Annotated in this window: 99 protein-coding genes, 1 tRNA gene and 1 pseudogene (2 of these 101 only partly in view); 41 read left to right on the forward strand and 60 right to left on the reverse strand. The window is 72.6% G+C overall.

Annotated features, from left to right (window positions below):
• Window positions 1–322 carry the 3' end of a 4-hydroxy-tetrahydrodipicolinate synthase gene (dapA, locus tag CP977_RS08530; protein WP_062756641.1) on the forward strand. Its footprint begins 572 nt before the window's first position, so only the last 322 of its 894 coding nucleotides appear in the window; the start codon falls outside the window, past its left edge; it ends in the stop codon at window positions 320–322.
• Here dapA and CP977_RS08535 read toward each other — a convergent pair.
• The gene (locus CP977_RS08535; protein WP_062757154.1) at window positions 301–510 is read right to left on the reverse strand and encodes a hypothetical protein; all 210 of its coding nucleotides are present in this window, start codon (window positions 508–510) and stop codon (window positions 301–303) included. The two genes, dapA and CP977_RS08535, sit on opposite strands and share 22 nt — an antisense overlap.
• A gap of 298 nt (window positions 511–808) precedes the next feature.
• Between CP977_RS08535 and CP977_RS08540 the strand changes: the two genes are divergently transcribed.
• Complete coding sequence (locus tag CP977_RS08540; RefSeq protein ID WP_152369864.1) at window positions 809–2,080, forward strand: outer membrane protein assembly factor BamB family protein; 1,272 nt, start codon at window positions 809–811, stop codon at window positions 2,078–2,080.
• Window positions 2,081–2,114: 34 nt separating this feature from the next.
• Here the strand turns inward: CP977_RS08540 and dapD are convergent, their stop codons facing one another.
• From dapD to CP977_RS08555, 3 genes are read right to left on the reverse strand one after another with little or no spacing between them, the layout of a single operon-like run.
• Entirely contained in the window at window positions 2,115–3,098 is a 984-nt protein-coding gene (dapD, locus tag CP977_RS08545) for a 2,3,4,5-tetrahydropyridine-2,6-dicarboxylate N-succinyltransferase (RefSeq protein ID WP_152369865.1), read from the reverse strand.
• Window positions 3,099–3,142: 44 nt separating this feature from the next.
• A complete protein-coding gene (locus CP977_RS08550; RefSeq protein WP_109185688.1) occupies window positions 3,143–3,760 on the reverse strand; it encodes a TetR/AcrR family transcriptional regulator in 618 nt (205 codons plus the stop codon).
• Window positions 3,760–4,080, reverse strand: coding sequence for a DMT family transporter (locus CP977_RS08555; RefSeq protein WP_062756638.1), 321 nt, complete (start codon window positions 4,078–4,080; stop codon window positions 3,760–3,762). Before CP977_RS08555 ends, CP977_RS08550 begins: the two co-directional genes overlap by 1 nt.
• Window positions 4,081–4,165: 85 nt before the next feature.
• Between CP977_RS08555 and CP977_RS08560 the strand changes: the two genes are divergently transcribed.
• Entirely contained in the window at window positions 4,166–5,218 is a 1,053-nt protein-coding gene (locus CP977_RS08560; RefSeq protein WP_062757153.1) for a DUF7847 domain-containing protein, read from the forward strand.
• A gap of 33 nt (window positions 5,219–5,251) precedes the next feature.
• Here the strand turns inward: CP977_RS08560 and CP977_RS08565 are convergent, their stop codons facing one another.
• From CP977_RS08565 to CP977_RS08605, 9 genes are read right to left on the reverse strand one after another with little or no spacing between them, the layout of a single operon-like run.
• On the reverse strand, window positions 5,252–5,617 hold the full coding sequence (locus CP977_RS08565; protein ID WP_109185689.1) for a VOC family protein: 366 nt from the start codon (window positions 5,615–5,617) through the stop codon (window positions 5,252–5,254).
• 48 nt (window positions 5,618–5,665) lie between these two features.
• Window positions 5,666–6,004, reverse strand: coding sequence for a metal-sulfur cluster assembly factor (locus CP977_RS08570; protein WP_024757177.1), 339 nt, complete (start codon window positions 6,002–6,004; stop codon window positions 5,666–5,668).
• Window positions 6,001–6,474 (reverse strand): Fe-S cluster assembly sulfur transfer protein SufU, encoded by a 474-nt coding sequence (gene sufU / locus CP977_RS08575; RefSeq protein WP_062756636.1) that lies wholly within the window; start codon window positions 6,472–6,474, stop codon window positions 6,001–6,003. The genes CP977_RS08570 and sufU overlap by 4 nt, the downstream gene beginning before the upstream one ends.
• Before the next feature lie 11 nt (window positions 6,475–6,485).
• A complete protein-coding gene (locus CP977_RS08580) occupies window positions 6,486–7,754 on the reverse strand; it encodes a cysteine desulfurase (protein WP_062756635.1) in 1,269 nt (422 codons plus the stop codon).
• Window positions 7,751–8,515: a Fe-S cluster assembly ATPase SufC gene (gene sufC, locus CP977_RS08585; protein ID WP_062756634.1), complete on the reverse strand. Its 765-nt coding sequence runs from the start codon at window positions 8,513–8,515 to the stop codon at window positions 7,751–7,753. Before sufC ends, CP977_RS08580 begins: the two co-directional genes overlap by 4 nt.
• A gap of 7 nt (window positions 8,516–8,522) precedes the next feature.
• Complete coding sequence (locus tag CP977_RS08590) at window positions 8,523–8,840, reverse strand: bifunctional 3-phenylpropionate/cinnamic acid dioxygenase ferredoxin subunit (protein WP_030205123.1); 318 nt, start codon at window positions 8,838–8,840, stop codon at window positions 8,523–8,525.
• On the reverse strand, window positions 8,840–10,021 hold the full coding sequence (sufD, locus tag CP977_RS08595; RefSeq protein WP_062756633.1) for a Fe-S cluster assembly protein SufD: 1,182 nt from the start codon (window positions 10,019–10,021) through the stop codon (window positions 8,840–8,842). Before sufD ends, CP977_RS08590 begins: the two co-directional genes overlap by 1 nt.
• 60 nt (window positions 10,022–10,081) lie before the next feature.
• Window positions 10,082–11,497 carry a Fe-S cluster assembly protein SufB gene (gene sufB, locus CP977_RS08600; RefSeq protein ID WP_062756632.1) on the reverse strand — a complete coding sequence of 472 codons (1,416 nt, stop codon included), beginning with the start codon at window positions 11,495–11,497 and terminating at the stop codon, window positions 10,082–10,084.
• Window positions 11,494–12,219 (reverse strand): helix-turn-helix transcriptional regulator, encoded by a 726-nt coding sequence (locus CP977_RS08605; RefSeq protein ID WP_062756631.1) that lies wholly within the window; start codon window positions 12,217–12,219, stop codon window positions 11,494–11,496. Before CP977_RS08605 ends, sufB begins: the two co-directional genes overlap by 4 nt.
• Window positions 12,220–12,399: 180 nt before the next feature.
• Between CP977_RS08605 and CP977_RS08610 the strand changes: the two genes are divergently transcribed.
• The 3 genes from CP977_RS08610 to CP977_RS08620 all read left to right on the forward strand — a co-directional run bounded on the left by CP977_RS08610 (window position 12,400) and on the right by CP977_RS08620 (window position 15,253).
• Entirely contained in the window at window positions 12,400–13,326 is a 927-nt protein-coding gene (locus CP977_RS08610) for an ABC transporter ATP-binding protein (protein WP_062756630.1), read from the forward strand.
• Between the two features lie 88 nt (window positions 13,327–13,414).
• A complete protein-coding gene (locus CP977_RS08615; protein WP_062756629.1) occupies window positions 13,415–14,203 on the forward strand; it encodes an ABC transporter permease in 789 nt (262 codons plus the stop codon).
• A gap of 90 nt (window positions 14,204–14,293) precedes the next feature.
• Window positions 14,294–15,253: a COX15/CtaA family protein gene (locus CP977_RS08620; protein WP_152369866.1), complete on the forward strand. Its 960-nt coding sequence runs from the start codon at window positions 14,294–14,296 to the stop codon at window positions 15,251–15,253.
• A gap of 78 nt (window positions 15,254–15,331) precedes the next feature.
• Here CP977_RS08620 and CP977_RS08625 read toward each other — a convergent pair whose 3' ends face one another.
• Window positions 15,332–15,676: a hypothetical protein gene (locus tag CP977_RS08625; protein WP_062756627.1), complete on the reverse strand. Its 345-nt coding sequence runs from the start codon at window positions 15,674–15,676 to the stop codon at window positions 15,332–15,334.
• A gap of 97 nt (window positions 15,677–15,773) precedes the next feature.
• The gene (locus CP977_RS08630) at window positions 15,774–16,721 is read right to left on the reverse strand and encodes a heme o synthase (RefSeq protein ID WP_062757152.1); all 948 of its coding nucleotides are present in this window, start codon (window positions 16,719–16,721) and stop codon (window positions 15,774–15,776) included.
• Window positions 16,722–17,066: 345 nt separating this feature from the next.
• Here CP977_RS08630 and tkt point away from each other — a divergent pair, with 345 nt between their 5' ends.
• The 5 genes from tkt to pgl are packed head-to-tail and all read left to right on the forward strand — an operon-like array spanning window position 17,067 to window position 23,702.
• The gene (gene tkt / locus CP977_RS08635; protein WP_062756626.1) at window positions 17,067–19,154 is read left to right on the forward strand and encodes a transketolase; all 2,088 of its coding nucleotides are present in this window, start codon (window positions 17,067–17,069) and stop codon (window positions 19,152–19,154) included.
• Window positions 19,155–19,191: 37 nt separating this feature from the next.
• Complete coding sequence (gene tal / locus CP977_RS08640) at window positions 19,192–20,310, forward strand: transaldolase (RefSeq protein ID WP_062756625.1); 1,119 nt, start codon at window positions 19,192–19,194, stop codon at window positions 20,308–20,310.
• 4 nt (window positions 20,311–20,314) lie between these two features.
• On the forward strand, window positions 20,315–21,847 hold the full coding sequence (gene zwf, locus CP977_RS08645) for a glucose-6-phosphate dehydrogenase (RefSeq protein WP_062756624.1): 1,533 nt from the start codon (window positions 20,315–20,317) through the stop codon (window positions 21,845–21,847).
• Complete coding sequence (gene opcA, locus CP977_RS08650) at window positions 21,844–22,926, forward strand: glucose-6-phosphate dehydrogenase assembly protein OpcA (protein ID WP_109185695.1); 1,083 nt, start codon at window positions 21,844–21,846, stop codon at window positions 22,924–22,926. Before zwf ends, opcA begins: the two co-directional genes overlap by 4 nt.
• Window positions 22,923–23,702 carry a 6-phosphogluconolactonase gene (gene pgl, locus CP977_RS08655; RefSeq protein ID WP_062756622.1) on the forward strand — a complete coding sequence of 260 codons (780 nt, stop codon included), beginning with the start codon at window positions 22,923–22,925 and terminating at the stop codon, window positions 23,700–23,702. The genes opcA and pgl overlap by 4 nt, the downstream gene beginning before the upstream one ends.
• Window positions 23,703–23,736: 34 nt before the next feature.
• On the opposite strand, the gene CP977_RS08660 is transcribed toward pgl, so the two are convergent.
• From CP977_RS08660 to CP977_RS08730, 15 genes are all read right to left on the reverse strand, one after another.
• On the reverse strand, window positions 23,737–25,488 hold the full coding sequence (locus CP977_RS08660) for a PH domain-containing protein (protein ID WP_229991575.1): 1,752 nt from the start codon (window positions 25,486–25,488) through the stop codon (window positions 23,737–23,739).
• A complete protein-coding gene (locus CP977_RS08665; protein WP_152369867.1) occupies window positions 25,485–25,985 on the reverse strand; it encodes a PH domain-containing protein in 501 nt (166 codons plus the stop codon). Before CP977_RS08665 ends, CP977_RS08660 begins: the two co-directional genes overlap by 4 nt.
• Window positions 25,986–25,989: 4 nt before the next feature.
• Window positions 25,990–27,651 carry a glucose-6-phosphate isomerase gene (pgi, locus tag CP977_RS08670; RefSeq protein WP_372460684.1) on the reverse strand — a complete coding sequence of 554 codons (1,662 nt, stop codon included), beginning with the start codon at window positions 27,649–27,651 and terminating at the stop codon, window positions 25,990–25,992.
• A 189-nt stretch (window positions 27,652–27,840) separates the two neighbouring features.
• The gene (locus CP977_RS08675; RefSeq protein ID WP_003957010.1) at window positions 27,841–28,176 is read right to left on the reverse strand and encodes an RNA polymerase-binding protein RbpA; all 336 of its coding nucleotides are present in this window, start codon (window positions 28,174–28,176) and stop codon (window positions 27,841–27,843) included.
• 77 nt (window positions 28,177–28,253) lie between these two features.
• Window positions 28,254–28,484, reverse strand: coding sequence for a preprotein translocase subunit SecG (gene secG, locus CP977_RS08680; RefSeq protein WP_030205174.1), 231 nt, complete (start codon window positions 28,482–28,484; stop codon window positions 28,254–28,256).
• Window positions 28,485–28,581: 97 nt separating this feature from the next.
• Window positions 28,582–29,358 carry a triose-phosphate isomerase gene (gene tpiA, locus CP977_RS08685; RefSeq protein WP_062756620.1) on the reverse strand — a complete coding sequence of 259 codons (777 nt, stop codon included), beginning with the start codon at window positions 29,356–29,358 and terminating at the stop codon, window positions 28,582–28,584.
• Window positions 29,359–29,365: 7 nt separating this feature from the next.
• Window positions 29,366–30,577: a phosphoglycerate kinase gene (locus tag CP977_RS08690; RefSeq protein WP_062756619.1), complete on the reverse strand. Its 1,212-nt coding sequence runs from the start codon at window positions 30,575–30,577 to the stop codon at window positions 29,366–29,368.
• Window positions 30,578–30,683: 106 nt separating this feature from the next.
• Entirely contained in the window at window positions 30,684–31,694 is a 1,011-nt protein-coding gene (gap, locus tag CP977_RS08695) for a type I glyceraldehyde-3-phosphate dehydrogenase (protein ID WP_062756618.1), read from the reverse strand.
• A gap of 240 nt (window positions 31,695–31,934) precedes the next feature.
• Entirely contained in the window at window positions 31,935–34,883 is a 2,949-nt protein-coding gene (locus tag CP977_RS08700; protein ID WP_152369868.1) for a M14 family metallopeptidase, read from the reverse strand.
• A 209-nt stretch (window positions 34,884–35,092) separates the two neighbouring features.
• Window positions 35,093–36,082: a DNA-binding protein WhiA gene (gene whiA, locus CP977_RS08705; RefSeq protein ID WP_030205188.1), complete on the reverse strand. Its 990-nt coding sequence runs from the start codon at window positions 36,080–36,082 to the stop codon at window positions 35,093–35,095.
• Window positions 36,073–37,098, reverse strand: a complete 1,026-nt coding sequence (locus CP977_RS08710) for a gluconeogenesis factor YvcK family protein (protein WP_062756616.1) — start codon at window positions 37,096–37,098, stop codon at window positions 36,073–36,075. The genes whiA and CP977_RS08710 overlap by 10 nt, the downstream gene beginning before the upstream one ends.
• Window positions 37,095–38,003: an RNase adapter RapZ gene (gene rapZ / locus CP977_RS08715; protein ID WP_030205192.1), complete on the reverse strand. Its 909-nt coding sequence runs from the start codon at window positions 38,001–38,003 to the stop codon at window positions 37,095–37,097. Before rapZ ends, CP977_RS08710 begins: the two co-directional genes overlap by 4 nt.
• On the reverse strand, window positions 38,000–40,105 hold the full coding sequence (gene uvrC / locus CP977_RS08720; protein WP_229991574.1) for an excinuclease ABC subunit UvrC: 2,106 nt from the start codon (window positions 40,103–40,105) through the stop codon (window positions 38,000–38,002). Before uvrC ends, rapZ begins: the two co-directional genes overlap by 4 nt.
• A gap of 343 nt (window positions 40,106–40,448) precedes the next feature.
• The gene (locus CP977_RS08725; protein WP_109186097.1) at window positions 40,449–41,348 is read right to left on the reverse strand and encodes a hypothetical protein; all 900 of its coding nucleotides are present in this window, start codon (window positions 41,346–41,348) and stop codon (window positions 40,449–40,451) included.
• Window positions 41,349–41,353: 5 nt separating this feature from the next.
• Complete coding sequence (locus CP977_RS08730) at window positions 41,354–41,941, reverse strand: papain-like cysteine protease family protein (protein ID WP_109185697.1); 588 nt, start codon at window positions 41,939–41,941, stop codon at window positions 41,354–41,356.
• Between the two features lie 225 nt (window positions 41,942–42,166).
• Between CP977_RS08730 and CP977_RS08735 the strand changes: the two genes are divergently transcribed.
• Window positions 42,167–43,096 carry a hypothetical protein gene (locus CP977_RS08735; protein WP_062756614.1) on the forward strand — a complete coding sequence of 310 codons (930 nt, stop codon included), beginning with the start codon at window positions 42,167–42,169 and terminating at the stop codon, window positions 43,094–43,096.
• A gap of 17 nt (window positions 43,097–43,113) precedes the next feature.
• On the opposite strand, the gene CP977_RS08740 is transcribed toward CP977_RS08735, so the two are convergent.
• Both CP977_RS08740 and uvrA read right to left on the reverse strand, forming a co-directional pair.
• Window positions 43,114–43,557 (reverse strand): Rieske (2Fe-2S) protein, encoded by a 444-nt coding sequence (locus CP977_RS08740; protein WP_062756613.1) that lies wholly within the window; start codon window positions 43,555–43,557, stop codon window positions 43,114–43,116.
• A gap of 361 nt (window positions 43,558–43,918) precedes the next feature.
• On the reverse strand, window positions 43,919–46,945 hold the full coding sequence (gene uvrA, locus CP977_RS08745) for an excinuclease ABC subunit UvrA (protein WP_062756612.1): 3,027 nt from the start codon (window positions 46,943–46,945) through the stop codon (window positions 43,919–43,921).
• A gap of 165 nt (window positions 46,946–47,110) precedes the next feature.
• Between uvrA and CP977_RS08750 the strand changes: the two genes are divergently transcribed.
• The 3 genes from CP977_RS08750 to CP977_RS08760 all read left to right on the forward strand — a co-directional run bounded on the left by CP977_RS08750 (window position 47,111) and on the right by CP977_RS08760 (window position 49,891).
• Window positions 47,111–47,812 (forward strand): maleylpyruvate isomerase family mycothiol-dependent enzyme, encoded by a 702-nt coding sequence (locus tag CP977_RS08750; protein ID WP_152369869.1) that lies wholly within the window; start codon window positions 47,111–47,113, stop codon window positions 47,810–47,812.
• Window positions 47,813–47,821: 9 nt separating this feature from the next.
• A complete protein-coding gene (locus CP977_RS08755) occupies window positions 47,822–48,478 on the forward strand; it encodes an MBL fold metallo-hydrolase (RefSeq protein ID WP_062756610.1) in 657 nt (218 codons plus the stop codon).
• A gap of 132 nt (window positions 48,479–48,610) precedes the next feature.
• Complete coding sequence (locus tag CP977_RS08760) at window positions 48,611–49,891, forward strand: MFS transporter (protein ID WP_109185700.1); 1,281 nt, start codon at window positions 48,611–48,613, stop codon at window positions 49,889–49,891.
• An 82-nt stretch (window positions 49,892–49,973) separates the two neighbouring features.
• On the opposite strand, the gene CP977_RS08765 is transcribed toward CP977_RS08760, so the two are convergent.
• The 5 genes from CP977_RS08765 to CP977_RS08785 form a co-directional block, all read right to left on the reverse strand.
• A complete protein-coding gene (locus tag CP977_RS08765) occupies window positions 49,974–50,981 on the reverse strand; it encodes a TerC/Alx family metal homeostasis membrane protein (protein WP_062756608.1) in 1,008 nt (335 codons plus the stop codon).
• Between the two features lie 232 nt (window positions 50,982–51,213).
• Complete coding sequence (locus tag CP977_RS08770) at window positions 51,214–53,340, reverse strand: TerD family protein (protein ID WP_152369870.1); 2,127 nt, start codon at window positions 53,338–53,340, stop codon at window positions 51,214–51,216.
• A gap of 164 nt (window positions 53,341–53,504) precedes the next feature.
• Window positions 53,505–54,083: a TerD family protein gene (locus CP977_RS08775; protein ID WP_030205232.1), complete on the reverse strand. Its 579-nt coding sequence runs from the start codon at window positions 54,081–54,083 to the stop codon at window positions 53,505–53,507.
• A gap of 140 nt (window positions 54,084–54,223) precedes the next feature.
• Entirely contained in the window at window positions 54,224–56,353 is a 2,130-nt protein-coding gene (gene uvrB / locus CP977_RS08780; protein WP_062756606.1) for an excinuclease ABC subunit UvrB, read from the reverse strand.
• Between the two features lie 71 nt (window positions 56,354–56,424).
• Window positions 56,425–57,321, reverse strand: a complete 897-nt coding sequence (locus tag CP977_RS08785; RefSeq protein ID WP_062756605.1) for an MHYT domain-containing protein — start codon at window positions 57,319–57,321, stop codon at window positions 56,425–56,427.
• 229 nt (window positions 57,322–57,550) lie between these two features.
• Between CP977_RS08785 and CP977_RS08790 the strand changes: the two genes are divergently transcribed.
• Both CP977_RS08790 and CP977_RS08795 read left to right on the forward strand, forming a co-directional pair.
• A complete protein-coding gene (locus CP977_RS08790; protein WP_079131349.1) occupies window positions 57,551–58,141 on the forward strand; it encodes a methylated-DNA--[protein]-cysteine S-methyltransferase in 591 nt (196 codons plus the stop codon).
• 150 nt (window positions 58,142–58,291) lie between these two features.
• Window positions 58,292–59,596, forward strand: a complete 1,305-nt coding sequence (locus CP977_RS08795) for an MFS transporter (protein ID WP_109185702.1) — start codon at window positions 58,292–58,294, stop codon at window positions 59,594–59,596.
• A 162-nt stretch (window positions 59,597–59,758) separates the two neighbouring features.
• On the opposite strand, the gene CP977_RS08800 is transcribed toward CP977_RS08795, so the two are convergent.
• Window positions 59,759–60,115, reverse strand: coding sequence for a cupin domain-containing protein (locus CP977_RS08800; protein ID WP_062756603.1), 357 nt, complete (start codon window positions 60,113–60,115; stop codon window positions 59,759–59,761).
• 265 nt (window positions 60,116–60,380) lie between these two features.
• On the opposite strand from CP977_RS08800, the gene CP977_RS08805 reads away from it, so the two are divergent.
• Together CP977_RS08805 and CP977_RS08810 are read left to right on the forward strand one after the other, a co-directional pair.
• Entirely contained in the window at window positions 60,381–61,379 is a 999-nt protein-coding gene (locus tag CP977_RS08805; RefSeq protein WP_152369871.1) for a pseudouridine-5'-phosphate glycosidase, read from the forward strand.
• Entirely contained in the window at window positions 61,376–62,302 is a 927-nt protein-coding gene (locus tag CP977_RS08810; protein ID WP_109185704.1) for a carbohydrate kinase family protein, read from the forward strand. Before CP977_RS08805 ends, CP977_RS08810 begins: the two co-directional genes overlap by 4 nt.
• Window positions 62,303–62,323: 21 nt before the next feature.
• Here CP977_RS08810 and CP977_RS08815 read toward each other — a convergent pair whose 3' ends face one another.
• A complete protein-coding gene (locus tag CP977_RS08815) occupies window positions 62,324–62,959 on the reverse strand; it encodes a nucleoside/nucleotide kinase family protein (protein ID WP_062756601.1) in 636 nt (211 codons plus the stop codon).
• Window positions 62,960–62,963: 4 nt separating this feature from the next.
• Complete coding sequence (locus CP977_RS08820; protein ID WP_062756600.1) at window positions 62,964–63,437, reverse strand: hypothetical protein; 474 nt, start codon at window positions 63,435–63,437, stop codon at window positions 62,964–62,966.
• Window positions 63,438–63,480: 43 nt separating this feature from the next.
• On the opposite strand from CP977_RS08820, the gene CP977_RS08825 reads away from it, so the two are divergent.
• Together CP977_RS08825 and CP977_RS08830 are read left to right on the forward strand one after the other, a co-directional pair.
• Window positions 63,481–64,233, forward strand: a complete 753-nt coding sequence (locus tag CP977_RS08825) for an SDR family NAD(P)-dependent oxidoreductase (RefSeq protein ID WP_152369872.1) — start codon at window positions 63,481–63,483, stop codon at window positions 64,231–64,233.
• 48 nt (window positions 64,234–64,281) lie between these two features.
• Window positions 64,282–64,638: a MerR family transcriptional regulator gene (locus CP977_RS08830; RefSeq protein ID WP_062756598.1), complete on the forward strand. Its 357-nt coding sequence runs from the start codon at window positions 64,282–64,284 to the stop codon at window positions 64,636–64,638.
• Here the strand turns inward: CP977_RS08830 and CP977_RS08835 are convergent.
• Window positions 64,628–65,269, reverse strand: coding sequence for a winged helix-turn-helix transcriptional regulator (locus CP977_RS08835; RefSeq protein ID WP_062756597.1), 642 nt, complete (start codon window positions 65,267–65,269; stop codon window positions 64,628–64,630). The genes CP977_RS08830 and CP977_RS08835 overlap by 11 nt on opposite strands.
• A 145-nt stretch (window positions 65,270–65,414) precedes the next feature.
• On the opposite strand from CP977_RS08835, the gene CP977_RS08840 reads away from it, so the two are divergent.
• The 3 genes from CP977_RS08840 to CP977_RS08850 all read left to right on the forward strand — a co-directional run bounded on the left by CP977_RS08840 (window position 65,415) and on the right by CP977_RS08850 (window position 67,883).
• Entirely contained in the window at window positions 65,415–66,626 is a 1,212-nt protein-coding gene (locus CP977_RS08840) for a pyridoxal phosphate-dependent aminotransferase (protein ID WP_062756596.1), read from the forward strand.
• Window positions 66,627–66,729: 103 nt separating this feature from the next.
• On the forward strand, window positions 66,730–67,188 hold the full coding sequence (locus tag CP977_RS08845; RefSeq protein ID WP_062756595.1) for a hypothetical protein: 459 nt from the start codon (window positions 66,730–66,732) through the stop codon (window positions 67,186–67,188).
• Window positions 67,189–67,205: 17 nt separating this feature from the next.
• Window positions 67,206–67,883: a DUF2293 domain-containing protein gene (locus CP977_RS08850; protein WP_062756594.1), complete on the forward strand. Its 678-nt coding sequence runs from the start codon at window positions 67,206–67,208 to the stop codon at window positions 67,881–67,883.
• 47 nt (window positions 67,884–67,930) lie between these two features.
• On the opposite strand, the gene CP977_RS08855 is transcribed toward CP977_RS08850, so the two are convergent.
• The 3 genes from CP977_RS08855 to CP977_RS08865 form a co-directional block, all read right to left on the reverse strand.
• Entirely contained in the window at window positions 67,931–68,731 is an 801-nt protein-coding gene (locus CP977_RS08855) for a chaplin (RefSeq protein WP_152369873.1), read from the reverse strand.
• 174 nt (window positions 68,732–68,905) lie between these two features.
• Window positions 68,906–70,174, reverse strand: a complete 1,269-nt coding sequence (locus CP977_RS08860; RefSeq protein ID WP_062756592.1) for an SWIM zinc finger family protein — start codon at window positions 70,172–70,174, stop codon at window positions 68,906–68,908.
• Window positions 70,171–73,035: a DEAD/DEAH box helicase gene (locus tag CP977_RS08865; protein WP_152369874.1), complete on the reverse strand. Its 2,865-nt coding sequence runs from the start codon at window positions 73,033–73,035 to the stop codon at window positions 70,171–70,173. Before CP977_RS08865 ends, CP977_RS08860 begins: the two co-directional genes overlap by 4 nt.
• 261 nt (window positions 73,036–73,296) lie before the next feature.
• On the opposite strand from CP977_RS08865, the gene CP977_RS08870 reads away from it, so the two are divergent.
• On the forward strand, window positions 73,297–73,632 hold the full coding sequence (locus CP977_RS08870) for a hypothetical protein (protein WP_062756590.1): 336 nt from the start codon (window positions 73,297–73,299) through the stop codon (window positions 73,630–73,632).
• 98 nt (window positions 73,633–73,730) lie between these two features.
• Entirely contained in the window at window positions 73,731–74,006 is a 276-nt protein-coding gene (locus CP977_RS08875) for a DUF6343 family protein (protein ID WP_062757148.1), read from the forward strand.
• A 22-nt stretch (window positions 74,007–74,028) separates the two neighbouring features.
• On the opposite strand, the gene CP977_RS08880 is transcribed toward CP977_RS08875, so the two are convergent.
• The 4 genes from CP977_RS08880 to rpsA all read right to left on the reverse strand — a co-directional run bounded on the left by CP977_RS08880 (window position 74,029) and on the right by rpsA (window position 77,741).
• Window positions 74,029–74,397, reverse strand: a complete 369-nt coding sequence (locus CP977_RS08880; RefSeq protein WP_062756589.1) for a tetratricopeptide repeat protein — start codon at window positions 74,395–74,397, stop codon at window positions 74,029–74,031.
• 80 nt (window positions 74,398–74,477) lie between these two features.
• Window positions 74,478–75,080 (reverse strand): dephospho-CoA kinase, encoded by a 603-nt coding sequence (coaE, locus tag CP977_RS08885; protein WP_062756588.1) that lies wholly within the window; start codon window positions 75,078–75,080, stop codon window positions 74,478–74,480.
• A gap of 31 nt (window positions 75,081–75,111) precedes the next feature.
• On the reverse strand, window positions 75,112–76,050 hold the full coding sequence (locus CP977_RS08890; RefSeq protein WP_062756587.1) for a PAC2 family protein: 939 nt from the start codon (window positions 76,048–76,050) through the stop codon (window positions 75,112–75,114).
• Window positions 76,051–76,238: 188 nt separating this feature from the next.
• Entirely contained in the window at window positions 76,239–77,741 is a 1,503-nt protein-coding gene (gene rpsA, locus CP977_RS08895; RefSeq protein ID WP_030205288.1) for a 30S ribosomal protein S1, read from the reverse strand.
• Window positions 77,742–78,089: 348 nt separating this feature from the next.
• Here rpsA and CP977_RS08900 point away from each other — a divergent pair, with 348 nt between their 5' ends.
• Both CP977_RS08900 and hrpB read left to right on the forward strand, forming a co-directional pair.
• A complete protein-coding gene (locus CP977_RS08900; RefSeq protein ID WP_062756586.1) occupies window positions 78,090–78,929 on the forward strand; it encodes a class I SAM-dependent methyltransferase in 840 nt (279 codons plus the stop codon).
• 122 nt (window positions 78,930–79,051) lie between these two features.
• Entirely contained in the window at window positions 79,052–81,646 is a 2,595-nt protein-coding gene (gene hrpB / locus CP977_RS08905) for an ATP-dependent helicase HrpB (protein WP_152369875.1), read from the forward strand.
• Window positions 81,647–81,804: 158 nt separating this feature from the next.
• On the opposite strand, the gene CP977_RS08910 is transcribed toward hrpB, so the two are convergent.
• Window positions 81,805–83,673 carry a lytic transglycosylase domain-containing protein gene (locus CP977_RS08910; RefSeq protein ID WP_062756584.1) on the reverse strand — a complete coding sequence of 623 codons (1,869 nt, stop codon included), beginning with the start codon at window positions 83,671–83,673 and terminating at the stop codon, window positions 81,805–81,807.
• Window positions 83,674–83,938: 265 nt separating this feature from the next.
• On the opposite strand from CP977_RS08910, the gene CP977_RS08915 reads away from it, so the two are divergent.
• Window positions 83,939–84,859, forward strand: a complete 921-nt coding sequence (locus CP977_RS08915; RefSeq protein WP_152369876.1) for a DUF4184 family protein — start codon at window positions 83,939–83,941, stop codon at window positions 84,857–84,859.
• A 232-nt stretch (window positions 84,860–85,091) separates the two neighbouring features.
• Here CP977_RS08915 and CP977_RS35330 read toward each other — a convergent pair.
• Both CP977_RS35330 and polA read right to left on the reverse strand, forming a co-directional pair.
• Window positions 85,092–85,805: pseudogene (locus tag CP977_RS35330) on the reverse strand (serine hydrolase); the annotation flags it as partial.
• A gap of 177 nt (window positions 85,806–85,982) precedes the next feature.
• Entirely contained in the window at window positions 85,983–88,694 is a 2,712-nt protein-coding gene (gene polA, locus CP977_RS08925; protein WP_152369877.1) for a DNA polymerase I, read from the reverse strand.
• A 122-nt stretch (window positions 88,695–88,816) separates the two neighbouring features.
• Between polA and CP977_RS08930 the strand changes: the two genes are divergently transcribed.
• The 8 genes from CP977_RS08930 (at window position 88,817) to CP977_RS08965 (ending at window position 98,772) form a co-directional block, all read left to right on the forward strand.
• A complete protein-coding gene (locus CP977_RS08930; RefSeq protein WP_152369878.1) occupies window positions 88,817–91,099 on the forward strand; it encodes an FdhF/YdeP family oxidoreductase in 2,283 nt (760 codons plus the stop codon).
• Window positions 91,100–91,213: 114 nt separating this feature from the next.
• On the forward strand, window positions 91,214–91,717 hold the full coding sequence (locus CP977_RS08935; RefSeq protein ID WP_062756581.1) for a PaaI family thioesterase: 504 nt from the start codon (window positions 91,214–91,216) through the stop codon (window positions 91,715–91,717).
• 396 nt (window positions 91,718–92,113) lie between these two features.
• Complete coding sequence (locus CP977_RS08940) at window positions 92,114–92,494, forward strand: hypothetical protein (protein ID WP_152369879.1); 381 nt, start codon at window positions 92,114–92,116, stop codon at window positions 92,492–92,494.
• 495 nt (window positions 92,495–92,989) lie between these two features.
• A complete protein-coding gene (locus tag CP977_RS08945; protein ID WP_062756579.1) occupies window positions 92,990–94,231 on the forward strand; it encodes a branched-chain amino acid ABC transporter substrate-binding protein in 1,242 nt (413 codons plus the stop codon).
• Window positions 94,232–94,366: 135 nt separating this feature from the next.
• Complete coding sequence (locus CP977_RS08950) at window positions 94,367–95,299, forward strand: branched-chain amino acid ABC transporter permease (RefSeq protein WP_062756578.1); 933 nt, start codon at window positions 94,367–94,369, stop codon at window positions 95,297–95,299.
• Between the two features lie 5 nt (window positions 95,300–95,304).
• The gene (locus CP977_RS08955; RefSeq protein ID WP_152371537.1) at window positions 95,305–97,038 is read left to right on the forward strand and encodes a branched-chain amino acid ABC transporter permease; all 1,734 of its coding nucleotides are present in this window, start codon (window positions 95,305–95,307) and stop codon (window positions 97,036–97,038) included.
• Window positions 97,039–97,042: 4 nt separating this feature from the next.
• Window positions 97,043–98,059 carry an ABC transporter ATP-binding protein gene (locus CP977_RS08960; protein ID WP_152369880.1) on the forward strand — a complete coding sequence of 339 codons (1,017 nt, stop codon included), beginning with the start codon at window positions 97,043–97,045 and terminating at the stop codon, window positions 98,057–98,059.
• Window positions 98,056–98,772 carry an ABC transporter ATP-binding protein gene (locus CP977_RS08965; protein WP_062756576.1) on the forward strand — a complete coding sequence of 239 codons (717 nt, stop codon included), beginning with the start codon at window positions 98,056–98,058 and terminating at the stop codon, window positions 98,770–98,772. Before CP977_RS08960 ends, CP977_RS08965 begins: the two co-directional genes overlap by 4 nt.
• 94 nt (window positions 98,773–98,866) lie before the next feature.
• Here CP977_RS08965 and CP977_RS08970 read toward each other — a convergent pair whose 3' ends face one another.
• Entirely contained in the window at window positions 98,867–99,526 is a 660-nt protein-coding gene (locus CP977_RS08970; protein WP_062756575.1) for an ANTAR domain-containing response regulator, read from the reverse strand.
• A gap of 100 nt (window positions 99,527–99,626) precedes the next feature.
• On the opposite strand from CP977_RS08970, the gene CP977_RS08975 reads away from it, so the two are divergent.
• Window positions 99,627–99,700, forward strand: a tRNA-Leu gene (locus tag CP977_RS08975).
• Between the two features lie 110 nt (window positions 99,701–99,810).
• Entirely contained in the window at window positions 99,811–100,584 is a 774-nt protein-coding gene (locus CP977_RS08980) for a transcriptional regulator (protein ID WP_152369881.1), read from the forward strand.
• 4 nt (window positions 100,585–100,588) lie between these two features.
• Here the strand turns inward: CP977_RS08980 and CP977_RS08985 are convergent, their stop codons facing one another.
• Together CP977_RS08985 and pyk are read right to left on the reverse strand one after the other, a co-directional pair.
• Window positions 100,589–101,350: an isocitrate lyase/PEP mutase family protein gene (locus CP977_RS08985; RefSeq protein WP_062756573.1), complete on the reverse strand. Its 762-nt coding sequence runs from the start codon at window positions 101,348–101,350 to the stop codon at window positions 100,589–100,591.
• A 49-nt stretch (window positions 101,351–101,399) separates the two neighbouring features.
• Window positions 101,400–102,827 carry a pyruvate kinase gene (pyk, locus tag CP977_RS08990; protein ID WP_152369882.1) on the reverse strand — a complete coding sequence of 476 codons (1,428 nt, stop codon included), beginning with the start codon at window positions 102,825–102,827 and terminating at the stop codon, window positions 101,400–101,402.
• Between the two features lie 271 nt (window positions 102,828–103,098).
• Between pyk and CP977_RS08995 the strand changes: the two genes are divergently transcribed.
• A complete protein-coding gene (locus CP977_RS08995) occupies window positions 103,099–104,907 on the forward strand; it encodes a bifunctional metallophosphatase/5'-nucleotidase (RefSeq protein WP_062756571.1) in 1,809 nt (602 codons plus the stop codon).
• Window positions 104,908–104,920: 13 nt separating this feature from the next.
• Here CP977_RS08995 and CP977_RS09000 read toward each other — a convergent pair whose 3' ends face one another.
• The 5 genes from CP977_RS09000 to CP977_RS09025 all read right to left on the reverse strand — a co-directional run bounded on the left by CP977_RS09000 (window position 104,921) and on the right by CP977_RS09025 (window position 111,787).
• Window positions 104,921–106,402, reverse strand: coding sequence for a lysine N(6)-hydroxylase/L-ornithine N(5)-oxygenase family protein (locus CP977_RS09000; protein WP_152369883.1), 1,482 nt, complete (start codon window positions 106,400–106,402; stop codon window positions 104,921–104,923).
• Window positions 106,399–107,784, reverse strand: a complete 1,386-nt coding sequence (locus CP977_RS09005; RefSeq protein WP_109185718.1) for a pyridoxal phosphate-dependent decarboxylase family protein — start codon at window positions 107,782–107,784, stop codon at window positions 106,399–106,401. The genes CP977_RS09000 and CP977_RS09005 overlap by 4 nt, the downstream gene beginning before the upstream one ends.
• A 130-nt stretch (window positions 107,785–107,914) precedes the next feature.
• The gene (pepN, locus tag CP977_RS09010) at window positions 107,915–110,401 is read right to left on the reverse strand and encodes an aminopeptidase N (protein WP_152369884.1); all 2,487 of its coding nucleotides are present in this window, start codon (window positions 110,399–110,401) and stop codon (window positions 107,915–107,917) included.
• Between the two features lie 97 nt (window positions 110,402–110,498).
• Window positions 110,499–110,888 carry a chorismate mutase gene (locus CP977_RS09015; protein WP_208421721.1) on the reverse strand — a complete coding sequence of 130 codons (390 nt, stop codon included), beginning with the start codon at window positions 110,886–110,888 and terminating at the stop codon, window positions 110,499–110,501.
• 11 nt (window positions 110,889–110,899) lie between these two features.
• The gene (locus tag CP977_RS09025) at window positions 110,900–111,787 is read right to left on the reverse strand and encodes an AraC family transcriptional regulator (protein ID WP_062756568.1); all 888 of its coding nucleotides are present in this window, start codon (window positions 111,785–111,787) and stop codon (window positions 110,900–110,902) included.
• A 143-nt stretch (window positions 111,788–111,930) separates the two neighbouring features.
• Here CP977_RS09025 and CP977_RS09030 point away from each other — a divergent pair, with 143 nt between their 5' ends.
• Window positions 111,931–113,691 (forward strand): glycoside hydrolase family 35 protein, encoded by a 1,761-nt coding sequence (locus CP977_RS09030; protein WP_062756567.1) that lies wholly within the window; start codon window positions 111,931–111,933, stop codon window positions 113,689–113,691.
• A 177-nt stretch (window positions 113,692–113,868) separates the two neighbouring features.
• Here the strand turns inward: CP977_RS09030 and CP977_RS09035 are convergent, their stop codons facing one another.
• A protein-coding gene (locus CP977_RS09035) for a S1 family peptidase (RefSeq protein WP_109185721.1) crosses the window boundary here: on the reverse strand, window positions 113,869–114,363 show its 3' portion. The gene runs 291 nt beyond the window's last position; the window shows 495 of its 786 coding nt (coding positions 292–786); its start codon lies beyond the right edge, outside the window; the stop codon is at window positions 113,869–113,871.

Genomic DNA, 114,363 nt, shown 5'->3' on the forward strand with positions numbered 1-114,363 from the left:
GGAGCTGAACCTGCCGCTGTACGCGGTGGGCGGCGCCGGGTACGTCAGTACGGTGGCGAACGTGGCGCCCCGCCGGCTGCGGGCGGTGCTCGACGCCTTCGACGCGGGCGACACCGCCGGGGCGGCTCGCCTCAACGCCCGGCTGCTGCCGCTCGCCGAGCGGATGACGGCCTCGGGCCTGCCGGGCACGGTGACCGTCAAGGCCCTCCTCGGCGGCCTGCCGCGGGAGCCCCTGCTGCCCGCCGACCGGGAGACGGCCGACGGGCTGCGCGCGCTCCACGAGGCGCTGCTGGGCACGGATCAGGCGGTGTCGCCGCTGTAGGTCCCGCCGAGGATCGCGGCGTGCTCCAGGACGTCCTCCAGCGGGTCGTCGATCTGGCCGGTGGAGACCAGGGAGACGTTCGGGCCGTTGTGCGAGTGGAGGTGCGTCTCGTCCGCCGCCGCCGTTCCGGCGCACAGTAAGACCGTCACCGCCGCCATCGCCCCGGTGGCCGTGTGCCTCGTCCTCATGTTCATGCCGTCTCCTCGCCTCGTCTGCGTGATCTCGTCCGCGTAGGGGACTCTCCGCCCCTCCCTGATAACGCAGCGTCACCGGATCGGTTGCCGTGCGCGTCACACGGGTGTTGCCGTGTGACGGGAGCTTCACGGCGGTGTCCGGAGTTTCACGGCACTGTCCCCGTCGCGTACCGCCCCGGGGCGGCGCCCGGCCCCCCGGTTAGCCTGGGCCCGCTCCGGGCGCCGGGCGGCCACCCGGCCGTGGGACGACGGAAGGCCCCGGGGCGACAGGGCGAGGAACGGGAGCGGACGCATGCCGATACGTGGGGGAAGCACGGCCGGGACGACGGCCGGGGAGCGCGGGCCGTCCCGCAGACACCTGGTCCGGCTGGCCGGAACCGGTCTGGGCCTGGCGGTGCTCGGCGCGGGCGCGTGGGGCTGCGGCCCGGTGGAGGAGCCGGCCGCCGACGCCACCGCTCCCGGGAAGAACCCGTCGGCCGGGGAGGCCGCGCCCGGGGACGCCTTCACCACCCCGCCGCCCGGCACCGCCCCGCGCCCGCTGTGGCAGGACGGCGCCGCGCTCGGGGCGCTCGGCGCGATGGACGCGCTCGCCGTCTCCGGCGACGTGGTCATGGTCTCCGGCGACCCGCTGACGGGCCGTTCCCTCACCACCGGCAAGCGGCTCTGGTCCCGCGAGAAGGTCGCCGTGCCGGGCGCGAAGCTGCTGGTCGCCGGCGGCACGCTGTACCTGGCCAGCGCCCGGTACGACGGGGACGTGGTCGGCCTCGACCCGGCCACCGGCGAGGAGACCTGGCGCAGCAGGCTCGGCGGCAAGAAGTACGCGCAGCCCCGCACGATCGCGGTCGACGAGCAGCGGGTCTACGTCCTCGCCGGGATCCTGGAGGCGGACTACAGCGTCAAGGACAACGTGATCGCGGCCCTCGACATCGCGTCCGGCAAGGTGGTCTGGCAGGAGCGGCGCGACCGGGGCACCCAGCAGTTCGGCATCACGGCCGCCGTCTCCGGCCGCCACCTCGTCTACACGGACTTCCGGGAGAACGTGACGGTCCGCGACACCGCCACGGGACGGCAGGTGTGGACGAAGAAGATCGGCCGCTCCAACAGCGAGCGGATCGCCGTCCACGGGGACCTGGTGGTCGTCGCCGACGGCGGGCGGCTGCGCGCCTTCGCCCTGGCCGACGGCGCGGAGCGCTGGTCGCTGGCCGGCGACGAGTCGTACACCCGCTTCCACAGCCCGGCCGTTCTGGACGGGGTGCTCTACGTCTCCGACTCCGCCCACGTGCTGCGGGCGGTGGACCCGGCGACCGGCGAGGAGCGCTGGCGCAACGCGGACCTCCTGGAGGTCGCGTACCCCTGGCAGTTCGTCAAGGCCGGCGGGAACCTCTACGCGGCGACGGAGCTCGACCCCAAGGGCGGGATCCTCGCCTTCGATGCGCAGGACGGCAAGCTGCGCTGGACGTACAACGACGGCACGGGCGCGGTCGACAAGTGGTACGTGGCGGCCTCGGGCAAGCGCCTGGCGGCCCTGCACGGAAAGCGGCTGACCGCCCTGCCGGCCGTCTGACGGCGGGACGGGGCGGCCGGCCGCTCACGGGGCCTCAGTTGTGGCTGTGCAGGATCTCGTTGAGGCCGCCCCAGACCGCGTTGTTCGGGCGGGCCTCGACGGCGCCGGTGACCGAGTTGCGGCGGAAGAGGATGTTCGGGGCGCCGGAGAGGTCGCGGGCCTTCACGATCTCGCCGTCGGGCATCGTGACCCGGGTGCCGGCCGTGACGTACAGGCCGGCCTCGACCACGCACTCGTCGCCGAGCGCGATGCCGACGCCCGCCTCGGCGCCGACCAGGCAGCGCTCGCCGATGGAGATGACGACGTTGCCGCCGCCGGAGAGGGTGCCCATGGTGGAGGCGCCGCCGCCGATGTCGGAGCCGTCGCCGACGACGACGCCGGCGGAGATGCGGCCCTCGACCATGGAGGTGCCGAGGGTGCCGGCGTTGAAGTTGACGAAGCCCTCGTGCATGACGGTGGTGCCGGCGGCGAGGTGGGCGCCGAGGCGGACGCGGTCGGCGTCGGCGATCCGGACCCCGGCGGGCGCCACGTAGTCGGTCATGCGGGGGAACTTGTCGATCGAGGTCACCTGGAGGTGCAGGCCCTCGGCGCGCGCGTTGAGCCGGACCTTCTCGATGTCGTCGACGGCGACCGGACCGAGCGAGGTCCAGGCGACGTTGGCGAGGAGGCCGAAGAGGCCGTCCAGGCTCTGGCCGTGCGGCTTGACCAGGCGGTGGCTGAGCAGGTGCAGGCGCAGGTACGCGTCGTGGGCGTCGAGCGGCTTCTCGTCCAGCGAGGCGATGACGGTCCGGACGGCGACCACCTCGACGCCCCGGCGGGCGTCCACGCCGAGGGCCTTGGCGGCGCCCTCGCCGAGGGCGTCGACGGCCGCGTCGGGGGTGAGCCGCTCGGTGCCGGCGGGGCCGGGCGCGTCGGTCAGCTCGGGGGCGGGGAACCAGGTGTCGAGGACGGTGCCGTCGCCGGCGAGGGTGGCGAGGCCGGCGGCGACGGCGCCGGTGGTGCGAGGAGCAGTGGTCATGACGGAAAACCTAACCGGCGGGCCCCCGCCCGGGCCAACCGGTCTCAGGTGTCGGTCGGGCGCGTCGGCGGTTCGGACGAGCCGTGACGAGGGGGTTTCGGTGCTTCGTCCGGGGCCCCGGGGGCCAGGATCCGGCCCAGCATCGCGCGCGCGTACTCCTCGTCGTACTCCCCGTCGGTGAGCAGGACCTGGAGGCAGACGCCGTCCACGAGGGCGACCAGGGCGCGGGCGGTGGCGGGGTCGGTGCGGGGGGCCAGGGCGGCGGTGACGGCCTCGGTCCACTCGGCGGCGACCGGGCGCAGGGCGGGGCGGCGCAGGGCGGCGAGGTAGAGCTCGTACTCCAGCTCCACGCCGGTGCGTTCGCCGCCCAGCCACTCCCCGAGGAAGCGGGCGAGGACGGCGGCGAGGTCGGCGTCCGGGCCCAGGAGGGCGGACCGCTCCCGGAGCCGGCACCCGAAGTTCTCGTTGGCCCTGCGGAGCGCGGCGACGAGGAGTTCGTCCAGGGAGGCGAAGTGGTACGTGGTGGAGCCCAGCGGCACGTCCGCCTCGGCGGCCACCGCGCGGTGGCTCAGGCCCGCGATGCCGGAGCGTCCGACGACCCGGAGGGCCGCGTCCACGAGGCGGTCGCGGCGGTCGGGGTCGTGGCGGCGGGGGCGGGCCATCAGTGGGCGCCGCCGAGGTTGAGGACGGCGACCCCGGCGACGATGAGGAGGATCCCGGCGACCTTGGCGAGGCTGAGGGTCTCGCCGAGGAAGAGGACGCCGATGGCGGCGACGGCGGCGGTGCCGACGCCGGACCAGATGGCGTAGGCGGTGCCGACCTGGAGCGTCTTGAGGGCCTGCGCCAGGAGCGCGAAGGCGACCAGGTAGCCGACGCCGGTGACGAGCGAGGGCCAGAGCCTGCTGAAGCCGTCGCTGTACTTCATCGAGGTGGTGGCGAGGATCTCCGCCGCTATGGCGCCCGCCAGCAGTCCGTAACCCATGTGTACGAGCGTACACATCGCTGCGTACACCCGTACACATGAATGCGCACAGGTGTTCGGCGTGCCGACCGATACGGTGTCGCCCATGACCTATCCCACGGGGCCCTACGGCTACGGCCACACTCCCCCGCCCCCGCCACCGAAGCCCGGCGTGATACCCCTGCGACCGCTCGCCCTCAGCGAGGTCCTGACGGCCGCCTTCGCCACCCTCGGACGCCACTGGAAGCAGCTCGTGGGCGTCACGGGCGTCGCCTACGGCTTCGCCCTCCTGCTGGTGGGCGCGGCGTTCGGCATCGGCTACCTGTTCGTCGCGGACAACGTGCCCCGCGTGTTCGACCTGCGGGAGGGCCGGGAGGCGTCGCCGGACGACCTCGTTCCGGTGATGGTCGCGTTCGGCTGCGTCTGGCTGGTCGCGGTGATCGGCATGCTGGTCGCGACCGCCGTGGTGTCGGCGGCGGTGCCCGTGGTCCTCCAGGAGGCGGTCGTGGGCGGCCGGCTCACGTTCGGGACCGTGTGGGGGCGCGCGTGGGCGCGGACGCCCGCGGTCCTCGGCACGCTCCTGCTGACCACGCTGGTCGTGCTGGTGCCGTTCCTGCTCGTCCTCGGCCTGTTCGCCGGCCTGATGACCCTGCTGATCGCCAACGAGACGGGGCCGGCCGTGACGCTGCTGCTGTTCCCGCTCTTCTTCCTGGTCCTCGCCCCGCTCGGCACCTGGTTCTGGGTGAAGCTCGCCTTCGCCCCGACGGTGACGGTGATCGAGCGCCAGGGCCCCATGGCCTCCCTGCGGCGCTCCTGGCACCTGGTGACCGGCACCTGGTGGCGGACCTTCGGCGGCCTGCTGGTGGCCTTCGTGCTCACGAGCGTCGTCAGCATGGTGTTCCAGCAGGTGCTCGGCGCGCTGGCGGCCGCGCCCCTGTCCTTCCACGACGGCCCGGCGCCGGAATCGGCCGGGGAGGTCCTCGCCCTGGTCGGGCCGATGCTGATCGTCATGATCGTCGGATCGCTGATCGCCCAGGTGTTCGCCGCGCTCTTCCCGCCGCTGGTGTCCGGGCTGCTCTACGTCGACCAGCGCATCCGCCGGGAGAACCTGGCGCCGACGCTCGCCCGGACGGCGGCGGCGCGGGCGTACGGCTCCTGACGGCCCGGCCGGACCGGTCGCTCAGGCCGCCGCTCAGTCCGTGAGCGACCGCTTCGGCCGCAGCACGCAGAACTCGTTCCCCTCGGGGTCGGCGAGGGTGACCCAGGTCGCGTCCTCGCCCTGCCCGACGTCGATCCGGGTGGCCCCGAGGGCGAGGATCCGCTCCACCTCGGCGTCCCGGTCGTCGGGCGAGAGGTCGATGTGCAGCCGGTTCTTGACCGTCTTGGACTCGGGCACGGGCAGGAAGCACATCCCGGGCAGGGCGTGCTCGTCGGCTCCGATGACGACCTCGTGCTCGTCCTCGTAGAGGACCTTCCAGTCGAGGACCGCGGCCCAGAAGCGCGCCTGGGCGGAGATGTCGTGGGCGTCGACGGCGAGGTGGTACATGCGAACGGCCATGCTCCCCAGTCTGTCAGGGGAGCACGGCCGTTCGCGTGAAGAGCTCGCTCAGACGTTGAAGCCGAGCGCGCGCAGCTGCTCGCGCCCGTCGTCCGTGATCTTGTCCGGGCCCCACGGCGGCATCCAGACCCAGTTGATCTTCAGCTCGTTGACGATGCCGTCCGTGGCGGACTTCGCCTGGTCCTCGATCACGTCGGTCAGCGGGCAGGCCGCCGACGTCAGGGTCATGTCCAGCGTCGCGACGTTGGAGTCGTCGATGTGGATGCCGTAGATCAGGCCCAGGTTGACGACGTCGATGCCCAGCTCGGGGTCGACGACGTCGTACAGCGCCTCGCGGACTTCTTCCTCGGAGGCCGGCTTCATGGTGGCCCCGGCGTTCTCGGTCATGCCGACTTCCTCTCGGACTTCTGGTCGTCGTCCCCCAGCGCCTGGGCGGTCGCGTCCTTCCACGCCATCCAGCTCAGCAGGGCGCACTTCACCCGGGCGGGGTACTTGGAGACCCCGGCGAACGCGACCGCGTCCTCCAGGACCTCCTCCATCGCCTCGTCCGGCTCGATCTGGCCCTTGGACTGCATCAGCTCCAGGAAGGTGCCCTGGATCTTCTGCGCCTCGGCCAGCTCCTTGCCGACGAGCAGCTCGTTGAGGACGGACGCCGAGGCCTGGCTGATGGAGCAGCCCTGGCCCTCGTACGACACGTCCTCGACGCGCGAGCCGTCGTACTTCACGCGGAGCGTGATCTCGTCGCCGCACGTCGGGTTGACGTGGTGCACCTCGGCGTCGCCGTCCCGCAGACCGCGCCCGTGCGGGTGCTTGTAGTGGTCCAGGATGACGTCCTGGTACATCGAATCCAGCTTCACGAGCGTGTCCCCTAGCCGAAGAAGTTCCGTACGTGCTCCAGCCCCTCGACCAGGGCGTCGACCTCGGCCGGAGTGGAGTACAGATAGAACGACGCCCGCGTGGTCGCGGGAATTCCGTAGCGGAGGCAGACCGGCCGCGCGCAGTGGTGGCCGACCCGGACCGCGATGCCCTGCTCGTCGAGGACCTGGCCCACGTCGTGCGGGTGGATGTCGCCGAGCGTGAAGGAGATCGCCGCGCCGCGGTCCTCGGCCGTGGTGGGGCCGATGATCCGCAGGTCCGGGACCTCCTGGAGGCGCCGGACGGCGTACTCGGTGATCGCCTGCTCGTGGCGGTGGATGTTCTCCATGCCGATCGCCGAGAGGTAGTCCACGGCCGCGCCGAGGCCGACGGCCTGCGCGATCGGGGGCGTGCCCGCCTCGAACTTGTGCGGAGCCGGCGCGTACGTCGAGGAGTGCATCGAGACGGTCTCGATCATCTCGCCGCCGCCGAGGAAGGGCGGCAGGTCCTCCAGGAGCTCCTGCCGTCCCCACAGCACGCCGATGCCGGTCGGACCGCACATCTTGTGGCCGGTGAAGGCCACGAAGTCGGCCTGGAGCGCCTGTACGTCCAGGACCATGTGCGGGGCCGCCTGGGAGGCGTCGATGCAGACGAGCGCACCGACCTCCTGGGCGCGGCGGATGATCGTCTCGACCGGGTTGAACGTGCCGAGCAGGTTCGAGACCAGGGTGAAGGAGACGATCTTGGTCTTCTCGGTGATGACCTCTTCGATGTTCGAGAGGTCGAGACGCCCGTCGTCGGTGAGGCCGAACCACTTCAGCTTCGCGCCCGTGCGCTGCGAGAGCAGCTGCCACGGCACGATGTTGGAGTGGTGCTCCATCTCCGTGATGGCGATCTCGGTCTCGTGGTCCACGCGGTAGGGCTCGTCGGCCCAGCCCAGCATGTTGGCCACGAGGTTGAGCGACTCGGAGGCGTTCTTGGTGAAGATCACCTCGTCGCGGCTCGGCGCGTTGATGAAGGCCGCGACCTTGTCGCGGGAGCCCTCGTAGAGCGCCGTCGCCTCCTCGGCGACCGTGTAGACGCCACGGTGGACGTTGGCGTTGTGGCGCTCGTAGTACGCGTTGAGCGCGTCGAGCACCTGCCGCGGCTTCTGCGAGGTCGCCGCGGAGTCGAGGTACACGATCTTCTTGCCGTCGTGGACCGTGCGATCCAGGAGCGGGAAGTCCTTGCGGATCGCCTCGGTGTCGAGGAGGCCGGAGAGCCCCTGATGGGCAGAAGTCACGCGGACGCGCCACCCTTCACGTACTTGTCGTAGCCCTCGTTCTCCAGCTGGTCGGCGAGCTCGGCGCCGCCGGACTCGGCGATGCGACCGTTCGCGAAGACGTGCACGAAGTCGGGCTTGATGTAGCGCAGGATGCGCGTGTAGTGGGTGATCAGCAGGGTGCCGACCTCGCCGCTCTCGCGGACGCGGTTGACGCCCTCGGAGACGATGCGCAGGGCGTCGACGTCGAGGCCGGAGTCGGTCTCGTCGAGGATCGCGATCTTCGGCTTGAGGAGCTCCAGCTGGAGGATCTCGTGGCGCTTCTTCTCACCGCCGGAGAAGCCCTCGTTGACGTTGCGCTCGGCGAAGGCCGGGTCCATCTGGAGCTCCGCCATGGCCTCCTTGACCTCCTTCACCCAGGTGCGCAGCTTGGGCGCCTCGCCGCGGACGGCGGTGGCGGAGGTGCGCAGGAAGTTGGAGACCGAGACGCCGGGGACCTCGACCGGGTACTGCATGGCCAGGAAGACGCCGGCGCGGGCGCGCTCGTCGACCGACATCTCCAGGACGTCCTCGCCGTCGAGGGTGACGGTGCCGCCGGTGACCGTGTACTTCGGGTGGCCGGCCAGCGAGTACGCCAGGGTCGACTTGCCGGAGCCGTTGGGGCCCATGACGGCGTGGGTCTCGCCCTGCTTGATGGTCAGGTCGACGCCCTTGAGGATCTCGCGGGGGCCGTTCTCCGCCTCGACGGAGACGTGCAGGTCGTGGATTTCAAGCGTAGCCATGGGTGACTCAGGACTCCTGGGTGACGGAGACGAGCACATCGTCCCCTTCGATCTTTACGGGGTATACGGGGACGGGGCGCGTCGCGGGAAGGCCGGAGGGCTTGCCCGTGCGCAGGTCGAAGCTGGAGCCGTGCAGCCAGCACTCGATGGCGCAGTCCTCGACCTCGCCCTCCGAGAGGGAGACGTTCGCGTGCGAGCAGATGTCGTTGATCGCGAACACCTCGCCCTCGGTGTGCACGACCGACACCGGCGTGCCGTCGACCTCGACCCGCTTGGGGGTGTCGGTCTCCAGCTCGCTCAGTGCGCAGACTCGGACGAAGGCCATCAGACGGAGGCCTCCAGCTCGGCCTCGATCTTGGCGATCAGGCGCTCCTGGACGTCGGGCAGGCCGATCTGCTGGACCAGCTCGGCGAAGAAGCCGCGGACGACGAGGCGGCGGGCCTCGGTCTCCGGGATGCCGCGGGCCATCAGGTAAAAGAGCTGCTCGTCGTCGAAGCGGCCGGTGGCCGAGGCGTGGCCGGCGCCGGCGATCTCGCCGGTCTCGATCTCCAGGTTCGGCACGGAGTCGACCCGGGCGCCGTCCGTGAGGACCAGGTTCCGGTTCAGCTCGTACGTGTCGGTGCCCTCGGCGGCGGCCTGGATGAGCACGTCGCCGATCCAGACGGCGTGCGCGCCCTCGCCCTGCAGCGCGCCCTTGTAGGCCACGTTGGACTTGCAGTGCGGGGTGTTGTGGTCGACCAGGAGGCGGTGCTCCTGGTGCTGGCCCGCGTCGGTGAAGTACAGGCCGAAGAGCTCGGCCTCGCCGCCGGGGGCCGCGTACGCCACGCGCGGGTGGATGCGGACGACGTCGCCGCCGAAGGTGACGACGACCGACTTGAAGGAGGCGTCGCGGCCGACCAGCGCGTTGTGCTGGGCGACGTGGACGGCCTTCTCGTCCCAGTCCTGGACGGAGACGACGGTGAGCTTGGCGCCGTCGCCGAGGACGTAGTCGACGTTGGCGGCGAGGACGGCGTCACCGGTGTGGTCGATGACCACGACGGCCTCGGCGAAGGCGCCGAGCTCGATCACCTGGTGGCCGAAGGCGGTCCCGCCGTGCCCGTGCACGGCGATGCGGATCGGCTCGGTGAGGACGGCGTCCTTGGCGACGGTGACGACCGAGGCCTTCTCGAACGAGGAGTACGCCTGGGCGGCGACCCGGTCGACGGGCTTGCCCGCCCGGCCGAGGCGCTCGTCGTCGCGGCCGACGGTCTCGACGGTGACGCCCTCGGGGGCCTCGATGTCGACCTTGACGCCCTCGCCGGTGGCGACGGCGGTGCCGTCGTGCAGACCGCGCAGGCGCTCCAGCGGGGTGAACCGCCACTCCTCCTCGCGGCCGTGCGGGACGGGGAAGTCCGCGACGTCGAAGGACGGGGGCGCGCTCATGCGCGTGGCGACGGTGGACTCGGCGGCCACCGCGATCGAGCCGGCGGTGGTGGATCCCGCCGGGATGTTCTGAGCCTCAGCCATGGCTGTCGTATTGCTCTCTTCCTGCGTACGTGGAAACGGTCGCTGCTGGTGCGGTGGGCCTTAGCCGACCGCGCCTTCCATCTGCAGCTCGATCAGCCGGTTGAGCTCCAGGGCGTACTCCATCGGGAGTTCCTTGGCGATGGGCTCGACGAAGCCGCGGACGATCATCGCCATGGCCTCGAACTCGGTGAGGCCGCGGCTCATCAGGTAGAAGAGCTGGTCCTCGGAGACCTTGGAGACGGTGGCCTCGTGGCCCATGGAGACGTCGTCCTCGCGCACGTCCACGTAGGGGTACGTGTCGGAGCGGGAGATGGTGTCGACGAGCAGCGCGTCGCAGAGCACGTTGGACTTGGCGCCCGGGGCACCCTCGCCGATCTCGATGAGACCGCGGTAGGAGGTGCGGCCGCCGCCTCGCGCCACCGACTTGGAGACGATGTTGGAGGAGGTGTTCGGGGCCATGTGGACCATCTTGGCGCCGGCGTCCTGGTGCTGGCCCTCGCCCGCGAAGGCGATGGACAGGGTCTCGCCCTTGGCGTGCTCGCCCATGAGGTAGACGGCCGGGTACTTCATGGTGACCTTGGAGCCGATGTTGCCGTCGACCCACTCCATGGTGGCGCCCTCGTAGGCGACGGCGCGCTTGGTCACCAGGTTGTAGACGTTGTTCGACCAGTTCTGGATGGTCGTGTAGCGGCAGCGGCCGCCCTTCTTGACGATGATCTCGACCACGGCGCTGTGCAGCGAGTCCGAGGAGTAGATCGGGGCGGTGCAGCCCTCGACGTAGTGGACGTAGGCGTCCTCGTCGACGATGATCAGCGTCCGCTCGAACTGGCCCATGTTCTCCGTGTTGATGCGGAAGTAGGCCTGGAGCGGGATCTCGACGTGCACGCCCTTCGGCACGTAGATGAAGGAGCCGCCGGACCACACGGCCGTGTTCAGGGAGGCGAACTTGTTGTCGCCGACCGGGATGACGGTGCCGAAGTACTCCTTGAAGAGCTCCTCGTGCTCCTTCAGGGCGGTGTCGGTGTCGACGAAGATGACGCCCTGCTCCTCCAGGTCCTCGCGGATCTGGTGGTAGACGACCTCGGACTCGTACTGGGCGGCGACGCCGGCGACGAGGCGCTGCTTCTCCGCCTCGGGGATGCCGAGCTTGTCGTACGTGTTCTTGATGTCCTCCGGCAGGTCCTCCCAGGACTCGGCCTGCTTCTCGGTGGACCGCACGAAGTACTTGATGTTGTCGAAGTCGATGCCGGAGAGGTCGGAGCCCCATGTCGGCATGGGCTTCTTGCCGAAGAGCCGCAGACCCTTGAGACGCAGCTTCAGCATCCAGTCGGGCTCGTTCTTCTTCGCGGAGATGTCGCGGACGACGTCTTCGTTCAGACCGCGCTTGGCGGTGGCGCCGGCCGCGTCCGAGTCGGCCCAGCCGTACTCGTACCGACCCAGGCCCTCAAGCTCGGGGTGGCTGATCTCGGTGGTCATGCGGGGTTCCTCCCGGCCGTACGTGCGGATGCTGATTCGGTGGTCTGTGGTGTGCCGTGCGGGATGAACGTGGTGCAGACGCCGTCACCATGGGCGATGGTGGCCAGACGCTGGACGTGCGTTCCCAGGAGGCGGGAGAAGAACTCCGTCTCCGCCTCGCACAGCTGTGGGTACTGCTCGGCGACGTGGGCTACCGGGCAGTGGTGCTGGCAGAGCTGCTCGCCGACCGGCGCGTTCCGCGCAGTGGCAGCGTACCCGTCCGCCGTGAGGGCCTTGGCGAGCGCCTCGGTCCGCCGCGCGGGTTCGGCCGCCTCGACGGCCTCGCGGTACGCGCCTCCCTGGCTCTCGATCCGGTCCCGGGCGAAGGCGGCGACGGCCTCCTCGCCCCCGGCGTTGCGCTCGATCCAGCGGAGCGCCTCGACGGCGAGGGAGTCGTACGACTGGTCGAAGGCGTCCCGGCCGCAGTCGGTCAGCGCGAAGACCTTCGCGGGGCGGCCGCGTCCGCGGTTGCCGTAGACGCGCTTCTCGCGCGCCTCGACGACGTTCTCCGCGACCAGCGAGTCGAGGTGGCGGCGGACGGCGGCCTGGGTGAGGCCGAGCCGTTCGGCCAGGTCGGCGACGGTCGACGGCCCGTGGTCCAGGATCGACCGCGCGACCCGGTTGCGCGTGGAGCGTTCCCGGGTCGCGAGTTCCTCCACCGGAGCCGCGCCCACGTTTTTCACAACACCATTGTTGCGTAATTAATCCAGGAGTGACAAGCCGTGCCCGGAGCGCGGACGGTGCCGTGCGTCACTCAGGTAAGGCTTACCTGACCTGCGGAAACGATCATTCGTGGGATGAATTCGCCCACTCTTCGGGCCCCGCGGCCGGAGGGCCCCCGGGTGCTCTCTAGACTGCCGGACATGCGAAAAGAGCCCGTCGTCCAGGTCCGCGGCCTGGTCAAGCGGTACGGGGACAAGACCGCCGTCGACGGCCTCGACCTCGACGTGCGGGCCGGCACCGTCACCGCCGTCCTCGGTCCCAACGGGGCCGGCAAGACCACCACGATCGAGACCTGCGAGGGCTACCGCAGGCCCGACGCCGGCACCGTCCGGGTCCTCGGCCTGGACCCGGTCGCCGACGCGGCCGCCCTGCGCCCCCGGATCGGCGTCATGCTCCAGTCCGGCGGCGTCTACTCCGGCGCCCGCGCCGACGAGATGCTCCGCCACATGGCCAAGCTGCACGCCCACCCGCTGGACGTGGACGCCCTGATCGAGCGACTCGGCCTCGGCTCCTGCGGCCGTACGACCTACCGGCGCCTCTCCGGCGGCCAGCAGCAGCGCCTCGCGCTCGCCATGGCCGTCGTCGGCCGCCCCGAGCTGGTCTTCCTGGACGAGCCCACCGCCGGGCTCGACCCGCAGGCCCGCCGCGCCACCTGGGACCTGGTCCGCGAGCTGCGCGCCGACGGGGTGACCACGGTCCTCACCACCCACTTCATGCAGGAGGCGGAGGAGCTGGCCGACGACGTCGCCATCGTCGACGCCGGCCGGATCGCCGTCCAGGGCAGCCCCGAGGAGCTGTGCCGCGGCGGCGCCGAGAACACCCTGCGCTTCACCGGCCGCCCCGGGCTCGACCTGGGCTCCCTGCTCAAGGCGCTCCCGGACGGCACGGCCGCGGCGGAGACCCTGCCGGGCACGTACCGGATCACCGGCGACGTCGACCCGCAGCTGCTCGCCACGGTCACCAGCTGGTGCGCCCAGAACGGCGTGATGCCGGACGGCATCTCGGTCGAGCGGCACACCCTCGAAGACGTTTTTCTGGAGCTCACCGGCAAGGAGCTGAGGTCATGAAGCCGGCCACCGACGGGATCTGCCGGGGGTCCGGGGGGCGCCCCCCGGGTCGGCACAGCCTGGAGCTCACGGGCAAGGAGCTGAGGTCATGAGCGCGGGGACCCCCCTCCCGAAGTCCACGGGCACCTACTCCCCCCGGCCCGGTGCCGCGCCCGTCGGGCGGATGATCGCCGCGCAGACCGCCCTGGAGACCAGGATGCTGCTGCGCAACGGCGAGCAGCTGCTCCTGACGGTGATCATCCCCTCGCTGCTCCTGGTGCTGTTCTCCACCGTCGACGTGGTCGACACCGGGGCCGGGAAGGCCGTCGACTTCCTCGCCCCCGGCGTCCTCGCGCTCGCCGTGATGTCCACCGCCTTCACCGGCCAGGCCATCGCGACCGGTTTCGAGCGCCGGTACGGGGTGCTCAAGCGGCTGGGGGCCTCACCGCTCCCCCGCTGGGCCCTGATGACCGCCAAGACGCTCTCCGTCCTGGTCACCGAGGTCCTCCAGGTCGCGCTCCTGACGGCGATCGCGCTCGCCCTCGGCTGGTCCCCGCACGGGAACCCGCTCTCGGTGCTGCTCCTCCTGGTCCTCGGCACGGCCGCCTTCTCCGGCCTCGGCCTGCTGATGGCCGGCACGCTGCGGGCCGAGGCCACCCTGGCCGCCGCCAACCTGGTCTTCCTGCTGCTCCTGGTGGGCGGCGGGGTGATCGTGCCCCTGGAGAAGTTCGGCGCCGCCGGCGACGTGCTCGCCCTGCTGCCGATCTCGGCCCTCTCGGACGGCCTGCGGGACGTCCTCCAGGGCGGGGCGCCGATGCCGTGGGGCGACGCGCTGGTCCTCGCGGTCTGGGCGGTCCTGGGGCTCGGCACGGCGGCGAAGTTCTTCCGCTGGGAGTGACCCGCCCCGGGGAGTAACCGTAAGGTTCCGTTCGGCCACATACGCCCCCCTCGTGAAAGCGCGCACAAGCGCCGTCCTACGATAGGGCCCGTGCTGAACCCCCTCGCCTCCATCGCCCGGCGCTGGACCCCGTCCCCCCGGACGCTCCGGCGCGCCGCGCTCTCCGCCGTCGTGATGAGCGTGCTCATCATCGTCACGGGCGGCGCGGTCCGGCTGACCGGTTCCGGCCTCGGCTGCGACACCTGGCCCAAGTGCACGGACGACAGCCTCTTCGCCACGCCCGAGCAGGGCCTCCACGGTGCCATCGAGTTCGGCAACCGGATGCTGACGTACGTCCTGTCGGCGGCCGTCGGCTGGGCCATCGTCTCCGTGCGCTCGGTCAAGCCCCGGCGGCGCGGCCTCACCCGGCTCGCCTGGGTCCAGTTCTGGATCGTGCTGAGCAACGCCGTCCTCGGCGGCATCACGGTGTGGATGGGCCTCAACCCGTGGACGGTCGCCGGCCACTTCCTCGCCGCGAACGCGCTCCTCACGGTCGCCGTCGTCACCTGGCACCGGACCGGCGAGGGCGACACCGCCCCCCGCCCGCGCGTGCCGCGTCCGGTCCGCAGGCTGTCCTGGGCGATCGCGATCACCTCGGGCCTGCTGATCGCGCTCGGCACCGCCGTGACCGGCTCCGGCAAGCACGCCGGCGACAGCAGCGACGTCCCGCGCATGCCCTGGGACTGGACGAACGCCGCGCACCTGCACGCCATCGCCGCCTGGATCGTCTGCGCGCTCGCGGTCGCGATGTGGCTGGTCCTGCGCGCGGTGGACGCCCCGGACGACACCCGGGCCCGCGCCCGCGACCTGCTGATCGTGCTGCTCCTGCAGGGCGGCATCGGCTACGTCCAGTACTTCACCGGGGTCCCCGAGATCCTGGTCGGCGCCCACATGCTCGGCTCCTCGCTGATGTGGATCGCGGTCGTACGGCTCGCCCTGAGCATGCGCGAGCGCCCGCTGAGCACGCCGGCGATCCCGGCCCAGGCGGACCCGGAGCTCGCGAAGGCCTGAGGCTCCCCCGTACACGCACACAGAAGGGCCCACCGGTTCCCGCGAGCCGGTGGGCCCTTCGTGTGCGCGCACCCCGTCTCAGCGGTCGGAAGGGCCGCCGATCTGGATGCCCGCCATCCGGGACCACTCGTACGGCCCGGTGACGACCTTCGCGGCGAACTCGCCGTCGAACTCCTCGTGGAGCGTCAGGCCGGCCTTCTCGGCCGCCCGCTCGGCGATCGCGTACGTCGGGGCGACCAGGTCGCCCCAGAGGCCGTCCGTGCCGACGAGGACGATCCGGGTGCCCGCCTGGCCGATGTGCTCCAGGTGCCCCTCGGAGCCGCCGTGCTCCTTGGAGAAGGCCTGGATCTGCTTGGTGAGCCGGGCGACCCTGCGCTCGTCCTTCTTGGTGTCTGCCTTCGTATCTGCCTGCGTGTCTGCCATGGCAAGGATGCTACCGACGGGTAGATCGAACGGCGACGGCCGGGCCGCGTGGTGTTTCCCACGCGGCCCGGCCGTCGGCCGAGCGGTCCTGCGGAGGTCAGCGGAGGAAGGGGTCCACCGCGACCGCCACGAAGAGCAGCGAGACGTAGGTGATGGACCAGTGGAAGAGCCGCATCTCCTTGAGCTTGGCGCCCGTCGCGCCGTCCTTGGCGCGGTTGAGCAGCCCGTGCGCCTCCCAGAGCCACCAGCCGCCGGTGACCAGCGCCACGGCGGTGTAGAACCAGCCCGTGTAGCCCAGCGGGGTGAGCAGCAGCGAGACGGCGACCATGACCCAGCTGTAGGCCACGATCTGCTTGGCGACGACCTTGTTGGAGGCGATCACCGGGAGCATGGGGACGCCCACGCGCGCGTAGTCGTCCTTGACCTTCATCGACAGCGGCCAGTAGTGCGGCGGCGTCCAGAAGAAGATCACCATGAAGAGGATGACGGCGGCCCAGGACATCGAGTTCGTGACCGAGGACCAGCCGATGAGCACCGGCATGCAGCCGGCGATGCCGCCCCAGACGATGTTCTGCGCGGTCCGCCGCTTCAGGATCATCGTGTAGACGACCACGTAGAAGAGAAGCGCGCCGAGCGACAGCCAGGCGGAGAGCCAGTTGACCAGCAGGCCGAACCAGAGGGTGGAGACCACCGCGAGGGTGAGGCCGAAGACCAGGCCCTCGCGCGGCGACACCATGCCGGTGACCAGCGGACGCTGGGACGTGCGGTCCATCAGGGCGTCGATGTCGCGGTCGATGTACATGTTCAGCGCGTTCGCGCCGCCCGCCGACAGGTAGCCGCCGAAGCAGGTGGCGAGCACCAGCCAGAGGTTCGGCACGCCCTGCTCGGCGAGGAACATCACCGGGACGGTCGTGATGAGCAGCAGCTCGATGATTCGCGGCTTGGTCAGCGCCACGAATGCCTTGACGCGGGCCCCGAACGGCCGATGGCCCCCCGGGCTGGGAGTCAAGACGACCCCTGCGGGTCGGGACTCGACGGCCGTCACGCACACCCCTGACAGAGAAATCCCAGCAAGCTCCCCGAATGAAAGCGGGGTGAAGCTTGCGCGTACCACGCCACTCTAGACGTTGCCCAGACGCCGATCTTCGCGGGGGTGGGGTCGTGTTGAAGGGGTACGCCCCAAGGGGTGGAGCCGTGGGGAAGAGGGCCCGTCCCACACGGTGGACCCGTTCGGGAGGCGAAGTCCCACGGCCACCGGCAGTCTTGCCGTGTGCGCTCATTTGAGGGGCATGAACACGAAAAGAGGGCCGTCCGACGGGGGTAGGCTCGACACCGCCGGTACACCCTCAGTCACCGGCTTCAGACATGTGGAGAGGAGCCCTGACCCAGGGTGAGCACTAAGCCGACCACCACAGACCTCGAGTGGACCGAATTGGACCAGCGGGCCGTAGACACCGCTCGCATCCTGGCCGCGGACGCCGTACAGAAGGTCGGCAACGGCCATCCCGGTACGGCGATGAGCCTGGCACCCGTCGCGTACACCCTCTTCCAGAAGGTGATGCGCCACGACCCGGCCGACCCCGAGTGGGTCGGGCGCGACCGGTTCGTGCTCTCCGCCGGCCACTCGTCCCTGACCCTCTACACCCAGCTCTACCTGGGTGGCTTCGGTCTCGAACTGGACGATCTGAAGGCCTTCCGCACCTGGGGTTCGAAGACCCCCGGCCACCCGGAGTACGGCCACACCGCCGCCGTGGAGACGACCACGGGTCCGCTGGGCCAGGGCGTCGCCAACGCCGTGGGCATGGCGATGGCCGCCCGCTTCGAGCGCGGCCTGTTCGACCCGGAGGCGCCGGCCGGCACCTCGCCGTTCGACCACCGCGTCTACGCGATCGCCGGTGACGGCTGCCTCCAGGAGGGCATCTCCGCCGAGGCGTCCTCGCTGGCCGGGCACCAGAAGCTCGGCAACCTGATCCTGCTGTGGGACGACAACCACATCTCGATCGAGGGCGACACCGAGACGGCCGTCTCCGAGGACACCCTGAAGCGGTACGAGGCGTACGGCTGGCACGTGCAGCGCGTCGAGCCGCAGGAGAACGGCGACCTGGACCCGGCCGGGCTCTACGCGGCGATCCGCGCCGCCGAGGCCGAGACCGAGCGCCCGTCGTTCATCGCGATGCGCTCGATCATCGCCTGGCCCGCCCCGAACGCGCAGAACACCGAGGCCGCCCACGGCTCGGCGCTCGGCGACGACGAGGTCGCGGCCACCAAGCGCGTCCTGGGCTTCGACCCGGAGAAGACCTTCGAGGTCTCCGACGAGGTCATCGCGCACACCCGCGCGCTGGGCGAGCGGGGCCGCGAGGCGCGCGTGGAGTGGGAGAAGCAGCTCGCGGAGTGGCGTACGGCCAACCCGGAGCGCGCGGCGGAGTTCGACCGCATCGAGGCCAACGAGCTGCCCGAGGGCTGGGCGGAGAAGCTCCCGGTCTTCGAGCCGGGCAAGGGCGTGGCCACCCGTGCCGCCTCGGGCCAGGTCCTCAAGGCGCTCGGCGCGGTCATCCCGGAGCTGTGGGGCGGCTCGGCCGACCTCGCCGGCTCGAACAACACGACGATCGACAAGGACTCGTCGTTCCTGCCCGAGGGCAACCCGCTGCCGGAGGCCGACCCGTACGGCCGCACGATCCACTTCGGCATCCGCGAGCACGCGATGGCCGCCGAGATGAACGGCATCGCGCTGCACGGCAACACGCGCATCTACGGCGGCACCTTCCTGGTGTTCTCCGACTACATGCGCAACGCGGTGCGCCTCTCCGCCCTGATGCACCTGCCGGTCACCTACGTGTGGACGCACGACTCGATCGGTCTGGGCGAGGACGGCCCGACGCACCAGCCGGTGGAGCACCTGGCCTCGCTGCGCGCGATCCCCGGGCTGAACCTGGTCCGTCCGGCCGACGCCAACGAGACGGCCCTGGCCTGGCGCGAGATCATGCAGCGCCACACCAAGGTCTACGGCAAGGGCGCCCCGCACGGTCTGGCGCTCACCCGCCAGGGCGTGCCGACGTACGCGCCGAACGAGGGCACGGTCAAGGGCGGCTACGTGCTGTTCGACGCCGAAGGCGGCGAGCCGGAGGTCGTGCTGATCGCCACCGGTTCCGAGGTGCACCTGGCCGTCGAGGCCCGCGAGCAGCTCCAGGCCGCGGGCACGCCCACCCGGGTGGTGTCGATGCCGTCGGTGGAGTGGTTCGAGGAGCAGGACCAGGCGTACAAGGACTCCGTCCTGCCGCCGTCGGTCCGCGCCCGGGTCGCGGTCGAGGCCGGCATCGGCCTGACCTGGCACAAGTACGTCGGCGACGCCGGCCGGATCGTCTCCCTGGAGCACTTCGGCGCCTCGGCGGACGCGAAGGTCCTCTTCCGCGAGTTCGGCTTCACGCCCGAGGCGGTCGTCGCCGCCGCGCGGGAATCGATCGACGCCGCCGCGCGCTGACCCCGATACGTACGACTTAATTGGAGATGCAACTCTCATGACAGACGCACTCAAGCGCCTCTCCGACGAAGGCGTCGCGATCTGGCTGGACGACCTCTCGCGCCAGCGGATCACCTCCGGCAACCTGGCGGAGCTCATCGACCAGAGCCACGTGGTCGGGGTGACCACCAACCCGTCGATCTTCCAGAAGGCGATCTCCGAGGGCCACGGCTACGACCAGCAGGTCTCCGACCTCGCGGCCCGCCGGGTGACCGTCGAGGAGGCCATCCGGATGATCACGACGGCGGACGTCCGCGACGCCGCCGACATCCTGCGCCCGGTCTTCGACGCCACCGACGGCCAGGACGGCCGGGTCTCCATCGAGGTCGACCCCCGCCTCGCGCACGACACCAAGGCCACGGTCGCCGAGGCCAAGCAGCTGGCCTGGCTGGTGGACCGCCCGAACACGCTGATCAAGATCCCGGCCACCGAGGCGGGCCTGCCGGCCATCACCGAGGTCATCGGCCTGGGCATCAGCGTCAACGTGACGCTGATCTTCTCGCTGGAGCGCTACCGCCTGGTCATGGACGCCTACCTGGCGGGCCTGGAGAAGGCCCGCGAGCGCGGCCTGGACCTGGCGAAGATCCACTCGGTGGCCTCCTTCTTCGTCTCCCGCGTGGACACGGAGATCGACAAGCGCCTGGACGGCATCGGCACGGACGAGGCCAAGGCCCTCAAGGGCAAGGCCGCCCTGGCCAACGCGCGCCTGGCCTACGAGGCCTACGAGGAGGTCTTCTCCTCCGAGCGCTGGGCCGCGCTGGACAAGGCGCACGCCAACAAGCAGCGCCCGCTGTGGGCCTCGACCGGCGTGAAGGACCCGGCGTACAAGGACACCCTGTACGTGGTGGACCTGGTCGCCCCCGGCACGGTCAACACCATGCCCGAGGCCACCCTGGAGGCCACCGCCGACCACGGCGAGGTCACCGGCAACACCGTCGCGGGCACCTACGACGACTCCCGCGCGGTCCTGGAGGCCGTCGCGAAGCTGGGCATCGGCTACGACGAGGTCGTCCAGCTCCTGGAGGACGAGGGCGTCCAGAAGTTCGAGGCGTCCTGGAACGACCTGCTCACGTCCACCGAGGCGGAGCTGAAGCGCCTCGCACCTTCGGAGGCGTAACACCTTGAGCGCAGCACACGGAGCCAACCCGCTCCGTGACGCCGCAGACCGACGGCTCCCGCGCATCGCGGGGCCGTCGGGTCTGGTGATCTTCGGCGTCACGGGCGATTTGTCCCGAAAGAAGCTGATGCCTGCCGTCTACGACCTGGCCAACCGCGGCCTGCTGCCGCCGGGCTTCTCGCTCGTCGGCTTCGCCCGGCGCGAGTGGCAGGACGAGGACTTCGCGCAGGAGGTCTACGAGGCCGTCAAGCAGCACTCGCGCACCCCCTTCCGCGAGGAGGTGTGGCAGCAGCTGATCCAGGGCATGCGGTTCGTCCAGGGCGACTTCGACGACGACGAGGCCTTCGAGCAGCTCAAGACCACCGTCGAGGAGCTGGACAAGGCCCAGGGCACCGGCGGCAACTTCGCCTTCTACCTGTCGGTCCCGCCGAAGTTCTTCCCCAAGGTCGTCCAGCAGCTCAAGAAGCACGGGCTCGCCGACCAGAAGGACGGCTCCTGGCGCCGCGCGGTCATCGAGAAGCCCTTCGGGCACGACCTGGCCTCCGCCAAGGAGCTCAACGAGGTCGTCCACGAGGTCTTCCCGCCGCACGAGGTCTTCCGGATCGACCACTACCTCGGCAAGGAGACCGTCCAGAACATCCTGGCGCTCCGCTTCGCCAACACCCTCTTCGAGCCGATCTGGAACCGGTCGTACGTCGACCACGTGCAGATCACCATGGCCGAGGACATCGGCATCGGCGGCCGGGCCGGCTACTACGACGGCATCGGCGCCGCCCGCGACGTCATCCAGAACCACCTGCTCCAGCTGCTCGCGCTGACCGCGATGGAGGAGCCCGCCTCCTTCGACGCCGACGCGCTGGCCGCAGAGAAGACCAAGGTCCTCGGCGCGGTGAAGCTGCCCAGGGACCTGGGCGCCTCCACGGTCCGCGGCCAGTACGCGGCCGGGTGGCAGGGCGGCGAGAAGGCCGTCGGCTACCTCCAGGAAGAGGGCATCGACCCGAACTCGAAGACCGACACCTACGCGGCCGTCAAGCTGGAGATCGACAACCGCCGCTGGGCGGGCGTCCCCTTCTACCTGCGCACCGGCAAGCGCCTGGGCCGCCGCGTCACCGAGATCGCGGTCGTCTTCCAGCGCGCCCCGCACTCCCCCTTCGACCACACCGCGACCGAGGAGCTCGGCCGCAACGCCATCGTCATCCGGGTGCAGCCGGACGAGGGCGTGACGGTGCGGTTCGGCTCCAAGGTGCCCGGCACCCAGATGGAGATCCGGGACGTGTCGATGGACTTCGCGTACGGCGAGTCGTTCACGGAGTCCAGCCCGGAGGCGTACGAGCGGCTCATCCTCGACGTCCTGCTCGGCGACTCGAACCTCTTCCCGCGCGTGGAGGAGGTCGAGCTGTCCTGGAAGATCCTCGACCCGATCGAGAGGTTCTGGGACGAGCACGGCAAGCCCGCGCAGTACCAGTCCGGGACCTGGGGTCCGGTCGAGGCGGACGAGATGCTCGCACGAGACGGCAGGAGCTGGCGCCGGCCATGAAGACCGACCTGACGGACACCACGTCCTCCAAGATCAACAAGGCGCTGGTGCTCGGGCGGCGGGCGATCGGCGCGCCGGCCGTCGGCATGGTGCTCACCCTCGTCATCGTCACCGACGAGGAGAACGCCTACGACGCGCTGAAGGCGGCCAACGAGGCGTCCCGCGAGCACCCCTCGCGGACCCTCGTCGTCATCAAGAGGGTCTCGCGCTCGCCGCGGGACCGCGCCAAGGCGCGGCTCGACGCCGAGGTCCGCCTCGGCGCCGACGCCAGCGCCGGCGAAACGGTGGTGCTCCGGCTGTACGGCGAGGTCGTCGACCACGCCCAGTCGGTGGTGCTGCCGCTGCTCCTCCCCGACGCCCCGGTCGTCGTCTGGTGGCCGGTGGACGCGCCGACCGACCCGGCGAAGGACCCGCTGGGCGCGCTCGCCCAGCGCCGGGTGACCGACACGTACGCCTCCGAGCAGCCCATCGAGGAGCTGACGGCGCGGGCGGAGACGTACACCCCGGGCGACACGGACCTGTCGTGGACCCGGATCACCCCGTGGCGTTCGATGCTGGCCGCCGCGCTCGACCAGGTCGTCTGCCGGGTCTCCGCCGCCGAGGTGGAGGGCGAGGAGTTCAACCCGAGCGTGGAACTGCTCGCGATGTGGGTGGCGGACCGGCTGAAGGTGCCCGTGCGGCGCTCGAAGTCGGCGGGGCCCGGCCTCACCTCCGTACGCCTGGAGACCGACTGCGGGCCGATCGTGCTCGACCGGCCGGACGGGTCGCTCGCCACGCTCTCCATCGAGGGGCAGCCGGACCGCGGGGTGGCGCTCAAGCGCCGCGACACGGCCGAGCTGATCGCGGAGGAGCTGCGCCGGCTCGACCCGGACGACACCTACGCGGCGGCGCTGAAGTTCGGCGTGGGACGGCTGGACGAGCGGGCGGCGGTCACGGCGCCCGAGCCGGAGGAGGAGGTGGAGGTCACCGTGGTGGAAACCGCGCCGGAGACCGCCCCCGACGCCTCCCCCGCCGAGGAGAAGCCCGCCGCCAAGTCCGGCGCGAAGAAGGCCCCGGCCAGGAAGGCGGCGGCCAGGTGAGCGCCCCGCAGCTGGTGGTCCACCGCGACAAGGAGCTGATGGCGCAGGCCGCCGCGGCCCGGCTGATCACCCGGATCGTGGACGCCCAGGCCGCCCGGGGCTCCGCCTCGGTGGTGCTGACCGGCGGGCGCAACGGCAACGGGCTGCTCGCGGCCCTCGGTTCGGCGCCCGCGCGGGACGCGGTCGACTGGTCGCGGCTCGACCTGTGGTGGGGCGACGAGCGGTACCTGCCCGACGGGGACCCGGAGCGGAACGTCACCCAGGCCCGCGAGGCGCTGCTCGACCGGGTGCCGCTGGACCCCGCGCGGGTGCACGCCATGCCCGCCTCCGACGGGCCGTACGGCGACGACGTCGAGGCCGCCGCCGCTGCCTACGCGGAGGAGCTGGCCGCCGCGGCCGGTCCCGGCGACGGCGGGGTGCCGGCCTTCGACGTGCTGATGCTGGGCGTCGGCCCGGACACGCACGTGGCCTCGCTCTTCCCGGAGCTGCCCGCCGTGCACGAGACCGAGCGGACGGTGGTCGGGGTGCGCGGCGCGCCGAAGCCGCCGCCGGTCCGGATCTCGCTGACGCTCCCGGCGATCCGGGCGGCGCGAGAGGTCTGGCTGCTCGCGGCCGGCGAGGACAAGGCGAAGGCGGCGGCGATCGCGCTGTCGGGCGCGGGCGAGCTGCAGGCCCCGGCGGCCGGCGCGCGCGGTCGCTCGCGCACGCTGTGGCTGCTGGACTCGGCGGCGGCCTCGGAGCTGCCGCGGAGCCTGTATCCGCCGGCCACGGCCTGATCTCTCCCGATCGGCACGGCCCCGGAGGCCCGGTTCACCCCTCGGTGGACCGGGCCTCCGGCGTTTCCGGGTTCTTCGGCGTTTCCGGTGTGCCGACGGGCTCCAGGAAGGGCGTGAGGAGCCCCGGTACGGCCTCGGCGGCGAAGGCCAGGCCCTGGCTCCGGCCGGCGTCGAGGATCTCGTACGCGCCCGTCCCGGCCGCCGTCGTGGCGGTCAGGGTGAGGAGGCCGGCACGGCGCTGGAAGTACGACTGCTTGACCGTCCAGCCGATGACGCCGGAGCGCTGGAGGGCGACCGTGGTCCGCCGGACCGTGCCCGAACGGGTCACCAGGTACCCCCCGCCGACGCCGTGGCCGAGGTTCCGGTACGCGTCGCGGGCGAGGAGCAGGGCGAGCGGGGTGAGGACGGCGGTCCAGCCGGCCGCCACGTACAGCAGGACCGGGGCGAGCAGGAGGCCGAGACCGGCGAGGAGCGCGGCGGGGGCCAGGACGCTCCACAGGGCCCAGCGGATCCGCCGGTTCCGGGCGGCCCGGGGGTGGGGGGCGAGCGGTGTGGCGGTGGGCGGTTCGGGCTCGCGCAGGACCTGGGCGGCGACCCGGTCGGCGAGCGGGCGGGGGGCGGCCGGCATCAGGTTCTTGAGGTCGCCGTGCTTGTCCTCGTCCTTCTCGGCGAGGCCGGTGGCGACGGCGTCGACCCGGGCCGCCCCGAAGAGGCGCACGCCGAGCGGTTCGACCAGCTCGACGCCGCGCAGCCGCCGCTCCTCGATGGAGACCGAACGGGCGGTGAGCAGGCCCCGGTTGACGCGCAGGGTGCCGCCGGGCTCGCGCTCCAGGCGGTAGTTCCACCACATCTCGATCCAGAGGCCGAGGGCCCCGACGGCCCCGACGGCGGTGGCGACGAGGACCAGCCAGAGGATCATCCAGGGGATCGCGACGGAGCTGAAGCGCTCCCCTATCCAGTCGATGACCTCGCCCTGGGCGCCGAACCACTCGCTGACCTGCATGACCGCTCCGGCGGCGGCGCCGCCGAGGGCGGGGGCGACGAAGGAGACGGGGGCGTAGCGGATCCAGCGCGGGTCGAGGACGGCGAGGGCGCCGTCGTGGCGGGGGTCCTCGGGCGCGGCGGCGCGGGCGAGGAGGGCGCGGCGGAGCCGTTCGCCCTCGGCGCGGGCGACCAGTTCGAGTGCGAGGGCGGCGTCGCCGCCGCTGTGCTCGCCGGTCCCGATGCGGACCTTGACCAGGCCGAGGACGCGCTGGAGGGGGTTGGCGGTGAGGTCGACGCTGCGGATGCGCTCGCGGGCCAGGGAGCGGCGCTTGAGGTGGAGCAGGCCGGTGTGGAGGTCGATCCGGTCGGGGCCGACGCGGTAGCGGGTGCGGCGCAGGCGGACGGAGTCGGCCCCGGTGCCGCCGAGGAGCAGGAGGAGGGCCCCGGCGAGGACCCAGGCGACGGCCTGCCAGAGCGGCCGGGAGCCGGCGAGGCCGAGGGCGACGGGGACCCCGGCGCCGCCCGCCACTCCGCACAGGACGGCGGCGGTGGCGAGGAGGGTACGCGGGTCGAGCCGCCGCCACTCCTCCTCGGGGACGCCGGGCCGCGGTCGCTCCCCGTCCTCCGGGGCGCCGGGCCGCTGCCGCTCTCCGTCCTCCGGAGCGCCGGGCCGCTGCCGCTCGGTCCCGGACCGCGGCTGTTCTTCTTCCTCCGGCGCACCGGGCCTCAGCCGTCCTCGCTCCTCCGGCGCGCCGGGCCGCTGCCGCTCCTCCTCCGGCGCCCCGGCGGCCGGCTCGCTCACGTCGCGTCCCCGGGCGTCGCCTGGGTGACGGCGGTCAGCCGTTCGGCCAGGTCGGCGGCCAGTTCGTGGTCCAGGCCCTCGATCCGGATCGCGCCCTCGGAGGAGGCCGTCGTCACGGTGACGGTGGCCAGCCGGAAGTACTGCTCCAGGGGCCCGCGCGAGGTGTCGACGGTCTGGATCCGGGACATCGGGGCGATCCGCCACTCCTGCCAGAGGGCCCCGGTGCGCACGTAGACGGCCTCGTCGGTGGCCTCCCAGCGGTGCACCCGGAGCCACCAGGCGGGGAAGAACGCGGTGCAGGCCAGGCCCGCGGCCGCCACGGCCCCGGCCGCGACCAGCAGCCAGGTCCTGGCGGGCCCGATCAGCGCGCCGAGGACGCCGAGCACCACCACCGGTACGGCGGTGGTGACCAGGAGCTGGGTCCGCCACCAGGTGACGGCCCGCCCGTCCACGGCGTTCCCCGGCGGCCTCAGCCGCACCGCGTCCTCCCCCCTCACGCTTCTACCGTCCGCGCAGCGAGCGGTAGGCGGCGACCAGGCCGGCGGTGGAGCCGTCGAGCTCCTCCGCGCCCTCCCCGGTCGTCAGGACCGGCTCGATCCGCTTGGCGAGGACCTTGCCGAGCTCGACGCCCCACTGGTCGAAGGAGTCGATGTTCCAGATCGCGCCCTGGACGAAGACCTTGTGCTCGTAGAGCGCGATCAGCTGTCCGAGGACGGACGGGGTGAGCGCGTCGGCGAGGATCGTGGTCGTGGGGTGGTCGCCCCGGAAGGTCTTGTGCGGGACGAGCTCCTCGGGGACGCCCTCGGCCCGTACCTCCTCGGGCGTCTTGCCGAAGGCGAGCGCCTGCGTCTGGGCGAAGAAGTTGGCCATGAGCAGGTCGTGCTGGGCGACGAGGCCGGGCTCCAGGTCGTCCACGGGCCGGGCGAAGCCGATGAAGTCGGCCGGGACGAGCTTGGTGCCCTGGTGGATCAACTGGTAGTACGCGTGCTGCCCGTTGGTGCCGGGAGTGCCCCAGACGACGGGCCCGGTCTGCCAGTCGACCCGGTTGCCCTCGCGGTCCACCGACTTGCCGTTGGACTCCATGTCGAGCTGCTGGAGGTAGGCGGTGAACTTCGACAGGTAGTGGGAGTACGGCAGGACGGCGTGCGACTGGGCGTCGAAGAAGTTGCCGTACCAGACGCCGAGGAGGCCGAGGAGCAGCGGCGCGTTCTCCTCGGGCGGGGCGGTGCGGAAGTGCTCGTCCACGAGGTGGAAGCCGTCGAGCATCTCGCGGAAGCGCTCCGGGCCGATGGCGATCATCAGGGAGAGGCCGATGGCGGAGTCGTAGGAGTAGCGGCCGCCGACCCAGTCCCAGAACTCGAACATGTTCGCGGTGTCGATGCCGAACTCCTCGACCTTCTCCGCGTTGGTCGAGAGGGCCACGAAGTGCCGGGCCACGGCCTCCTGGCCGGCGTCGAGGCCGGTGAGGAGCCAGTCGCGGGCGGAGGTGGCGTTGGTGATGGTCTCGATGGTGGTGAAGGTCTTCGACGCCACGACGAACAGCGTCTCGGCGGGGTCGAGGTCGTGGACGGCCTCGTGGAGGTCGGCGCCGTCGACGTTGGAGACGAAGCGGAGCGTCAGGTCCCGCCGGGTGTAGGAGCGCAGGACCTCGTAGGCCATGGCGGGGCCGAGGTCGGAGCCGCCGATGCCGATGTTGACGACGTTCTTGATCGGCCTGCCGGTGTGGCCGGTCCACTCGCCCGCGCGGACCTTGTCGGCGAAGTCGCCCATCCGGTCGAGGACGGCGTGGACGCCGGGGACGACGTTCTCCCCGTCGACCTCGATCACGGCGTCGCGGGGGGCCCGCAGCGCGGTGTGGAGGACCGCCCGGTCCTCGGTGGTGTTGATCTTCTCGCCGCGGAACATGGCGTCGCGCAGCTCGGCCACGCCGGTGGCGGCGGCCAGCTCCCGCAGCAGGGTCAGCGTCTCGCCGGTGACGAGGTGCTTGGAGTAGTCCAGGTAGAGGTCGCCGACCCTCAGGGTGAGGTCGGTGCCGCGCGTCGGGTCGGCGGCGAACAGCTCGCGCAGATGGGGCTCGCCCAGCTGCTCGCGGTGCTTGCCGAGGGCCGCCCACTCGGGCAGCCGGTTGAGCCTCGTACGTCCTTCGCCAGTCATCTCGGACATCGCCCTCTTCTTCTTCGTACGTATCTGCCCCGCTGCCCCTCCAACCTAATTGATCAGGGGGACCGGCGGCGCGACGACGGGCGCGAGGGCGGTCGCGGCGGGGGGACACGGGGTCCGGGACGGCGAACGGGCCCGGTCCGCGAATCGAGTTCGCGGGCCGGGCCCGTTCGTCACACCGTCACGTCGTGCTCAGATCTCGCCCCGCAGCTTGGCGAGGGCTTCGGCGAGGATCGCCTCGCCGTCCGCGTCGCTGCGCCGCTCGCGCACGTACGCGAGATGGGTCTTGTACGGCTCCGTGCGCGGCGGGTCCGGCGGGTTGTCGCGGTCCTGGCCGGCCGGGAAGCCGCAGCGCGGGCAGTCCCAGGTGTCGGGGACCTGTGCGTCGCTGGCGAAGCTCGGCTGTGTCTCGTGCCCGTTCGAGCACCAGAAGGAGATGCGGAGGCGCGGCGCCGACTCGCCCCGCTCGGCCTCGCCCATCGGCCCCGCTCCGACCCGGCTTCCCCGGATCGCGTTGCCACTTGCCACGGTCGTAACTCCCTGCGTGATGGTGCTCGAAGATGCCCCAGTCTACGTAAGGCCCAACGCGCGTCCAGTGATTGGAGTTACCCGTCCAACTTCATCAGCAGACCGAGCACCACAATGCAGGCGAACCAGAGCAGACCGACCACGACGGTGATGCGGTCCAGGTTGCGCTCGGCGACCGAGGAGCCGCCGACGGAGGACTGCATGCCGCCACCGAACATGTCGGAGAGGCCGCCACCCTTCCCCTTGTGCATCAGCACGAGCAGCATCAGCAGCGCGCTGAAGACGATCAGGGCGATCGAGAACCCCATAACCACGGCTGGACCAACTTCCTCGGACTTATACGGACGGGGGCCGGGCACCTGCCCGACCCCCGCAAGGGTACGACGTAACTCCGCTACCGCATACTCACTGGTCGCGGAAGCGGACGATCTTGACGAACTCGTCGGCGTCCAGCGCGGCGCCGCCCACCAGGGCTCCGTCGACGTCCGGCTGGGCCATGATCGCGGCGACGTTCCCGGACTTGACCGAGCCGCCGTACTGGATGCGGACCTTGTCGGCCAGCTCCTGGGAGTACAGCTCGGCGAGGCGGCCGCGGATCGCCCCGCAGACCTCCTGGGCGTCCTCGGGGGTGGCGACCTCGCCGGTGCCGATGGCCCACACCGGCTCGTACGCGATCACGATCGTCTCGGCCTGCTCGGCCGGGACGTCCTTGAGGCCGCCGTCGAGCTGGGCGAGGGTGTGCTCGACCTGCTTGCCGGCCTTGCGGACGTCGAGGCCCTCGCCGACGCAGAGGATCGGGGTGATGCCGTGCTTGAAGGCGGCCTTCACCTTGGCGTTGCAGACCTCGTCGTCCTCGGCGTGGTACTGGCGGCGCTCGGAGTGGCCGACGGCCACGAAGGCGGCCTTGAGCTTGGACAGCATCGGGCCGGAGATCTCGCCGGTGTAGGCGCCGGAGTCGTGCGCCGAGATGTCCTGGGCGCCGTACTTGATCTTCAGCTTGTCGCCGTCGACCAGGGTCTGGACGGACCGCAGGTCGGTGAAGGGGACCAGGACGGCGACCTCGACCGCGTCGTAGTCCTTGTCGGTGAGGGCGAAGGCGAGCTTCTGGACGTGGGCGATGGCCTCCAGGTGGTTGAGGTTCATCTTCCAGTTGCCCGCCATCAGCGGGGTGCGGGTGGTCATAAGGGGGTCAGTCCTCCAGTGCGGCGAGGCCGGGAAGCGTCTTGCCCTCGAGGTATTCGAGGGAGGCGCCGCCGCCGGTCGAGATGTGTCCGAACGCGTTCTCGTCGAAGCCCAGGGTGCGGACCGCGGCGGCGGAGTCGCCGCCGCCGACCACGGTGAAGGCCGGGGAGTCGACGAGCGCCTGGGCGACGGCCTTGGTGCCCTCGGCGTAGTCGGGGTGCTCGAAGACGCCCATGGGCCCGTTCCAGAAGACGGTGGCCGCGTCGGCGAGCTTCGAGGCGTAGAGCTTACGGGTCTCGGGGCCGATGTCGAGGCCCTCCTCGTCCGCCGGGATGGCGTCCGCGGCGACCGTGGTGGGGTTCGCGGGGGCCTTGGTCTTCAGGTCCGGGAACTCGGACGCGACCAGGACGTCGACGGGGAGCACGAACTCCACGCCGCGCTCCTTCGCGCGGGCCAGGTACTCCTGGACCGCCGGGATCTGGTCCTCCTGGAGCAGCGAGATGCCGACCTCGTGGCCCTGGGCCTTGAGGAAGGTGTACGCCATGCCGCCGCCGATGAGGATGCGGTCGGCCTTCTCCAGGAGGTGGTCGATCACGCCGAGCTTGTCGGAGACCTTGGCGCCGCCGAGGGCGACCACGTACGGCCGCTGCACGTCGTCGGTCAGCTTCTTGAGGACGCCGACCTCGGTGGCGATGAGGTGGCCCGCGGCGTGCGGGAGGCGCGCCGGCAGGTCGTAGACCGAGGCGTGCTTGCGGTGCACGGCGCCGAAGCCGTCGCCGACGTAGAGGTCGGCGAGGGCGGCGAGGCGGTCCGCGAAGGCGCCGCGCTCGGCGTCGTCCTTGGCGGTCTCGCCGGGGTTGAAGCGCAGGTTCTCCAGGACGGCCACCTGGCCGTTCCCGAGGCCCGCGACGGTCTCGGTGGCGGAGTCGCCGACCGTGTCGGTCGCGAACGCCACGTCGGCGCCGAGCAGTTCGCCGAGGCGCGCGGCGGCCGGGGCGAGCGAGAACGCCGGGTCCGGGGCGCCCTTGGGGCGGCCCAGGTGCGAGGCGACCACGACGCGGGCACCCGCGTCGGCGAGCGCCTCGACCGTGGGCACGACGGCGCGGATGCGTCCGTCGTCGGTGATGGTGGTGCCGTCGAGCGGCACGTTGAGGTCGGCGCGGACGAACACCCGCTTGCCTTCGACGCCCTCGTGGAGAAGCTCGTCGATCGTCTTCATCTGTTAACTGACTCCTTGGTACGCGGTGGAGCACACGAACAGGGCTCGCGCAGCGCGGCGTTGCGCTGCCCGAGCCCTGCTCACCATCGAAGGTCCGCCCTGAAGCTTAGAGCTGACCGCCGACGAAGACGGTGAGGTCGACGAGACGGTTGGAGTAGCCCCACTCGTTGTCGTACCAGCCGAGGATCTTGACCGACTTGCCGTCCTGGACCATCGTCAGGGAGGCGTCGAAGGTGCAGGACGCCGGGTCGCCCACGATGTCGGAGGAGACGATCGGGTCCTCGGTGTAGAAGAGCACGCCCTTGAGGTCGCCGTCCTCGGCGGCCTTCTTGAAGGCGGCGTTGACCTCGTCCTTGGTGACCTCGCGGTCCAGGGTGACGACCAGGTCGGTGGCCGAGCCGGTCGGGACCGGGACGCGCATGGCGATGCCGTCGAGCTTGCCCTTGAGCTGCGGGAGGACCAGGGCGGTGGCCTTGGCGGCACCGGTCGTGGTCGGGATGATGTTCTCCGCGGCGGCGCGGGCGCGGCGCAGGTCCTTGTGCGGGAAGTCCAGGATGCGCTGGTCGTTGGTGTACGCGTGGACCGTGGTCATCAGGCCCTTGACGATGCCGAAGTTCTCGTCGAGGACCTTCGCCATCGGCGCCACGCAGTTGGTGGTGCAGGACGCGTTCGAGATGATGTCGTGCTTGGCGGCGTCGTACTTGTCCTGGTTGACGCCCATGACGATGGTGATGTCCTCGTCGCTGGCCGGAGCCGAGATGAGGACCTTCTTGGCGCCGCCGGCGAGGTGCTTCTCGGCGTCGGCCTTCTTGGTGAAGATGCCGGTCGACTCGATGACGATGTCGACGCCCAGCTCGCCCCAGGGGATGTCGGCGGGGTTGCGCTCGGAGAGCACCTTGATGGTGTGGCCGTCGACGGTGATGGTGTCGGCGGTGTGGGTCACCTCGGCCTTGAGGCGGCCCAGGATGGTGTCGTACTTCAGCAGGTGGGCCGTGGTCGCGGTGTCACCCAGGTCGTTGACAGCCACGATCTCGATGTCGGCACCCTGCTCAAGGAGCGCGCGGAAGTAGTTCCGGCCGATGCGGCCAAAGCCGTTGATGCCTACGCGGATCGTCACGAACCGATCTCCTCGTTAGGTACGCCGGTGTTGTTCGACGCCGGCGAGATTTTTGTTTTTGGGATGTCCCCGACCGCTTACGACCCTACCTCCCCGGGGCCGCCGGAGTGACATCGGCCGCATCCGGACGAGCTCGGAAAGTGAGGGAAAACGGTCGGCGGCCCTCACCTACCAGCGGGTAAGGGCCGCCTTGAACCGTTTGTCCCGACTACTCTCCGTTAAACGATCGGGGTGCCCCCCTCAGCGGTGGAGGGCCTTGAGGGCGCGGCCCAGGAGCCGGGCCCGCTCCGCCGTGCCGGGCACGTGCTCCAGGCCGAAGCCGAGGAGGACGGTGTCCCGGGTGGTGACCGCCGCCTGCGAGTGGAAGAGGGCGGCGGAGCGCGTCCAGTCGGAGCCGTTGCCGGGGCTTCCGGCCGGGGCGCCGGGCGTGGACCAGGCGCCGAGGGAGGTCTCGAAGCCCTCGGCCTCGGTGGTGGTGCCGGTGACGAGCCGGACGTCGTCGACGAACGCGCCCGTCTCGCCCGTGCCGGGGTCGGAGACGTACGAGAGGGAGAGTTCGACCTTCTTGCCCGCCCAGGCGCTCAGGTCGACGGAGGCCTGGCGCCAGCCGTTGGAGGGGCCGGTGAAGGCGTTCCAGGAGCCGGTGGTGCCGGTGGGCGCGCAGCCGTCCTCGCCGACGGTGAGGTAGTGGGCGAGGAAGGGGTGGCCGCGGACGTAGTAGCCCTCGCCGCAGTCGGCCGGGGGCGCGGCGGAGGTGCCGCCGTTGGCGTCGGGCAGGGTGGTCCAGTCGTCCTGGCCGACGGTGTGGGCCTCGACGACGAGGTTGTCGTAGCCGGGCTCGGCGTCGTGGCTGACCTGGAAGTCCAGGCGGGGCTTCGCGGACGCCGGGACGCCGGTGAGGTCGACGGTCCTGCTGAGCCGGGCCCAGGTGTCGTCGGCGTGCTTGACGGCCGCGAAGGTGGCGCCCTCGGCGGGTTCGAAGGGGGTGCGGACGCCCGGGTAGTCGCCGGCGGAGGCGCTGCTCGCGAACTGCGGGAAGTCCTTCGGCTTGAGCGTGTCGGAGGTGACGGTGTACGCGCCGGCGTCGTCCAGCGGGTTCCCGGGGGCCGCGCCGAGGGTCGCCCGTACGCCTCCGAAGGCGCCCGCGCCGGCGAACGCGGACGGGTTCTTGAGGCCGGCGCGGTGATGAGCGCCGAGGTAGTACTGGGCGAAGTCGTTGGTCTCGGCGGCGCCGACCCGGGTGAGCCCGCCGGCCTTCTCCCCGGCGTTGACCAGCTTGCCGCCCTCGTTGAGGTAGGAGCGGACGGCGAGTTCGGCGTCCCCGGAGGGGCGCTGGGCGCCGGTGTACCAGACGACGGCGTCGAAGTGGGAGAGGACGCCGAGGGCGTCCGGGGCGCCCTGGACGGCGACGTCCCAGACGGCGGCCTTCCGCCCGCCGTCGGCGAGCGCCTTCACGTAGGCGGCGGTGTGGCGTCCGGCGGTGGTGCCGCCCTCGTCGGCGAGGACGAGGACGTCGCCGCGCGCCCGTTCGGCCACCTCGTAGGTGAAGGGGGCGGAGGCGGTGGCGCGGCCCTCGCGGGTGCGGGCGGTGAACCGGACCTCGACGGAGTCGCCGGGCCGGGCGCCCTCGACCTCGGCGCGGTACTCGTCGAAGTAGAGGTTGTCCTCGCCGCCGTAGGTCTCGCCGCCCTTCCAGGCGCGGAGCTCCTCGCGGTGGACGCGGCCGCCGTTGATCCGGTATTCGAGCGTCTTGCCGCGCAGCGACTTGCGGGCGGTGACGGCGACCTCCTGCTCCCCGCCGCGGGCGTAGGAGGTGGCGAAGGCCTTCGGGGTGAAGTCGGGGGCCTCGACGCCGACCGGGGAGACGGGCCGGTCCGGGTGGGCGGAGGACTCGGCGACGGCGAGCGCGAAGGGCACGTTCTTCGCGAACTCCGCCCGGATCAGCTTCTCGTCGTCCGGGAAGGTGAAGACGGAGGCGCAGTCGGCCGGGTTCCAGGCGTCGTTCGGGTCGACCCGGGAGGCGGTGGCGCAGGTGGACATCTCCGGGGTGAACATCTGCATGCCGTTGACGTTGGCGGCGTGTCCGTCGGCCTCGCCGTTGGTGGTGTACAGCTCGGAGGAGACCTGCGGCCGGTAGCCGGGCACGGCGGAGTTCTCCGGGGTGCCGGCGAGGGCCCTGAGGGCCACGTCGTCGGGGGTGTCGGTGGCGACCTGCCAGCCGACGCCGTACAGCAGGAGCTGGGCGGCGGAGTGGTAGTTGATGCCGTACGCGAAGCCGATGCGCTTCTGGAAGGCGTCGATCGCCCTGGTCTCGGGCTCCGACATGGGGCCCTTGCCGCGGAAGGTCTCGTCGGCCGGGTCGGGGGACGAGCCCTCGTTGTCGTAGCCCCACTTGTAGGCGAAGTTCCGGTTGAGGTCGACGCCGTCGCCGGGGCCGGTCCGCCCGTCGCCGTTGTTGTCGCGGAGGTTCTTGCGCCACTGCCGGTTGGCGGGGTCGGCGTGGGTGTGGTCGTAGCCGTCCGGATTGGCGGAGAGCACGAACCACAGCTCGGTGGTGTCGACGATCCGGGTGATCCGCTCGTCCTTGCCGTAACCGTCGAGGTAGTGGTGCATCAGCCGCCGGGTCATCTCGGGGGTGATCCACTCGCGCGCGTGCTGGTTGGACATGTAGAGCGTGGCGGGCTTGGAGCCGTCCTTGGCGCGCTGGGCGCCCTTGCTGACCTTGAGGGCGAGGATGTCCTGGCCCTTGAGGGTCTTCCCGATCGAGACGACCTTGGTGAGTCCGGGGTGGGTCCGGGCGGTGTCCAGGATCTCCTGCTTGAGGCCGCCGGTCCCGCCGTACGGGCGGAAGACGCCGTCGCCGGCGGCGGCGACCCGGTTCTCGGCCCCGTCCGACAGGGTGTGCTCGGCGAGTTCGACGCCCCGGCCGCGGAGCCGTCCGGCCTGGTCCCCGGTGAGGAAGAGCTCGACCGTGGCGCTGCCCTGCGCGGGCACCCGCTCGGTCAGCTCGTGGGCGTCGGCGCCGGCTTCGAGGAGGAGCGGAACCTGCTCCTTGGTGACCTCGGCGTGCCATACGGAGAGGGCGTCGGCGTTCCGGTCGTCCGGCCTCGCTCCGGCGACGGGCGCCGCCGCGGCTCCGGCGATCAGCAGTGAAGCCGCGGCGAGGATCGATCCCGCTCTGCGTCTCATGGGCTCCCCTTGGTGTCGGGTGTCGTCCGTCTCGAAGGTGAACAGGTCTCGCGGGTGGGACGGGTCTCACGGAAGAACAGACGACAGACTCATCGGCGTCCGGAGGGGCGTCAAGGGTGCCTCCCGGCGCGTCGCGCACACCGGAAAAAGAAACTGCCGGTGCGTCAGAAACGCACCGGCAGTGAAGAGTTGACCGAAAAGGACCGGCGTCAGCCGACCAGGCTGTCGTCCAGCTCCTCGGTGAGGTTGGACTCGGTCCCGGGGATGCCCAGGTCCTGCGCCCGCTTGTCGGCCATGGCGAGCAGCCTGCGGATCCGGCCGGCCACCGCGTCCTTGGTCAGCGGCGGGTCGGCGAGCGCGCCCAGCTCCTCCAGGGAGGCCTGCTTGTGCTCCATGCGGAGCCGGCCGGCGGCGGCGAGGTGTTCGGGCACCTCCTCGCCGAGGATCTCCAGGGCGCGCTGCACCCGGGCCCCGGCGGCGACCGCGGCGCGGGCCGAGCGGCGCAGGTTGGCGTCGTCGAAGTTGGCCAGGCGGTTGGCGGTGGCGCGGACCTCGCGCCGCATCCGCCGCTCCTCCCAGGCGAGCACCGACTCGTGCGCGCCGAGCCGGGTCAGCAGGGCGCCGATCGCGTCGCCGTCGCGGACGACGACCCGGTCCACGCCCCGTACCTCGCGGGCCTTCGCCGCGATGGAGAGCCGGCGGGCGGCGCCGACCAGGGCGAGGGCGGCCTCGGGGCCCGGGCAGGTGACCTCCAGGGAGGAGGACCGGCCGGGCTCGGTCAGCGAGCCGTGCGCGAGGAAGGCCCCGCGCCAGGCGGCCTCCGCGTCACAGGTCGCGCCGGAGACCACCTGCGGGGGGAGGCCCCGGATGGGGCGGCCCCGGCCGTCCACCAGACCCGTCTGGCGGGCGAGCTGGTCGCCCCCGGCCACCACCCGCACCACGAAGCGCGAGCCGCGCCGCAGTCCGCCGGGGGCCATCACGATCAGTTCGGAGCTGTGCCCGAAGATCTCCAGGATGTCCCGCTTGAGGCGGCGGGCCGCCATCGCGGTGTCGAGCTCCGCCTCGATCACGATGCGTCCGCTCACCAGGTGCAGCCCGCCCGCGAACCGCAGGATCGACGAGACCTCTGCCTTCCTGCAGCAGGTCCGGGTGACGGGGAGCCGGGAGATCTCGTCCTTCACCGCTGCCGTCATCGCCATGGGCCGATCCTTCCATGCATCCGAAAAATACGGTCGTACGCGGCGGCCAGCAGCTCCGGGTCGTGCTTCGCGGAGCCGTCGGGCCCGGCCACCGGCGCCAGCTCGACCGCGGCGCCGAACCGCTTGGCGGCGTCGGCGAGGGAGTCGCGGTCGGGCACGGCGGCCTCGTCGGCCAGCACCACGTCCAGGGCGAGTTTAGGGGCGTGTCGCCCCAAAACCTCCAAATGACGCTGCGGGGAGAAGCCGTCGGTTTCTCCGGGCTGCGGCGCGAGGTTCAGGGAGAGCACCTTCCGGGCCTTGGTCTCGACGAGGGCGTCGAGGAGTTCGGGGACCAGGAGGTGCGGGATCACCGAGGAGAACCAGGAGCCGGGCCCCAGGACGACCCAGTCGGCGTCCAGGACGGCGGCGACGGCCTCGGGGACGGCCGGCGGGTCGTTCGGCACGAGGTGCACGGACTGCACCTCGCCGGGGGTGAGCGCCACGGTCGCCTGCCCGGCCACGGTGTCCACGTCGTCCGGCCGCTCCGGGTCGTGGCCCTTGACCAGGGCCTGGAGCTCCAGGGGGACGGCGGACATGGGCAGCACCCGGCCCTGGGCGCCGAGCAGCAGGCCCACCAGGTCGAGGGCCTGCACGGGGTCGCCGAGCTGCTCCCAGAGGGCGACGATCAGCAGGTTGCCGACGGCGTGCCCGTTGATCTCGCCCTTGGACTGGAAGCGGTGCTGGATGACCCGGGCCCAGGTCTGGCCCCAGTCGTCGTCGCCGCAGAGCGCGGCGAGCGCCTTGCGCAGGTCCCCGGGAGGGAGGACGCCCAGCTCCTCGCGGAGCCGGCCGCTGGAGCCGCCGTCGTCGGCGACGGTGACGACGGCGGTGAGGTCGCCGGTGATCCGGCGGAGGGCGGCGAGGGAGGCCGAGAGGCCCATGCCCCCGCCGAGCGCGACGACCTTCGGCTGGGCGCCGCGTCTGCGGAGCGTGCGACGCACCGTGAGGGTGGAGGCACGCCGGCGGTACGGCTTCACTCGCGCCCCATGTCCCGGTGCACGACGACGGTCTCGACCCCTTCGGCGGCGAGGCGGGCGGCGAGGCGCTCGGCGGTGGCCACCGAGCGGTGCTTGCCGCCCGTGCAGCCGACGGCGATCGTCACGTACCGCTTGCCCTCGCGGCGGTAGCCCGCGGCGATCAGCTGGAGCAGCTCGGTGTAGCGGTCCAGGAACTCCTTGGCGCCGGGCTGGTTGTAGACGTAGTTCGACACCTCCTCGTTGAGGCCGGTGAAGGGGCGCAGCTCGGGGACCCAGTGCGGGTTCGGCAGGAAGCGCATGTCCACGACGAGGTCGGCGTCGACGGGCAGGCCGTACTTGAAGCCGAAGGACATCACGGTGGCCCGCAGCTCGGGCTCCTCGTCGCCGGCGAACTGGGCGTCCATCTTGGCGCGCAGCTCGTGGACGTTGAGGCTGGAGGTGTCGATCACCAGGTCGGCGTCGCCGCGCAGCTCGCGCAGCAGGTCGCGCTCGGCGGCGATGCCGTCGGTGATGCGGCCGTCGCCCTGGAGCGGGTGGGGCCTGCGGACCGATTCGAAGCGCCGGACCAGGGCCTCGTCGGAGGACTCCAGGAAGACGATCCGGCGGGTGACCTGCTTGGCGTCGAGGTCGGCGAGGGACTCCCGGAGGTTGTCGAAGAACTGCCGGCCGCGGACGTCCACGACGACGGCGATCCGGGCGACGTTGCCCTGGGAGCGGGCGCCGAGCTCCACCATGGTGGGGATCAGCGCGGGCGGCAGGTTGTCCACGACGAACCAGCCGAGGTCCTCCAGACACTTCGCCGCGGTGGACCGGCCGGCCCCGGACATGCCGGAGATGATCACCAGCTCGGGAATGGCCGCCTCGGCGCCGTTGTCGCCGGGGGTCTCCTTGGTGCCCGTACTCACGTGTCCTGCTCCGTCTTCTCGGTGGTGCTCGTCGTGCCGTGCGCGCGCGGCCGTGCCGTGACGTCCGCGCCGTCCTCCATGATCTCCCCCGTCGCGGTGTTCACGACGGGGGCGGCGGAGGCCGCCGGGGCGGGAGCCACGTCGTCCTCCATGATCTCGCCCGTCGCCGTGTTGACGGCGGGGGCGGCGGGGGCCGCCTGGGCCAGGGCCACGACGACCGCCTCCGCGGTCTTCCGGCCCATGCCGGGGACCTCGCAGATCTGCTCGATTGTCGCCTGCCGGAGCCGCTTCACCGAGCCGAAGTGCTTGATCAGGGCCTGCTTCCGGGTCTCCCCGAGGCCGGGGACGGCGTCGAGGGGCCCGGTCCTGAGGCGTTTCGTCCGCTTGGACCGCTGGTAGCGGATGGCGAAGTCGTGAGCCGTGTCACGCACCCGCTGGAGAAGGTACAGGCCTTCGCTGGAGCGGGGCAGCACCACGGGGTCGTCGTCGCCGGGCAGCCAGACCTCCTCCAGGCGCTTGGCGAGGCCGCAGACCGCGATGTCGTCGATGCCCAGCTCGTCCAGGGCGCGCCGCGCGGCGGCGACCTGGGGCTGTCCGCCGTCGACCACGACGAGCTGCGGCGGGTACGCGAACCGCTTGGGGCGCCCGTCGTCCTCGGGGTCCTCGGCCGGGACCTCGCCGTCCCCCCACTCCCCCGTCCGCTCCTTCTCGGCGAGGTAGCGCTTGAAGCGGCGGCCGATCACCTCGTGCATGGAGCGGACGTCGTCCTGCCCTTCGAAGCCCTTGATCTGGAAGCGCCGGTACTCGCTCTTGCGGGGCAGTCCGTCCTCGAAGACGACCATGGAGGCGACGACGTCCTCGCCCTGGAGGTGCGAGATGTCGAAGCACTCGATCCGCAGCGGCGCCGAGTCCAGGTCCAGGGCCTCGGCGATCTCCTCCAGGGCCCGGGAGCGGGTGGTGAGGTCGCTGGCCCGCTTGGTCTTGTGGAGCACGAGCGCCTGCTGGGCGTTGCGCGCGACGGTCTCCATCAGGTCCTTCTTGTCGCCGCGCTGCGGCACGCGCAGCGAGACGAGGGAGCCGCGGCGGCCGGAGAGCCAGGCGGAGACGGCCTCGGGGTCCTCGGGGAGGGCCGGGACCAGGACCTCCTTGGGGACCGCCTCGCCGCTCTCCTCGCCGTACAGCTGCTGGAGGGCGTGCTCGACCAGCCCGGCGGTGTCGACGGCCTCGACCTTGTCGGTGACCCAGCCGCGCTGGCCGCGGACGCGTCCGCCGCGCACGTGGAAGATCTGGACGGCGGCCTCCAGCTCGTCCTCGGCGAGGGCGAACAGGTCGGCGTCGGTGGCGTCGGCGAGGACGACCGCGTTCTTCTCCATGGCCCGGCGCAGGGCGGCGATGTCGTCGCGGAGCCGGGCGGCCTTCTCGTACTCCATGTCCTCGGCCGCGATCGTCATCTGCTTCTCCAGACGACGGATGTACGTGCCGGTGCGGCCGGCCATGAAGTCGCTGAACTCCTCGGCGAGTTCGCGGTGCTCCTCGGGGGTGACCCGGCCGACGCAGGGCGCCGAGCACTTGCCGATGTAGCCGAGGAGGCAGGGCCGGCCGGCCGAGGCGGCGTTCCGGAAGACGCCGGCGGAGCAGGTGCGGACGGGGAAGACCCGGAGCATGAGGTCGACGGTCTCGCGGATCGCCCACGCGTGCGCGTACGGCCCGAAGTAGCGCACGCCCTTCTTCTTGTGGCCGCGCATGACCTGGACGCGGGGGAACTCCTCGTTCGTGGTCACCGCGAGGTACGGGTAGCTCTTGTCGTCCCGGTACTTGACGTTGAACCGGGGGTCGAACTCCTTGATCCAGGAGTACTCCAGCTGGAGCGCCTCGACCTCGGTGGAGACGACGGTCCACTCCACGGAGGCGGCCGTGGTCACCATGGTGGCCGTGCGCGGGTGCAGGCTGGTGAGCGGCTGGAAGTAGTTGGCGAGGCGCTGGCGCAGGGACTTCGCCTTGCCGACGTAGATCACCCGGCGGTGCTCGTCGCGGAACTTGTAGACCCCCGGGGAGTCGGGGATCTGACCCGGCTTGGGGCGGTAGCTGGAGGGGTCTGCCATGGTCCCCACCCTACTGGCGGGGACCGACACTCCGACCGGACGCGGGGCTGCGCCCGGGCCCCGTGCGGGCGGGGTGGGGACCCGTCCGCACGGGGCCGTCGAGGCCGGGTCCGGGGCCGGTGGCCGGGCCGGGGCCGGACCTGGAGCCGGGACCGGTGGCCTGGCCTGGGCCCGGTTCCGGTGGCCGAGCCGGGGCCGGGCCTGAAACCGGTTCCGGTGGCCTGGCCCGGGCCCGGGTCGAGCCGCCGGGTCGGCTCAGGACGCCGGGCCGTGGCTGGGACCGGGCCGGAACCGGGATCGGGCCCGAGCCGGGCCCCGAGCCCGAGCCGGGCCCCGGGCCCGATCAGGCCTCCGGGCCGCTCCGGGCCGTCCGGTGGCGGCGTATCGCGGCCCCGGCCGTCAGGGCGAGGGCCAGGGCGGCGCCGACGCCGGCCGCGGTGGCGGCGGACCCCCCGGAGGCGTCCGTACGGGGTCCCGAGGCGTCCGTACGGGGCGCCTGGGCGGCCCGGGGCGCGGGAGCCGCTTGCGCGGCGGCTTCCCGCGCCGGGACCTCCTGCGGCCCGTACCCGCCCGCCGCGCCCTTCTTCGCGTAGGCGGAGCCGGGGAGCTTGTCGCCGTACGCCCGGGCGACCCGCTCCCGGTACGCGGCGAGGCTCGTCCCGTTCTTCCCGACGGCCCGCACCGCGTCCTCGTCCAGCGGGAGCACCTTCGCGCCCTTCTGGACGTACCAGGCGTCGATCTGGGGCTCGCGGAAGACGAGCCCGCCGGGCAGCAGGCGCCCGCCCTGCTCCGCGTACCGGATCTCGTCGTCGCCGGTGGCGATGTTCACCACCTGCCAGCCGTCGGCTCCCCGCACCGTCCACAGGGAGGCCTTCCGCCCGTCCGGGGCGACGGCCCGGCTGGCGCGGAACTCGACGCGGGCGACCGGGGCCCCGGCCTTCCCGGCGACGAAGTCCGGGGAGAGGATCCGGACGGGCACGGAGGCGCCCTCGACGCGCGGGGCGCCCCCGGCGTCCGCCGCGCGGGCCGCCGCCGGGGCACCGGCCCCGTCACTGGCGAAGAACCGGGACAGGGTGTCCAGGGTCCCCGGCGCGGAGGCGGCCCGCTCGGGGGTGGGGGCGGACGGCAGGCTCTCGGCGGCGGTGGCCGGGACGGCCCCGAGGGCGACGAGGGCGGCGGCGGTCAGGAGCCCGGCGGCGGTGGCACGCGCGCGCGTCGTGGTCGCGGCGATCACGGTGGTCATGGTCGTCACGCCCCGATCCGGTAGAGCGAGTGGGTCCAGGAGAAGGAGTTGTTGTCAACGTACCAGGCGTGCGAGGCCCAGTTGTAGCGGTCGCTGGAGGGCCAGGGATCGCCCCAGTAGACCCAGCTGCTCGCGTCGTCGTAGCCGTAGATCACGTGCATGTGCCCGCCGCCGCTCGACCACTGGATGCGGGTCTCGATCGGCCGGTCGGCGTTGATCTCGGTCTGCACGGTGGGGTAGCGCAGCCAGCCGGTCACGTACGAGCCGGGGCGGACGCCGGCCCAGCTCAGGCCGGTCTGGACGTTGCCGAGGGTGGCCTGGTTATTGGGGCAGTCGTAGCCCTGCTGACGGTTGAAGGCGGCGTTGCAGAACTGGTTCTGGCTGTAGCCGCGGCCGAACCAGGTGGCGATGGTGTTGCCGGCCGCCGCCCAGCACCAGTTGCTCTTCTGCTGGGCCTGCATGGTGATGTTCAGGCGCTTGGAGGCGAGGGCGGAGGCGTCCTCACCGGTCGGCGCGGCGGACGCCGAGGTGGTGGGGACGAGGAAGAGGGCGGCTGCGGCGAGTGCCGCGAGGTTCAGTTTCCTTCTGCGCATCGCGTTCCTCCCGGGTGGGGTGGGGGTGTGGAGGAGCGCGTCCGGACGCTGGTCAGGAGCATCTGCCGTTGTCCGGGCCGGGTCAACACGCTTCAATGCGGGATGACATCGGACTGTGAACGGTGTGACCCGGGTGTGAACGGACGCCCCCGCCCCACCTGCCCGCCCGTCCCCGGCGGTACGACGGTCCGCTCCCCCACCGTGAACGTTCACCGAGGAGCCCTCGTGAGCCACACCGAGGCCGATCTTGCGCAGCTGCTGCACACCGGTCCCTTCCACCTCGCGCTGCGCACCGCCCTCGCCGTGCGCGGGCTGCCGCTCCAGCGGGTCCAGCACCATCTGGCGCACCGGGGCGTCAGGGTCGGGGTGACGAGCCTGAGCTACTGGCAGCAGGGCGCCCGCCGCCCGCAGCGGCCGGAGTCCCTGAAGGCCGTCCGGGCCCTGGAGGAGGTGCTCCAGCTCCCGGGCAACTCACTCCTGCGCCTGTTGACGGAGGACACGGCCGCCCGGTCCGAGGCGGAGCGCCCGGCGGGCCGCTCGTACCGCTCGCTGGTGGAGGCGTCCGGCTCGGTCGAGGAGCTGCTCGCGGAGCTGGAGTGCCCGACGGACGGGGGGCTGCACACGGTGGGGCACCACGAGCGGGTGCGGATCGGGGCCGGTCGGGAGCTGGTGGGACGCGAGTCCCAGCACGTGGTGCGGGCGCACCGGGACGGGGTGGACCGCTATCTGGCCATCCACCACGGGGACCCGGGCTGCGACCCGTCGCGGGTGGTGGTGCGGGCGGTGGAGAACTGCCGGACCGGGCGGGTGCGGTGGCACGCGGGGACGGGGGTGCTGGTCGCGGAGCTGCTCTTCGACGCGCGGCTGCGGGCCGGGGACACGTACCTCTTCTCGTACGGCTTCGAGGACGGTACGGCGGGGGCGAGCGGGGAGTACGTGCGCGGGTTCAGCTTCGCGGGCGGGCAGTACGTGCTCCAGGTGCGCTTCGACGAGGCGGCGCTCCCGGTGCGGTGCCGGAGGTTCGCGCAGGTCTCGGCGGGGGCGCCGCGCGGCGGCCGCGCGGAGCTTACCCTGAGCGGCCGGCACCGCACGGTGCACCTGGTGGAGCAGGGGGTGCGCCCGGGGATCCTGGGGATCGACTGGGACTGGTCCTGAACCGTCCGTCCCGTCGGTCAGGCCTTGGGGGTCTCGGCGGCCTCGGGGCCGGCGACGAGCCTGCCGCCCTCGACGCGGACCGGGACCTCGGGGAGCGGGACGGTGGCCGGGCCCCGGAGCGCCTTGCCGGTCGTCACGTCGAAGCGGCTGCCGTGGCAGGGGCAGTTGCCCTCGTTCTCCTCGACCTTGTCGAGGACGCAGCCCGCGTGGGTGCACTGGGCGCTGAAGGCCTTGTACTGGCCCTCGGCGGGGCAGCTCACCACGAGGCGCTGCTCGCGGTAGAGCTTGGCGCCGCCGACCGGGACCTCGTCCGGGGCGCCGAGGGAGACCGGGGCGGTCGGGGTCGGAACCTCGGCGTGGCCGAGCTTGGACTCGGTGGAGCAGGCGGCGACCCCCAGCCCGGCGGCACCGGCGAGGGCGGCGCCTTTCAGTACGGTGCGACGGCTGGACTGGCCGGACATGGGCGCTCCACGGTGAGATCGGCGAGGACGACGGGATCGGGGGCAGGACACCCCGGCGGTGACCGAACCGACGATACCGGCGGGCCCCGCGCACGGGCCGCGGGGGCCGTGGGTACGAGCGGGGCCTCCGGGGCGGCGGCCCGCCCGTGCGGAGGAGCCCGACCTGGTACGGCTGGTGCTGGGCGAGCGGTCGGCGGCGGCCCGCCCGTACCGGAGGAGCCCCGTACGCGTGGATCGCGGGTACGACGACGCCCCCGGTGCGGAGCCCCGCCGGGTGGGGCGGGGGTCCGCGCGCGGGGGCGCACCGGTCCGGCAGGACCCCGGGCGGGGCCCTGCCGGGTGACCCGGGTGGCGGTTCGGGTCAGGCCTTGCGGGCCCGGGTCGCCGTCTTCTTGGCGGCGGTCTTGGCCGCGGTCGCCTTGGTGGCGGCCGCCTTCTTCGCCGGGGCGGCCTTCGTGGTGGCGGCCTTCTTCGCCGTCGCCGTCTTCTTCGCCGCCGTCTTCTTCGTGCCGCGCGCCGCCGGGATCGCCGCGTCGCTGATCCGGTCGGCGCCGAGGATCTCGCGGAGGAACTTGCCGGTGTGGCTCGCCGGGACCGAGGCGACCTCCTCCGGCGTGCCCTCGGCGACCACCACGCCACCGCCGCTGCCGCCCTCGGGGCCCATGTCGATGACCCAGTCCGCGGTCTTGATGACGTCGAGGTTGTGCTCGATGACGATCACCGAGTTCCCCTTGTCGACCAGACCGGAGAGGACCTTGATCAGCTTCGAGATGTCCTCGAAGTGCAGACCGGTGGTCGGCTCGTCCAGGACGTAGACCGTGCGGCCCGTCGAACGCTTCTGGAGCTCGGAGGCGAGCTTCACGCGCTGCGCCTCGCCGCCGGAGAGCGTCGGCGCCGGCTGCCCGAGGCGGACGTAGCCGAGGCCGACCTCGGTGAGGGTGCGCAGGTGGCGGGCGATCGTCGGGACGGCCTCGAAGAAGTCGAGGGCCTCCTCGATCGGCATGTTCAGGACTTCGGCGATGGACTTGCCCTTGTAGTGGACCTCCAGGGTCTCCCGGTTGTACCGGTCGCCGTGGCAGACCTCGCACGGGACGTACACGTCCGGGAGGAAGTTCATCTCGATCTTGATCGTGCCGTCGCCGGAGCAGTTCTCGCAGCGGCCGCCCTTGACGTTGAAGGAGAAGCGGCCGGGCAGGTAGCCCCGGACCTTGGCCTCCATCGTCTCGGCGAAGAGCCTGCGGACGTGGTCGAAGACGCCGGTGTAGGTCGCCGGGTTCGACCGGGGGGTGCGGCCGATCGGGGACTGGTCGACGTGCACGACCTTGTCGACGAGCTCGTCGCCGTCCACGCGCGTGTGCCGTCCGGGCACCGACTTGGCGCCGTTCAGCTCGCGCGCCAGGTGGGTGTAGAGGATGTCGTTGACCAGGGTCGACTTGCCGGAGCCGGAGACGCCGGTGACGGCGGTGAGGACACCGAGCGGGAAGGAGACGTCGATGTCCCGCAGATTGTTCTCGCGGGCCCCGTGCACGGTGAGCCGGCGTTCGGGGTCCACCGGCCGGCGCGCGTCGGGGGTGGTGATCGCCCTGCGGCCGGACAGGTACTGCCCGGTCATCGACTGCTCGTTGGCGAGGAGCTCCTTCAGGGAACCGGAGTGGACGACCTTGCCGCCGTGCTCGCCGGCGCCGGGGCCGATGTCCACGACCCAGTCGGCGACCTTGATGGTGTCCTCGTCGTGCTCGACCACGATGAGCGTGTTGCCCATGTCCCGGAGCCGTACCAGGGTCTCGATCAGCCGGTGGTTGTCGCGCTGGTGGAGGCCGATGGAGGGCTCGTCGAGGACGTAGAGCACGCCGACCAGGCCGGAGCCGATCTGGGTGGCGAGCCGGATGCGCTGGGCCTCGCCGCCGGAGAGCGTCCCGGCGGCCCGGTTGAGCGAGAGGTAGTCGAGGCCGACGTCCACGAGGAAGCGCAGCCGCTCGTTGACCTCCTTGAGGACCCGCTCGGCGATCTTCTTGTCCCGGGCGTTGAGCGTGAGCCGGGAGAGGAACTCGGCGCAGTCGCTGATGGACATCGCGGAGACCTCGGCGATGGACTTGTCCATGACCGTGACCGCGAGGACGATCGGCTTGAGCCGGGTGCCCTCGCAGGTGGGGCAGGGCACCTCGCGCATGTAGCCCTCGAAGCGCTCGCGGCTGGAGTCGCTCTCGGCCTCGGTGTGGCGCCGCTTGACGAAGGAGACGGCGCCCTCGAAGGCCGGGGTGGTGTACGCCCGCTCCCGCCCGTACCGGTTGCGGTAGCGGACCTCGACCTGGGTCTTGTGGCCGTGCATCAGCGCCTTCTTGGCGCGCTGCGGCAGCCCCGCGTACGGGATGTCCGTGCGGAAGCCGAGGGCCTGGGAGAGGCCGCCGATGAGCCGGCCGAAGTACTCCTTGGTGTGCCCGTGCGACCAGGGGTGGATGGCGCCCTCGTCGAGGGACTTGTCCTCGTCGGGGACGATCAGCTCCGGGTCGACCTCCATGCGGGTGCCGATGCCGGTGCAGTCCGGACAGGCGCCGAAGGGCGAGTTGAAGGAGAAGGAGCGCGGCTCCAGCTCCTCGAAGGAGAGGTCGTCGTACGGGCAGTAGAGGTGCTCCGAGTACATCTTCTCGCGCTCGGGGTCGTCCTCGGGGAGGTCCACGAAGTCGAGCACGACCATGCCGCCGGAGAGTCCGAGCGCGGTCTCGACGGAGTCGGTGAGCCGGCGCTTGGCGCTGTCCTTGACGGTGAGGCGGTCGACGACCACCTCGATGGTGTGCTTCTCCTGCTTCTTGAGCGTCGGCGGCTCGCTGAGCTGGACGGTCTGCCCGTCGACCCGGGCGCGGCTGTAGCCCTTGGTCTGGAGGTCGGCGAAGAGGTCGACGAACTCGCCCTTGCGCTCCCGCACCAGCGGGGAGAGGACCTGGAAGCGGCTGCCCTCGGGCAGCTCCAGGACCCTGTCCACGATGGCCTGGGGCGACTGGCGCGAGATGGGGCGGTGGCACTCGGGGCAGTGCGGCTTGCCGATGCGCGCGAAGAGCAGGCGGAGGTAGTCGTAGACCTCCGTGATGGTGCCGACCGTCGAGCGCGGGTTGCGCGAGGTCGACTTCTGGTCGATGGAGACGGCGGGCGACAGACCTTCGATGAAGTCGACGTCCGGCTTGTCCATCTGACCGAGGAACTGCCGGGCGTACGAGGAGAGCGACTCGACGTACCGGCGCTGCCCCTCGGCGAAGATCGTGTCGAACGCGAGGGAGGACTTGCCCGACCCCGAGAGCCCGGTGAAGACGATGAGGGAGTCACGCGGGAGATCGAGGGAGACGTTCTTGAGGTTGTGCTCGCGAGCGCCACGGACGATGAGACGGTCGGCCACGCCGGTCCGCACCTTTCTTCAGAGAGCGGATGTGCCTACACACCAACAACCGGGGACGCCGGATGCTTCCATCGAGCGTATAGCACGCACATTCGATTTCCGGTCTTTCGGGGATCTCTTCACCCGAACGAGTGGTCCGGCCCGGACGGCGCTAGGGTCGGCGCCATGATCGATCACGAGCGTGACCTTGTTTCCCTGCGGGAGGCGACCGATCGTCTCCTGGACTCCGCCTCCTCCTGGGACAACGCCGCGACGGCCGAGCCGTCACGGCTTCCGGGCTGGACCCGCGGCCATGTCCTCGCCCATCTCGCCCGCAACGCCGACGCCCTGGTGAACGTCTTCGAGGGGCGCCCCATGTACCCGGACGCCGCGACCCGCGAGGCCGACATCGAGCGCGACGCGTACCGCCCGCTCGACGTGCAGCTCGCCGACGTGCGCGAGAGCGCGGAGCGGCTGCGGGCGGTGTGCGAGAAGCCCGCCGACTGGGGCCGGACGGTCGAGCTGCGCAACGGCGTCACCGACAGTGCCTCCCGGGTCCCCTTCCGCCGCTGGGTGGAGGTGGAGCTGCACCACGTCGACCTGGGCGCCGGATACGACCTGGACGACCTGCCGGAGGAGTTCGTCCTGCGCGAGATCGAGTTCCTGGCCGACCGCTGGTCGGGGCGCCCGGAGGTCCCCCCGGTGACCCTCCGCATCGGCCGCGACGGGACGGGCCCCGGCTGGCGCACCGGCGGCACCGAGGGCACTCCCGTCGCCCTCGCCGGCACCGGCCCCGAACTGCTCGGCTGGCTGTCCGGCCGCGGCGACAAGGGCGCCGGTCTCGCCGTCCTCTCCGGCGACGGCCTCCCGGAGCTGCCCCCGCTATAGGCTGAGCGCATGACGTACAGCGGAGTGGTGAAGGTCGGCGGCCCTGCGGACGTGCACGAGCTGGCGGACCTGATGATCTCGAAGGTCGCGGTCGGTCCGATGGACAACAACGCCTACCTGCTGCGCTGTCGGGCGACCGGCGAGCAGCTGCTGATCGACGCGGCGAACGACGCCGGGACCCTGCTCACGCTGATCGGTGACGACGGCGTCGGCGCCGTCGTCACCACCCACCGGCACGGCGACCACTGGCAGGCCCTGGCCGAGGTGGTCGCCGCGACCGGCGCGCGCACCTACGCGGGCGCGTACGACGCGGAGGGCATCCCGGTCGCGACCGACGTGCCCGTGGAGGACGGCGACACGATCCGGGTGGGCCGGGTCGAGCTGACCGCCCGCCGGCTCGTCGGCCACACCCCGGGCTCGATCGCCCTCGTCTACGACGACCCGCACGGCCACCCCCACGTCTTCACCGGCGACTGCCTCTTCCCCGGCGGCGTGGGCAACACCCGCAAGGACCCGGAGGCCTTCGCGAGCCTGCTCCACGACGTGGAGACCAAGCTCTTCGACGTGCTCCCGGACGAGTCCTGGGTCTACCCGGGCCACGGCAGGGACACCACGCTCGGTGACGAGCGCCCCCACCTCGGGGAGTGGCGCGAGCGCGGCTGGTGACCCCACGGCGGACGGAGGGCGCGCGCTCCACCAGCGGCGCGCTCCCGCACGCCCCCGTAGCCGGGGTGATCGGCGGGTAGATCGCGGGACATGCACCGCCGTCACTCTCCGTCGCCACCTGTCGGCCCTTCGATGGGCCGGATCGCCGCCGCCTCGCTCATCGGCACCGCCATCGAGTTCTTCGACTTCTACGTCTACGGGACCGCCGCCGCCCTCGTCCTGGGGCCGCTCTTCTTCCCTGGCTTCTCCCCGCTCGCCGGGACCCTGGCAGCCTTCGGCACCTTCGCCGTCGGCTTCGTGGCCCGGCCGCTCGGCTCGGTCCTCTTCGGCCACGTCGGCGACCGGTACGGCCGGCGCCCGGTCCTCTTCGCCTCGCTGCTCCTGACCGGCTGCGCCACGGTCGCGGTCGGCTGCCTCCCCACGTACGCGACGCTCGGCATCGCCGCCCCCGTGCTGCTGCTCCTGCTCCGCTTCCTCCAGGGGCTCGGTCTCGGCGGCGAGTGGGGCGGGGCGGTGCTGCTCACCGCCGAGCACGCCCCGGAGGGCCGGCGCGCGCTGTGGGCGAGCTTCCCGCAGATCGGCCCGTCGGTCGGCTTCCTCCTGGCGAACGGGGTGATGCTGGGGCTCACGGCCGGGCTGAGCGACGCGGAGTTCCGCTCCTGGGGCTGGCGGGTGCCGTTCTGGGCGGCGGGGCTGCTCGCGGCGGGCGGGCTGCTGCTGCGCTCCTCGCTCGCGGAGACCCCGCAGTTCGAGGAGCTGTCCGCGTCCGGGCGGCGCGCGGGCGCCCCACTGACCGAGGTCGTCCGGGACCACTGGCGGCTGGTGCTGCTGACGGCGGGTGCCCTCGCGGTCGGGTACGCGGTCTTCTACGCGGTCTCCACCTGGGCCCTGGCCTACGGCACCGGGCGGCTCGGCCTGAGCGGCCCGGTGATGCTGGGCTGTGTCATGGCGGCGGTGGCGGTGATGGGCGCGGCCACTCCGTTCGCGGCGCTCCTCGCCGACCGCTGGGGCCGCCGGACGCTCTGCCTGGCCGGGTGCGCGGGCTGTGCGCTCTGGATGTTCCCGATGGTGGCGCTGCTGCACACCGCGCGGCCGGCACTGATGTTCCTCGGCTTCCTGGGCGCGCTGCTGGCCTTCATCACGATGTTCGCGGTGGTCTCCGCGTACCTGCCGGAGCTGTACGAGCCCCGGGTCCGGTGCACGGGCGCGGCCGTCGGCTACAACCTCGCGGGCGTCCTCGGCGGCGCCCTGACCCCCCTCGCGGCCACCGCGCTCTCCGAGGGCGGTTCGGGTCCGCCGTGGGGCGTGGCGGCGTATCTGACCCTGGTGGCCCTGGTCAGCCTGGGCTGCTTCGCGCTCCTCCCGGAGACCCTGCCGGCGCGTACGGCGGCGAAGGAGCCCGCGCCCGCCTGAGACCGACCGGGAACGGGGCGCGGAAACGGCGAAGGCCGGCCGGGGAGGGGGTCCCGGGCCGGCCGTCGCCGTGTGTGCCGCGTCAGGCGCCGATGCTGTCCTTCTCGGTGCCTTCGGCGTCGGCCACGCTCTGGGCGGCCTCCCGCTCGGCCTGCCGCTTGGAGGCGATCAGGCTGGTGATCGTGGTGATGATCAGAACACCGCAGATGACCGCGAGGGAGACCGGGATGGAGATCTCCGGGACGTGCACCCCGGACTCGTGCAGGGCGTGCAGCACCAGCTTCACCCCGATGAAGCCGAGGATCACCGACAGGCCGTAGCTGAGGTGGACCAGCTTCTTGAGCAGGCCGCCGATCAGGAAGTACAGCTGCCGCAGACCCATGAGGGCGAAGGCGTTGGCGGTGAAGACGATGTACGGGTCCTGGGTGAGGCCGAAGATCGCCGGGATGGAGTCGAGGGCGAAGAGGATGTCGGTGGTGCCGATGGCCAGCATGACGACCATCAGCGGGGTCAGCACCCGCTTGCCGTTGACCCGGATGAAGAGCTTGGTGCCGTGGTACCGGTCGGCGACGCCGAACTTCTTCTCGACGCTCTTGAGGAGGCGGTTCTCCTCGAACTCGTCCTCCTCCTCGTCGGCCCGCGCCTCCTGGATGAGCTTCCAGGCGGTGTAGATCAGGAACGCGCCGAAGATGTAGAAGACCCAGGAGAAGCTGGCGATGATCGCGGCGCCGGCGGCGATGAAGATCGCGCGGAGCACCAGGGCGATCAGGACGCCGATCAGCAGCACGCGCTGCTGGAGGTGCGAGGGCACCGAGAACTTCGCCATGATCAGGACGAAGACGAAGAGGTTGTCGACGCTGAGCGACTTCTCGGTGATGTATCCGGCGAAGAACTCGCCGGAGGCCTGGGCGGTGCCGAAGAACAGCAGGCCGAGGCCGAAGAGCACGGCGAGCACGATCCAGACGATCGTCCAGATACCGGCTTCCTTGACCGACACGTCATGGGGCTTGCGCCCGATGAAGAAGTCGGCAGCGATCAGGGCACCCAGACCGAGAATGGTCAGGACCCACAGGGTCGTCGAAACGTCCATTGCGCCTCCGGCGTCGTACGGCTACTGATCAGCGTCGTCGCTGCCGGAGGTCTCTTCCACCCGGGCGGCGGACCTGCCGCCGCCGGGCCGACGCCCCGGGATCGGATCACTGGGATCCGTCCGTACTGACGGGCACGCCGCGCTTGGGGAGTACTCCCCTCCGCGTGAAGAACACTACCCGAAATACCAAGAGAAGGTAAAGGGCAGGGTAAAGGATCATCAAAAAGCGAGGTCAGGGCTGCCTTCCCCGGCGAGCGTCCGCCACTTGGGCGAGGACCTGCCGCAGGACCCCACTGCCCGGCGGGAGCACCGGCGGCTCGTACGACCAGGCGTGCCCCACCCACGGGTCGGCGAGGTGGTCGTCGGCGACGGGGGTGAGCCGCAGCAGCGAGCGCCACAGGGGGTCGAGCAGCGGCCCGTACGCGGCCGCGTCCGCCCGGTCCGCCACCATCAGCAGGTGGACGCCGACCGAGGGCCCCTCGTCGGCGAGGTAGCGGAGCCGGGTGACCGCCCGGTCGTCGAAGCCGTGCGGGAAGTCGTGCACGACGAGGAGCTGCCGGGCCGTGTCCAGGCCGGGCGGCAGCGCGTCGGCCGCGCCGGCCCGCACCGCCATCTGGAGCAGGTCGACCCGTTCGGTGAGCTGCTCCAGGACCGCCGAGACGCCGGCCGCGCCCCGGGCCGGCGGGGCGGCGAGGACGCCCGAGTCCACGAGCGGCGCCAGGGACGCGGCGCCCGCCCCGGCCGCGTCGAGGACGTGGACGGTGAAGCCGCCCGCCGGGTGCGCGGCGAGCAGCCGGGCCGTGTGCGCGACCGCGCTGTCCAGCGCGAGCCGCCGCAGCTCGGTCTCGTCGAGGAGGCCGGCCGCCTCGGAGTGGCCCCGTCCGCTGTCCACCCACAGCCCCCGCTCCAGCGGCAGCCGGACGAGCATGGGGATCCGCAGCTCGGCCCGCTCGGGCAGGTGGAGGTCGCCGAGCCGGACGGCCATCGGCTCCTCGGCCGGGACGCGGTAGGCGTGCCAGACGGGGTTGTCCCAGCGGGCGTAGGCGGGCGGCAGGGCCGGCTCGACCACCTCGGACTCGGCCGCGAGCTGGGCGAGGTCCCGGTCCAGGACCTCCCGGGCCCGCTCCACCAGCTCGTCGTGCCGGGCCCGCGCGGCGGCCCGGGCGGCGTCGTTCGCGCCCCCGTTGCGCGCGCGGTAGTCGGAGAGCGTCTGGTCGAGCTCCCGGTCGAGCCGGGACTCCGCGAAGTCGCAGGCGCTGCGGTAGGCGGCGGCGGTGCGGGCCAGGTCCTCGAACATCCCCCACACCTGGTTGTACAGGCGCTCGTCCATGGACCAGCCGGAGGCGTCCCCGGCGACCGGCACGGGCGGGGCCTGCGGCGGGGTCCGCGGGGGCTCCGGCGCGGCGGCGGGCCTGCGGCGGGGGTGGGAGTAGTCGATGGGGCCGCCCGGGGTCCGCTCGTTCGTGTCCGTGCCCGTGCCTTGCGGCGGGGTCACCGGCACGGTCGGCGCCGGGTCGGAGACGACCGGCGGGAGGGGCGGGGGCGTGGGGTCCGGGGCCGCCGGGGAGGCGGGGGCCGGGACGGCCGGGGTGGCCAGGGGCGTGGGGTGGTCCGAGCCGGCCGGAAGTACGGGGGCGGCCGGGAGGGTGGTGTTCGGGGCCGCCGGGGAGGCGGGGCCCGGGGCGGGAGCCGTCGGGAGCACGGCGTCCGGGGCCGGGGCCGTCGGGCGCGCGGGATCAGGAGCCGGGGGTGTCGGCTGCGGCACCCGCTCCGGCTCGGGGACGCGCGGCTGCGGGGCGGTCACCGCGGGCGCGGGCTCCGGGGCGGCCGCGGCCAGGATCGCCGCGGCCGCGTCGGCGGGCCGCTCCAGGCCCTGGTCGCCGAGGAGGTCGGCGAGCCCGCCCTCGTACCCCTGGCCCATGGCGCGGACCTTCCAGGCGCCCTGACGGCGGTACAGCTCCAGGGCGACGACGGCGGTCTCGCTGTCGAGCCCGGTGAGGGTGTAGCTGGCGATCTCGTCTCCGTCGGGTCCCGCGACGGCGACGAAGGGGGCGGCGACGGCTCCGAAGCGGGCGGCTCCGTGGCCGGTCAGCGCCAGGAGGACCGAGACGCGGTGGACGGTCCCGGGCATCGCCCCGAGGTCCACGGAGAGGCGGTGGTCGGCCGCGGCCGCCCGGGGGACGTCGACGCCGGGGAGCGAGGGCGCGCCGGGGTGGGCGATCCACTCCGCGCCGGGGACCCTGCCCGCCTCGTCGGCGAGGGTGGCCCCGGCGAGGACCGGATGACCGGCCGACACCCGGATCTCCAGTCGGGTGTCGGGCAGGGGGTGGTTCTGCCCCCGGACCAGCTCGGCCGTCATCGACTCTGTCCCCTCGGTGCTTCCCCGGTGCGGATGCGCGTGCCCGGTGCGGTTCCAACGGATCGTTCGTGGGCCGTCCGGATCAGGGTGCCGGACGGGTCATGCGGGACAGCTCCCGGCGGCGGCTGCCTCCGGGAGCTGTGGGTGCGTGGCGCGCGGGCCGCCTACAGGTGCGGCAGGATCGCCGGCATCAGGTCCTGGAAGGTGCGACCGTTGGCCGGGTTGCCCAGGGCCGTCATCTGCCAGCCGGAGCCGGCCCGGTGCACCTTCGCCATGATCTGGGCGGTGTAGCGGCCGCCGCCGTCGAGGGTGTAGCGCGCCAGCTCCTGCCCGTTCGTCTCGTCGACGAGCCGGCAGAAGGCGTTCTGCACCTCCTGGAAGGTCTGGCCGGTGAAGGAGTTCACCGTGAAGACGATCTGGTCGATGTGGACCGGGATCCGCTCCAGGTCGACCAGGATCGCCTCGTCGTCGCCGCCCTGACCGGCGCCGCCCACCAGGTTGTCGCCGGTGTGCTTGACCGAGCCGTCGTCGCTGACCAGGTGCCGGAAGAAGACCACGTCGACCGGCTGCTTGTCGGCGAAGAGGACGGCCGAGGCGTCCAGGTCGATCTCACGGGTGCGCGAGCCGAACAGACCGCGGCGCGGCGCCGCCTGCCAACCGAGCCCCATCCGCACCTGGGTGAGGCTGCCCCCGCCCTTCTTCTCCAGGCTGATGGCCTGACCCTTGGTCATGTTCACGGTCACGCGCGTGCCCCTCTCGTTGCGTTCCCCCGCGCCCGCTGTCCGGTGCGTGCGGTTGCCCAGCACCCTACGCAGGGTCACTGACACCGCGGAGGGGCGGTCCGGTTTTGTGTCGGTCTTGCAACACACCGGACCGTCTCCGGTCAGGCGAGGCCCGCCTCCTTCATCTGGCGCAACTCCTTCTTCAGCTCTCCCACCTCGTCGCGCAGCCGGGCGGCCACCTCGAACTGGAGGTCGGCGGCGGCGGCGCGCATCCGGTTCGTCATGTCCTCGATGATCGAGGCCAGTTCGGTGGCGGGACGGTCGCCGAGCTCGACCGTGGAGCCGGCCTTGCCGCGGCCCTTGGGGGCGTGCGCCGCGAGCGCGGGGACGGGGGCCTTGGCTCCCTTGCCCTCCTTCTCCTGCCGGTAGCCGGTGCCGAGCAGCTCCTCGGTGTCGATCTCCTCGCGCGCGATGGTCGCCACGATGTCGTTGATCTTCTTGCGGAGCGGCTGCGGGTCGATGCCGTGTTCCGTGTTGTACGCGACCTGCTTCTCGCGGCGCCGGTTGGTCTCGTCGATGGCCTGCTCCATCGCCGGGGTGATCCGGTCCGCGTACATGTGGACCTGGCCCGAGACGTTCCGCGCGGCACGGCCGATCGTCTGGATGAGGGAGGTCCCGGAGCGCAGGAAGCCCTGCTTGTCGGCGTCCAGGATGGCGACCAGGGACACCTCCGGAAGGTCGAGGCCCTCCCGGAGGAGGTTGATGCCGACCAGGACGTCGTACTCGCCGGCGCGCAGCTCGCGCAGCAGCTCGATGCGGCGCAGGGTGTCCACGTCGCTGTGCAGGTAGCGGACCTGGATGCCGAGCTCCAGGAAGTAGTCGGTGAGGTCCTCGGCCATCTTCTTGGTGAGGGTGGTGACGAGGACCCGCTCGTCCCGCTCGGCGCGCAGCCGGATCTCGTGGACCAGGTCGTCGATCTGACCCTCGGTGGGCTTGACGACGACCTCGGGGTCCACGAGGCCGGTGGGGCGGATGATCTGCTCGACGAAGCCGTCGCCGCGCGAGAGCTCGTACGTCCCGGGGGTCGCGGAGAGGTAGACGGTCTGGCCGATCCGCTCCTGGAACTCCTCCCACTTCAGCGGGCGGTTGTCGAGGGCGGAGGGGAGCCGGAAGCCGTGGTCGACCAGGGTCCGCTTGCGGGAGGCGTCGCCCTCGTACATGGCGCCGATCTGCGGCACGGTGACGTGCGACTCGTCGATGACGAGCAGGAAGTCCTCGGGGAAGTAGTCCAGGAGCGTGTTGGGCGCGGAGCCGGGCTCGCGTCCGTCGAAGTGCATCGAGTAGTTCTCGATGCCGGAGCAGGAGCCGATCTGGCGCATCATCTCGATGTCGTACGTGGTCCGCATGCGCAGCCGCTGGGACTCCAGGTGCTTGCCCTGCTTGTCCAGCTCGGCGAGGCGGCCCTCCAGCTCGCGCTCGATGTCGTTGACCGCGCGCTCCATGCGCTCGGGTCCCGCCACGTAGTGGCTGGCCGGGAAGACGTACAGGTGCTCGTCCTCGCTGATGACCTCGCCGGTGAGCGGGTGGAGGGTGGAGAGGGCCTCGATCTCGTCGCCGAACATCTCGATGCGGACGGCCAGCTCCTCGTACACCGGGAAGATCTCGATGGTGTCGCCGCGGACCCGGAAGGTGCCGCGGGTGAACGCCAGGTCGTTCCGGGTGTACTGGATGTCGACGAAGCGGCGGAGCAGCTGGTCGCGGTCGATCTCCTCGCCGACCTTGAGCGGGACCATCCGGTCCACGTACTCCTGGGGCGTGCCGAGGCCGTAGATGCAGGAGACGGAGGCGACGACGACCACGTCCCGGCGGGTGAGCAGGGAGTTCGTCGCGGAGTGGCGGAGCCGCTCCACCTCCTCGTTGATGGAGGAGTCCTTCTCGATGTAGGTGTCCGACTGCGGGACGTACGCCTCGGGCTGGTAGTAGTCGTAGTACGAGACGAAGTACTCGACGGCGTTGTTGGGCAGGAGCTCGCGGAACTCGTTCGCCAGCTGGGCGGCCAGCGTCTTGTTCGGCGCCATCACCAGGGTGGGGCGCTGGAGCTTCTCGATCATCCAGGCGGTGGTCGCCGACTTGCCGGTGCCGGTGGCGCCGAGGAGCACGACGTCCTTCTCGCCCGCGCGGATCCGCCGCTCGAGGTCGGCGATGGCCGTCGGCTGGTCACCGCTGGGCTGGTAGGAGCTGACGACCTCGAAGGGCGCCACCGTACGTTCGATCTTGGAAACGGGCCGCATGCAACCACCGTACGACCCGGCACTGACACTCGTGCGGTGATCGGCTCACCGCGCGGTCGCCGGGCGGCCCCTCACCAGTCCTGGGAGCGGTGCACGCCGTGGACCGCGGCGGTCCTGCGGGTGATGCGGCGGGCGGGGCGGCCGGCGGGCACGCCGTAGTGGGTCGGCACGTGGCGCGGGGCGGGCACGCCGGGGCGGTGCACGGCCCGGACCGGGGTCCGCCGCCATTCGGGGTCGCCCATCACGAGCAGCGGGTCGAACATGACGACGACGGCGGCGAGGATGAGGAAGACCGCCGGGCCGATCAGCATCGGCAGGAGGAGCGAGGCGGCGGGGGCGGTCGCGGTGGCGGGGGCCGCGGCCCCGTTCAGGTGGACGCTGACGGCGGCCATGGCGGTGTAGTGCATACCACTGACGGCGACGCCCATCACCAGGCTCGCGCCGAGACTGGCCAGAAATCCATGGACGGAGACGGCCGCCCAGAGGGCCGTGGTGGCGGCCACGACGGCGATGACCACGGAGAGGGCGACGGTCGCGGTGTCGTACTCGATGCGCCCGTGGAGGCGCATGCCGGCCATGCCGAGGTAGTGCATGGTGGCGATGCCGAGGCCGGTGATGGTGCCGCCGGTGACCAGGGTGAGGGCGGTCGCCCCGCGGTATCCGACGATGAGGATGCCGATGCCGACCATGAGGATGGCGACGCCCAGGCTGGCGAAGGTGATGGGCCGGTCGTAGTCGACCGGGGCCTGCTGGACCGAGAAGCCCATCATGGCGATGAAGTGCATGGTCCAGATGCCGGTGCCGATCGAGGTGGCGCCGAGGAGGAGCCAGCCCGCCTTGAAGGTGTCGCGGTGGCGGAGGGATCTGGTGGTGCACCTCAGGCCGAGGGCGCCGCCGAGGCAGGCCATGAGGAAGGAGGCCACCGGAGTGACGAGCCCGTAGCTGAATCCGTCGACCGTGCCCTGCATGAGCGTGTGCCCTCCACCCCTGGTGCGACGTCGGCCGAAAACAGTCGGTCCCGCCGCCTTCTACTCCCCGGGGCGAGATTATGGCGCGCGGGAGTCGTGGCGACCATGTGACCGGGGAATTTCCCTTCGTGAGTCCGGAGCGAGACCGGTCCGTGATCCTGGTGCCGTTCCCGGGGGGTTCCTCGCGGTCGCGGTCGGGTTGTCGGTGAGGGGTCGTAGCGTGGTCGGCATGGACATCGAAGCGGTGCCGGGGACGGGTCCGGCGGCGGGGGCGGCGGACGGGGAGCGGGCCGCCCCGGTGGAGTGGACGGTCGTGGAGAGCGCCGTCGGACCGCTCTTCCTCGCGGCGACCGGGCGGGGGCTCGTGCGGGTCGAGTTCCACGCGGACGCGGTACGACGGGAACAGATGCTCGACCGGCTGGGGTCCCGGCTCGGCGCGGAGCCGGTGGAGCGCGCCTCGGGGCTGCTCGCGGAGCCGATACGCCGGCTGGAGCGGTACTTCGCGGGCGCTCCGGACGCGCTCGACCTGCCGCTGGACTGGAGCCTGACGAGTGGGTTCAACCGGCAGGTGCTGCGCGAGCTGGCGGCCGGCGTCCCGTACGGGACGGTCGTCGGGTACGGGGAGCTGGCGCGGCGCGTGGGGCAGCCGGGCGCCGCGCAGGCGGTGGGGGCGGCGATGGGCTCCAACCCGCTGCCGGTGGTGGTGCCGTGCCACCGGGTGGTGGAGAGCGACGGGGGACTCGGTGGCTTCGGGGGCGGCCTGGAGACCAAGCGGCGGCTGCTGGAGCTCGAGGGCGTGCTGCCGGCGCCGCTGTTCTGAGGGTGGGGGCGGGGGCGGGGGCGGGGTGTTCGCTCTGAGGGCGGCCCGGGGGCCGGGGTGTCTGGTCCGAGGGCCGGGGCGCTTGTTCCGAGGGTCGCGCCCGGGACGGGGACGTTCCCATCAGGTGGGACGGCTGGCACACTCTCGTAAGTGACCCACACCCCCGGTGCCCCTGACGCCACCCTGCCCGGCCACATACCCGGCCCCGCCCCCGTCACCGCCGCCGAGCTGCCGGCGCTGCGGCGGCGCGTCCAGGCCGTGCTGATCGCCACCCAGATCCTCGGCGGCCTCGGCATCGCCATCGGGGTCGCGCTCGCCGCCGTCCTGGCCACGGAGGTCGGCGGCACCGAGGCGCTGGCCGGTCTGGCGTCCACGGCGACGGTGGCAGGTCCCGCACTGCTCGCCATGCCGCTGGCCGCCCTGATGGCCTCGCGGGGACGCCGGGCGGGGCTCGTCCTCGCGTATCTGCTCGGCGCCGTGGGCGCCGGTGTGGTGGTGCTCGGGGCGGTCGTCGGGAGCTTCGCCCTGCTGCTCGTCGGGCTCGTCGGCTTCGGTGCCGGCTCCTCGGCCAATCTGGCGGCCCGTTTCGCCGCCGCCGACCTGGCCGAGCCGGACCACCGGGCCCGGGCGATCTCCACGGTGGTGTGGGCGACCACGATCGGGGCGGTGCTCGGGCCGAACGTCGCGGCGCCCGCCGGGCGGAGCGTCGCGGGCCTGGGCGTGCCGGCGACGGCGGGCCCCTTCGTCTGGGCCGCCGGCGTCTTCGTGGTCTCCGCGGCCGTGGTGGCCCTGCTGCTGCGCCCGGACCCGCTCCTCACCGCCCGCGCGCTGACCGACGCGGACCCGGACGGGAAGGAGGCGGTCGAGAGCCGCTCCCTGCGGGCCGGGATGCGGGCGGTACGGGAGTCCCCGCGGGCCCGCCTCGCCCTGGTCACCGTCGCGGGCTCGCACACCGCCATGGTGTCGATCATGTCGATGACCCCGGTGGCGCTCACCCACCACGGCGCGGACATCAAGCTGATCGGCCTCGTCATCAGCGGGCACATCGCGGGCATGTACGCCTTCTCGCCGCTGATGGGCCGGCTCTCCGACCGGCTGGGGCGCCTTTCGGTGATCGGGCTCGCGGTCGGCCTCATCGGCGCGGCGGCGCTCGTCGCGGGCACGGCGGGGGCGAGCCACGGACGGGTCGCCCTGGGGCTCTTCGTCCTCGGCCTGGGCTGGTCGGCGGGGCTGGTGTCCGGTTCGGCGCTGCTCACGGACTCGGTGCCGCAGGCCGCCCGGGCCGCCGCCCAGGGCCTTTCCGACTTCGTCATGAACACGGCCGCCGGGGTCGGCGGGCTCGCGGCGGGCCTGATCGTCTCCCAGGCGGGCTACGGACCGCTGAACGCGATCGCCGCCTGCCTGCTCCTTCCGATGGCGGCGCTCGCCCTGCGGAGCGTCCTCAAGAAGGCCTGAGCGGGCCCGCGGGGAGGTGTGGGCGGGCCGCCCGTGTGCCGGGTGTGCGCGCACGGGCGGTCGGGCCGGGTCGGCGTGCTCGCCGAGCCCGCCACGCCCTCGGAGACCTCAGAGGCCTCGGAGACCTCAGAGGCCTCGGAGACCTCAGAGGCTTCGAAGGCCTCAGAGGCTGATGTGGTACGCCTTGCGCAGGGTCTCGTGGACGGTCCAGGTGGTCCGGTCGCCCTCGCGCAGCACGCAGGCGTCGCCGGGGCCGATCTCCAGGGTGTCCCCGCCCTCGACGGCGACGGTCGCCCGCCCGGAGACCACCACGAACAGCTCGTTGGCCTCGGTGTCGGTGACGACCCCGGGCGTGATCTGCCAGATGCCGCGCACCTGCTTGCCGTCGGCGGACTCCCACAGCACCTTGCCCGTCACCTCGGGCGTGCCGGAGACGATCTGGGCGGGGTCGAGCGGCTCCGGTTCGAGCTCCGCGTCGGGGATGTGGACGGCGAAGGAGGGGAGGTCGTGTGTCGTCATGGGCGGTGACTGTAGCGGGGATCCGGCAGTGGTCCGAGGGTGGGACCGCAGGAAGGACACGGCTCCCACCAGGGACGATGCCCGGATCGGACGGTGCCGACGGAATCCGTACCGCCGCTCCGGGGCGGTGCCGCAAGGGCGCCCGGGCGGTCCGGGGCTGTCGCCGGGGGCGGTCCGTGACGGATTCCGCAGGGCGGCTCCGGAGGAATTGGCAGGAGGTCGCCAACGAGGTTTGCGGGGTTCGCGGGTGCGCCAGGAATGAGGCATGTCCACACACGTGTCCGAAGAGGTACGGGAAGCGCTCCACGAGGGCCGTCCCGTCGTCGCCCTGGAATCGACGCTCGTCGCCCACGGCCTGCCGCGCCCGCGCAACCTCGCGGTGGCCCGTGAGCTGGAGGAGCTGGTACGGGCCGGGGGCGCCGTCCCCGCCACGATCGCCGTGGTGGACGGCACGGCCAGGGTGGGCCTGGACGAGGCGGCGCTGATACGGATCGCCGAGGACCCGACGGTGCGGAAGCTGGGCCATCGCGACCTGGCCCCCGCCCTGGCGACGGGCGCGACCGGTGCGACGACGGTCTCGGCGACGGCCTGGCTGGCGGACGCGACGGGCGTCCGGGTGTTCGCGACGGGCGGCCTCGGCGGGGTGCACCGCGCGTGGACCGAGACGCAGGACGAGTCCGCCGACCTGCGGCTGCTCGCGCAGGTCGGGACCGCCGTCGTCTGTGCCGGGGTCAAGTCGATCCTGGACGTGCCCGCGACGCTCCAGCGCCTGGAGACGCTGGGGGTGACGGTCGTCGGGTACGGCACGGAGCACTTCCCCGGGTTCTACCTCTCCTCCTCGGGCGAGCCCGTCGACTGGACCCTGCGGACACCGGAGGAGGTGGCGGCGGTGATGCGCGCGCAGGACCGGCTCGAAGGTCCCCGGGCGGCGCTCGTCGTGGCCAATCCGGTGCCGGAGGCCGAGCAGTTGGATCCCGCGCTGCACGACCGGGTGCTCGCGGACGGCCTGGCGGCGGCGAAGGAGAAGGGGATCACGGGCCAGGCGGTGACGCCGTTCCTGCTCGAATACCTGACGGTGCACACGGAGGGCGCGTCCCTGGAGGCCAACCTGGCGGCGATACGGGGGAACGTGCGGCTGGCGGCGAGGATCGCGCGGGCGTACGGGGCGGGCATACCCGGCGCGGGAGGGGCGGGCGGCGGTACGGAGATACGCGAGGGAACACACGACGGCGGCGCGGAGGCGCGCGGCACGGGCGGCCGGTGAGCCGCGTCCGGCGCGCGCTGCTCGTCGTCGGGGACGTGGTCACGGACGTCGTGGCCCGGCACCGGGCCCCGCTCGCGCCGGCCACGGACACGGCGGCGGAGATCCGGACCCTGCCGGGCGGAGCCGGGGCCAACGCGGCCTGCTGGGCGGTGCGTTCCGGCGCCGGGGAGGTGCGGCTGCTCGGCCGGGTGGGGAGGGAAGCGGCCGACTGGCACGAGCGGGCACTGCGGGCGACGGGCGTGCGTCCCCTGCTCGTCCGGGACGCGGAGGCGGCGACGGCCACCGTCATCGCGCTCGTGGACGCCTCGGCGGAGCGCACCTTCCTGACCGACAGCGGCGCCGCGCTGCGCCTCTCCCCCGCCGACTGGTCCCCGGAGCTGCTCGACGGAGTGGCCCGGCTGCACCTCTCGGGGTACCTGTTCTTCGCCGACCCGAGCCGCGAAACGGCCCGGCGGGCGCTGCGGGACGCCACCGGGGCGGGGATCGCGGTGAGCGTGGACCCTGCTTCGGCGGGGTTCCTAACGGCGCTGGGCGTCGACCGGTTCCTGGCGGCCGTGGAGGGGGCCGAGGTGCTGCTGCCCAACGCCGACGAGGCCCGGGTCCTCACCGGGTGCTCCGAACCGGAGCGGGCGGCGGCGGAGTTGAGCCGGCGCTTCCCGCTGGTCGTGGTCACCCTCGGGGCGGCGGGCGCGCTGGTCGCCGAGGGCGGCGCGGTCGCCGCGCGGGTGGCGGCGCCCCCGGTGCGGCCGGTGGACTCGACGGGCGCGGGCGACGCGTTCACCGGGGCGTTCCTGGCGGCCCGACTCGCGGGCGCGGACCCGGTGAAGGCGGCGGAGGCGGGGTGCCGGGCGGGCACGGAGGCGGTCACGGTGGTGGGCGGCCGTCCGCCGGTGCGACCGGCGGCCGGCCGATCGGCCTCCTGAGGGACGGAAGCCCCGGGGCGCCTACCGCCCGAGTCCCGTCCAGGCCGGGTGGCGCGGGTCGTCGGCGCGCACGACGACGTCCGCCGTCCCGGCCGGATCGACCTCCGTCTCGTACCGGGCGAAGGCGGGAAGCGTCCAGGGCTCCTCCGTGCGCCGGGCGAGGGCGGCGGGCGAGAGCCGCAGGTGCACGGCGAGGTCGAAGGGGAACCAGTGGCCGAGCAGGAAGGGGCCGTGCAGGACGAGGACCCCGCCGGGCGGCAGCGTGACGTACGGGCTGCGGGTCGCCCGGTCCTTGGCCGGGTCCCACAGGTCGGGCAGTACCCGCCCGGTGCCGCCGGGTTCCAGCGGGCCGAAGACCTCCCGCCACAGGGCGCCGGTGTCGGTCCACCCGCCGTAGTACGCGTCGGGGTCCTGCTTGCCGTACTCGTACCGGAGGGAGGCGGGCCGCAGGAAGCCGTCCGTGCCTGCCAGGTGGACGGGGCGCCCGCGCGCCCGCAGGGCCTCGGCCAGCGCGGCGGCCAGTTCGGCGCCGGGCGCGGCGGGCGGCCCGTCGATGCCGACCTTGAGCCATGCGCCGCCGTCGCCGGGGGCGGACGCGTCGACGTGCCCGGCGAGCGCCTCCGCCAGCTTGTCCCAGGTGATCGCCTCGTACCGCATCCCCTCACTCTGCCCCTGCGTACGGCGGACCGTCGTCACCGGGGCCGCGCAGCGGCACGCCGAGCCGGTCGGCGAGGGCCCGCGCGGTGGCGAGGGGCTCCGTCCAGTCGGCCTGCTGCCACCGCGCCAACGGGCGCGGACGCCCGGGCGGATCCGGCAGGACGGCGCCGAGCAGCAGGATCCAGCCCCAGCTGTCGCCGTCCCACTCCAGTTCCAGGGCGGCGGGCGGCCCGGGCAGCGCGACGGCCTTTCCGGCGAGGGTGTCCACGTCCTGGGCCGGCAGCGGCACGAGCCGGTCGGCGAGGATCTCCGTGCGTACGGCGGTGAGGTGGAGGCAGTCGTTCAGGTCGGGCCGGGGCACGACGCCGGACTCCCACATCTCCTTGACGGCCATGATCCGTTTCCGCCGGACGACGAACGCGTCCACGCGCTCGCGTGCGTCCTGCGGCAGGGCCGTCCACAGTTCGTGCGGTGTCATGGGTTGACCTTGTCATTGGCGTCAGCGTTCGACCATCGGATTCATGGACACCACCACACCCACCAGGGTCGTCGTCGTCACGGGCGCGGGCACCGGCATCGGCCGGGCCGCCGCGCGGGCCTTCGCGGGGCAGGGGGCGGCCGTCGTCGCCGTCGGCCGCAGGGCGGAGCCGCTGCGGGAGACCGCCGAGGGCCGGCCCGGGATCCACCCGTTCGCCGCCGACATCACGGCGGAGGGCGCCGCCGAGGAGATCGTCCGGGCCGCCCTGGACACCCACGGCCGCCTCGACGTCCTCGTCAACAACGCCGGGATCGCCACGGGCGGACCGCTCGACGCTCTCGACCGCTCCGTGATCACCCCGCTCCTGGAGACGAACCTCGTCGCCCCGGTCCTGCTCACCCGGGCCGCCGTCCCCGCGCTCCGGGAGTCCCGGGGCGTGGTGGTGAACGTGTCGACGACCATCGGTCAGCGCGGCTGGCCCGCCAACTCCCTCTATCCGGCGACCAAGAGCGCCCTGGAGACCCTGACCCGCTGCTGGGCGGTGGAGCTCGCGCCGGCCGGGGTCCGGGTGGTGGCGGTCGCCCCCGGACCGGTCGACACCCCGATCGGCCTGCACGCGGGCCTGTCCCCGGAGCGGTTGGAGGAGGTGCGGGCCTGGCAGCTCGCGCACGTTCCGCTGGGGCGGCTCGGCAGGCCCGAGGAGGTCGCGTGGGCGATCACCTCCCTCGCCGCGCCCGAGGCCTCCTTCACGACCGGCGTGGTGCTGCCCGTCGACGGGGGTGCGCTGGTCTCCTGAACGGCGGTCCGCCGGTCCGTGGTACGACTGCGCGGGGAGGTGGCGTCCTTGCGCATCGGCGAACTGGCCCGGCGGACCGGGGTGTCGGCCCGGGCCCTGCGGCACTACGAGCAGGCGGGTCTGATCACGTCGTCCCGGGCGGCCAACGGCTACCGGGTGTACGAGGAGGGGGCCGTCACGCGGGTGGCGAACATCCGGTACCTGCTGGACGCCGGGCTCACCCTGGACGACGTGTCCGCCTTCCGCTCCTGCCTGGACGGGGACATGGCCACGGCCCCGCCGTCCGCCCGCGGCCTGGAGATCGCCCGCGAGCGGCTGGCCGTGCTCGACGCGCGGATCGCGGCGCAGACCGCGGCCCGCGACCGCCTGGCGAAGGCCCTGGAGGCGCAGTCCGTCAGGACGTGAGGCCGGGGGCCGCGGCCGGGACCGGCGCCACCGCCTCCAGCTCCGCCCGCCCCGACGCCACCGCCTCGGCCAGCGTCAGTTCCCCGCCCGCGAGCGCCCGGCACGTGGCCGCGTCGGTCCGCAGCCGGGCGTCGGGCGCCTCCGCCGGGCCGTCCCCGTACGCGACATCGCCGTCGGCCCCGACCCGTACGTGGAACTCCCCCTCGTCCAGGGTGACCTGGACCGTCCCCTCGCCCAGCTCCGCGAGCGCCCCGAGGAGCGGGATCGCGTACCAGTGCGCGCGCACGGCGTCGGTCGGCCGCGGCTCCCCCAGATCGGGCGCGCCCCACGCGGCGAGGGCGCGCAGGACGGGCAGCAGGTCCCGGCCGCGCGGGGCGAGTTCGTACACGGACGCCGAGGCGGGCGGGGGCAGTCGGCGGCGGGTGACGAGCCCGGCGCCCTCCATGTCCTTGAGGCGGCCGGCCAGCATGTCCGTGCTGACGCCGGGCAGGTCGGCGTGGAGGTCGGTGTAGCGGCGCGGCCCGGCGAGGAGTTCGCGGACGACGAGCAGGGTCCAGCGGTCGCCGACGAGGTCGAGGGCGCGCGCGGCGGCGCAGTGCTGGTCGTAGCTGCGGCGTGACTGACGTGGCATGCGACGCAGTCTAGACATGTCGTTGGACTTTCCAAGCTCGAACTTGGTAAAACCAAGCAACGTAAGGCCGAGCGACGTAAGACCGAGCAATGCGAGGCCGAGCGACAACGAGCGGTGCTGGTTCCGGGAACTGGGGAGGTCGGACATGGAGTTCCGGCAGTCGAGCAAGCTGAACGAGGTCTGCTACGAGATCCGCGGCCCGGTGATCGAGCACGCCAACGCCCTGGAGGAGGCGGGCCACAGCGTCCTGCGCCTCAACACGGGCAACCCGGCCCTCTTCGGCTTCGAGGCGCCCGAGGAGATCGTCCAGGACATGATCCGGATGCTCCCCAAGGCCCACGGCTACACCGACTCGCGCGGCATCCTCTCCGCCCGCCGCGCGGTGGCCCAGCGCTACCAGGAGATGGGCCTCCCCGAGGTCGACGTGGACGACGTCTTCCTCGGCAACGGCGTGTCGGAGCTGGTCTCCATGGCCGTGCAGGCCCTCCTGGAGGACGGCGACGAGGTCCTGATCCCCGCCCCCGACTTCCCGCTCTGGACCGCCGCCACCACCCTCGCGGGCGGCAAGGCCGTGCACTACCTCTGCGACGAGTCGGCCGACTGGTACCCGGACCTCGACGACATGGCGTCGAAGATCACCGACCGGACCCGGGCCGTCGTCATCATCAACCCCAACAACCCCACCGGCGCGGTCTATCCGAAGGAGATCGTCGAGGGCATCCTCGACCTCGCCCGCCGCCACGGCCTGATGGTCCTCGCCGACGAGATCTACGACCGGATCGTCTACGACGAGGCCGTCCACCACCCCGCCGCCTCCCTCGCCGACGACCTGGTGGTCCTCACCTTCGGCGGCCTCTCCAAGACCTACCGGGTGGCCGGCTTCCGCTCCGGCTGGCTGGTCGTCACCGGCCCGAAGCGGCACGCCGCGAACTACCTGGAGGGCCTCACCATGCTGGCCTCCATGCGCCTGTGCCCCAACGCCCCCGCCCAGTACGCCATCCAGGCCGCGCTCGGCGGACGCCAGTCGATCCACGAGCTGACCGCCCCGGGCGGCAGGCTGCGCGAACAGCGCGACCGCGCCTGGGAGAAGCTCAACGAGATCCCCGGCGTCTCCTGCGTGAAGCCGAAGGGCGCCCTGTACGCCTTCCCGCGCCTCGACCCGGCCGTGCACAAGATCCACGACGACGAGAAGTTCGTCCTCGACCTGCTGCTCCGGGAGAAGATCCAGGTCGTCCAGGGCACCGGCTTCAACTGGCCGCGCCCGGACCACTTCCGCATCCTCACCCTGCCGTACGCCGACGACCTCGACGCCGCGATCAGCCGCATCGGCCGCTTCCTGAGCGGATACCGGCAGTAGCGGATGCGGGTGTGCGGGTACGGACACGGGCGGTGACGCGAGCCCTCCCGGCTGTCATGATCAAGGGGTCGGACGGTCGAGGAGAACGGGAGGGCGGCCGGTCATGGACGCCGCACTGATAGCCGTGGCGGGAACCCTGCTGGGTGTCGTCTTCACACACTGGTTCCAGGGGCGGGCCACCGAGCGCACGGCCGCGCTCGCCCGCTCCGAGCAGCTCCGGCAGGAGCGGATCGCGACCTACAGCGCCTTCGCCGGCGCGGTCGTCGACTACCGGCACAGCCAGAACGACCGCTGGTTCCGGGCGGTCGAGGAGCCCGGCTCGGAGGAGGCCGAGGAGTCCCGTTACGCCTCCTACCGGCAGCGCACCGCTGCCCGGCAGGCCCTCTTCCGCGTCCAGCTGGTGTGCGACGACCCCGAGACCCGGCGCCTGGCGGAGAAGGCCTTCGAGGAGACCCACTGCATGCACGAGGCGGTGGGGACCGCGGACCGCGCCCGCCGCTCCGAGCAGGCCAAGGAGGCCCTCGCCCGGTTCGTCGCCGCCGCCGCGCCCGGCGTCCGCTGACGGGGGCGGGGGCGGGCATGGACCTCGTCGCGCCGGTCGTCGTCGAACCGCTCAAGCGCCGCCGCTGCTCGGAGTGCCACCGGGGGCCGCTGGAGCGGATGATCCTGGAATTCAACGCGCCGGTCTGCCTGGACTGCGCCGACCTCGGCCACCTGGTCTTCCTGCCCCGGGGCGACACGGCCCTCACCCGCCGCGCCCGCGAGGGCAGCGCCCTCTGGGCGGTGGTGGTACGGCACAACCGGCGCCGTACCCGGTACGAGCGCCAGGGCCTCCTCGTCGAGGAGGCGGCGCTGGCGGCGGCGGAGCGCGCCTGCCTGGCGGACGCGGAGGCACGCGCCAGACGGCGGGCCCGGGACGCGGAGCGGCGCGCGGTCCTCGACGCCGAGGTCACCACGGCCCTCCGGGCGGAGATCCTGCGGCTCTTCCCGTCCTGCCCGGCGGACCGGGCCGGCGAGATCGCCGCCCACGCCTCGGCGAAGGGCAGTGGGCGGGTGGGGCGCACGGCCGCGGGCCGCTCGCTCGACCGCGACGCGGTGACCGCGGCGGTACGGGCCGGCGTACGGCACGTCGACACCCCGTACGACACCCTGCTGATGCAGGGGGTGCCCCGTCACCAGGCCCGGACGAGGGTGGCACCCGCCATCGAAGCGGTGCTCCGGGCCTGGCGCGGCGACGGCGGGGACGCGCGCGGCTGACGGCTCGGGTGTCGGCGCGCGCCGGTCCCGCCGCGCGGGGCGTTCCCTCAGGCCTGGTCTCCGGCGCGGCGCGCGCGACGGTACAGCAGGGCTCCGCCGAGGAGCAGCGCGGCGCTTCCCGAGGCGGCGTAGCCGATGCCGGCCGACGAACCGGTGTGGGCCAGCGCGGCCTCGCCCGTCTCGCCCTGCGCCACGGGGGCCGGGGCGGGGGCGGGCGACTCGGTCTGCGCCTGCGGGACCGGGACGTTCCGCACGGGGGTCTGCGGGCGGGGCGTCGGCGTCTCGATCGGCGGGGCCGGCTCCGAGGGGCCGTTGACCGCGGTGTTGCCGAAGGACGGGTTGCCGATGCCGACCACGTTGACCGAGTTGCCACTGACGTTCACGGGGACGTCGACGGGGAGCTGGAGGCCGTTCCCGGAGAGGACGCCGGGCGAACCCTCGGCGTGGCTCTCGGCGGAGGAGCCGCCGCCGTTGGAGGAGCCGCCGCTCTGGGAGCCGCCCCCGTGGGAGCCGCCGGCCTGCTCCCCGCCGCGCGGGGTGCCGGGCTCGTCCTTGTGGGAGTGGGAGCGGCCGTCGTCGTCCGATCCGTAACCCGTCGGTCCGTCGGAGACGTTGGCGCAGCTGTTGCCGAAGGCCGGGTTGAGCAGCCCGACGACGTTGACCGTGTTGCCACAGACGTTGACCGGTACGTGCACCGGCAGCTGAACCGTGTTGCCGGAACCGACTCCCGGCGAACCGACCGCGGCGCCCTGGGCGCCGGCGTCGGCGTGCGCGGCGCCCGCCGAGAGGGCGAGCGCCCCGCCCGTGACCAACAGTGTGGCCAGACCACTTCGGCGAATCTGCCTCATGGCTTCCTGCCTTCCGGAGGTGTGCACGGGCAGTTGCCCGTACCCGAATCAACGCGGCGGACGTACGCGCCGGATCCGGCCTCCGGAGGGTTTCACCCCAACGAGTGGGGCCTGTTCGAGTGTGGACCGTCCGCTGGTTCGCCCGCCGGTTCGTTTACCGGGCCGGTCGCGGAATCAGCGCCCCAGGAGGCCGTCGAGGGTGTCGACCGGGTCGTGGCCCGGGGCGCCGCGCGGCCACCAGTCCTCGCGGTCGGCGTCCGACTCGTAGCCGTACCAGAGGCCGTCCCGGCCCAGGCGGAGCTGGAGGGACCTGCCGGAGAGGCGGTTGCGCCAGGGGCGGAAGGCGGGGAGGCCGGCGGCGAGCAGCGCGGGTCTGGCCCGGTCGAACGGGCCCGCCGGCGGGTCCCAGGCCTCCTCCAGGACCGCGAGGCCCTCGGCGCCGCCCTGTCGCCAGGCGGCGACGGCGCGGGCCAGGTCCGTGGGGGTGCGGTCGAGGGCGCGGGCCAGGTCGCGGTAGAGGGCGCGGGTGGAGGCGGTGAGGCCGGAGCCGGGGTGCGCGGCGGCGAGCCGGACCGCGTCCTGCCAGGGGGTGAGGGCGGCGACCGGGTCGAGGCCGGTGGCGAGGAAGGCGTGGGCGCGGGCGGCGGCCTCGGTGGCGAGGAGGTCGAGCGCGAGCGGGTCGGGGGCGGCGGGGTCGGGCGGGAAGACGGCCGGGCGGCCGGGCCGGTCGGGGAGCGGCAACGGGGCGGGCAACGGCGGGAGCCCGGCCCCGGCGGTGTCGAGGGCGGTGCGGGCCGGGACGGTGGGCATCGGGGGCGCGGCGGCGTCCGCCTCGGCGGCGGACCGGGCCGCGTTGCGCCGGGTCAGTTCGGCGAGGAGTTCCTGCTCGCCGCGACCGCGCATCAGGAAGAGGACGAACGGGTCCTCGTCGAGGAGCCGCGCGGCCTGGTAGCAGAGGGCGGCGGCGTGCTTGCAGGGGTAGCCGTCGTCCGGGCAGGAGCAGTCGGGGACGAGGTCGCCCGGCGCGGGGAGCAGTCCGGCGACCGCCTCCAGGGCGTGCGGCACGTCCTTGTCGAGGAGGGCGGCGATGTGGTCGGGGCGCGCGGTGGCCCCGTCGAGGAACTCCTCCCAGCCGTCGTCGCCGAGGGTCCGCATCCTGATCTCGGTGCGGTACGGGCGGGGCCGGCTGCCGTGGACGTAGGCGACGACCCGGCCGGGGGTGACCGTGATCGCGTCGACGTGGCCGCGTCCCGCGTAGGCCTTGCCGCGGGCGAGGCGGGCCGGGTCGAGGGCGGTGTCCTCCAGGGCCTCGACCCAGGCGTTCCCCCACCAGGTGGCGGCGAACCGCCCGTCGGGGGCCTCGCGGGGCGCGACCTGCGGGAAGGAGCGGCGGCGGTCGTCGTGGCGGGCGACGGCGCCGTGCCCGGCCCGGGCACGGTTCACGAGGGCCTCCTCAGGGACACCAGGTCGGCGAGCTCGCGGTCGGTGAGTTCGGTGAGGGCGGCCTCGCCGGAGCCGAGGACGGCGTCGGCCAGGGCCCGCTTGGCGCGGAGCATGTCGGAGATCCGGTCCTCGACCGTGCCCTCGGCGATCAGCCGGTGGACCTGCACCGGCTGGGTCTGCCCGATGCGGTAGGCGCGGTCGGTGGCCTGTTCCTCGACGGCCGGGTTCCACCAGCGGTCGTAGTGGATGACGTGGCCGGCCCGGGTGAGGTTGAGGCCGGTGCCCGCGGCCTTGAGGGAGAGCAGGAAGACGGGGACCTCGCCGTCCTGGAAACGGTCGACCATCCGCTCCCGCTCGGCCACCGGGGTGCCGCCGTGCAGGAGTTGGGCGGGGATGCCGCGCGCGGCCAGGTGGTCGGCGAGGAGCCGGGCCATCGACACGTACTGGGTGAAGACGAGCACGGACCCGTCCTCGGCGAGGATCGTGTCGAGGAGTTCGTCGAGGAGGGCGAGCTTTCCGGAGCGGCCGGTGAGGCGGGCGGTGCCGGGGCCGCGCGGGGCCTCCTCCCTGAGGAACTGGGCGGGGTGGTTGCAGATCTGCTTGAGGGAGGTCAGCAGCTTCATGACGAGGCCGCGTCGTGCCATGCCCTCGGACTCCTCGATCCGCGCCATGGTCTCGCGGACGGTCGCCTCGTAGAGGGAGGCCTGCTCGCGGGTGAGGGGGACGGGGTGGTCGGACTCCGTCTTGGGCGGCAGCTCGGGGACGATGCCGGGGTCGGACTTGCGGCGGCGCAGCAGGAAGGGCCGGACGAGCCGGGCGAGCCGCTCGACGGCCTCGGCGTGCTCGATCTCCTCGTGGTTCTCCACGGCCCGGGCGTGCCGGGAGCGGAAGGCCTTGAGCGGTCCGAGGAGCCCGGGGGTGGTCCAGTCGAGGAGGGCCCACAGCTCGGAGAGGTTGTTCTCGACGGGGGTGCCGGTCAGGGCGACCCTGGCGGGTGCGGGGATCTCGCGCAGCGCCCTGGCGGTCGCGGAGAACGGGTTCTTGACGTGCTGTGCCTCGTCGGCGACGACCATCCCCCACTCGTGCGCGGCCAGTCGGGCGGCGCTGGTGCGCAGGGTGCCGTAGGTGGTGAGGACGAAGCCGCCCCCGGTGCCGTCCAGGTCCCGGTCGGTGCCGTGGAAGCGCCGCACGGGCACGTCGGGGGCGAACTTGCGCACCTCCCGCTGCCAGTTGCCGAGCAGGGACGCCGGGCAGACGACGAGGGTGGGGGCGCGGCGGGCGCGGCGCAGGTGGAGGGCGATGAGGGTGACGGTCTTGCCGAGGCCCATGTCGTCGGCGAGGCAGCCGCCGAGGCCGAGGGAGGTCATCAGGTCCAGCCAGGCGAGGCCGCGGAGCTGGTAGTCGCGCAGGGTGGCGGTGAGGCCGGGCGGGGCCTGCACGTCCTCGGGTCCGGCCAGGAGCCGGTCGCGGAGGGCGGCGAGCGCGCCGACGGGGACGGCGGGCACGGTCTCGCCGTCCACCTCGGCGGTGCCGGTGAGGGCGACGCCGAGGGCGTCGACCGGTTCGAGCAGGCCGAGCTCCCGCTTGCGGGCCTTGCGGACCAGGTCGGGATCGACGACGACCCACTGGTCGCGCAGGCGCACGACGGGCCGGTGGGCCTCGGCGAGGAGGTCCATCTCGCGCTCGGTGAGCGGGTCGCCGTCGAGGGCCAGCTGCCAGTCGAAGCGCAGCAGCTCCTCGCTGTCGAAGAAGGAGGTGCCGTCGGTCGCGGAGCCGGGTGCGGCGAGCGCCGGGCGGACGACGGCGGAGGCGCTGAGCGAGCGGGCCAGTTCGCGCGGCCAGTGGACGGCGACCCCGGCGTCGGCGAGCCGGGCCGTGGCGGGGCCGAGCAGCTCGTACAGCTCGTCCTCGGTGACGGCGAGGACGTCGGGCACGTCCCGCTCCAGGAGCCGGGCGAGCGGGGGCCAGACCCGGGCGGCGCGGCGCAGGGCGAGGACGGCGTCGATCCGGGCGCGGGGGCCGAAGTGCTCGCCCTCCCCCGCCCACAGGGCCGTGGCGTCGATGACGAGGGTGGGGTCGGCGAGGCTGTGGACCTGGAGGAGGGCGGCGGCGTGGCGCTCGCCTCCGCCCTCCTTCCCGGGAGGACCGTCCTCTTCCCCGGGGGCGCCGATGTCGAAGAGTTCGTACGGCGACAGGTCGAGGCGGAGCGAGACGCGGACCCCGGCGTCCATTCCGGCCGCCGCCTCGGCGGCCCAGGCACGCGCGCGGGGCAGGTGCTGCGGGGCACGGGCCGCGAACGGCGCACCGACCGCGTGGGCGGCGGCCGGGGTGCGGGGCAGGGTGTCGGCGACGGCGTCGAGGAAGGCGCGGACGAGGGCTTCGGGCTCGGGCAGCCTCAGCGGCCCCCGGCCGGGGACGGGGACGGCGTACGCCTCGACCGGCAGGGCGGCGGCGACGGCCCGCAGGTGGGCGATGTCGTCGGCGTCCAGGGGCCCGGCCCGCCAGGCGTCCAGGTCGTCGGCGGTGAGTCCCGGCAGGAGCCGTCCCCGGGCGGCCAGGTGCAGGGCGTGCAGGGCGGCGGCGCCCCAGCCGGCGGTGGCGGGGTGGGCGGCCGGGTGGTGCCGGGCCGCGACGAGGTGGGGCAGGGCGGTCTCGACGGGGAGCGTGACGGCGGGGACCTCGCGGCTCCGGGCGCCGCCGCCGTGCCGCCGGGCGACGGTCAGCGCGACGCGCTCCGCGCCGGGCACCGCCTCCGGATCCGGCAGCGGGCCGCCGTCGGGGGCCCAGAAGGCGATCCGGCCCTCGCGGGGCAGGGCGGCGGGCAGGAAGACGGCGGCGCAGGTGGTCCAGGTGTGTGTCACGGCTCCGCTCTCCTCCCCCGGCTCTCCGCCGCGTGCCGGAATCCCGAACGGTTCCGACGTGGATCTCCGACCTTACGGGCGGGGTCTGACAACGGGCTCCGGCCACCGGGGCCGGCCCGGCCGCCGGGCGGTTCCCCCGGGCGGCCCAGCAACGGATGACACGGGGTCCGGCGGGCGGGAGGGTGGGCCTGGACCGGGGTCGGACCCGAGGGGCACCGCCCATCGCCGTACTCGATAGAACCCGACAGAAGAGGAACCGCCATGTCCTTTCGCCGGCGTCTCACGACCGCCACCGGGGCCGTGCTGCTCACCCTCGCCGTCGCCGGCTGCTCGGGCCTCGGCCGCACCGCCGTGGGCACGATCGAGTACGAGACGGAGCGCGAGGTGGGGGTGATGGTGACCAGCCCCTCGGTGAAGGGCTGCCACCACCTGGCGCCGTCCGGCGCGACCAAGGTCGAGAACAACACCATGGTGGACATCGTGCTGTACCCGACCCGCGACTGCCGGGGCAAGGACTCCACCTACCTGCCGGCCGACACCGGGGACGAGATCGTCCCGGACACCCCGCCGTGGCGCAGCTACAGCGTCATCCACTGAGCGTTCCCACGGGCGTTCCCGGCTCCGCTTTCCGCTTTCCTCCGGGACGGGTCCATGCTGGAAGGGGCCGGAGAAGTCTCACGGAGGGCGTGACCGTCATGCGGACCGGGAGTGAGCCGGTGACCGCGCGCAGTCCCTTGCGGATGCGGTTCTGGCTGAGCGTGTGGGGGCTGCTGTGGGCGGCCTTCGGTACGGTCGCGTTCGCCCTGGTGGGCCGGCCCGGGTGGGCGGCGGCCTGCGGGGTGCTGTTCCTGGTGGTCCTGGTCGACCTGGTCCTCGTGGTGCGCCGGATGCGGCAGGGGCCGCACTGGCAGCCGGGCCGGGACGTCCCCCCGTACGATCCCGACCGCGACCGAGGCGGCGGCGGACGCTGAGCGCGCCCGGCCCCGCGTGTCCTCAGTCGTGCGAGTCGAAGCCCGCCGCCTTCAGGTACTCCGGCTTGGGGTCGAGCGCGGCGGCGAGGCGGAAGTGCCGGGTGGCCCGGTCGGTCTGTCCGGAGCGCTCCAGGGTGCGGGCGAGGGCGAAGTGGGCGAACGCGTTGTCCGGCTCGCGCTCCAGGACCAGCTCGAACTCCAGCTGCGCGGGGCGCAGCTGGGCGGCGGCGAAGAAGGCCCGGGCGCGCAGCAGGCGCGCGGCCGTGTTCTCGGGGTGGGCGGCTATCACCGAGTCCAGCAGCTTCACGGCGCCACGGGGGTCCCGCGCGGCCAGCAGGTGCTCGGCGGCGCGGAAGTCGATGACGTGCGTTTCCGGATTGCTGTCGGCCACGATGGCATCCTTCCCCTCGTCCGGTGGTTGAACACCGGACCCGGTGGCCGCATTCCGTCCGCTCGCCTCCCCACGGGGCCTCAGGAGGACGCGGCCCGCCGGGCCAGTTCGTCCCAGACCTTCCGGACCTGCGGTTCCAGCTCGCCGAGCGGTCCGTCGTTGTCGATCACGAGGTCCGCGACGGCCAGCCGCTGCGCGCGCGTGGCCTGGGCCGCCATGCGGGCCCGCGCCTCGGACTCGTCCATGCCCCGGAGCCGTACGAGCCGGTCGAGCTGGGTCCCGGGGGACGCGTCCACGACCACGACCAGGTCGTAGAGCGGCGCGAGGCCGTTCTCGGTGAGCAGGGGTACGTCGTGGACGACGACGTCCCCGGCCCCCGCCCGGCTCTCCAGCTCGGCCGACCGGGCGCCGACCAGGGGGTGGACGATGGCATTGAGGGTGGCCAGGCGCTCGGCGTCGGCGAACACGACGGAGCCGAGCTTCGGCCGGTCGAGCGTCCCCTCCGGGGTGAGGACGCCGTCGCCGAAGGCCTCCACGACGGCCGCGAGCCCCGGGGTGCCGGGCTCCACGACCTCGCGGGCGATCCGGTCCGCGTCGATCAGGACGGCCCCGTACGAGACGAGCAGCCGTGACACTTCGCTCTTGCCGGCGCCGATCCCGCCGGTCAGGCCCACCTTCAGCATGAGCGGCAGCTTAGGGCCTGCCCCCGCGGGGCTACGCATCGCCCTCCCGCTCCGCGAGGAAGCGCTCGAACTCACGGCCCAGTTCGTCGGCGGACGGCAGGTCGGCGGGCTCCGCGACGAGGCTGCCGCGGGTCTCGGCACCGGCCATCGCGTCGTACTGGTGCTCAAGGCCCTGCACGAGCGCCACCAACTCCTCGTCGCCCTCGCCGATCTGGCGGTCGATCTCGGTCTGGGTGCGGCGGGCCTCCGTCCGCAGGGAGTGGGCGACGCCGGGGAGGACGAGGCCCGTGGCGGCGGTGACGGCCTCCAGGGCGGTCAGGGCCGCGTCCGGGTACGACGAGCGGGCCACGTAGTGCGGGACGTGGGCGGCGACGCCGAGGGTGTCGTGGCCGGCCTCGGTGAGCCGGTACTCGACGAGCGCCTCGGCGCTGCCGGGGACCTGGGCCTCGTCGAAGGGGCTGCGGTGGCCGGGCACGAGGTCGGTGCGGCTGCCGTGCGGGGTGAGGCCGACCGGGCGGGTGTGCGGCACGCCCATGGGGATGCCGTGGAAGTTGACGGAGAGGCGCACGCCGAGGCGCTCGACGATCTGCCGGACGGCGGCGGCGAACCGCTCCCACTCCACGTCCGGCTCCGGGCCGGAGAGGACGAGGAAGGGGGCGCCGGTGGCGTCCTGCACGAGGCGGACCTCGATGGACGGCGTCTCGTACGCGGTCCAGCGGTCGCGCCGGAAGGTCAGCAGCGGGCGGCGGGCCCGGTAGTCCACGAGCCGGTCGTGGTCGAAGCGTGCCACCAGCTGGTGCGGAAGGGTGTCGAGCACGCGCTCGACGATCTGCTCGCCGGTCTCGCCCGCGTCGATGTAGCCGTCGAAGTGGTACAGCATGACCAGGCCGGCCGACTCCTGTGCCAGAGCCATGTCGACGACGGCCACGCCCTTCGGGTCCCATTCGTACAAATCCTGCGGATCAAGCACGATTACCGCTCCTCCTCGTGTCCTCTCTGGGAACGCGCGGGACGGTGCCCCCATTCCCGGGACGCGCGATCTTTCGGGAGAACGAGGCCTTCGGGAAACGGGGTCTTCGGGAAAACGCCGAGGCCCGCTCCCCCGGAGGGGAGCGGGCCTCGGTCTCGCTAGCGGCTAGCGCTCAGCGGAGAGCCTGTTCAGCTCTGGCCGCCGGCCAGCTTCTCGCGCAGGGCGGCAAGCGCCTCGTCCGACGCCAGGGCGCCGGAGTTGTCGTCCGACTCCGAGGAGTAGGAGCCACCCGACACGCCCGCCGGGGCACCGGCCGGAGCGGCGGCGCCACCCTCGGCAGCGGCGGCCTCGTCGGCCTCGCGGGACTTGATGACCTGGGCCTGGTGCTGCTCGAAGCGAGCCTGCGCCTCGGCGTACTGGGTCTCCCAGGCCTCGCGCTGAGCCTCGTAGCCCTCGAGCCAGTCGTTGGTCTCGGGGTCGAAGCCCTCGGGGTAGATGTAGTTGCCCTGGTCGTCGTAGGACGCGGCCATGCCGTACAGGGTCGGGTCGAACTCGACCGAGGCCGGGTCGGCACCGAAGGACTCGTTGGCCTGCTTCAGCGAGAGGCTGATGCGGCGGCGCTCGAGGTCGATGTCGATGACCTTGACGAAGATCTCGTCGTTGACCTGGACGACCTGCTCCGGGATCTCCACGTGGCGCTCGGCCAGCTCGGAGATGTGGACCAGGCCCTCGATGCCCTCGTCCACGCGGACGAACGCACCGAACGGAACCAGCTTGGTGACCTTACCCGGGACGACCTGACCGATCTGGTGGGTCCGGGCGAACTGCTGCCACGGGTCCTCCTGGGTCGCCTTCAGCGACAGGGAGACGCGCTCGCGGTCCATGTCCACGTCGAGAACCTCGACGGTGACCTCCTGGCCGACCTCGACGACCTCGGACGGGTGGTCGATGTGCTTCCAGGACAGCTCGGAGACGTGGACGAGGCCGTCGACGCCACCCAGGTCCACGAAGGCACCGAAGTTGACGATCGAGGAGACGACGCCGGAGCGGACCTGACCCTTCTGGAGGGTCGTGAGGAAGGTCTGGCGGACCTCGGACTGGGTCTGCTCCAGCCAGGCGCGGCGGGACAGGACCACGTTGTTGCGGTTCTTGTCCAGCTCGATGATCTTCGCCTCGAGCTCCTTGCCCACGTAGGGCTGGAGGTCGCGGACGCGGCGCATCTCGACCAGGGAGGCCGGGAGGAAGCCGCGGAGGCCGATGTCGAGGATGAGACCACCCTTGACGACCTCGATGACGGTACCGGTGACGATGCCGTCCTCTTCCTTGATCTTCTCGATGGTGCCCCAGGCGCGCTCGTACTGGGCGCGCTTCTTCGAGAGGATCAGGCGGCCTTCCTTGTCCTCCTTCTGGAGGACCAGGGCCTCGATCTCGTCGCCGACCTTGACGACCTCGTTCGGGTCGACGTCGTGCTTGATCGAGAGCTCGCGGCTCGGGATGACACCTTCGGTCTTGTAACCGATGTCGAGCAGGACCTCGTCCCGGTCGACCTTCACGATGACGCCGTCGACGATGTCGCCGTCGTTGAAGTACTTGATCGTCTCGTCGATCGCGGCGAGGAAGGCTTCCTCGTTACCGATGTCGTTGACCGCAACCTGCGGGGTGGTGGCGGTGGTCTCGGTGCTGCTCGTCATGTGGGAAAGGGCTCCGGTTACGGACAGAAAGTCGTAGGTACTGCTACGCCGTGAGCCCGTATCGCACCAAGAAGCCGGACAGCCAAAGAAACTCCCTGCCCGCGGAAGCGGGAGGAGCCTCGAAAACCGAGGGGACATACACCAGGTACGAGCGCGGCCTGCTCCGTCTGAGGCACGCAGACCCGCAGCGCAACCTTTAGCATACGGAAGCGGCCGGACAGGGTCAATGCGCGAAGCGCGCACCCGGGGCAGATCGGCTCAACTCCGGCACTACTCATGTCCTTCCACGCCGTGTCGGCGTGGTCCGCCGCACGGCGGTACTGAGCGCAAACTACATCGGCGGGCGAGATGAACCAAGAGTACGGACGCGAAGACGCGGTCGAGGGCGGGGACGACGGGGCGGAGGCGACCCGGCGTGACGCGGGGGACGCGGAGAGCAGCCGGGCGAGCCGCGGATGGTGGGACCGGAACGCCGACGAGTACCAGAGCGAGCACGGGCCCTTCCTGGGCGACGACCGGTTCGTGTGGGGTCCCGAAGGGCTGGACGAGGCCGAGGCGGGGCTGCTCGGTCCGGCCGCCTCGCTGAAGGGCCTCGACGTCCTGGAGATCGGCGCGGGCGCGGCGCAGTGCTCGCGGTGGCTGGCGGCGCGGGGGGCGCGTCCGGTGGCGCTCGACCTGTCGCACCGGCAGCTCCAGCACGCGCTGCGGATCGGCGGCGAGGTGCCGCTGGTGGAGGCCGACGCGGGGGCGCTGCCGTTCCGGGACGGCTCCTTCGACCTGGCCTGCTCGGCGTACGGGGCGGTGCCGTTCGTCGCCGATCCGGTACGGGTCTTCCGGGAGGTGCGCCGGGTGCTGCGGCCGGGCGGGCGCTGGGTGTTCTCGGTGACGCACCCGATCCGCTGGGCGTTCCCCGACGAGCCGGGCCCCGAAGGGCTCTCGGTCGCCGCCTCCTACTTCGACCGCACGCCGTACGTCGAGCAGGACGAGGAGGGGCGGGCGGTGTACGTGGAGCACCACCGGACGCTCGGGGACCGGGTGCGGGACGTGGTGGCCGGCGGGTTCCGGCTCGTGGACCTGGTCGAGCCGGAATGGCCGGCCTGGAACGGCCAGGAGTGGGGCGGCTGGTCCCCGCTGCGGGGGAACCTGATCCCGGGGACGGCGATCTTCGTGTGCGAGCGGGCGGAGTAGCCGCCTCTCCGCTCCCCCCGCCCCCATCCCTTCTCGCATCACCCCTCGCATTAGTCGTACTTACAGGTGGGCCCTGTGGACAACGGGGCCCGCCTTTTTTCTGCGCGTACGAGACTGAGTGCGTGATCCGAAACGAAGCGCTCGACCGTCTCCCCGTCCGCCATGCCGTCCCCGAGCTGCTCTCCGCGCTCGCGGAGTGCGGTACGGCGGTGCTGTCCGCTCCTCCCGGCACCGGCAAGACGACGCTGGTGCCGCTGGCTCTCGCGGGGCTCATAGGGGACGGTCCCGAGCGCCGGGTGCTGGTGGCCGAGCCGCGCCGGATGGCGGTGCGGGCGGCGGCCCGGCGGATGGCGTGGCTGCTCGGCGAGGAGGTCGGCGGCGCGGTCGGCTTCTCGGTGCGCGGCGAGCGGCGGGCCGGGCCGTCGACCCGGGTCGAGGTGGTGACCACGGGCGTCCTGCTCCAGCGGCTCCAGCGCGACCCGGAGGTGGCGGGGGTCGACGTGGTGCTGCTCGACGAGTGCCACGAGCGGCACCTGGACGCCGACACGGCGATGGCGTTCCTGGTGGACGTGCGGGCGGCCCTGCGGCCGGAGCTGAAGCTGATCGCGGCCTCGGCGACGAGCGACGCCGAGGCCTGGGCCCGGCTGCTGACCTCTGTGGACGGCGGCGGGCCCGCGCCGATCGTGCGGAGCGAGGGTGAGGGGCACGGGTACGAGGTGCGGTTCGCCGCGCCGCCCGCCGGGATCCGGCCCGCGCACGGCACCTGGGTGGATCCGGCGCTGCTGCGCCATGTGGCGGCGACGGTGCGGCTCGCCCTGGAGCGGCACGAGGGCGACGTGCTCTGCTTCCTTCCGGGTACGGGGGAGATCGCGCGGACGGCGGGGCTGCTGTCCGGGCTGGACGCCGAGGTGCTCCAGCTGCACGGGCGGGCTCCGGCGGAGGTGCAGGACGCGGTGCTGCGGGGCGTCGAGCCGGGTGGGCGGCGCCGGGTGGTGCTCTCGACGTCGGTGGCGGAGTCGAGCCTGACGGTTCCGGGGGTGCGGGTCGTGGTCGACTCGGGGCTCGCGCGGGAGCCCCGGACGGACCACGCCCGGGGGCTCGGGTCGCTGGCGACGGTGCCGGTGTCGGCGGCCGCGGCGACGCAGCGGGCCGGGCGCTCGGGGCGTGAGGCGCCCGGTGTGGTCTACCGCTGCTGGGCGGAGGCGGAGGACGGGAGCAGGGCACGCTTTCCGTCGCCCGAGATCAGGATCGCGGACCTGGCGGACTTCGCCCTGCGGGCCGCCTGCTGGGGCGACCCGACGGCCGGGGGGCTCGCGCTGCTCGACGCGCCGCCGGCCGGGGCGATGGAGGCGGCCCGTGCGGTCCTCGGGGCGATCGGGGCCGTGGACGCGGCGGGCCGGGCCACGGAGCGGGGGGTGCGGATGTCCCGGCTCGGGCTCCACCCGCGGCTGGGCCGCGCCCTGCTGGACGGTGCGCCGGAGGTGGGGGTCCGGCGGGCCGCCGAGGTGGTCGCGCTGCTCGGCGAGGAGCCGCCGCGCGAGTACGGGGACGACCTGGCGGAGGCCTGGCGGACGGCCCGTCGGGGCTCGGACGGGTACGGCGCGCGATGGAGGACGGAGGTGCGCCGTCTGGAGCGGGCGGTCGGTGGAGTGGCGGCCGGGAGGGACGGTGGTATCGGGGGCGCCGGGAGCGCCGATGCCCGGGGCGGGGGCGCCGTTGTGGCGGGCGGGGGGAGTGACGACGTCGTGGCCGGTCTGGTGACGGCGCTCGCTTTCCCGGAGCGGGTGGCCAGGGCCCGGGAGCAGGGCGGCTTCCTGATGGTGTCGGGGAGCGGGGCGCGGCTCGCCGAGGGCTCCGGGCTGCGGTCCGCTCCGTGGCTGGCCGTGGCGGTGGCGGACCGTACGGCGCGGGACGCCACGGCACGGGTGCGGCTCGCGGCGGTGGTGGACGAAGCCGTGGCGCGACGGGCGGCGGGACATCTGCGGTCCACCGGCGAGGAGGTCCGCTGGGAGGACGGGGACGTGGTCGCGCGCTCGGTGGACCGGCTGGGCGCGGTCGAGCTGACGGTCCGGCCACTGGGGACCGGGGCCGATCGCGCGCTGGTCCGGGAGGCGCTGCTCGACGGTCTGCGGCGCGAGGGGCTCGGGTTGCTGCGGTGGAGCCGGGAGGCCGGGGAGCTGCGCGAGCGGCTGGCGTTCCTGCACCGGGAGGTGGGCGAGCCGTGGCCGGACGTGTCGGAGGAGGCGCTGGTCGACCGGGCCGGGGAGTGGCTGGAGCCGGAGCTGTCCCGGGCCGGGCGCCGCGCCGATCTGGGGCGGATCGACGCCGGTGAGGCCCTGCGGCGGCTGCTGCCGTGGGCGTCGGGCGAGGCGGGCCGGCTGGACGAGCTGGCGCCGGAGCGGATCGAGGTGCCGAGCGGTTCGCGGATACGGGTGGAGTACGGGGGCGACCGGCCGGTGCTCGCGGTGAAGCTCCAGGAGATGTTCGGCCTGGCCGAGACGCCCCGGGTGGCGGGGGTTCCGGTGCTCGTCCACCTCCTCTCCCCCGCCGGGCGGCCGGCGGCGGTGACCGCCGACCTGGCGTCGTTCTGGCGGGACGGCTACCGCGCGGTGCGGGCGGAGCTGCGGGGGCGGTACCCGAAGCACCCGTGGCCGGAGGACCCGTCGGAGGCGGTGGCGACCCGGCACACCGCCGCGCGGCTCAGAAGGGAGCGGTGACGCCGGGCCCCGGACGGGCCCGCCGGGCACGGACGCGTTCGGTGGCGGAGCTCGGGGAAGACGGAGCGCCGCCCCCCTCGTCCGCTGCGGGCGGATCCAGTGTGGGCGGATCCGGTGCGGACGAAGAGGGCGGTGCGGGGAAGGGGTGTCGCGGCCGGTCAGGCCTTGGACACGGTGGCGGACGGAGAGGCCGTCGGTGCGGTGGCGGACGACGAGGGAGAGGAGGACGGGGAAGGGGAGGCCGACGGCGAGGGGGAGGCCTCGGGCGTACCGGGCTCGGAGGGCTCCGGAGTCGGATCCGGAGTCGAGTCGGACCCGGTGACCTTGAGCTCGACGAAGAGGGTGCCGCCGCCGGGCGCGGTCAGCTTCAGGAAGTACGTCTCCGCCTTGTCACCAGCGAGGAGGTCGCCCGCCTTGAGGGTGAGGGTGCCGTTCGTGGCGGTCGTGAAGGTGGCGGTGCGAGAGGCGTCCTTGAAGGTCGGGCCCTCGGTGGCCGGCTTCGGGTCCGTCTTCGAGGCGACGATCTCCGCGGTGACGAGCACGCCGGGAGCGAGGGCCCCCTTGTCGGTGGCCTTCACCTGGAGCTCCTGCGCGAAGGCGGTGCCGGTGGCGGCCGACAGCGGGTCCTCGCCGACGCGGACGAGGGTGTCCGCCTGCCGCTCGGTGACGGAGACGGCGAATTCGGCCGCGCCCAGGGTCCGGCCCACGACGGTGGCCCGGATCGTGAACGTTCCCGCCTTCTCGCCGGCCCGCAGCGCCGGGGAGGAGGCGATGCCGGACGAGGTGGTGGTGGCGGTGACCGCGCTCTTGCCCCCGGCGAACCGGGTGTCGGTGGCTCCGACGATCTCGAAGCGGACGTTCACCTTGGCGACCGGCTTGCCCGAGGCGTCGAGCGCCGCGGCGCGGGGGACCCCCGTGAAGTCGCTGTCGGTGATCGCGGTCAGCTGCCGGTTGCCCGCGACCGCGAGCGCCGCCACCTTGTCGGCCGGCGAGGTGACGGGCGGCTTCGGGACGGGGGTGGGCTCGGTCGGAACGGTCGGCGGCTTGGTCGTCCCGGGAGTGCCCGGCTTCGGGTCCTGGGAGCCCGGCTTCGGTGCGGGAGACGTCGGAGAGGGGGACACCGGCACGGACGGGGTCGGCGTGGTGGTGCCGGGGAGACCGCCCGGGCGGCGGTTGTCGCTGCGGTCGACCGGCAGCACGCCCGTGCCGTCCGGGACCTGGTGGGTGCCGCGCTTGTAGTACTCGAACCAGGACAGGACCGTGTTCAGGTACTCGGTCGAGCGGTTGTAGCTGAGGATCGCGCGGTCGAGGTCGGCCTTGAGCGCGAGGTTGCGGTCGTTGGCGCAGAGGTAGAGGCCGGCGGCCTGCGCCGCGTCGTAGATGTTGTTCGGGTCCTTCTTCCCGTCGCCGTTGGCGTCCTGGCCCCAGGTGGCCCAGGTGGACGGGATGAACTGCATCGGTCCGACGGCGCGGTCGTGGACCCTGTCGCCGTCGTAGGCGCCGTCGTCGGTGTCGGAGATGTTGGCGAAGCCGACGCCGTTGAGGGCGGGGCCGAGGATCGGCCTGAAGGTCGTGCCGTTGGCGTCGACCCGGCCGCCGCTCGCCTGCCCGGACTCGACCTTGCCGATGCCGGCGAGCAGTTGCCACGGCAGGTTGCAGCCGGGGGCGGTGGAGCGGACCGACTGCTCGGCCCGCTTGTAGGCGGAGAGGACGGTCGCGGGTATGCCGGCCTCGGCGGGCCCGGTGACCACCAGCGGCCCGGTGCCCGTGCCGGGCACGCCCGGCTGCTTGGGCGGCGTGTTCAGCGGCGGCAGCTCCGTGTAGTACGGCGAGTCACCGGTCGCGGATCCCTCGCCGGACGGCGGGGTGCCCTCCCCGGTCCCGACGGCGCGGTCACCGCCGGCGTTGTCCGTGGTCGGCTGGATCGCCTCCGGCGCCTGCGAGGCGGCGAGCGCGGCGACCGCCGCGGCCACCACCGCACCGCTGGTGGCTCCCCTGCGCAGCCGGCGGCCGATGTCCGGTGCCATATGCGTCGTCCCTCCCCGATCGACGGTCCCGCGCTCCCCGCGCGCGGCCTCCGGCGACCCTATGCCAACTCCGTACCGACGAGTACCGGCCCCTGACCGTGTTTCACGCTTTCGTCACCTCTTGGCCGCCTCCCGATCAAACCGGAACGGGAACCGACCCGGGTGCCGCGCGCCTCTTGCACTGCGTCGATCATGGTCCCCCCGGCCCGCGCCCGTGTCCGCGGGCCGCCGCGAGCCGCCGCCGTCCGAACCCCGGGAGCCTCTCTTGCCGTTCACGCTGAGCCATGCCGCCGCCGTGCTGCCCGGGCTGCGCCGGGACGGAACCGCGCGCGGGCCGCTGGTCGCGTCCGCCCTCGTCGCGGGTTCCTTCGCGCCCGACATGACCTATTTCGCCGCCACGGCCCTCCCCGGCGCGATGGCCTTCGGCGACGTCACCCACTCCCCCGTCGGGATCGTCACGGCCGACGTCCTGATCACGGGCGCGCTCGTCGTCCTGTGGCTGACCGTGCGCGAGCCGCTGGCGGCGCTGCTGCCCGCCCGGTGGCGGGGCAGGGTGTACGGGCTCGTTGCGGGCCGCCGGGAGGAGCGGCACCCGGCGGCGTTCGCCGGGTGGTTCTTCCTCTCGGCGGTGCTCGGCGCCGCGACCCACGTGGTGTGGGACTCGTTCACCCACCTCGACCGCTGGGGCACCCGCGCGTTCCCGTTCCTCGGCGAGATCGTGGCCGGTTTCCCGTTCTACCTCTACGTGCAGTACGGGAGTTCGGCGCTGGCCCTGGCGCTGCTCTGCTGGTTCGTGCTCCGGGCGCTGCGCGCCACCGCGCCCGGGGCGGAACTGCCCGCCTCCGTGACGGTCCCGGGGCGGCGCGGGCGGCTCGTCGCGGCCGGTCTCATCGGCGGCTGCGTCCTCGCCGGAGTCGTCCACCGGGTGCTGCGCTGGGCCGCGTACTGGGGCTGGGACCGGATCGAGACGCCCCTGGACATCATTCCGACGGCGTGTTTCGGGGCCGGCGCCGGGCTCGCCGCCGGGCTCGTGCTGTACGGGGCGGGGGTGCGGTTCCTCGGTGGGTCGTCCGCTCGGCGGGCGGGGCGTCCGGCCGGGACCCCTCCGACCCCGGAGCGGGAGGAGCGGGAGGAGCAGAAGCGCCAGGAGCACCAGGAGAACCGGCCGGAGCGCTCCCGTCCGTGACCTCGCCGACGTTCTCCGCCGGGGTGAAGCCGCGGGCCGCCGCGCCGCCGGAGAGCCTGCGGTGCACTGCCATGGCGACCCCCTCCAGGGTGCGGATGCCGTACCGCATGGTGGGGTTGCCGTGGCTCAGGAGGGCGAGCCGGTAGTCGGTCGCGGACGCGCCGCCCGCGCCCGCCGGACCGCCCCTCCCCTTGCCCACCGCCCCGCCGTCCTTCCCCTTGCCGGCGGCCGGGCGCACCACGCCGACGCTGTGGACGCGCCAGGCGTGGGTGGCGCGGGGCAGCCAGCCGTTCTTGAGGTGGACCTCGACCGTGCGGGGCGCGCCCGCGGTGACGCCCCACGCCTGGTCGCGGACGACCCGGCCCATCAGGGACAGCGCCTCGGCGCGGCGGGACACCGCGGCGAGGAGGGCCAGTTGGTCGCGGGCGGTGGTGCGGGTGAGGCCCCAGTAGCCGCCGTGGCCGGGGACGGTGTCCCGGGCCCCGACGTCGCGCAGCACCCTGTCGAGGCGGGCGCGGGAGAGCCCCTTCCACAGCTCGCCGGCCGCCTTGTTGTCGGAGCGGGTGATCATCGCCCTCATCCGCTGCGACTCCGTGCGGGTGGGCGCGCGTCCGAGCTCCGCGGCCCGTCCGAGGACGGCCTCCAGGATGAGGACCTTGGCGAGGCTGGCGGAGTCGTACACCAGGGTGTCGTCCACGCGGCAGCGCAGTCCGCGCCCGGGGTCGTGCAGGGCGACGGAAACTGTGCCGTCGCGGCCTCTGAGGGCCGTCGTGATGTCCTGGGACAGCCGGGCGGCGAGGGCAGGTTCGCGGGACGAGGTGCAGGGTGCGGGCGCCCGGTGCGCCTCCGCGGGCCAGGCGGTGCCCGACGCCCCGAGCAGGGCTCCGAGCAGGGCCCAGGCACGGAGGCGGGCGCGACGGCTCGTGATCATGATGCTCAGTTTCATGAGCCCGGCCGCCGGAACGCCCTCCGGAGTGGTCCATCCGGCGCAAACGGCCCGCCCCGGGGCCCGTACGACCACTCCCCGGCCCTCGTAAAACCGCCTCACCGGCCCCGTACGGCCGAACGCCCCCGGCCCCGTACGACAGTGGTACGGACCGGGGGCGGGCGGTGGCGGTGGGGGTCAGTGCGCGGCGGAGTCCCAGTCGCGGCCGACGCCGACGGAGACGTCGAGCGGGGCCCGCAGGTGGGCCGCGCCGGACATCTGCTCGCGGACCAGGGCCTCGACCTGCTCGCGCTCGCCGGGGGCGAGTTCGAGCACGATTTCGTCGTGGACCTGGAGGAGCATCCGGGAGGCGAGGCCCGCCTCCGTGAGCGCCCGGTCGACGTTCAGCATGGCGACCTTCACGATGTCGGCGGCCGTGCCCTGGATGGGGGCGTTGAGCGCCATCCGCTCGGCGGCCTCGCGGCGCTGCCGGTTGTCGCTGTTGAGGTCGGGCAGGTAGCGGCGGCGGCCGAGCATCGTCTCGGTGTAGCCGGTGGCGCGGGCCTCGTCGACGATCCGGCGCAGGTAGTCCCGGACGCCGCCGAAGCGCTCGAAGTAGGTCTCCATCAGGATCCGGGCCTCGGCCGGGTCGATGGTGAGCTGCTGGGCGAGGCCGAAGGCGGAGAGGCCGTAGGCCAGGCCGTACGACATGGCCTTGATCTTGCGGCGCATCTCGGCGTCGACGGCGGACCGCTCGACGCCGAAGACCTGGGAGGCGACGGTGGTGTGCAGGTCCTCGCCGGAGGTGAAGGCCTCCAGGAGGCCCTCGTCCTCGGAGAGGTGGGCCATGACCCGCAGCTCGATCTGGCTGTAGTCGGCGGTCATCAGGGCCTCGAAGCCCTCGCCGACGACGAAGCCGTGCCGGATGGCCCGGCCCTCGTCGGTGCGCACCGGCACGTTCTGCAGGTTCGGGTCGGTGGAGGAGAGGCGGCCGGTGGCGGCGACGGTCTGGCTGAAGGTGGTGTGGATCCGGCCGTCGGCGGCGATCGTCTTGACCAGGCCCTCGACGGTGGAGCGGAGCCGGGCCTGCTCGCGGTGGCGGAGCATGATCACGGGCAGTTCGTGCTCGGTCTGGCCGGCCAGCCAGGCGAGCGCGTCGGCGTCGGTCGTGTACCCGGTCTTGGTCTTCTTGGTCTTCGGGAGGTTCAGCTCGCCGAAGAAGACCTCCTGGAGCTGCTTGGGCGAGCCGAGGTTGAACTCGTGGCCGACGGAGGCGTGCGCCTCCTTCACGGCCTGCTGGACGGCGCCGGCGAACTGCTGCTCCATGGCCTCCAGGTGCTCGCGGTCGGCGGCGATGCCGTGCCGCTCCAGGCGGGCGAGGAGGGCGGAGGTGGGCAGCTCGACCTCGTGGAGGAGCTCGCGGGCCCCGACCTCGCCGAGCCGCTCCTCGAAGGCCCCGCCGAGGTCGAGGACGGCGCGGGCCTGGGCCATGAGGGCCTCGGCCTCGGCGGTGTCGTCGGCGCCGAAGGCGAGCTGCCCGTCGGAGGCGGCCGCGGGGGCCAGCTCGCGGCCGAGGTACTCGATCGAGAGCGCGTCCAGGGCGAAGGAGCGGCGGCCGGGCTTGACCAGGTAGGCGGCGAGGGCGGTGTCCATGGTGACGCCCGCGACGCTCCAGCCGTGCTCGGGGAAGACCCGCATGGCGCCCTTGGCGTTGTGCATGACCTTGGGGCGGTCGGGGTCGGAGATCCACGCGGCCCAGGCCCGCTCGTCGGCCTCGTCGAGCTCGCTGGGGTCGAACCAGGCGGCGGCTCCCCCGGCGGCGGCGAGGGCGACCTCGCTGACGTTTCCGGTGCCGAGCGCCCAGCTGTCGACGGTGGCGACGCCCAGGGGCTCGGTGCCGTGCTCGGCGAGCCAGGGGGCGAGCTCGCCGGCGGAGAGGACGGAGCCGTCGAGCTCGACGCCCGCGGCGGGCGGCGGGGCGGCCTCCTCGGCGGAGCCCGGGTCGACGGCGAGGAGCCGCTCGCGCAGGGAGGGGTTGCGGATCTCCAGGGTGTCGAGGACGAGGGCGACGGCCGTCCGGTCGTACGGCTCGCGGGCCAGGTCGGCCACCGTCTTCGACAGCTCGACGTCCCGGACCATCTCGGTCAGGCGCCGGTTGAGCTTCACCGACTCCAGGTGGTCGCGGAAGTTCTGCCCGACCTTGCCCTTGACCTCCTCGGCCCGCTCGACGAGCTGGTCGAAGGAGCCGAACTGGGTGATCCACTTGGCGGCGGTCTTCTCGCCGACCCCGGGGATGCCGGGCAGGTTGTCCGACGGGTCGCCGCGCAGGGCCGCGAAGTCGGGGTACTGCGAGGGGCTCAGACCGTACTTCTCCTGGATCTTCTCCGGGGTGAAACGGGTCAGCTCGGAGACGCCCTTGGTGGGGTAGAGCACGGTGACGTGGTCGGTGACGAGCTGGAAGGAGTCCCGGTCGCCGGTGACGATCAGGACGTCGAAGCCCTCGGCCTCGGCCTGCGTGGCGAGGGTCGCGATGACGTCGTCCGCCTCGAAGCCGTCCACGGCGAAGCGCTGCGCGCGCATCGCGTCGAGCAGCTCGCCGATCAGCTCGACCTGCCCCTTGAACTCGTCGGGCGTCTTCGAGCGGTTCGCCTTGTACTCCGGGAACTCCTCGGACCGCCAGGTCTTGCGGGACACGTCGAACGCCACCGCGAAGTGCGTGGGCGTCTCGTCGCGCAGCGTGTTCGCCAGCATCGAGGCGAACCCGTAGATCGCGTTCGTCGGCTGCCCGGTCGCGGTGGTGAAGTTCTCCGCGGGCAGCGCGAAGAACGCCCGGTACGCGAGCGAGTGCCCGTCCATCAGGAGCAGGCGGGGGCGGGTGTCTGGGGTGTTCTTCGATGCTGTCTCGGCCACGGGACGATCCTGCCACGGCCCACCGACAATCCCCTCCCCACCGGCCGGGGTGCCGGACTGTCGGTGGCGCGTGACAGGATCGGAGACGTACGCCGCAGGACGACCGCTCAAGGGAGAGCGCGATGGTCAGCAAGCCGCCGGCCGGTGACCCGGTCCAGGACGCACCGCAGGTCACGCCGCCGCAGCACGCCGCCGCCGGGCTGCCCGCCGTCGGACACACCCTGCGGATCGCCCGCGAGCAGATGGGGTCCCTGCGCACCGCGCGGACCCTCCTGAAGGTCAACCAGAAGGACGGCTTCGACTGTCCGGGCTGCGCCTGGCCCGAGGAGGACAAGCGGCACGTCGCGGAGTTCTGCGAGAACGGCGCGAAGGCCGTCGCCGAGGAGGCGACGCTGCGCCGGGTCACCCCGGAGTTCTTCGCCGCGCACCCGGTCGCGGACCTCGCGGAGCGCAGCGGGTACTGGCTGGGCCAGCAGGGCCGCATCACGCAGCCGATGTTCCTCCCCGAGGGCGGCGACCGGTACGAGCCGGTGACCTGGGAGCGGGCCTTCGGGATCCTCGCCGAGGAGCTGCGGGCCCTGGACTCCCCCGACGAGGCGCTCTTCTACACCTCGGGGCGCACCAGCAACGAGGCGGCGTTCCTGCTCCAGCTCTTCGCCCGCGAGTTCGGCACCAACAACCTGCCGGACTGCTCCAACATGTGTCACGAGTCCTCGGGATCGGCCCTGACGGAGACCATCGGCGTCGGCAAGGGCAGCGTCTCCCTGGAGGACCTGCACCGGGCGGACCTGATCGTCGTGGCCGGGCAGAACCCGGGCACGAACCATCCCCGGATGCTGTCTGCCCTGGAGAAGGCGAAGGCCGCGGGCGCCCGGATCATCTCGGTGAACCCGCTGCCGGAGGCCGGCCTGGAGCGGTTCAAGAACCCGCAGACCCCCCTCGGCATGGTCAGGGGCGCCGCGCTCACCGACCTCTTCCTCCAGATCCGGATCGGCGGCGACCAGGCCCTCTTCCGCCTCCTCAACAAGCTGGTCCTGGAGACCCCCGGCGCCGTGGACGAGGAGTTCGTACGCGAACACACCCACGGGTACGAGGAGTTCGCGGCGGCCGCCGGGGAGGCCGACTGGGACGAGACCCTGGCGGCGACCGGTCTGGAGCGCTCCGAGATCGAGCGGGCCCTGGAGATGGTCCTCGCCTCGGAGCGGACCATCGTCTGCTGGGCGATGGGCCTCACCCAGCACAAGCACTCCGTGCCGACCATCCGCGAGGTGGTCAACCTGCTGCTCCTGCGCGGGAACATCGGGCGGCCGGGCGCGGGCGTCTGCCCGGTGCGCGGCCACTCGAACGTGCAGGGCGACCGGACCATGGGCATCTTCGAGCGTCCCGCGCCCGCGTTCCTCGACGCCCTGGACAAGGAGTTCGGGATCGTCTCGCCGCGCCACCACGGCTTCGACGTGGTCCGCTCGATCCAGGCGCTGCGCGACGGCGAGGCGAAGGTGTTCTTCGCGATGGGCGGCAACTTCGTGGGGGCGACGCCCGACACGGAGGTCACCGAGGCGGCGATGCGCCGGGCCCGGCTGACCGTCCACGTCTCGACCAAGCTGAACCGCTCGCACGCGGTGACGGGCACGCGCGCGCTGATCCTGCCCACCCTCGGCCGCACCGACAAGGACGTCCGGAAGGCCGGGCGGCAGTTCGTGACGGTCGAGGACTCGATGGGCCTGGTGCACGCCTCCCGGGGCAACCTGCCCCCGGCGAGCCCGCACCTGCTGTCCGAGCCGGCGATCGTGGCCCGGATGGCCCGCGCCGTCCTCGGGGAGGCGTCGGCCACGCCCTGGGAGGAGTTCGAGGCCGACTACGCCCGGATCCGGGACCGCATCGCCCGTGTGGTGCCCGGCTTCGAGGACTTCAACGCCCGGCTCGCGGCGGACCCGGGCGGCTTCGCGCTGCCGCACGCCCCGCGCGACGAGCGCCGCTTCCCCACCAAGACCGGCAAGGCCAACTTCACGGCCGCGCCCGTCGAGTACCCGAGGGTGCCGGAGGGCCGGCTGCTCCTCCAGACGCTGCGCTCGCACGACCAGTACAACACCACGATCTACGGTCTGGACGACCGCTACCGGGGCATCAAGGGGGGCCGCCGGGTCGTCCTGGTGCACCCGGAGGACGCGGCGGCCCTCGGTCTGGCCGACGGGGCGTACGCGGACCTGGTGAGCGAGTGGACGGACGGCGTCGAGCGGCGGGCGCCCGGCTTCCGGGTGGTGCACTACCCGACGGCCCGGGGGTGCGCGGCGGCCTACTACCCGGAGACGAACGTCCTGGTGCCGCTGGAGTCGACGGCGGACGTCAGCAACACCCCCGCGAGCAAGTCCGTGATCGTCCGTCTGGAACAATCCCCTTCCACCTGAGCAAACGCTTAGTACGCTCGGGCGGAAGCAACGCGATCGGTGCGATCGGCGCGGTCCCCGCGATCGGCGGGACCGCTCCGGTCGGAGCCGTACGAAGACGAACGGAGCCGGGTCATGGGTGAGCAGCAGCACGTGAAGTTCCCGCAGGAGGTCATCGACGAGTACGCGGCGCTCGGCGTCGACCTCCCGGCCCTCTTCTCGGCGGGGCACCTCGGCAACCGGATGGGCGTGCAGATCCTGGAGGCCTCGGCCGAGCGGGTCGTCGGCACCATGCCGGTGGAGGGCAACACGCAGCCGTACGGACTGCTGCACGGCGGGGCGTCGGCGGTCCTCGCCGAGACGCTGGGCTCCGTCGGTTCGATGCTGCACGGCGGGGTCTCCCGCATCGCGGTCGGCGTCGACCTCAACTGCACCCACCACCGGGGGGTCCGCAGCGGCCTGGTGACCGGCGTGGCGACCCCGGTGCACCGCGGCCGGTCCACCGCCACGTACGAGATCGTGATCACCGACGAGCAGGACCGGCGGGTCTGCTCGGCGCGGCTGACCTGCATGCTGCGCGAGGTCTCCGCGAAGGACGCGGGCGACCTGCCCGCGGCGGGCCGGTCCAACGGCTCCTGAGGCCGAGCGGTCCCCGGAGGCAGAGCGGAGCGGTCGGCGCGAACGGTACGAACCGCACGAAGGGTACGAGCGGCGGGGGCGGTGCGGGAGAGCACCGCCCCGCCGGCGTCTTCCCGGCCCCCTCCCACCGCCTGCCACCTTTCCCCAACTCCCTTTTCGCCATGGGCTCTTGTCCGGCGCGACAGGAAGGACTTCACTGGCGGGGCTCCCCCGGGAGACATCCGCTCCGTCCGCCCGCCGAGGGGACCCCATGGCCGTCCCACACACCACTTCCGCCCCGACTCGCCCCGTAATCACCGCAGTCGCGGGCGACACGCCCCGTCACACCGCCGACGTCGCATATCGGCCGCACCCCGCCGGCGTCCGCCGCCTCCCGAAGCGGCGGGTCCGACTCCCGTGACGGGAGGGCGACTTCGCCTCGTCGGGGCCGCGCTCGCCGCGGTCCTGGCCGGCTGCGCGCCGGCCCCGACGGGCGGCCACGACGCGCCGACGGAGTCCGCGTCCCCCGTCAGGACCCCCGAGGACATTTGCGCGGACCTCGTGTCGTACTGGGTGAAGGAGGCCCTGAAGGGCAGCTCGTGGGCGGGGCTGGACTGGGAGCAGAAGGGCCTCTCCAACGAGCAGTACGAAATCCACGACGAGGTGCTCGCGGCGGCCCTGGCGGAGGAGCGGCGGGCGGGACGCGGGGCGGCCTCGGCCTTCGCCGACCGGGAGGCGCGGCGCCGCTGCGAGGAGGCGAGGGGCGCGACGGGGAGCTCGGAGAACTGGCGGTCGTGAACGGGCCGCCCTCCCGGGCGCGTCGAACAGAACGATCTCGGCCAGCAGCCCCGTGACGCTCCGTGACGATCGCGCGGTGTTCCGGCGGAGGCGTCCGCGCGGCTCCTCCGTCCGCTCACCAAAAGGGCCGTGTCCGATATCCGGAGAGTCCCCCGAGGGGGCCGTCAGGAGCATGATCCGTTCAAGCCCCTTAGCGGAACTGGGCGTTCTCACTATGTGAACACCGCGCTACGAGCCGCTATCGCCCGCTTTGCCCACCCGATGCACACGGCATCCGCCCGTCGGCATAACAAGACAGTCACATCATGACCCCGGCGCTCCCCGACCCTCCCCACCTGCGCTTAGAGTCACGGCCAGTCACCGCGCCGCCGGGCGCTTCCACTGCACGGCCCCGTTCGATCCAGTACGGCCCGGCATCGAAAACGGCACCTCTAGCTACACAGCTTCACGGCACCGCCTCAGCTCGAGGGGGCCGCGCCAGGGAAAGGATTCTTCGTGCGACACCGTTCACTCCTCATCCTCACCAGTGTGCTCACCACCGGAGCGCTCACCCTCACCGCCTGCGGTTCGCGCGACGACAAGGGCAGCTCCGGCGACGGAAACGGTGGCGGTAGCACCACGACCGTCGTCATCGGCGTCGACGCCCCCCTGACCGGCTCGCTCTCCGCCCTCGGCCAGGGCATCAAGAACTCCGTGGACCTCGCGGTCAAGACCGCGAACAAGAACAACGAGGTTCCCGGCGTCACCTTCAAGATCGAGGCCCTGGACGACCAGGCCGTCCCCGCCTCCGGCCAGGCCAACGCCACCAAACTGGTCGGCAACAAGGACGTCCTCGGCGTCGTCGGCCCCCTGAACTCCGGCGTCTCCCAGCAGATGCAGGGCGTCTTCGCCGCCGCCAAGCTGGCCCAGGTCTCCCCCGCCAACACCAACCCGGCGCTCAGCCAGGGCGACAACTGGGGCAAGGGCGAGTACAAGCGCCCCTTCGCCACCTACTTCCGCACCGCCGCCACCGACGTGGTCCAGGGCAAGTTCGCCGCCCAGTACCTCTTCAAGGACGCCGGCAAGAAGAAGGTCTACGTCGTCGACGACAAGCAGACCTACGGCGCCGGCCTCGCCGCGATCTTCAGCGACGAGTTCAAGCGCCTCGGCGGCCAGGTCGTCGGCACCGACCACGTCACCGTCAAGGAGACCGACTTCTCGGCCACCGCCGACAAGGTCAAGTCCTCCGGCGCCGACTCCGTCTACTTCGGCGGCCAGTACCCCGAGGGCGGCCTGCTCTCCGACCAGATCAAGAAGACCGGCGCCAAGATCCCCGTCATGGGCGGCGACGGCATCTACGACCCCGCCTTCATCAGCGCCTCCGCCGAGGCCAACGACGGCGACCTCGCCACCTCCATCGGCTACCCCGTCGAGAAGCTCGACACCGCCAAGAAGTTCATCGCGGACTACAACGCCGGTGGCTACAAGGACCCGTACGCGGCCTACGGCGGCTACTCCTACGACGCCGGCTGGGCCATCATCCAGGCCGTCAAGGCCGTCGTCGCCGCCAACAGCGGCAAGCTCCCCTCCGACGCCCGCGCCAAGGTCACCGAGGCCCTGGGCAAGGTCTCCTTCGACGGCGTGACCGGCAAGGTCTCCTTCGACGAGTTCGGCGACACCACCAACAAGCAGCTCACGGTCTACAAGGTCGAGGGCGGCAAGTGGATCGACGTCAAGAGCGACACCTTCAACCAGTAGTCCCGCAGTCCGGTAACCCCTGAGGTCACCGCCCGGCCCCGGCCGGAACCCCGTACCACCTGACCCAAGCCGCGCGAGGGCGCAAACAGCGCCCTCGCGCGGAGTCTTATCCGACAAGCTCATCGGAGGCCTGCGGTGCACGAACTGCCGCAACAGCTGGCCAACGGCCTGGCCCTCGGTGCCCTCTATGGCCTCATCGCCATCGGGTACACCATGGTCTACGGCATCGTCCAGCTCATCAACTTCGCCCACGGCGAGATCTTCATGATCGGGGGCTTCGGAGCCCTCACCACCTACACCGCTCTCCCGAGCGGCACGTCCCTGCTGGTGGCGATACCGCTCATGATCGTCGGTGGCGCGATAGCCTCCGTGGCCGTCGCCACCGCCGCCGAGCGCTTCGCCTACCGCCCCCTGCGCGGCGCTCCCCGACTCGCACCCCTCATCACCGCGATCGGCCTGTCCATCGCCCTCCAGCAGATCGTCTGGCAGTTCTACCCGGACGCCAAGAAGGCCGTCAGCTTCCCCGAATTCAAGGGCGAAGCCTTCCAGATCGCCGGAAACCTCTCGATCCAGCGCGCCGACGCCTTCGTCCTCGCCCTCGCACCCCTGTGCATGCTCGCCCTCGGCGTCTTCGTCTCCAAGAGCCGCAGCGGCCGCGCCATGCAGGCCACCGCACAGGACCCCGACACCGCCAAGCTGATGGGCATCAACACCGACCGCATCATCGTCATGGCCTTCGCCATCGGTGCCGCGTTCGCCGCCGTCGCCGCCGTCGCCTACGGCGTCGACAAGGGCCAGATCAACTTCGAGATGGGCTTCATCCTCGGCCTCAAGGCCTTCACCGCGGCCGTCCTCGGCGGCATCGGCAACATCTACGGCGCCATGGTCGGCGGCGTCGTCCTCGGCATCGCCGAGTCCCTCTCGATCGCCTACATCGAGGACGTCCCCGGCATGCAGCAGCTCGGCGGCGGCGCCTGGGCCAACGTGTGGGCCTTCGTCCTCCTCATCCTCGTACTCCTCGTGCGGCCCCAGGGCCTGCTCGGCGAACGCGTCGCGGACAGGGCGTGAGCACCATGACCGAAAACCTGCCCAAGAACCCGGCCGCACCGAAGTCCACCGCACTCCTGTGGACCGTCGTCGGCGGCAGCATCGCCACCGTCGCCAGCACCTTCCTCGCCTGGACGTGGACCACCGCCTTCCCCGGCAACCTCACCGTCTACGGCTACCCGGCCGAACTCCAGCTCCTCACCCTCGTCGGAGCCGTCCTCACCGCCGCCCACGCGCTCTCCGCGCTCGGCATCAAGGGCCTCGGCTGGCTCACCCCCACCGGCGCCCGCAAGGCCACGTGGATCCTGGCCCTCGGCACCTTCGCCACCACCCTCTTCACCGCGCTCGCGATCATCGTCGAGCTCGGGGCCCTGGTGGACCTGGAGCCCGGCGCCGGCGTCGCCGTCCTCGCCGCCGCCCTCGCCGCGATCGCCGCGTACAAGCTCCCCGACGACACCCGCAAGGCCTCCCCCGCCAAGGAGCTCCCCTCCTGGGCCGAGATCCTGCTCATCGTCGTCGTCTTCGCCATCGGCCTCTTCGTCGTCACCTTCGGCATCGACACCGACGACTCCGAGCCCCAGCTCTTCATCGCCTACCTGATCCTCGTCGGCTTCACCGCCACCGCCCTGATCAAGTCCGGCCTCCTCGCCCGCGTCTCGGCGATCACCGCACGGAACCGCCAGGTCACCGTCACCGCCAGCCTCGCCGCGGCCATCGCCTTCCCCTTCATCCAGCAGAGCGGCGACACGTACACCCTGATCGCGGTCAACATCCTGATCTTCGCGACCGTCGCACTCGGCCTGAACATCGTCGTCGGCCTCGCCGGCCTCCTCGACCTCGGATACGTCGCCTTCCTCGGCGTCGGCGCCTACACCGCCGCCCTGGTCTCCGGCGCCACCTCCTCCGCCTTCGGCGTCCAGTTCCCCTTCTGGGCCTCGGCGCTCACCGGCATGGCCGCCTCCCTGGTCTTCGGCGTGATCATCGGCGCACCCACCCTGCGCCTGCGCGGCGACTACCTCGCCATCGTCACCCTCGGCTTCGGAGAGATCTTCCGCATCGCCATGGGCAACCTCGACGGCACCTCCGGACCGAAGATCACCAACGGCCCCAACGGCATCCCGAACATCCCCCAGCTGGAGTTCTTCGGCTACAACTTCGGCGAGTCCCACACGGTCCTCGGCATCGAACTCGGCGCCTACGCCAACTACTACCTGCTGATGATCCTGGTCATGGCCCTGGTCATCATCGTCTTCTCCCGCGCCGCCAACAGCCGCATCGGCCGCGCCTGGGTCGCCATCCGCGAGGACGAGACCGCCGCCACCGCCATGGGCATCAACGGCTTCCGCGTCAAGCTCGTCGCCTTCGCCCTCGGCGCCGCCCTCGCCGGCCTCGCCGGCACCGTCCAGGCCCACGTCAACACCACGGTCGTCCCCGAGAACTACGTCTTCGCCGGCCCCGTGCCGCCGAACTCCGCGTTCCTCCTCGCCGCCGTCATCCTCGGCGGCATGGGCACCATCAACGGACCCATCCTGGGCTCCGCGCTCCTCTTCCTGATCCCGGCCAAGCTGCAGTTCCTCCAGGACTACCAGCTCCTCGGCTTCGGCGTCGCGCTGATCCTGCTCATGCGCTTCCGCCCCGAGGGCCTGATCGCCAACAAGCGCGCGAAGCTGGAATTCCACGAGAACGACGAGCAGCCCGCCGTACCGGAACCACGACCCTCCGAGGAGTCGGGCGTCGGCACGGCGAAGGCAGGGGCGTGACGCCATGACCACCATCACCAAGGACACCGCCACGGCCGCCACCGTCCTCGACGCCAGCGGGGTGACCATGCGCTTCGGCGGCCTCACCGCCGTCCGCGACGTCAACCTCACCGTCCGCGAGGGCGAGATCGTCGGACTCATCGGCCCCAACGGCGCCGGCAAGACGACCTTCTTCAACTGCCTCACCGGCCTGTACGTCCCCACCGAAGGACAGGTCAGCTACAAGGGGACCGTCCTCCCCCCGAAGCCCCACCTGGTCACCCAGGCCGGCATCGCCCGCACCTTCCAGAACATCCGTCTCTTCTCCAACATGACGGTCCTGGAGAACGTCCTCGTCGGCCGCCACACCCGCACCAAGGAAGGGCTCTGGTCCGCCCTCCTGCGCGGCCCCGGCTTCAAGAAGGCCGAAGCCGCCTCCCGGGAACGGGCCATGGAACTCCTGGAGTTCGTCGGCCTCGCCCCCAAGGCCGAACACCTCGCCCGGAACCTGCCCTACGGCGAGCAGCGCAAGCTGGAGATCGCCCGCGCCCTCGCCAGCGACCCCGGCCTGCTCCTGCTCGACGAGCCGACCGCCGGCATGAACCAGAGCGAGACCCGCACCACCGAGGAACTCGTCTTCGCCATCCGCGACCTCGGCATCGCCGTCCTGGTCATCGAGCACGACATGAAGTTCATCTTCAAGCTGTGCGACCGGGTCGCCGTCCTCGTCCAGGGCGAGAAGCTCGTCGAGGGCACCTCCGAGGTCGTCCAGAACGACGAACGCGTCGTCGCCGCCTACCTGGGCACCCCCTACGAGGGCGCGCCCGGCGCGGAGGAGGCCGCCGAGGTCGAGGTCGCCGAGGCCCACGCCCACGGCACCGCCGCCCCCGCCCCGACCGCTGTTCCGGCTCAGGCCCCGGCCCCGGAAACGGACGCGGACGACGCGGCCACGGACGACGCGGACCCGGCGGACGACGCGGGCACCCCCGCCGAAGCCGGCTCCGGCGACGCGAACAGCACCACCGAAGGAGACTCCAAGTGACCGCGCTTCTGGAGGTCGAGGACCTCAGGGTCGCCTACGGCAAGATCGAGGCCGTCAAGGGCATCTCCTTCTCCGTCGAGGCGGGCCAGGTCGTCGCCCTGATCGGCACCAACGGCGCCGGCAAGACCACCACCCTGCGCACCCTCTCGGGCCTGATCAAGCCCACCGCGGGCCGGATCACCTTCGACGGCCAGGAGCTCAACGGCATCCCGGCCCACAAGGTCGTCTCGCTGGGCCTGGCCCACTCCCCCGAGGGACGCCACATCTTCCCCCGGCTCTCCATCGAGGAGAACCTGCGGCTCGGCGCCTTCCTCCGCAAGGACAAGGCCGGCATCGAGCGGGACATCCAGAAGTCCTACGACCTCTTCCCCATCCTGGGCGAGCGTCGCAAGCAGGCCGCCGGAACCCTCTCCGGCGGTGAGCAGCAGATGCTCGCGATGGGCCGGGCCCTCATGTCCGAGCCCAAGTTGCTGATGCTGGACGAGCCGTCCATGGGCCTCTCCCCGATCATGATGCAGAAGATCATGGAGACCATCGAGACCCTGAAGTCCGAGGGCATGACGATCCTGCTCATCGAGCAGAACGCGCAGGCCGCCCTCTCCCTCTCGGACTACGGCTACGTACTGGAGGTCGGCACCATCAAGCTGTCCGGCACCGGACAGGACCTCCTCGTCAACGACGACGTCCGCAAGACGTACCTCGGCGAGGACTGACCCCCTCCGTACACCCTCTCCGTACCCACGGAAGCCGAAGGCCCACCCCCACAACGCCGTGGGGGCGGGCCTTCTCCCGTACGTACGGAGCCGCTCACTGCTCCTTGTTCTTGGCCGCCTTCTTCTCCTCGGCGTCCTCGATGACCGCCTCCGCGACCTGCTGCATCGACATCCGGCGGTCCATCGACGTCTTCTGGATCCAGCGGAACGCGGCCGGCTCCGTCAGGCCGTACTGGGTCTGCAGGACCGACTTCGCCCGGTCCACCAGCTTCCGGGTCTCCAACCGCTGCGAGAGGTCCGCGACCTCCTTCTCCAGCGCCCGCAGCTCCGCGAACCGGGAGACCGCCATCTCGATGGCCGGCACCACGTCGCTCTTGCTGAACGGCTTCACCAGGTACGCCATGGCACCGGCGTCCCGGGCCCGCTCGACCAGCTCGCGCTGCGAGAAGGCGGTGAGCATGAGGACGGGGGCGATGGACTCGCCGGCGATCTTCTCGGCGGCCGAGATGCCGTCGAGGACGGGCATCTTCACGTCGAGGATGACGAGGTCGGGGCGGTGCTCACGGGCGAGCTCGACGGCCTTGGCGCCGTCCCCGGCCTCGCCGACGACCGTGTAGCCTTCTTCCTCGAGCATCTCTTTGAGGTCGAGACGGATCAGGGCCTCGTCCTCGGCGATGACGACACGGGTCGTCAGCGGCGGAACGTGCGGCGCCTCGGCGTCGTCGGCGGGCTGGGGCGACTCGGGGGCGGTCACGGGGGCTCCTCGTTGCAGGGCAGCTACTGCTACATGAGCCTACCTAGGTCCTGTATGTTTGAGGCACGGCAGGTTGCCCATGACCTTCGTTTCGAAGGATGCCCCGGTAGCCCAGCGGTTAGAGGCGATGGTCTCAAACACCATACAGCGTGGGTTCGAATCCCACTCGGGGCACTTTCCCTTCGATTCCAATGCCTGGTCATGCCAACTGCCGTTCACTCACACAGGTGAGCGTGGTTTCAAATCCAGCGCGGCCCGATGCGACTTCCACAAAGCTCGCACCCATGTACGCTCTCGCAGCGCGTGCGCACGCTCTCGCCCTCCTCGACAGCGGACGCAGCCTCAACTCCGTGAGCAAACAGACCGGCATCTCCCGAGCCGCACTGCGCACCTGGCAGACGTGTCCCGAGCCCCTTCGCCGTATGGACGGACCATGCCCGAGATGCCGTCCGCTCCCCGGGCCGCCGGACGACATCGCTGCGTACGCCTATCTGCTCGGGCTCCACCTGGGCGACGGCTGCATCAGTGATCATCCCCGGGGCGGCCATTACCTCCGCATCGCCTGCGCGGACGCCTGGCCCGGACTGATCGAAGCGTGCCGCTCGGCAGTCCTGGCCGTACAGTCCACGGGGAGTGCCTGCGTGCTGCAGAAACAAGGGTGCGTCATGGTCACGAGTTACGGTCGCCACTGGAAATGCCTCTTTCCCCAACACGGCCCCGGCAAGAAGCACGAACGGGAGATCGCCCTCGGACCCTGGCAGCAGGCGATCGTCGACGATCGACCCTGGGAGTTCGTTCGCGGGCTGGTCCACTCCGACGGGTGTCGGATCATCAACTGGGCCACCCGTGTCGTGAACGGCGAGCGGAAGCGGTACGAGTACCCCCGGTACTTCTTCACCAACGTCTCGGACGACATCCGGAGGCTCTACACCGACACCCTCGATGGGCTCGGCGTCGAGTGGACGCACTGCAGTCGCGGCGGGAGGCCCTACAACGTGTCCGTCGCTCGTAGGGCCTCCGTCGCGCTCATGGACCCTCACGTGGGGTCCAAGCGGTGACGATCTAGGGTGCCCAGGGCTTCAGCATGTCCTTCATCGCGTCCGTGAGGGCGAACTGCAGCAGCGGGCCGTAGGTGACGCGGCCGACGCCGAGGCGGCGGAAGCGGGCGAGGTCGTGCTTGACGGGGTGGGCCGTGGAGTTGACGGGGACGGTGACCGCGGCGACGACCGCCGTGAGCAGGTCGTCGTCGTCCTGGATGCCCACCGGGTAGACGCTGTCGGCGCCGGCCCGTTCCATGGCCCGCAGGCGTTCGATCGCCTGGTCGAGGACGGCGGAGGGGTCGTCCGCGTGCAGGAAGAGGTCGGTGCGGCCGTTGATCCAGACGGGGATGCCCGCGTCGTCGGCCGCCGCGCGCAGGTCGGCGATGTAGTGCGCGTGTTCCTGCGTGTCGCGTACGCGTCCGCCGTCCGAGTGGACGGTGTCCTCGATGTTGAGGCCGACGCCGCCGGCCTCGGTGAGTCCGGCGATGAGGTCGGCGGGCTTCTGTCCGTAGCCGGCCTCCAGGTCGACGGAGACGGGGACGTCGACCGCGGCGGCGATCGGTCGGACGGCGGCGAGTACGTCCTCGAAGGTCTGGCCCTCGTGGTCGTCGGCTCCGCGGGAGTCGGCGAGGGGGTGGCTGCCGATGGTCAGCGCGGGGAATCCGGCGTCGGCCGCCGTCCGTGCGGACCAGACGTCCCAGACGGTCGGCAGGACGAGCGGCTTGTGGTCGGCGTGCAGTTGCTCGAGGCGTCGGGCGCGCTCGGTGACGGTGCGAAGGTCCATGTCGGGGACGCTACCCCCGGATCGCCGTGAGCAACGTGGAGGCGCGGGGCTATGTCAGCGGGTCTCCGATGTGGTGGACGCGGACCAGGTTGGTGGAGCCGGCGACGCCGGGCGGGGAGCCGGCGGTGATGACGACGGTGTCTCCCTTGGCGCAGCGGCCGATGCGGAGGAGTTCTTCGTCGACCTGGGCGACCATGGCGTCGGTGGAGTCGACGTGGGGGCCGAGGAAGGTTTCGACGCCCCAGGTGAGGTTGAGCTGGGAGCGGGTGGCGGGGTCGGGGGTGAAGGCGAGGAGGGGGATCGGGGAGCGGTAGCGGGAGAGGCGTCGGACGGTGTCGCCGGACTGGGTGAAGGCGACGAGGAACTTGGCGCCGAGGAAGTCGCCCATCTCGGCGGCGGCGCGGGCGACGGCTCCGCCCTGGGTGCGGGGCTTGTTGCGTTCGGTGAGCGGGGGGAGGCCCTTGGCGAGGACGTCTTCCTCGGCGGCTTCGACGATGCGGCTCATGGTGCGGACGGTTTCGACGGGGAAGCGGCCGACGCTGGTCTCGCCGGAGAGCATGACGGCGTCGGTGCCGTCGATGACGGCGTTGGCGACGTCGGAGGCCTCGGCGCGGGTGGGGCGGGAGTTGTCGATCATGGAGTCGAGCATCTGGGTGGCGACGATGACCGGTTTGGCGTTGCGCTTGGCGAGTTTGATGGCGCGCTTCTGGACGATCGGGACCTGTTCGAGGGGCATTTCGACGCCGAGGTCGCCGCGGGCGACCATGATGCCGTCGAAGGCGGCGACGATCTCCTCGATGTTCTCGACGGCCCGGGGCTTCTCGATCTTGGCGATGACGGGGAGGCGGCGGCCTTCCTCGTCCATGACGCGGTGGACGTCCTCGATGTCGCGGGCGCTGCGGACGAAGGAGAGGGCGATGACGTCGGCGCCGGTGCGCAGGGCCCAGCGGAGGTCTTCGATGTCCTTGTCGGAGAGGGCGGGGACGGAGACGGCGACGCCGGGGAGGTTGAGGCCCTTGTGGTCGGAGACCATGCCGCCCTCGATGACGCGGGTGCGGACGCGGGGTCCGTCGACGGCGGTGACTTCGAGGGTGACGCGGCCGTCGTCGACGAGGATGCGTTCGCCGGTGGCGACGTCGTCGGCGAGGCCGGTGTAGGTGGTGCCGCAGGTGTGGCGGTCGCCTTCGACGGGTTCGACGGTGATGGTGAATTCGTCGCCGCGTTCAAGGAGTACGGGGCCTTCGCGGAAGCGGCCGAGGCGGATCTTCGGGCCTTGAAGGTCGGCGAGGACGCCGACGCTGTGGCCGGTTTCGTCGGAGGCTTTGCGGACGCGTTGGTAGCGGTCCTCGTGTTCGGCGTAGGTGCCGTGGCTGAGGTTGAGGCGGGCGACGTCCATTCCGGCCTCGATCAATGCCTTGATCTGGTCGTATGTTTCGGTGGCGGGCCCAAGGGTACAAACGATTTTCGCTCGGCGCATGGGACGAGCCTAGGGCTTACCCATCAGTAGCGAATCGGACTGTCATGACTACTCAACGTCCTTTCCGTGAAAGGTTGTTGACAAGACTTGAATCTGTGCGTAGGGGTGCTCCGATGAGCGTTTTCGGCTTCCTTTCCGGCTGTTTCCGGCCCGCGCGCGTCGAACACTTTTCCACTCCGTAACCCGCGAGACCTGTTGCGGGCGGGCCTCCTGGGCCAGAATCTACGCGCGTTGTGCACCTGAGCGACGCCACTGGACCAAGGAGAAGCACATGCCGTTGAACCGCCGGACGTTCCTGGAGGGCTCCGTGGCCGTCGGAGCAGGGGCCGCCCTCACCGCCGGGGCCGTCGCCCCCGCCGAGGCCCACGGCCCCGGGCACGGACACCGCCCGAAGCCGGCCCGGCGGTACTCCTTCACCGTCATGGGGACGACCGACCTGCACGGCAACGTCTTCAACTGGGACTACTTCACGGACAAGGAGTTCGACGACAAGGCGCACAACGACGTCGGCCTCGCCAAGATCTCCACGCTCGTGGAGCGGGTGCGGAAGGAGAAGGGGCGGCGCAACACCCTCCTCATCGACGCCGGTGACACCATCCAGGGCACCCAGCTGTCGTACTACTACGCCAAGGTGGACCCGATCACCGCGCGACGCGGCCCGGTGCACCCGATGGCGCAGGCGATGAACGCCATCGGCTACGACGCCGCCGCCCTCGGGAACCACGAGTTCAACTACGGCATCCCGGTGCTGCGGAAGTTCGAGGAGCAGTGCGACTTCCCGCTGCTCGGTGCCAACGCGCTCGACGCGAAGACGCTGCGGCCGGCGTTCGCGCCGTACAGCATGCACCGGCTGCGGACGCCGTGCGGCCGGGACGTGAAGGTGGCCGTGCTCGGGCTGACCAACCCGGGGATCGCGATCTGGGACAAGGCGAACGTCGGCGGGAAGATGGTCTTCCCGGGCCTGGAGGAGCAGGCGGCGAAGTGGGTGCCGAAGCTGCGGTCGATGGGCGCGGACGTGGTGGTCGTGTCGGCGCACTCCGGTTCCAGCGGCACGTCCTCGTACGGTGACCAGCTGCCGTACGTGGAGAACGCGGCCGGGCTCGTGGCCGAGCAGGTGCCGGGCATCGACGCGATCCTCGTGGGGCACGCGCACACCGAGATCCCCGAGTACCGGGTGGCGAACGAGAAGACGGGCAAGGACGTCGTGCTCTCCGAGCCGCTGAAGTGGGGTCAGCGCCTCACCCTCTTCGACTTCGACCTGGTGTGGGAGAAGGGCCGCTGGACGGTCGAGAAGGTCGGTGCGCAGGTCCTGAACTCCAACACGGTGGAGGAGGACCGGAAGATCGTGCGGCTGCTCTCGGACGAGCACCGGAAGGTCGTCGCGTACGTCAACCAGGTCATCGGGACCTCGACGGCGGCGATGACCACGGCCGACGCGCCGTGGAAGGACGAGCCGATCATCGACCTGATCAACGTGGTGCAGGCGGAGACGGTGAAGGCGGCGCTCGCGGGTGGTGCGTACGCGGGCCTGCCGGTGCTGTCGCAGGCCTCCTGCTTCTCGCGTACGGCCCGGATCCCGGCCGGTCAGGTCACGATCAAGGACGCGGCGGGACTGTACCCGTTCGAGAACACGCTGGAAGCGCGGCTGCTGACGGGTGCGCAGCTGAAGGACTACCTGGAGTTCTCGGCGCGGTACTACGTGCGGACCCCGGCGGGGGCTCCGGTGGACACGGCGAAGCTGACGAACGCGGACGGCACGCCGGACTACAACTACGACGCGGTGTCGGGTCTGACGTACGAGATCGACATCGCGAAGGAGGCCGGGGCGCGGATCGTGAACCTGGCCTTCGAGGGGAGGCCGGTCGACCCGGCGGCGAAGTTCGTGCTCGCGGTGAACAACTACCGGGCGAGCGGTGGCGGCGCGTTCCCGCACGTGGCGAACGCGCCGCAGCTGTGGGCGGACTCGGACGAGATCCGGAACACCATCATCCGGTGGGTGCAGGCGAGGGGGACGGTCGACCCGGGGCAGTTCGCGTCGGTGGACTGGCGGCTGACCCGGGACGGCGTGCCGGTGTTCTAGTACGTCGTACGTCCTAGATGTTCTGTGCGAGAGGCGTCAGCTTCCGGCCCTGGGCCGGAATGCCGGGCGCCTCTCGTGTTTCCAGGCCGAAGCTGGTGAAGGCGGTGCGGCGCGGGAGGGGGTAGGGCTCCTTGCCGGTGATCGCGTTGAGGATGGTGGCGCTGCGCCAGGCGGCGAGGCCGAGGTCGGGGGCGCCGACGCCGTGGGTGTGGCGTTCGGCGTTCTGGACGTGGACGGCTCCGGTGATCGAGGGGTCGAGGACGAGGCGGTGGTGCTCGTCGACGCGGGGGCGTCCGGCGGAGTCGTGGCGCACGTAGGGGTCGAGGCCGGCGAGGAGGCGGTCGAGGGGGCGTTCGCGGTAGCCGGTGGCGAGGACGACGGCGTCGGTGGTGAGGCGGGTGCGGGCGGACTGCTGGACGTGTTCGAGGTGCAGTTCGATGCGGGTGGTGGCGACGCGGCCGGCGGTGCGGACGCGGACGCCGGGGGTGAGGACGGCGTCGGGCCAGCCGCCGTGGAGGGTGCGGCGGTAGAGCTCGTCGTGGATGGCGGTGATGGTGGCGTCGTCGATGCCCTTGTGGAGCTGCCACTGGCGGGGGACGAGGTCGTCGCGGACCTGTTCGGGCAGGGCGTGGAAGTAGCGGGTGTAGTCGGGGGTGAAGTGCTCCAGGCCGAGCTTGGAGTACTCCATGGGGGCGAAGGCCTCGGTGCGGGTGAGCCAGTGGATGCCCTCGGCTCCGGCGGGGCGGGCGCGCAGGAGGTCGAGGAAGACCTCGGCGCCGGACTGGCCGGAGCCGATGACGGTGACGTGTCCGGCGGCGAGGAGGGTGTCGCGGTGGGTGAGGTAGTCGGCGGAGTGGACGACGGGGACGCCGGGGGCGTCGGCGAGGGGCCGGAGCGGTTCGGGGACGTACGGTGCGGTGCCGACGCCGAGGACGACGTTGCGGGTGTAGGAGCGGCCGAGGGCTTCGGCTTCGCCGTCGGGGTCGATCTGGGTGTAGTCGACCTCGAAGAGGCGGCGTTCGGGGTTCCAGCGGACGGAGTCGACCTGGTGGCCGAAGTGGAGGCCGGGGAGGCGTTCGCTGGCCCAGCGGCAGTAGGCGTCGTACTCGGCGCGGTGGATGTGAAACTTCTCTGCGAAGTAGAAGGGGAAGAGGCGTTCGCGGCTCTTCAGGTAGTTGAGGAAGGTCCAGGGGCTGGCGGGGTCGGCGAGGGTGACGAGGTCGGCGAGGAAGGGGACCTGGAGGGTGGCGCCGTCGATGAGGAGTCCGGGGTGCCAGTGGAAGGCGGGGCGCTGTTCGTAGAAGGCGGTGGAGAGGCCGCCGGGGACGCCGTGGGCGAGGGCGGCGAGGGAGAGGTTGAAGGGGCCGATGCCGATGCCGACGAGGTCGTGGGGGCGGTCGGCGTCGGGCCGCTGCCCGTGGGGGTGGTCGGGGGCCGGGGTGTCCCGGGGGTGCGGGGGCCGGTCGGTGTCCTGTTCGGGGGTGGTGCCGGTCATCGGTGCGCGCTGCCTTCCACGAGGGTGATGAGCTGGTCCAGGTCGCCGGGGGTGGCGTGGGGGTTGAGGAGGGTGGCCTTGAGCCAGAGGCGGCCGTCGGCGCGGGCCCGGCCGAGGACCGCCCGGCCGTCGGTGAGGAGGGTGCGGCGGATCGCGGCGACGGCGGTGTCGTCGGCGTCGTGGGGGCGGAAGAGGACGGTGGTGAGGGCGGGGCGGGCGCGCAGGTCGAGGGCGGGGGTCTTCTCGATGCGGTCGGCGAGGTCCTGGGCGAGGTCCATGCAGGTGTCGACGAGGGCGCCGAGTCCGGTGCGGCCGAGGGCGCGGAGGGTGACGGCGGCCTTGAGGACGTCGGGGCGGCGGGTGGTGCGGGGGGAGCGGCCGAGGAGGTCGGGGAGGCCGGCGTCGGTGTCGTCGTCGGCGTTGAGGTAGTCGGCGGTGTGGGCGAGGGGGGCGAGGTCGGCGGTGTCGCGGACGGCGAGGAGTCCGGCGGCGGCGGGCTGCCAGCCGAGTTTGTGCAGGTCGACGGTGACGGTGCGGGCGCGGTCGAGGCCGTCGAGGAGCCGGCGGTGGGTGCGGCTGAAGAGGAGGGGGCCGCCGTAGGCGGCGTCGGCGTGGAGGTCGGCGCGGTGGGCGGCGCAGACGTCGGCGAGGGCGGGCAGCGGGTCGACGAGGCCTTCGTCGGTGGTGCCGGCGGTGGCGGCGACGAGGAGCGGGCCGGGGGTGGCGGTCAGGGCCGCGTCCAGGGCTTCGGGGTCGAGGGTGCCGCGCGGGGTGGGGACGACGACGGGGGCGGGGAGGCCGAGGAGCCAGGCGGCGCGCCGGAAGGAGTGGTGGGCGTTGGCGCCGACGACGGTGCGGAGGGGGCCTTCCCCGGTGTGGCGCTCCCGGGCGAGGAGGAGGGCGAGTTGGTTGGACTCGGTGCCGCCGGTGGTGACGAGGGCGTCGGGGCGGGGGGCGTCCGGGAACACCTCGGCGGCGAGCGCGGCGGTGACCCCGGTCTCCAGGGCGGAGGCGGCGGGGGCCTGGTCCCAGGAGTCCATGGAGGGGTTGAGCGCGGAGGCGGCCAGGTCGGCGGCGGCGGCGAGCGCGAGGGGCGGGGTGTGGAGGTGGGCGGCGCAGAGCGGGTCGGCGGGGTCGGCGGCGCCGGCGGCGAGGGCGTGGACGAGGGTGCGGAGGGCTTCGTCGGGGCCGGTTCCGGTCTCGGGGAGTACGGCTCCGAGTGCCGCCGTACGGCGTGCCACGGCTTCCGGTCCCCCGGCCGGGAGGGGCCCGCCCCGCTCCTCGGCCCCGGCGCGCAGGGCGTCGAGGACGGCGCCCAGGAGGGGCCGCAGGGCGTCGGCGCCGGGGGCGCCTCCGGCGAGGGGTGGGGGTGCGGCACGCATGGACGACAGGGTGCCGGGGGGTGCGGGCGTTTGTCCGGAGAGTGCGGGGGTGTGACCCGAACGGGGGACACGGGATGGTGTTTCGGGAGCGGGTGGTGCGGGGACCAGGGGTCCCCGCACCACGTCAGGCTCAGCCTTCCCTGACCTTCAGGGCCCGGCGGAGGTCGTCGAGCTGGTCGACGAGCTTGCGGCGGAGGGCCGGGATCATGGGGGTGTCGGCCAGGTGGCGTTCGCCGAGGGCGAGGGAGTCGGCGTCGACCGCGTACGCGGGGAAGGCGTAGCGGCCGGCGGCCTCGGCCATGGCGGGGCCGCGCCGGTCGCCGAGGGCGACGGCCGCCTCGTAGAAGCGGGGCACGTACTCGCTTACGAGGTCGGCCTGTTCGGGCTGCCAGAAGCCCTGGGCGGTGGCGGTGAAGAGGTAGTTGGAGAGGTCGTCGGAGTCGAAGAGGGCGGACCAGGCGGCCGCCTTCGCCTCGGGGTCGGGCAGGGCGGCGCGGCAGCGGGCGGCGCCCTCCCGGCCGGTGGCGCTGGGGTCGCGTTCCAGTTCGGCGGCGATGGCGGCCTCGTCGGTGGCGCCGAGGACGGCGAGCCGGGCGAGGATGCGCCAGCGCAGTTCGGGGTCGAGTTCGGGGCCGCCGTGGACGGTGCCCTCGTCGAGCCAGGAGGCGATCTTGTCGGGGGTGGTGGCGCTGTCGACGAAGGCGCGGACGGCGGTGAGGCGCAGTCCGGGCGCTTCGCCGTCCTCGGTGCGGCGCAGCAGGGCGCGGGCGATCCCGCTGATCGTGGCGAGGGCGGCGGGGCGCTGGTCGGCAGGGCCGTACCGGTCGGCGATCTGGTGGCGGGCGAAGGCCAGGACGCCCTGGACGAGGGCGAGTTCGGTCTCCTCGGCGAGGTGGGCGCCGGCGACGGCGAGGTGGTCGGCGGGGGCGAGGTCGCCGTCGCGGACCTGGTCGCGCAGCGCGTTCCAGACGACGGCGCGGGTGAGCGGGTCGGGGACGCGGGAGAGGCCGCGCAGGGCGGACTCGGCGGAGACCTCGTCGAAGCGGAGCTTGGTGTAGGTGAGGTCGCCGTCGTTGAGGACGACGAGGGCGGGGCGGGGGCCGGTGAGTGCGGCGGGGGCGTCCTGGGGGACGTCGAGTTCGCGGTGTTCGCGCAGGACGAGGTCGCCGGAGGGGTCGCGGTCGTAGACGCCGACGGAGATGCGGTGGGGGCGGGTGCCGGCGCGGTCGACGGTGAGGTTCCAGTGGAGGCCCTCGCCGTCGAGGCGGGGGGTGAGGGTGTCGACGCCGGTGGTGCGCAGCCACTGCTCGGCCCAGCCGTGGACGTCGCGGTCGGTGGCGGCGGCGAGGTTGTCGATGAAGTCGGCGAGGGTGGCGTTGCCGAACTTGTGCCGCTTGAAGTGGATGTTGATGCCGGCGAGGAAGTCCTTCTCGCCGAGCCAGGTGACGAGCTGGCGGAGGGCGGAGGCGCCCTTGGCGTAGGAGATGCCGTCGAAGTTGAGGAGGGCGGAGGCGGTGTCGGGGACGGCCTCGGGGTCGGGGGCGACGGGGTGGGTGGAGGGCCGCTGGTCGGCCTCGTATCCCCAGGCCTTGCGGGTGACGCCGAAGTCGATCCAGGTGTCGGGGAAGAGGTCGGAGCAGGCCTCGTTGACGGTCTGGTAGCCCATGTACTCGGCGAAGGACTCGTTCAGCCAGATGTCGTCCCACCAGCGGAGGGTGACGAGGTCGCCGAACCACATGTGTGCCATCTCGTGGGCGATGACCATGGCGCGGGTCTGGCGTTCGGTGACGGTGACGGCGGAGCGGAAGACGAACTCGTCGCGGAAGGTGACGAGGCCGGGGTTCTCCATGGCGCCGGCGTTGAACTCGGGGACGAAGGCCTGGTCGTACGAGTCGAAGGGGTACGGCTCGTCGAACTTCTCGTGGTACCGGTCGTAGCAGGCCTTGGTGACGGCGAGGATCTCGTCGGCGTCGGCGTCGAGGTGGGGGGCGAGGGAGCGGCGGCAGTGGATGCCGAAGGGGAGGCCGGCGTGCTCGGTGCGGACCGAGTGCCAGGGGCCGGCGGCGACGCAGACGAAGTAGGTGGAGAGGAGGGGGGTGGGGGCGGCCTTCCAGGTGCCGTCGGGCTGCCGTTCGGTGATGCCGTTGGCGAGGACGGTCCAGTCGTCGGGGGCGGTGACGGCGACCTCGAAGACGGCCTTGAGGTCGGGCTGGTCGAAGGCGGCGAAGACGCGCTGGACGTCCTCCATGAAGAGCTGGGTGTAGACGTAGGACTCGCCGTCGGTGGGGTCCGTGAAGCGGTGCATGCCCTCGCCCGTGCGGGAGTAGCGCATGGTGGCGGTGACCCGCAGCTCGTGCTCGCCCTCGGTGAGGCTCAGCGGGAGGCGGTTGCCGTCGAGGGCGGCGGGGTCGAGGGGCGCTCCGTCGAGGGTGGCGGAGTGCAGGGTGGCGGGCTTGAGCTCGACGAAGGTGTCCCCGGCGGCGCGGGCGGTGAATCGGACGGTGCTGGTGGACTCGAAGGTCTCGTCGCCGGTGGTGAGGTCGAGGTCCACCCGGTAGCGGTGGACGTCGAGGAGCTGGGCACGGGTCTGCGCTTCGTCGCGCGTCAGTACGGACATGGGCCCTATGCTGCCCGATGCCCGGAGCCTCCGGCAGGGGTGAGGGGAGAACCTTGCCGGGGCGTGACCTGCGGGGGCTCCCCTCCGGCGCGTTCCGTCAGCGCGTTCCGTCCGCGATCGTCTCGTGGTGGCGGATGACCTCGGCGATGATGAAGTTCAGGAGCTTCTCCGCGAAGGCGGGGTCCAGTTTCGCGCTCTCGGCGAGTTCCCGCAGGCGGGCGATCTGGCGGGCCTCGCGGGCGGGGTCGGCGGGCGGCAGCTGGTGCTCGGCCTTGAGGACGCCGACCTGTTGGGTGCACTTGAAGCGTTCGGCGAGCATGTGCACGACCGCCGCGTCGATGTTGTCGATGCTGTCGCGCAGCCGGGTCAGCTCGGCGCGCACGGCCGCGTCGGTGGCCGGGGCCTCTTCGGCGGTCGGGGTCGACGCGGGGGCCGGGGTCGGTGCGGAGGTCGGGGTCGGTGCGGAGGTCGGGGTGGAGTCGCTCATGACCTGCGAGCTTAGACGGAGCGCGGGGGGATCGTCGGCGGGTGTTCGGGATCCGGGACGCGGTTGCTCCAGCCGCCGGGCACGGACCGCCCCTGCTGTTCGCGGAAGCGGATGGGGGCGGTGCCGACCCGGCGGGTGAAGAGCCGGGAGAAGTAGGCGGGGTCGTCGTAGCCGACGCGGCGGGCGACGGCGGAGACGGGCAGTTCGGTGGCGGCGAGGAGTTCCTTGGCGCGGCCGAGGCGGACGGTGAGCAGGTAGTCCTTGGGGCTGCAGCCGGCGGCGCGGCGGACGGCGGTGCGCAGTTCGGCGGGGGTCATGCCGTGCCGGGCGGCGTGTTCGGCGACGGAGAGGGGCTGGAAGGCGTCGCGGGCGAGGGCGGTGAGGACGGGGTCGCCGTCGGCGTTGGTGTCGGCGCGGGCGCGGCGCAGGGCGACGAGGAGTTCGTGGACGGCGGCGCCGGTCTCGACCTCCAGGAGGGGGTTGCCGGGGCGTGCGGCGCGGGCGATCCGGGTGATGGCGGCGCGGGCGGGGGCGGCGTCGGAGAGGGGGACGACGGGCCGGTCGGGTTCGATGTAGCCGAGTTCGGTGTAGGTGGCGGCGGCGGGTCCGGAGAAGTCGACGAAGGCCTCGTCCCAGCCGGTGCCGGGGTCGGCGCCGTAGTGGTGGGGGGTGCCGGGGGTGAGCCAGATCAGGGCGGGGGCGGTGACGGCGGTGCGGCGTCCGTCGGCGCCCCGGTACCAGCCGCCGCCGGCGGAGACGACGACGGCCACGTGGTGGTCGAGGGTGCGGGGTCCGACGGTGGGCAGGGTGCCGTGCTGGAGTCCGACGCCGAGGCAGACGAGGCCGAGGCGGTGGTGGACGGGGCCGGGCGTGAAGTAGCGCATCCAGGTGTGGTACATGCGGTGGTGTCCCTTCCCCAGGACCTCGTGCGGGCGGATCCCGGGGCCTGTCCGACCCCGGTCCGCCGGACGGGCCCTAACGTCCAAACTGCGACGATCTTTGTCCATGGACGGGTTCGCCGCCAGGGGGTGAGGTGGTGCCCATGAGCACGTTCGCTGTGGGTGACGAGGACTTCCTGCTCGACGGGCGGCCGGTGCGGCTGCTCTCGGGGGCGCTGCACTACTTCCGGGTGCACGAGGGCCACTGGGAGCACCGGCTGGGGATGCTGCGGGCGATGGGCCTGGACTGCGTCGAGACGTACGTCCCGTGGAACCTGTACGAGCCGGAGCCCGGCCGGTACGGGGACGTGGCGGCGCTCGGCCGGTTCCTGGACGCGGTGGGGCGGGCGGGGATGCGGGCGATCGTGCGCCCGGGGCCGTACATCTGCGCCGAGTGGGAGAACGGCGGGCTTCCGCACTGGCTGACCGGGCCGCTCGGGCGGCGGGTGCGGACCCGGGACCCGGAGTTCCTGGCGCCGGTGGAGGCCTGGTTCCGGCGGCTGCTGCCGCAGGTGGTGGACCGGCAGGTGGACCGGGGCGGTCCGGTGGTCCTGGTGCAGGTGGAGAACGAGTACGGGAGTTACGGCAGCGACGGGGAGTACCTGGAGTGGCTGGCGGGGCTGCTGCGGGAGTGCGGGGTGAGCGTGCCGCTGTTCACGTCGGACGGCCCGGAGGACCACATGCTGACGGGCGGTTCGGTGCCGGGGGTGCTCGCGACGGCGAACTTCGGTTCGGGGGCGCGGGAGGGCTTCGCGGCGCTGCGGCGGCACCAGCCGTCGGGGCCGCTGATGTGCATGGAGTTCTGGTGCGGCTGGTTCGACCACTGGGGCACGGAGCACGCGGTGCGGGACGCGGCGGACGCGGCGGCGGCGCTGCGGGAGATCCTGGAGTGCGGGGCCTCGGTCAACGTGTACATGGCGCACGGCGGGACGAACTTCGGCGGCTGGGCGGGGGCGAACCGGGACGGGGAGCTGCACGACGGGCCGCTGCGGCCGACGGTGACCTCGTACGACTACGACGCTCCGGTGGACGAGGCGGGGCGGCCGACGGAGAAGTTCTGGCGCTTCCGCGAGGTCCTCGCGGAGTACGCGGAGGGGCCGCTGCCGGAGGTGCCGGAGCCCCCGGCCCGGCTCGCGGCCCCGGTGCGGGCCGGCTTCGAGGGGCGGGCGCCGCTGGACGCGGTCCTGGAGGTCCTCGGCGACGGGGAGGTGGTGGCGGTGGTGCCGCCGACCTTCGAGGAGCTGGGCGTGGACCGGGGCCTGGTCCGCTACCGGGTGGCGGTGCCGGGCCCCCGGCAGCCGTACCCGCTGGGGGTGACGGGGCTGCGGGACCGGGCGGTGGTGTACGTGGACGGGGTCCTCGCGGGGGCCCTGGACACGGGCGGCGGGGAGGACGTGGCGCTCGCGGAGCCGGTGGCGGGTCCGGCGGTGGTGGACCTGTGGGTGGAGTCCCTGGGGCGGGTCAACTACGGGCCGCGGCTCGCGGAGCCGAAGGGGATCACCGGGGGCGTGCGGCACGAGCGGCAGTACGTGCACGGGGTGCGGGCGCGGGCGCTGCGGCTGGACGCGTTCGGGACGGCGGCGGTCGGGAAGGTGCCGTTCGGGCCGGTGGCGGGCCACGGCGGTCCGGGGCTCTGCCGGGCGGTCCTCGACGTGGCGGGCGCGGGGGACGCGGTGCTGCGGCTGCCGGGCGCGACCCGGGGCTTCGTGTGGGTGAACGGCTTCTGCCTGGGCCGCTACTGGTCGGCAGGCCCGCAGGAGGCGCTGTTCGTGCCGGGGCCGGTGCTGCGGGAGGGGGCGAACGAGGTGTGGGTGTTGGAGCTGGAGGGGGAGGCGGGGTCCGGGGTGGTGCTGGACCCGGTGTGATCCCTGCCCTCCCGGGAGGGGGCGCGTGTCGTTCGCCGTCGAAGTGGCCCGCCTCATGGGTCCCCTGCCCTCCCGGGAGGAGGCGCGTGCACACCGGGCCGGCCCACACCGGCCCGGTGCACGGGAGGGGTGCTCCGGGGCCGAGGCCGCCCCGGAGCGCCCGTTCACGGGGTGCCGCTACAGCGTGGCGGCGGCGGACTTGATCGCGGCGGCGAAGGTCGAGACCTCCGTGTAGACGCCGGGGTAGTTGGGCCGGGCGCAGCCCTGGCCCCAGCTCACGATGCCGACCTGGACCCAGGCGCCGGCGTTGTCCTTGCGGAACATGGGGCCGCCGGAGTCGCCCTGGCAGGTGTCGGTGCCGCCCTGGGCGTAGCCGGCGCAGATCTCCTCGGAGGGGACGAGGTCGTTGCCGTAGGAGGCCCGGCAGGAGGCGTCGGAGACGAACGGGACGTTCGCCTTGAGCAGGTAGCGCTGCTGCGCCCCGCCCTCGCGGGCGGCGCCCCAGCCGGCCACCGTGAAGGTGCCGCTGTTGTAGGCGGTGGTCTCGGCGAGCTTGAGGGTGGGCAGCGAGGTGATGGGGGTGGCGAGCTTGATGAGGGCCCAGTCCTTGCCCTTGCCGTTGTAGCCGGGGGCCTGGAGGACCTTGGTCGACCGGACCTTGATGGCGCTGCT

Origin of the sequence: Streptomyces cinereoruber, from assembly GCF_009299385.1 — a bacterium.
Taxonomy (GTDB): Bacteria; Actinomycetota; Actinomycetes; order Streptomycetales; family Streptomycetaceae; genus Streptomyces; species Streptomyces bikiniensis.

Coding starts and splice junctions, on each gene's coding strand:
- CP977_RS08535 (WP_062757154.1), bottom strand. CDS start 510: ATGAGGACGAGGCACACGGCCACCGGGGCGATGGCGGCGGTGACGGTC.
- CP977_RS08540 (WP_152369864.1), top strand. CDS start 809: ATGCCGATACGTGGGGGAAGCACGGCCGGGACGACGGCCGGGGAGCGC.
- dapD (WP_152369865.1), bottom strand. CDS start 3,098: ATGACCACTGCTCCTCGCACCACCGGCGCCGTCGCCGCCGGCCTCGCC.
- CP977_RS08550 (WP_109185688.1), bottom strand. CDS start 3,760: ATGGCCCGCCCCCGCCGCCACGACCCCGACCGCCGCGACCGCCTCGTG.
- CP977_RS08555 (WP_062756638.1), bottom strand. CDS start 4,080: ATGGGTTACGGACTGCTGGCGGGCGCCATAGCGGCGGAGATCCTCGCC.
- CP977_RS08560 (WP_062757153.1), top strand. CDS start 4,166: ATGACCTATCCCACGGGGCCCTACGGCTACGGCCACACTCCCCCGCCC.
- CP977_RS08565 (WP_109185689.1), bottom strand. CDS start 5,617: ATGGCCGTTCGCATGTACCACCTCGCCGTCGACGCCCACGACATCTCC.
- CP977_RS08570 (WP_024757177.1), bottom strand. CDS start 6,004: ATGACCGAGAACGCCGGGGCCACCATGAAGCCGGCCTCCGAGGAAGAA.
- sufC (WP_062756634.1), bottom strand. CDS start 8,515: ATGGCTACGCTTGAAATCCACGACCTGCACGTCTCCGTCGAGGCGGAG.
- CP977_RS08590 (WP_030205123.1), bottom strand. CDS start 8,840: ATGGCCTTCGTCCGAGTCTGCGCACTGAGCGAGCTGGAGACCGACACC.
- sufD (WP_062756633.1), bottom strand. CDS start 10,021: ATGGCTGAGGCTCAGAACATCCCGGCGGGATCCACCACCGCCGGCTCG.
- sufB (WP_062756632.1), bottom strand. CDS start 11,497: ATGACCACCGAGATCAGCCACCCCGAGCTTGAGGGCCTGGGTCGGTAC.
- CP977_RS08610 (WP_062756630.1), top strand. CDS start 12,400: ATGCGAAAAGAGCCCGTCGTCCAGGTCCGCGGCCTGGTCAAGCGGTAC.
- CP977_RS08615 (WP_062756629.1), top strand. CDS start 13,415: ATGAGCGCGGGGACCCCCCTCCCGAAGTCCACGGGCACCTACTCCCCC.
- CP977_RS08625 (WP_062756627.1), bottom strand. CDS start 15,676: ATGGCAGACACGCAGGCAGATACGAAGGCAGACACCAAGAAGGACGAG.
- tal (WP_062756625.1), top strand. CDS start 19,192: ATGACAGACGCACTCAAGCGCCTCTCCGACGAAGGCGTCGCGATCTGG.
- opcA (WP_109185695.1), top strand. CDS start 21,844: ATGAAGACCGACCTGACGGACACCACGTCCTCCAAGATCAACAAGGCG.
- pgi (WP_372460684.1), bottom strand. CDS start 27,651: ATGTCCGAGATGACTGGCGAAGGACGTACGAGGCTCAACCGGCTGCCC.
- secG (WP_030205174.1), bottom strand. CDS start 28,484: ATGGGGTTCTCGATCGCCCTGATCGTCTTCAGCGCGCTGCTGATGCTG.
- tpiA (WP_062756620.1), bottom strand. CDS start 29,358: ATGACCACCCGCACCCCGCTGATGGCGGGCAACTGGAAGATGAACCTC.
- CP977_RS08690 (WP_062756619.1), bottom strand. CDS start 30,577: ATGAAGACGATCGACGAGCTTCTCCACGAGGGCGTCGAAGGCAAGCGG.
- CP977_RS08700 (WP_152369868.1), bottom strand. CDS start 34,883: ATGAGACGCAGAGCGGGATCGATCCTCGCCGCGGCTTCACTGCTGATC.
- whiA (WP_030205188.1), bottom strand. CDS start 36,082: ATGGCGATGACGGCAGCGGTGAAGGACGAGATCTCCCGGCTCCCCGTC.
- uvrC (WP_229991574.1), bottom strand. CDS start 40,105: ATGGCAGACCCCTCCAGCTACCGCCCCAAGCCGGGTCAGATCCCCGAC.
- CP977_RS08725 (WP_109186097.1), bottom strand. CDS start 41,348: ATGACCACCGTGATCGCCGCGACCACGACGCGCGCGCGTGCCACCGCC.
- CP977_RS08730 (WP_109185697.1), bottom strand. CDS start 41,941: ATGCGCAGAAGGAAACTGAACCTCGCGGCACTCGCCGCAGCCGCCCTC.
- CP977_RS08740 (WP_062756613.1), bottom strand. CDS start 43,557: ATGTCCGGCCAGTCCAGCCGTCGCACCGTACTGAAAGGCGCCGCCCTC.
- CP977_RS08750 (WP_152369869.1), top strand. CDS start 47,111: ATGATCGATCACGAGCGTGACCTTGTTTCCCTGCGGGAGGCGACCGAT.
- CP977_RS08755 (WP_062756610.1), top strand. CDS start 47,822: ATGACGTACAGCGGAGTGGTGAAGGTCGGCGGCCCTGCGGACGTGCAC.
- CP977_RS08760 (WP_109185700.1), top strand. CDS start 48,611: ATGGGCCGGATCGCCGCCGCCTCGCTCATCGGCACCGCCATCGAGTTC.
- CP977_RS08765 (WP_062756608.1), bottom strand. CDS start 50,981: ATGGACGTTTCGACGACCCTGTGGGTCCTGACCATTCTCGGTCTGGGT.
- CP977_RS08770 (WP_152369870.1), bottom strand. CDS start 53,340: ATGACGGCCGAGCTGGTCCGGGGGCAGAACCACCCCCTGCCCGACACC.
- uvrB (WP_062756606.1), bottom strand. CDS start 56,353: ATGCGGCCCGTTTCCAAGATCGAACGTACGGTGGCGCCCTTCGAGGTC.
- CP977_RS08785 (WP_062756605.1), bottom strand. CDS start 57,321: ATGCAGGGCACGGTCGACGGATTCAGCTACGGGCTCGTCACTCCGGTG.
- CP977_RS08790 (WP_079131349.1), top strand. CDS start 57,551: ATGGACATCGAAGCGGTGCCGGGGACGGGTCCGGCGGCGGGGGCGGCG.
- CP977_RS08800 (WP_062756603.1), bottom strand. CDS start 60,115: ATGACGACACACGACCTCCCCTCCTTCGCCGTCCACATCCCCGACGCG.
- CP977_RS08805 (WP_152369871.1), top strand. CDS start 60,381: ATGTCCACACACGTGTCCGAAGAGGTACGGGAAGCGCTCCACGAGGGC.
- CP977_RS08815 (WP_062756601.1), bottom strand. CDS start 62,959: ATGCGGTACGAGGCGATCACCTGGGACAAGCTGGCGGAGGCGCTCGCC.
- CP977_RS08820 (WP_062756600.1), bottom strand. CDS start 63,437: ATGACACCGCACGAACTGTGGACGGCCCTGCCGCAGGACGCACGCGAG.
- CP977_RS08825 (WP_152369872.1), top strand. CDS start 63,481: ATGGACACCACCACACCCACCAGGGTCGTCGTCGTCACGGGCGCGGGC.
- CP977_RS08835 (WP_062756597.1), bottom strand. CDS start 65,269: ATGCCACGTCAGTCACGCCGCAGCTACGACCAGCACTGCGCCGCCGCG.
- CP977_RS08840 (WP_062756596.1), top strand. CDS start 65,415: ATGGAGTTCCGGCAGTCGAGCAAGCTGAACGAGGTCTGCTACGAGATC.
- CP977_RS08845 (WP_062756595.1), top strand. CDS start 66,730: ATGGACGCCGCACTGATAGCCGTGGCGGGAACCCTGCTGGGTGTCGTC.
- CP977_RS08850 (WP_062756594.1), top strand. CDS start 67,206: ATGGACCTCGTCGCGCCGGTCGTCGTCGAACCGCTCAAGCGCCGCCGC.
- CP977_RS08855 (WP_152369873.1), bottom strand. CDS start 68,731: ATGAGGCAGATTCGCCGAAGTGGTCTGGCCACACTGTTGGTCACGGGC.
- CP977_RS08870 (WP_062756590.1), top strand. CDS start 73,297: ATGTCCTTTCGCCGGCGTCTCACGACCGCCACCGGGGCCGTGCTGCTC.
- CP977_RS08875 (WP_062757148.1), top strand. CDS start 73,731: ATGCGGACCGGGAGTGAGCCGGTGACCGCGCGCAGTCCCTTGCGGATG.
- coaE (WP_062756588.1), bottom strand. CDS start 75,080: ATGCTGAAGGTGGGCCTGACCGGCGGGATCGGCGCCGGCAAGAGCGAA.
- rpsA (WP_030205288.1), bottom strand. CDS start 77,741: ATGACGAGCAGCACCGAGACCACCGCCACCACCCCGCAGGTTGCGGTC.
- CP977_RS08900 (WP_062756586.1), top strand. CDS start 78,090: ATGAACCAAGAGTACGGACGCGAAGACGCGGTCGAGGGCGGGGACGAC.
- CP977_RS08910 (WP_062756584.1), bottom strand. CDS start 83,673: ATGGCACCGGACATCGGCCGCCGGCTGCGCAGGGGAGCCACCAGCGGT.
- CP977_RS08930 (WP_152369878.1), top strand. CDS start 88,817: ATGGTCAGCAAGCCGCCGGCCGGTGACCCGGTCCAGGACGCACCGCAG.
- CP977_RS08935 (WP_062756581.1), top strand. CDS start 91,214: ATGGGTGAGCAGCAGCACGTGAAGTTCCCGCAGGAGGTCATCGACGAG.
- CP977_RS08955 (WP_152371537.1), top strand. CDS start 95,305: ATGACCGAAAACCTGCCCAAGAACCCGGCCGCACCGAAGTCCACCGCA.
- CP977_RS08960 (WP_152369880.1), top strand. CDS start 97,043: ATGACCACCATCACCAAGGACACCGCCACGGCCGCCACCGTCCTCGAC.
- CP977_RS08980 (WP_152369881.1), top strand. CDS start 99,811: ATGTACGCTCTCGCAGCGCGTGCGCACGCTCTCGCCCTCCTCGACAGC.
- CP977_RS08985 (WP_062756573.1), bottom strand. CDS start 101,350: ATGGACCTTCGCACCGTCACCGAGCGCGCCCGACGCCTCGAGCAACTG.
- pyk (WP_152369882.1), bottom strand. CDS start 102,827: ATGCGCCGAGCGAAAATCGTTTGTACCCTTGGGCCCGCCACCGAAACA.
- CP977_RS08995 (WP_062756571.1), top strand. CDS start 103,099: ATGCCGTTGAACCGCCGGACGTTCCTGGAGGGCTCCGTGGCCGTCGGA.
- CP977_RS09000 (WP_152369883.1), bottom strand. CDS start 106,402: ATGACCGGCACCACCCCCGAACAGGACACCGACCGGCCCCCGCACCCC.
- CP977_RS09005 (WP_109185718.1), bottom strand. CDS start 107,784: ATGCGTGCCGCACCCCCACCCCTCGCCGGAGGCGCCCCCGGCGCCGAC.
- pepN (WP_152369884.1), bottom strand. CDS start 110,401: ATGTCCGTACTGACGCGCGACGAAGCGCAGACCCGTGCCCAGCTCCTC.
- CP977_RS09015 (WP_208421721.1), bottom strand. CDS start 110,888: ATGAGCGACTCCACCCCGACCTCCGCACCGACCCCGACCTCCGCACCG.
- CP977_RS09025 (WP_062756568.1), bottom strand. CDS start 111,787: ATGTACCACACCTGGATGCGCTACTTCACGCCCGGCCCCGTCCACCAC.
- CP977_RS09030 (WP_062756567.1), top strand. CDS start 111,931: ATGAGCACGTTCGCTGTGGGTGACGAGGACTTCCTGCTCGACGGGCGG.